Below are 83174 nucleotides of genomic sequence, written 5' to 3'. Positions count from 1 at the left end.
AATGGCTCAATAAAGCAGACAACACTATTTCAAAGAACCAATTTTTACTTATACATGATTTATTTTTTCAATGAAAACGACAATACTTATAAATCTGTTCCTCTAATTGAATTTTTCAGATGTCTCTCATTATTACAATGATAAATCAGTACAATTTAATTTTAGAAAATGCTTTATGTTTTGTTAATGCAGAACAGTCAATTTTTAGTTCTTTTATAAAACGAATTAAATGACACAATCCGAACATTTTTATAAAATCGAACCTGCAATTTTTTTACAAGTTAAAATTCATACAGAGTTTTCGATAACAAATGCATAATTCTTTTCTTAATGAAAATTACAGGATAATATACAAATGGATAAGTCATTAATGCTCATTTAGGAAATTAATATCCTCGAACATCCTAAAGGCGAAACTTACAAATTTATATATTGGCCAGTAGTCAAAATTAATTTCATTATTTCCTGTGATGCCGTAAATTTGACTTTCTTCATTATACTTTGAGTTAGATTGACTGAAGTAATGCTATTGAAGTATTTCAGCTTATCAAAAACATTTATTTATTGATATTTTTGAATGATTATCCAATATTTGCAGAAATTTAAATTCATAATTGAGGACAATAAATGATTCCTAAAAATTCTGAAAGAGAGCAATGGGGTAGCCGGGTGGGATTTATATTGGCTGCAGCCGGCTCGGCTATTGGATTAGGCAATATCTGGCGGTTTCCTTACTTATCAGGTGAAAACGGAGGAGCCGCATTTATTTTCGTCTATATTTTTTGTGTAATTTTAATCGGTATCCCAGTATTGATAGCCGAAGTACTCATTGGCAGAAGTACTCAGAAAAACCCCGTAGGGTCATTCAAGTCCTTGCACCCTTCCTCATTCTGGCAATGGATAGGAGGCATTGGAGTCATAGCCGGTTTTGTCATTCTTTCCTTTTATACTGTAGTTGCAGGCTGGACTCTCGGATACATTTATGAAGCTATTAATGGTAATTTACAACAATACAGTATCCCAGATGCAGCTCAATCACATTTTTCCGATTTGCTGGCAAACGTTTATTGGAATGTCGGTTTACTTGCTGCTTTTATGCTCCTCACAATGGCGATAGTTTATTTTGGTGTTCAGAAAGGGATTGAACGCGGCAGCAAGATTATGATGCCGATGCTCTTTATTTTAATGCTGATAATAATGGTTCGAGGTCTAACGCTCGAGGGCGCTTCGAAAGGTCTAGCCTATCTTTTCAATCCTGACTGGTCTAAAATTACAACTGGCGTTGTGTTAGCCGCTATGGGACAGGCATTCTTTTCAATGAGTTTGGGAATGGGAGCCATGCTTACATACGGTAGTTATATGTCTAAAAGAGATAATATACCATATTCAACGGTCTGGATTGCATTTCTTGATACTCTGCTTGCAATAATTGCAGGCATCAGCATATTTACAGTTGTTTTTGCAACAGGTCAAAATCCTGACGTAGGACCCAGCCTTATCTTCAGAACATTACCGGTTGTATTTACCAAAATACCAGGTGGGTTTTATTTTTCGATCCTCTTTTTTATAGCTCTCTCTTTAGCAGCTGTCACTTCGACAGTATCATTATTGGAAGTTGTTACAGCCTATTTTGTGGACGAAAAAGGCTGGAGTCGAAAGAAAGCCGTAGTTGTATTTGGCTTTGCAGCTTTATTGCTCGGCGTTCCGAGTGCATTATCTTTCAATTTGCTTGCCGACTTTAAGATTGGAAAATTTACTTTCTTCGATTTATCGGAATTTGTATCGTCGAATCTTCTTCTACCAATTGGTGGCTTTTTTATCTCAATCTTTGTCGGATGGGTATGGGGTTTCGATAAAGTAAAAAGTGAAATCATTCAAGGAGCTGAAACATTCTTCGGCAAATACCCGTGGTTCCTCGATTGCTGGAAATTTATACTGCGATTTGTTGCCCCTGTATTAATAATTGTTGTTTTACTTAGTTCTATCGGTCTAATTTAAAAAAGGGTGGAAATGAAAAAATCGACAGCTGGATTAATCGGTATTGTAATAATATTTACAGTTCTTTTATTAGGTGGAGTGCCATTTTTTAATAGTGTTTGGACTTTTCCTGGCAATTTTGAAACTATCAAAAATTTCCCATCCCCCGATGTACCGCTTGGTTCGGTCCCTTTTATGTTAATTGCACTTTTGGGTACAGGAATTTTCATAACAATAAAATTAAAGTTTCCCCAAATCAGGTATTTCTGGCACGGAATAAAAGTTACGGCAGGAATCTATGACGATCCAAAAGACAGCGGGGATTTAAATCACTTTCGTGCCCTATCGACTGCTATTTCAGCAACTGTGGGAATAGGAAATATTGCAGGAGTTGCAACTGCAATTTATTATGGCGGACCCGGCGCCCTTTTCTGGATGTGGATAACAGGAATATTCGGTACAGCTCTTAAATTTGCCGAAGTTTCTCTTGCGCATAAATATCGTGATATACTACCTAATGGTTCTATTGCTGGTGGTCCAATGTATACTATAGAAAAAGGCTTGGGACCAAAATGGAGATGGCTGGCTATTATGTTCGCATGTTTCGCTGTAATTTGTTCATTTGCCACAGGCAACGCAATACAAGCTTTCACACTCTCAGACCAAATTTATTCTGAAGTTACTCAAATTGTTGGAGTTAATAATTTCTGGACAGTAAAGCACAAAATAATTTCAGGATTGGCAATTTCATGGCAGCAGGTTATAAATGGACTGGTTTTATCGTCGATTATTGCACTTGTTATTATCGGTGGTATTAAAAGAATAGGTAAAGTAACGAGTATACTCTCCCCTTTCATGGCTATATTTTATATTATTGCCTCGTCTGTAATAATAATCGCAAACATCGAATCTTTAATTCCAAGCTTAAAATTAATTATCGAAATGGCATTCAATCCGCCGGCTAAAATTGCTGGTGCTGCTGGAGGTACTTTCCTTGTAATGTTAAATACTGTATTGTGGGGAACAAAAAGAGGATTGTATTCGAACGAATCTGGTCAGGGAAGCGCACCAATTGCCCATTCAACCGCCAAAACCAAATATGGAGTACGCGAGGGCACTGTTGCGCTTCTTGAACCATTTATCGACACCCTTACAATTTGTACCTTGACTGGTCTGGTTATTGTTATTACAGGTGCGTGGTACCATACCGAATTTTATAAACTACGAATTGATCCGAACTACACCGATCAAATTTACAATGCAAGTATTCTAACTTCATATGCTTTTAAAATTGGATTAAGCTGGCTATTCGACTATGGCGATAAGATTGTAACGCTGGCAGTACTTCTCTTTGCTACTTCCACAATTATCAGCTGGTCTTATTACGGCGACAGAGCGACATATTATCTCTTTGGTGACAGGGCAATCTTACCGTACAAATGGGTTTTTGTTCTCTTTGTATTTATCGGCTCAATTGCGGAACTTGAAGCTGTATGGGCTTTTGGAGATGCTGCACTTGGATTTATGACCGCTCCCAACCTTTTAGCAATTATTTTACTTTCAGGGGAATTAAAGAAAGACGTACAATATTATTTTTCGATTAAACACATACCATACAAAAAATTAAAGGAAATGGGGAAAGATTAAATAAAAAAGGCTGCCCAAAGGCAGCCTTCATCTTATTAACCAAAGAAAGTTTCCGCAACTTTATAGAGTTCAAGATCGACCGTTTTGAGCTCGCCGACAGCTTCTTCTAATTTAACAGCCACGATATCTTTACCTTTCAAAGCAGCCATATATCCGAATTTACCTTTATCTACTAAATCTGCGGCAAAAACACCAAGTCGTGTACCGAGTACGCGATCGAAAGCAGTTGGGCTTCCACCTCTTTGAATATAACCTAGTACTGTGGCTCTTGTTTCAAATCCAGTTCTTTTTTCGATTTCTTCTGCAATAACGTTTCCGATACCGCCAAGTTTAACGTGTCCAAAAGCGTCGACTTCCATACTGCTAAGAACAAAAGAACCGTCTTTATCGACGTTGTTTTCAGTTTTTAATTTTGCACCTTCGGAAACTACTACAATGCTAAAGTTCTTTCCTCTTGCATGACGTTTTGTAATAATATCGCACACTTCATCAAGGTCAAACGGCTTTTCGGGAATCAAGATAACATCGGCGCCTCCAGCAATGCCTGCATGGACTGCAATCCATCCCGCATGGCGACCCATTACTTCGACTACCATTACACGATTATGAGCTTCTGCAGTTGTATGAAGTCTGTCAATTGCTTCGGTGGCAATATTAACAGCAGTATCGAAACCAAATGTGTAATCGGTAGCGTTCAAATCGTTATCAATTGTCTTGGGAACTCCAACTACTTTAACGCCTCCTTTGTGGAGTTTAGAGGCAACACCAAGTGTATCCTCGCCACCAATTGCAACCAGGCAGTCGATTCCTGCATCTTTCATATTTTGTTTTACTTTTTCTTCACCGTTTTGAACTTTGTAGACGTTGGTACGGGAAGTACCGAGTATTGTGCCTCCGCGAGGAAGGATTCCTGAGATGGCTTCGAGGTCGAGAGTCATAAAATTATTTTCGAGTATACCACGCCATCCTTCGCGGATACCGATTACTTCATGTCCGTTTTGTAAAGACTTTCTTACTACCGCTCTAATTACGGCATTGAGACCGGGGCAATCACCACCCCCTGTTAAAATACCTATCTTCATTTAATTCTCCGTTATTTTTTTAAATGAGCTTCAAGTTTGCAAATTTTGTCAAAAGGTTTTTGGTGCCATGATTTTCAAATGCAATAGTCACCTTTTGGGTGTCTCCCGAGCCGGTAATTGCAAGTATTTTCCCAATGCCAAATATGGCGTGGGATACTTTACTACCGACTCTCAAAGAACGACGTTCCTGGTCGTAATCGTCGTAACTTTCTTGATAGTACTCGTCGTAATCTTCTTTTTTCTTTCTACCCGCTCTTCTACTGCCCGGGCCGTTAATTTCGACATAAGTAGATTCGTCGAGTTCATCGATGAAACGAGAGCGACTTTGATATGCCACTTCGCCAAATCGATACCTCGACCTGGCATAAGTCAGAAATACTTTCTGTTGCGCCCTTGTGAGGGCAACATAAAAGAGCCTTCTTTCTTCTTCGATTTTGGAATCCGAATCAAATCGTGGACTCAATGGGAAAATATCTTCTTCAAGTCCAGTTATAAAAACAACAGGGAACTCCAATCCTTTGGCAGAATGAACAGTCATTAGTGTTACGGCATTTGCTTTTTCGTCGTACTGGTCAATCCCAGCTACCAGCGATACTTCTGCCAGAAATTCGTCAAGTGTAGCTTTTGGATTTTCTTGATTATATTCCTGTATTGCTCTCAGTAATTCCTGTATGTTGTCATAACGCGCCATGGATTCGGGAGTGTTTTCCTCTTTATACATTTTAAGAATACCGAGCTCGTCAACCAGTGCAGAAGTCAATTCACTGATTGAAAGCTTATCTTTCAGCTCAATGTACTTGTCGAGCATTAACTTGAATTGTTTAACGTTTTTCTGAATTCTTTCTTTAACTTCGATTACTTCGAAAACACGCGCCATTGTTGCAAAAAGTGTAATATTCAGGCGTCTGGCAAATGCAATCATCTTCGAAATCGAAGTATTCCCAATTCCCCTCTGCGGAAAATTCATAATTCTGAGAAGACTTTCTTCGTCATTTTGATTTGAAAGTACCCGTAGATAAGCCAGTACATCCTTTACTTCCTTTCGTCTGTAAAATTCAACACCACCTACAATTTTATACGGAATTTTCTCGCGGCGCAAAGCCTCTTCCAGTGCTCTTGACTGAGAATTCAATCGATAGAAAATTGCTATATCGTTCAGCGAAAGTTTACGGTTGATTACTTCTTTTTTAATACGCCTTGCAATCTGAAGCGCTTCGTCTTTCTCGTCGGAAGCGCGTATAATAGTCAATTGTTCGCCGTCGTTATTCTCAGTCCATAATGTCTTGGCAATCTGTTCGGCATTATTTTTAATTATAGAATCTGCCGCTGCAAGAATCATTTTTGTGGAGCGGTAATTCTGTTCAAGACGGAAAATTTTGGCGTCTTTAAAATCTTTTTTGAAATTAAGCATGTTTTTAATTTCAGCACCACGCCAGCTGTAAATACTCTGAGCATCATCTCCAACAACACATATTTTATCGCGGACTGGACTTAAAATTTTGATCAATTCATATTGTGCTTTGTTCGTATCCTGATATTCATCTACAAGGATATATTTGAAGATTTTTTTGTACTTGCTCAGAACTTTCGGATTATTCGTAAATAGTTCGATGGGCTTCAAAAGGAGATCGTCAAAATCCATTGCATTATTTTGAAACAGGCGATTTTGATATTCTTTATAAATCTCCAGAAATTTTTTATCTATGGAAGTAGAAGACATTTCCTTTTCATAATCTTCTGGCAAAATCATCTGGTTTTTCAGGTAACTTATTTTATGCTGAACTCCGTTAGGTGTTAGATTTTCGAGGTTGATATTGAGGTCCTGCATAACGTTCGATACCAGAGAGACTGAATCTTCGCGGTCATAAATCGAAAAATTCGGACGGTAATTGATATAATTCGATTCCGCTCTCAGAATACGCGCAAAAATCGAATGAAAAGTGCCCATCCAGAGCTTTTCGGCTTTCTTGCCGATCATCGCTTTAATGCGCTCTTTCATTTCTCTGGCGGCCTTGTTTGTAAAAGTAAGAGCAAGAATCGATTCAGGTTCCAGTCCTTTTTCGATCAAATACGCAATTTTGTAAGTCAAAACGCGGGTTTTGCCTGAACCAGCACCTGCCACAACCATATGTGGACCTGAATTGTACTCAACAGCTTTACGCTGCTCTTCGTTTAATTCATTTAGAAATTTCATAAGAATTGTTTGTTTTTTAAGTTACAAATTTACAAAATTAAGAGCGGTTAATCAATTTTAGGAGAGTTTTATAAAGTAAAAATTTATAATTTAATAGTCTGTGTAACGGATAGATTGTAAGGGATATTCGATAATTCTTTTCAAAAAATTAAGTTGTGTGAAATTTCCCGTTTAATTAATTAGCTTCCCGTCCTTCATAATTAACTTGCCATCGAGCCATACGGTTGGCTTCTTAATGACACCATCCAGATGAATTGGCACGTTTACATTGCCGCCCATAGTTTTATTGTCGCCTAAAGCAATATGCACCGTTCCCAATACTTTTTCGTCTTCAAGCAAATTTCCACTCAATTTAACTTTATCATTTGTTCCAATTCCAAATTCAGCAATGTTTCGGGCTAATTGCCCATACTTTTCAAGTATTTTTTCGAGTTTTTTTGCTTGTGAACCGCCACTAATTTTTACTGCATATCCATTCTTTACTTCAATTCTAATTGGTCTATTTTTAACTACACCGACACCAGACATCGAACCATCGACGACAAAGACACCGTTTGAGGTGCCTTCAAGAGGAGCAATATAAGCTTCGCCTGTGGGTAAGTTGCCACCTTCGCCTTTTTTATGGAAAAGCCCTTTGCTGGCAATTGCTTTGCGTCCTTTAATTTCAAAAGAGAGATCTGTCCCACCCGCAGCGGTAACTCTTACTTTACTGGCTCTGTCGAGTTTTTTTACAAGTTTAATTGTGAGCTCTGCTATTTTTTTGTAATCTGCATTTAAACCTCGTATCATAATATCTTCAGTAATTCCAGGAAATGTGGCAATACGAACTCCATTAGCAGAAGCTGCTCTCCTTGCGTTTGTATGCGTCAAAGATTTGTCTGTAGGGCACAATACCACATCGAACATTTTCATCAATTCTGCTACCTGAGCAGGTGGTTCTTGACCGTGCATCTCACCCGACTTCATTTCAACATATAGCGAAGGGTGCCCCAATCGCAGAGCATTTTGATAAAGTGCATAACCGATTTTTTTCTTTTTCTCGTCTGTAATTATTAATATCGATTCATTTGTCTTAGCGCCCATGCAGTCACGTATTGCTATTACTGCAGCTTTATCGAGTTTGGTCTGTTTCATAATTTTACCTTAAAGTGGGAAGCCCACATTGATTTGAAGAGTTGCAGAAAAAGTTTTTTTATTAATTATTTCTTTAGTTGAATTTGTAACAGGTATCGATAAATTATTCTCACCGTCGTACAAATATTTCAACTCCAGGAAATTATAACCCGCCGTGGCTTCCAGACTGATATAATCCGGAATTAGATGAATTATTAATCCTGAACCGAGGAAATACCCAATTTTTGTTTCCTCCGCTGTAAATTTGTTGAGTTCAACTGTGGCGCTGTTTTGTTCTATAAGATTAATTTTGAATTCAGGAGAATAAAAATTTAGATGACCTTCGACAAGTTTTAGATCGAGGAAAGAGAAGACAGGAATACCAACATCCAGTCCAACGCCCCAATTATTCATCGACAATTCGTAACGTTCTGAAGTCAATTCATCAGTTTTGAATTCGTTAGTTTCTTTTAAAAATTGATAATAGCCTTTTGTACTTATAATGATACTTGAAAATCTTGCTCTAAAAATATTAGCTCCTATTCTGTAGCCTGTTGACCTTTTAAATTCAATATTCGGCATTAAGCCATCTACAGGATTTATTTTATAGTTGTTAAGAAACTCATTGATAGCGGTCGCTTCGTAGTAATGATGCGTAAAACCGGCGTAGAAACCACTCATACCCAGACAGCCGAATCCAAAAGTTTGAGCATTAATACTGCTTGCCGAAAGAGTAAGAAAAATTACTATTGAAAATTTGAGTTTCATATAATCGATAACTTTTACGGACACAATTTAGTAAAAAGAGCATTAATAAAATATTTATTCAGGTTTAGCGTCTAGTTGTTGTTGACTTTTTTTCAATAAGTATGCAAAGATTAATCCGAAAAATCCAAGCATCGAAAAAATCCACATACCTGTATTGTAACCTGTCGGATTAGCTGCGCTCGCTCCTGAAATATCGTTTGCGTAACCGATAATAATATTGAATGAAAATAAACCGATATTTTGAATCATTGTCATTAAACCGTATGCAGTTCCCAGTTTGGTGTTGTCAACAATCAATGCAACAGAAGGCCACATTACAGCAGGCACCAACGAAAAAGCGATGCCCATCATCGACATCGGTAGAATAAGATAAATTGGAATTGACACGTTGATATCAAAAAATGATAGTGATAGATGAATAAAGTCTCCTTCGGTCATTAAATCCGGCCTGCCAATTTTATACGCCATCATTAGATAAACAGGTATAATTAAAAGAGAGCCAAACATCATCAACAATGAACGCTTACCAATCTTATCGGCAAGCAATCCGAAGAGCGGAGTAAAAATCATTGCCGCCAGTGTTAGAATACTCGAAAGATTACCTCCTACTTCCCTTGTTGTGCCATGTGCATCCTGAAAAAATTTTATTGCAAAAGTCTGAAACGGAAACATGGCAGAATAAAAAGTAACACAAAGCGCTGTAATGTACCAGAAGGCTTTGGGAAATGTAAAGATTTCTTTCAGAACTACTTTTTCCTGTTGACCTTCGGCAGGAAGATCAAATTTTCTTGAGCCGATTAGATCGAGAATATAATAAAGAACGATGGTAACAACAGCAAAAACACCTGCAGCCACAGTAATCAGAAGTGGCGATTGCCAGTATTCGTAAAAACTTTTTCCCCATGTAGGTGAATTAAGAGCAAGGAAAGAACCGAGTCGCGCCACTGTAAGATTTAGTCCAAATGCGAGAGATAATTCTTTGCCTTTAAACCAGCGAGCTATAATCGTAGTAATCGCAACAATCATCGACTCGGCACCGAGTCCAAATATTAACCTGCCAAGAGCCATAATATAAAGTTTGCCTGTCAATGCAGTAACAACCGCACCAATCATTATTAGAGCTGTAAATATCAATACTGAAATCCGAGTGCCAATTTTATCGATGATAATTCCACCGATAAGCACCATGATTATATTTGGAAAGCTGTAAATTCCCTGCAAAAGCCCAATGTCAGCATCGGTAAACTTAAGCTGTTTTACCAACAAATCAGCCAGAGGACTTATACTGTCGTAGATATAATAATTTCCAAACATCGCAAGGCTGATCAAAAGCAATATAGTCCATCTAAAAAGAAATGTAGGTTGAGGTTTTTTAGTAGTAATTACCATAACATTAACTCTATTATCAAAAAAGTCACGTACAGGAAGCCACGAAAAGAATGGCTTCCTATACGATTCTGTCAATTAAATTGAAGGAATATTTTTCAATACATTAACCAGAACATCCCAGAATTTTTGAACTGTACTTATTTGTACTCTTTCGTCAGGAGAGTGCGCACCTTGAATTGTAGGGCCTAAAGATATCATATCGACGTGTGGAAATTTTTCTTTAATAATTCCGCATTCCAATCCAGCATGAATCGCTTTAATTTCTGGTTCAGTATCGAACATCTGCTTATAAACGTCTTTCATGAGTCCCAGTATTGGAGAATTAATATCTGGCTTCCATCCTGGATACCCTTCGCCAAAATTCACCTTTGCTTTTGCTAATTTGAATACTGCAGCAATAGCATTAGAAATATCATATTTCTCAGACTCCACAGAACTTCTTTGACTTGTTATTACTTCAACACTGTTTTGTTTAGTAACCACCACAGCTAAGTTCGAAGAAGTTTCCACGAGTCCTTCGATATCGGCGCTCATTTTAATTACACCATTTTGAATGCCGTAGAGCGAGTCGATTATTCTATCGGAGGTAGCTTTGTCGATTACTTTTGCTCTCGATTGAACCTTATTTGCAATAATCTGCAACGAAGGTTCTACAGTTGCGAATTCAGATTTGACGGTAGATTCGAATCTGGATACCGTGTCTAAAACTTCGATATAATTTTTTTTCGGTATTCTTATTAATGCAAAAGCTTCTCTTGGAATGGCATTATGTTTATTGCCGCCGCTAATTTTTGAAAGTGTAATGCCAAATTTTTCATTCAGATTATAGAGCAAACGAACAAGTAATTTGATGGCATTTGCGCGCCCGCTTGCTATATCAAGTCCCGAATGCCCCCCTTTTAATCCAGTAACCGATACTTCAAGAGGAATAGTATTTTCTTTGTAAGGTGTTGTTTTTATTTTGAATTCTGCAAATGTGTTTTGACCTCCTGCGCATCCGATGTAGAAAGCACCATCTTCTTCTGAATCGAGATTAATCATAATATTGGCCTTCAGGAATCCAGGTTGAAGAGCCTGTGCGCCGTTGAGTCCTGTTTCTTCATCAAGTGTAAAAAGAGCTTCAATAGGACCGTGTTCAATATCCTTCGATTCAAGAATAGCGAGAGCTGCAGCTACCCCGATGCCGTTGTCTGAGCCGAGTGTAGTGCCTCTGGCTTTAACCCAATCGCCGTCAATATATGGTTCAATTGGGTCCTTGTCAAAATTATGCTTTACGTCGTTATTCTTTTCGGGTACCATATCGAGATGTCCCTGCAATGCAACCGTCATTAATTTTTCCTTGCCCGGTGTAGCTGGTTTTCTAATAACGATATTACCAAAACCATCGACGCTGTAGTCGAGCGAGTTTTTCTTTGCAAAATCTATAATATATTCGGCAACAAGCTTTTCGTTTCTCGATGGATGCGGTCTCTTACAAATTTCTTCGAAGTGTTTCCATAATAGTTCTGGTTTAAGACTTGAGAGTGTGTTGCTCATATTTTTTCTCCTTCTATTTCCTTAAAAGAAATAATTTTTTCCACGTACAATCGTGTCAGAAAACGGGTCAAACGTTCTTCAACAGGCTCAATCTTATTTCCAAATTTATTTCTGAGTCGATTGCAAATTTCAGCCACCTTACTATTATCGTCAATTTCCAACCAGGAAGCTGAACCAAGTTCATCGAGTCTTAGCCTAATGTATTTCGACTTCAATCTTGGCATAATAAATTTTGTCGCAAAATTACTTGTAAATTTTGGAATTAATAGTGTTACCAGATTGCCGTCTTTTTCATATTCGACTTTTCTTACAGGTATAAGGTCAAGATAATTTTTGTCTATTTTTTGTCTTCCAAAAAAATTCATATCATATCGCAGTTAATATAAAAGCGCTGATTCTTTCAAAAGAAACAGCGCTTAATTAATTAAACTGGAACCGAAGGAGACGCAGGGTCTTCTGGTTTACCTGCATTCTTAATTGGGATTTTTATGAGTAAATAAGCAATAAACAGTAATACTACCAGACTTATCAAGAACGTAGTTTCTTTAAAGATTTCCAGTAGTGGTATTTCCCAGAATGCAAATCCTGCAAAAAGAAGACCAACTAAAGCTTCGCCAGCTATTAATCCTGCGGCAAGTAAAATTCCAACATTTTCCACTCTCGATTTCTGAGCATCGTTGAAATTATTTTTAGCAGATATTTTTTCGACGATTCCTTTAATGATACCGCCAACAAAAATTGCGAAAGTCGTACCGAGCGGGAGATACATTCCCACGCTAACGAGCATAGGACTTTTGACATTCATCATAATAAATCCGACACCCATTAGCATTCCTGTAAAAATCAGTATCCATTCCATTTGGCCAGCAACAATTCCATTCGATAAGATAGCCATTAAACTTGCCTGTGGAGCCGGAAGTGCGTCGCCGCCGAAACCCATACCGCCCGATTTTATATCACCTTCGTGAAGAATAAAAAGAGGAATAAACATTACAGCCGATGAAATTACAACGCCGATAATATCACCCAGCTGCATTTTCCATGGAGTACCACCGAGAATATGACCGGCTTTCAGATCTTGCAGCATTTCTCCTGCCACGGCTGCCGAGACGCATACAACAGCTGCCACGCCGAGAACAGCAGCCACTCCTTGAATTCCTTTCATTCCAAGGGCAACCATTAAAACAGCTGCCACAACTAATGTCGATAACGTTAAACCGCTAATTGGATTGTTACTCGACCCGATAATTCCTACGAGATAACCCGAAACGGCAGCAAAAAAGAATCCAGCAATTATCATTACGATCGTTGCCACCAACGCTGCGAATAGGTCCTGCGCAAAGAAATTATAAATAAAAAATGTTGCTAAAGCTGTCAATCCGATCCCAACAAGAATTGTAGTAAAGCTTAGATCTTTTTCAGTGCGTATTTCAGTCACTTCTCCAGTAGCAGCTTTTTTTACGTCACTAACCGACCTGCCAATTCCTGTAATAAGACTATTTCTCATTTTCCATAAAGTATAAGCGGCTCCTACGAGCATCCCTCCAATAGCGATGGGACGCACATAATCTTTCCAAACCTGCACAAGCATATTTGTCGTTTCTATTGAATTATCTCCAGCTGCAGTATACTTGAAATAAGCAATGATTGGAGCAAGCAAACCCCAAGCAATAACACCTCCGCTGAAGTTCAATGCTGCGAGTCTGGGACCAATTATATAACCGACGCCCATATAAGCCGGACTAACTTCAGGCGAGCGGAATAAGATACTTCCTTTACCGAATTGTAAAACTTTATCGTATGAAAACGCGAACAATTTAAATTTTCCTAATGCTTGAATAACTGCGCCAATGCCCATCGCATTGAATAAGTATTTTGAACCGGCAGTTCCATTACGCCCTGCTTTATGAATTTCTGCAGCGGCTACCGATTCGGGGAATGGGAGTTCCGCATCTTCAACCATAACCCGTCGCAATAATGCAACGAACATAATGCCGAGTACACCGCCAGCAACCATTATTGCCGTCGAAATTGCATAATGACCCGGTGTAAAAAACGGATCCCAGATACCAGCAATAAAAAATGCGGGCAAAGTGAATATTGCACCTGCAGCTATCGATTCGCCTATTGAACCAACAGTACGTGCAAAATTCTCTTCCAGTATTGTACCTTTCATTAATTTCAGAAGCGCCATCCCTATTACTGCCGCCGGATAGGTAGCAGCTATTGTCATACCGGCTTTAAGACCCAAATAGGCATTCGCCGCTCCGAGTACAACTGCCATAAGCAGTCCAATTATCAGAGCTCTCACTGTAAATTCAGCCATATTTGTTTCCGGCGAGACGAAAGGGACAAATCGTTTTTGTTCCGACATGCCGTTCTCCTGTTTATGGTATTAATTATTTGATAATCGTTCGACTAATATAACATTGATATTATAGACGAGCAAACTTTTTAAATTATCTTCGTCTTATTCATACCAATATGACAGATTGCAAAATCATATTTTACCGGATCGGATGGATCAAATCTTCTTAGATTTTCGGTAATTTCTTCAGCCATTTGCCAGTTAACAATCTTCTTTTGAGTAAGTCCCAACATCCTGCTAACTCTAGCCACGTGAGTATCTACGGGGATAACGAGTTTATCAGGTCTAATTTCCTGCCACAATCCGAAATCAATATTATCCTTTCTCACCATCCATCTCAAAAACAAATTCATTCTTTTGCACGCACTGTTTTTCATAGGATCGGGCAGCATAAATTTTATACCAGCGCTGATATTACTTTTATGGGCAATTATATTCTTAATATTGTCAACAAAAAATGTAATAGACGATTTCAAATTTTTCTCATTTTCGAAATAGTATAATAGAAATAAATATTTTAATGAATCGTATTGACTGTATATTTTGTTCAAAGCATAAAAAATAAGATTGATATCATCCGGACTGTAAAATCGATATTTTAATTTCTCAAAGATTTTTGTATGCAGTGAAAAATTTGATATAAACTCATACGGCTTATTCTGCATAACTTTGTGAATTTCATCCAGTGTTTTCATAATTTGCGACAGATTTCCGTATGCGAAAATTGACGATATAAAAGCCGATATTTCGATGTCGCGAGAATCTAAATATCTGTGAGGAAATAACACGGGGTCGGGCACAATCGATTTACTGTTGAATTGATTGTAATGGTAGTCTAATCTTTTCTTGAGATTTTTAATCAAAGTTTTACCGGTCAGGTTTATTGAGCATTGCGAATGATTTCAATCATTTCTTTAATAGCTTTTTCTACGCCTACAAAAACCGTCCGTGCAATTATTGCATGCCCTATGCTAACTTCGTCAATTTCTTTTATAGCAACGAATTCTTTCATATTAACATAATTCAATCCATGACCAGCATTAACACCCAATCCCAATTTTTTTGCATGTTTGGCAGCCAGACGAATTTTATCTAATTCGTCGAATCTTTCCTCTTCGGTAGGAGAGTTGGCATATTTTCCGGTATGAATTTCGATAAAGTCTGCATTTATTTCAGCAGCGGCATTTATCTGGTCGATGTCTGGTTCAATAAAAAGGGAAACGTCAATTTTAGCTTCGTGGAGACGCTTTATCGTATCGCTTAATAAACTAATGTTGTCAATTACATTTATTCCACCTTCAGTTGTAAGTTCCTGTCTTTTCTCCGGAACAATGGTAGCCAGTTCAGGTTTGACATCGCATGCAATATCGATAATCTCGTCGACGGCAGCCATTTCGAGGTCAAGTTTTGTTGTAATTAATTCTCTGAGTAGTCTAACGTCGCGTTCATTAATATGGCGCCTGTCTTCCCTTAGATGTACTACAATTCCATCAACGCCGTAAAGTTCTGCCATCAATGCAAAAGCCACAGGATCGGGCTGGAATTCGGCTCGTGCGTTTCTAAGTGTTGCAATATGATCGATATTTATGCTAAACTTCATCTCATGTCCCCTTTTTTTGACTATTCTAAATTAAAAAAAACTATTTAAAGATAAAGCAGAATCATTTTGAATAATCGAAAGAGTTGCCAATAAAGATTATCTTATCTAAGTTAATCAATAAAATTTCAACACACTGGGAGAAAATATGAGAACAATTGTAGCCTTACCGGGCGATGGAATTGGGAAAATAGTATTACCAGAAGCTATAAGATTGTTAAATGCAGCAGGATTTGTAGCAGAGTATGTTTGGGGAGATATCGGGTGGGAATTCTGGTGTAATGAAGGAAACCCTTTGCCTCAGAGGACCATTGATTTAATTGAAAAGCATAAAGTGGCTCTCTTCGGAGCTATCACCAGTAAACCAAAGGATAAAGCAGCCGAAGAACTAAAACCGGAATTACGCAATAAAGGATTTACTTATTTCTCTCCTATCGTTGCACTCAGACAACATTTTAACCTCGATATCTGCATTCGGCCGTGCATCTCTTTCAAGGGGAATCCATTAAATTTTATCCGCAAAAAAATTGACGGCACTTACGAAGAGCCATATGTCAATACCGTAATTTTCAGACAGAATACAGAAGGCCTTTACGCCGGCGTAGAATGGACAAATCCTCCGGAAGTTGTAAGAAAAGCACTCGAAACTCACCCAAAGATGAAAGCTTTTGCCGATGTTCCCAGTGAAGAGCTGGCAATTTCAACAAGAATTGTCACAAAAAAAGCAAGCGAAAGAATTATTAGATCCGCTTTTGAATACGCACGTAAAAATAATTACAAAAGCGTTACGTTGTGTGAAAAGCCGAATGTTTTGCGAGAAACATCCGGTATGATGCTAAAAATCGCACGCGAAATATCGAAAGAATATCCTGAAATCGAACTATGGGATACAAATATCGACGCCCAAATGATGTGGTTAACAAAAAATCCAGAAGACTACGGGGTTATCGTAGCTGAGAATATGTTCGGTGATATTATAAGCGACGGTTTTGCAGGACTGGTGGGAGGACTGGGATTTGCTTGTAGTGCAAATATTGGAGAGAAAGTAGCCGTATTCGAACCGACGCACGGCTCGGCCCCTAAATACGAAAAGTTGCAACCCTCGATTGTCAATCCAATTGCAATGTTTATGAGCGCAGTAATGATGCTTGAACATCTTGGAGAAATTGATATTGCCCAAAAAATTAAAAATGCTATTGCTAAAGTAATCGAAGAAGGTAAAGTAAGAACATACGATATGCTCAAACTTAAAGGCGGTCCCGATGTTATAAAACAGGGTGCTGCAACAACCCAGCAGATGACCGATGCAATAATTTCTAAACTATAATTTTTTTTGTAATTTTAAGATATAAAGTGCCATTTAACTTGGGTGTAAAATGAGTGGTATCATTTTAATTGCGTTTGCAATAATTCTCTTTTCATTCGCTTATCGGGTATATGGGAGTTATATTTCCAATATATTTTCGATCGATGGAAAACATACTACTCCGTCACATGATCTTTACGACGGAGTTGACTACGTTCCTACTAAACCTCCTGTTTTGTTAGGACATCATTTTGCATCGATTGCAGGCGCCGGTCCGATTGTAGGTCCCATAATTGCTGCAAGTTTTGGCTGGGTTCCGGTTTATATCTGGATTCTCGTCGGCTCCACTTTTATTGGAGGAGTGCACGACTACACTTCTTTAATTGCATCAATTCGCCATAAAGGCAAAACAATTGGTCAGGTTATCGAAAATTATATTGGCCTAAACGGCAAAAAACTATTCCTCCTGTTCACATGGTCTACGTTGATTCTCGTTATTGCTGTTTTTACAATTATTGTTTCCAATACATTCAACAGCATTCCTTCGGCTGGAACTTCATCGATTTTATTTATCTTCATTGCAATTGGGTTCGGTCTAATTTCTTACCGTATTAAAATGCCTTTAATTTTTTCGTCAGCTATCGGAATATTATTATTGATAATTGCTATTTACATTGGGAATCAATTCCCATTGCTTCTTGATAATCAAACCTGGAATTTAATTTTACTCGTCTATATCTTTTTTGCATCTGTAACGCCAGTGTGGATATTGCTACAGCCGCGCGATTATCTTAATTCATTTTTACTCTATGCACTGATGATTGGCGGTATTGTGGGATTGATTTTCACAATGCCCGAAGTTCATCTTGCACCAGTTACGAATTTTAAAGTCGACCAAATCGGCTATCTCTTCCCCGCTCTTTTTGTAACAGTTGCATGCGGTGCAATTAGTGGTTTTCATTCGATAGTTAGTAGCGGAACTACTGCAAAGCAACTCGACAAAGAAACCGACGCAAAACTAATTGGTTACGGTGGAATGCTTATCGAAGGCGTGCTGGCAGTTCTTTCATTATTATCGGTTGCCTCACTGGATCAGAATCATTTTATTCAATTATTAAACGAAAAAGGCGCCGTTACCGCCTTTTCAACTGGAATTGCAAAATTCATTAGCAATATTCCCTTACTCGGTGTTGATGAGGCACACGCATCGAGTTTTGCCGCTCTTGCCGTCGCCGCTTTTGCATTAACTTCTCTTGATACCGCTACCAGACTTGCGCGTTATGCATTTCAGGAATTCTTCGAAGTAGAACAACAAATCCCCCAAAACAGCGTTACATCAAATAGATATTTTGCAACCACAATAACTGTATTGGCCGGAGGACTATTGACGATGAGCGGACAGAGTATGAACATATGGCCCGTCTTCGGCAGCGCAAATCAACTTTTAGCCGCAATTGCACTCCTTGCAGTTACCGTCTGGGTTATCAATCTTAAAATAAATTATTATTTTACTCTCATTCCCATGATATTCATGTTCTCTGTTACTTTGTCTGCACTTGCTATGCTCTTTTATAATAACTTGCTCATAAATAACTATTTACTTGCTACAGTATCGATATTTCTTTTCGTACTCGCTATAATGCTGGCATTGCAGGCTTTTACTATGCTTAGAACAAATGCTGAGCCTTCAACATCAAAATAAAGGATATGAATAAAGACGAAATAATTATTTTATGGCCAGAAGTAAATTTAATTAACGACTTATCACTTAGAGATAAAGTGATAGAGTGCTGGAAATATGCACTGGAGAGTTCGGAACTAACAATACAGGATTTACACGAGATCCCTTTTTCTCTATTAATTAAGGACTGTAATATTTCTTTTATTAATCACAAAAGAACATGCGTGCAACTCGCCGTCGATATAGCCAGCAGAATGAAGAAGAATTTCGGCGATGAAATCAATATCAATATGGATTTTTTGATTGCCGGAGCAATTTTAATTGATGTTGGAAAATTATTAGAATACACGAAAAAGGACGGCAAACTTGGAACAAGCAAAGCTGGCGAATTATTACGACATCCTTTTAGCGGTGTAGCAATAGCAGATCGTTTCGGATTGCCACCTGAAGTTCTTCACATTATTGCTTATCATTCAAAAGAAGGAGATCTCGGAAAAAGATCTGTCGAAGCAATTATTGTACATCATGCCGACTTTGTATCATTCGAGCCTTTTAAAAATAATTGAGAAAAGATTTATGCAGATTAAGATATATTTGCTTAGTAAAATTGTAGTGGAGTAAAAATGCCCCAAACATTAGTTGAAAAAATTGCACAGAAGCATGCAATTGGTTTAAAACAGGCGCAGAAAATACGTGCAGGAGATTATATTACAATACAACCGGCATACGTAATGACGCACGATAATACTGGAGCAGTAATACCCAAATTTAGATCTATCGGGGCAACAAAACTTGCCAATCCGCGGCAGGTTGTTATCACACTCGACCATGATATCCAAAACAAAGACGAAAAGAATCTAAATAAATACAGACGCATCGAATCATTTGCAAAAGAAATGGGGGCCGATTTTTATCCAGCTGGAAGAGGCATAGGACACCAGATCATGATCGAAGAAGGTTATGCATTTCCAGGTACAATGGTCGTTGCATCCGATAGTCATTCAAATATGTACGGTGGAATCGGGTGCCTTGGCACTCCAATTGTCAGAACAGACGCCGCTTCAATTTGGGCAACCGGGAAAACCTGGTGGCAGGTTCCACAAACCGTTAAAGTTGTATTAAAAGGTAAACTTTCAAAAGGTGTTACGGGCAAGGACGTAATTATCGCTCTTTGCGGCTATTTTAATAACGACGAAGTATTGAATTGCGCAGTAGAATTTACAGGCGACGGGATAAGCGAATTGTCGATTGACCAGAGACTCTCAATTGCAAATATGACCACCGAATGGGGAGCAGTTGTAGGTCTTTTTCCCATTGACGAGATAACTCTGAATTGGTTGAATAAAAGAATCGATTATATTGAAAAGAGAGGCCCAGAAGGGGTACCTTCCGATGCCGACGGCAACGGGAGGAATCCGAGATTAAACAAAGAAAGGCTCAAAGAACTCGAGAAAAACCTTTCCGAACTCACACCAGACAACGATGCCTTTTATTCTAAAGAACTAACGATTGACCTCTCGTCGATTGAGCCTGTCGTCTCAGGTCCCAACAGCGTAAAGAAATATTCTTCCGTTTCCGAACTAATGAAAAAGAAAGTAAAAATTGATAAAGCTTATCTTGTATCGTGCGTAAACTCAAGACTGGAAGACATTGAAGAAGCGGCAAAAATTGTAAAGGGGAAAAAGATTGCTCCTCATGTGAAGTTTTATATTGCGGCGGCATCAAGCGAAATTCAAAAAGAAAGCGAACAAAGAGGATACTGGCAAAATTTATTAGATGCCGGTGCTATTCCCCTTCCACCAGGTTGCGGCCCCTGTATTGGCTTGGGTACCGGATTGCTCGAAGACGGCGAAGTGGGCATTTCTGCAACAAATAGAAACTTCAAAGGACGAATGGGTTCGCCAAATGCATTTGCATATCTGGCCTCGCCTGCTGTCGTGGCGCATTCTGCTATCAACGGTTTTATCAGTTATGATATTGCCGAAACAAAGAATTCTATTGTCGGATCAATTAAAATAAACTCACGCCCGGAAATTCAATCTCAACAGATTGATATTATTGAAGGTTTTCCAGCAGAAATAAAAGGCAAACTGATCTTTTGTCCTCAAGATAATTTAAACACGGATGGTATTTATCCTGGCAAATATACTTACAACGACGATATGACGCCTCAGGATCAAGCAAATGTTGTGATGGAAAATTATGACCCCGATTTCAGAAATATTGTAAAGGAAGGCGATCTTCTCGTCGGAGGCTTCAACTTCGGAACAGGAAGCTCACGCGAACAGGCTGCCACAGCTCTTAAATACAAAGGAATTCGTCTGGTTATTGCAGGTTCTTTCAGCGATACTTACAAACGCAATGCAATCAACAATGGCTTTCTTGCCATCGATTGCCCTCAACTTGTAAATGACTTAAAAAAGATGTTCGAAGGCAATAAGAAAAATACAATTAGAACCAATATTATTGCCAAGGTTGATTTTGTCAATTCGAGATTAATTGCGGGAGATAAAATTTATAATATTTCTCCAGTCGGTATTGCAGCTCAAGAATTAATTGTTTCAGGAGGTCTTGAAAATTGGATTAAGAAAAATCTGGAGAGTTAAGTATATCGAATTATTCTTTATCGCTTTTCTTTTAGAAATAAAAGTGATAATTTAATGCAAAAGAAAAGCATAAGTAATTATGCATAAACTAAGAAAAATAACTTCAAAAAATTATTATCCTTACCTAAACCTCCCCAAGCTATACGAAACCAACTGGCAAAATAAATAATCCTTCGCTTTCGCTATATCTTCAATTATTAATTACATAAGGAATATATTATGGAAAAATCCGTTTCACGAATTATTTCCGAATTTGCCATTGATTTAAAATACGAAGACATACCGGCAGAGGTTATTTACGAAGCCAAGCGTTATTTGTACGATTCAATCGGATGCGCATACGGTGCTTACGAAACTAAAGACGTTAATATCATAAGGAATTATTTTCGAAATATCGGCGGAAGGCAGGAATCAACGGTTATAGCTTTCGGTGACAAACTTCCATCGGCTCATGCTGCTTTTGTAAATTCTCAAATGATTCGGTCACTCGACTTTAACGACATTTACTGGAAACAAGATCCGTCGCATCCGTCGGATTTGATTCCCGCAGCGCTGGCTGTCGGGGAATTTTCGAACGCTAGCATGAAATCTGTTTTGACTGCAATAGTACTGGGATACGAATTCGAACAACGTCTTTGCGAAATTGCTTTCCCAGGTATTAGAGAACGCAAATGGCACCATGCCACTTTAACTCAGTTTGTTTCACCTATAGTCGCAGGTAAGTTGCTCAATCTGGACGTCGATCAGATGGTAAATGCTATCGGCATTAACGGTTCTCATAATTTTACTTCTGGTGCGCCGGCTTCGGGACAACTATCGATGATGAAAAATACAGTGGATCCAATGGCTGTTTTTAACGGAGTAATCTCCAGTTTCCTTGCCAAAGAGGGCTTCAGCGGACCTGAATTTATTTTCGAAGGTAAGGAAGGTCTATTCGATTGCATGCTCGGCTGGGATTATAAATCGAGAAAAAGTAAACCAGTCTCTATACCTGGTTTGGAAAGTTACGGCGAATGGCAATGGAAGATTGAAAATCTTTTTAACGACTTAGGGACAAGATATAAAATCCTCGAATGCAGCATGAAAGCTTTTCCTACCGAAGCATTAACTCACACCCACATTTCCGCTGTTCTATCGATTGTAAACAAATATGACATTCAACCCGAAGAAATTGAAAAGATAACTGTTACAACAATTGCGCGCGTTTGCGATATCCTGTTCGATCCGCAGAAATACAAACCGAAATCGAGAGAAACAGCCGACCATTCATTGCCTTACTGTATTGCCGTGGCAATAGTCGACAGGAAAATTACAACCGATTCATTTTCGGAAGAAAAAATCAAAGACCCGCGTATATGGTCGATTATTGATAAAATTGAGGGAGTAGCATCGCATGAATTTGAAAAATTGTTTCCCGAAAAACAACCATCAAAAGTTAGTATTGTTACTAAAGACGGGAAAGAATATTCAGAATATCTCGAATATCCCAAAGGACATCCCCAAAATCCGATGACCGACGATGAACTGGAGACAAAATTCAATAGTCTTTCTTCAAAAGTATTGAGCACTCAAAAACAAAAAGAAATAAAAGAGCTTGTTTATAATTGTGAAAAGATGGAAGCAACTAAATTCATGAATAACTTAATTGTGTAGTTCTATGAAAACACAAATTGTATCCGATATAGCTTCGGCTGGTAACAGGTCCGATAAAACACGTTCGGACTGTCATATAACAATAAAAAAATTACATCGAAGTAGAAAATTAACCATTAAATTGAAAAGCAAAGTTGAAAAACTCTACAGCGTTGACATCGAAAAATTGCTTCGCAAAATTTCAGCGTTTTACGATTTAAACGGCGCTGAAATTGAGATTGAAGATTTCGGAGCTCTTCCTTATACAATAGCTGCACGATTCGAAACCGCATATAAAAGAATTTTCAAAAATGAAACGAGAGAATTTCTCTTCCCTCTTAAAAAAGAATTAATTACACCGACTTCAAAAGACAGAATAAGAAGAAGCCGACTTTATTTACCCGGCAACGAACCGAAGTTTCATATCAATGCGGGACTTCATAAACCTGATGGAATTATTCTCGATCTCGAAGACAGCGTACATCCTTCCGAAAAAGATGCAGCTCGAATTTTGGTAAGAAATGCATTGCGTGCTCTCAATTTTTACGGCGCCGAAAAGATGGTCAGGATAAATCAACTTCCACTTGGTATCGAAGATTTAAAATCGATTGTTCCACATAACGTTCATGTAATTCTTATTCCCAAATGTGAATCTAAAGAGACTGTCTTAAAAATTGAAGAAGAAATCACGTCCATTAAGAAAGAAAAAAATATTCATAATGATATTTTTCTAATGCCGATTATAGAAAGCGCAATGGGCGTTATCAATGCATACGAAATTGCTTCGGCATCTACAAGTATATGTGCCTTAACTATTGGTCTCGAAGATTATACAGCGGACATTGGCGTTCAAAGAACAGAAGCGGGTTTAGAAAGTTTTTATGCACGCTCTACAATAGTAAATGCTGCCAGAGCTGCTGGTATTCAAGCCATCGATTCTGTTTATTCAGACGTTGGGAATACAGAGGGTCTTCTAAAGAGTTGCCTGGAATCGAAAGCTCTCGGATTCGAAGGCAAAGGATGTATACATCCAAGACAGATAAAAATCGTTCATCAAGCTTTTGCACCAACTCCTTCTGAAATTGAAAAGGCAAGAATAATAGTAGAGGCATACAACGAAGCTAAAAGAAAAAATCTTAGTGTTATTTCAATAGGAAGTAAAATGATTGATCCCCCTGTAGTCAAGCGGGCATTAAAAATATTAGAATCAGCAAAACTAAATTTAGAAGAGCTATGAAAATGATAAAAAACAAAGTTGGTAGATATGTACCGTTGTATGTAAACGGAATAAAGCAGGTACCATTTAAAGGCATCGATAAATACGAACCAAAAGGCAGAAAAGCCGCTCCACCCATTCCCTCCTGTGCGGATTATCCTAAAGACGGCAATAAAGTTGTACGAAACTTGAAGAAAGCTCTCGAATTGTCGGGATTAAAAGACGGCATGACAATTTCAACCCATCATCACCTTCGAAACGGCGATATGGTTACAAATTACTTATTCGATGTTGTCCATTCAATGGGCATCAAAAATATTACATGGTTTCCGAGCGCATCTTTCCCCTGCCATGAATATTTAATCAAGTATCTTGAGGACGGAACAATTCACCATATTGAAGGTTCATTAAACGGACCGCTGGGGAAATACGCCAGTATGGGAAAGATGAAAGGAACCGGTGTCTTACGTTCTCACGGCGGAAGGTATCAGGCAATCCAGGATGGCGAAGTACATATTGATATTGCGGTAATTGCCGCTCCTGCAGCGGATATGTTTGGAAATGCTAACGGATTATACGGAAAATCTGCTTGCGGCGGTTTGGGATTTGCGCTGGCAGACTCGATCTATGCAGATAAAGTAATAATTGTCACCGATAATCTTGTTGATTTCCCCTGTACACCATGGCAAATTTCTGGCAACAATGTCGATTATGTCGTGGTCGTTGATACAATAGGCGATCCTTCTAAAATAGTAAGCGGTACGACTGAAATAACTAAAAGTCCAGATCGACTTCTAATAGCCGAATATGTGGCAGAATTTATGGACGTAGCAGGAATTTTAAGAGACGGATTTTCGTTCCAGGCCGGCGCTGGCGGTACAAGTCTGGCATTTATACCATTTCTAAAAGAAAAAATGAAACAAAAAAATATTAAAGCACGATTTGTTAGAGGTGGTTCAACTAAATATTTAGTAGAATTACTCGAAGAAGGTTTGACTGATTACATCCTCGATGGTCAAACATTTGATCTGGAAGGCGTACGTTCTATGAGAGAAAATCCCAGGCACATTATGACCTCTCCATTTACGAGTTATAATTTTCATGGCAAAGGGAATTTTGCATCGATGGTAGACGCCGTTGTTTTAGGAGCAACAGAGGTAGATATAAATTTCAATGCCAATGTAGTCACGCATTCAGATGGATTATTATTGCATGGAATAGGTGGATGGCAGAATTGTCTTTATGCGGGTTGCACGATTTTGGCAGTGCCATCTTTCAGAGACAGGATTCCTATAATTGTCGACAATGTAACAACATTGTGCGGTCCAGGAGATTTAATCGATGTCGTAATTACAGAACGTGGTATTGCTATTAATCCAAAGAGAACTGATTTAATAAAAAAAGTAAAGAATAGTTCTCTGCCAATACGTTCAATTGCCGAAATTCAAAAAGAAGTATATGAAATATGCGGTAAACCTGAAAAGCCCAGAATCGACAGACGAAAAGTAGTTGCCGTCGTTAAGTGGGTAGATGGGACTTTACTGGATTCAGTTTATAGGGTAACCGAATAAATTTAAAAGTTACCCTTTTTTACTTTTGCCAGTCCTCCTCCAAAAGTAGCTATCCACAAATTACCGTCGGCAGCAATTTTGATATCGACGACCTGGCTTGCAAGCAATTTTGAATTCGAGGTATTAAAGAAATATCCGTCTAAAGGATTGGTTCTGAATTTAGTCAATCCGTTTTTAGTACCGATCCATTTATTCCCTTCCTCGTCTATATAAATTGACTCAACAAAATTCGAGGGCACGCCGACAAGCTCCACCTGTTCCCAGGTGCCGTTTTTGAATCTTGTCAATCCCCCTAATTCGCCTTTTTCGGGGCTACAGACATGAGCCACATAAACATAACCTTCTTTATCACACGCAATATCTTTTATTGAATTTCCAAGATTTTCACTTAGATTCATATTCGACATATCATAAACTTTCCATTTGTTGCCGTCATACATATTTACTCCAGCGCTGTTTGTTGCCACCCAGATGTTATTAAAATTGTCAACTGCAATTCCAGTTACAAAATCGCTCGACATTCCGGAGCTTCTATCAAAAATTTTCCAGACCGTTCCATCGTATCTTACCAAACCTTTTTGAGTACCGATCCACATTACATCATTCTTATCGAAAATAATGCTGGTAACGTATGAATCGGGTAATTTTGAAGTAAGGTCGACCCACGATACACCGTCGTATTTTTGAAGGCTGCCACTTGTCGCCACGTACAATTCATTGTTGTGTATGTAAAGATGATTGATAAAGTTATATTTGAGCTGAGAATTTGATGTCTGAAAAATGTCAAATTTATTACCGTGAATCCTTACAATTCCTTTGTCTCTTGTTCCGACCCAAACATTATTAGCATCTACAGCCAGGCAAGAAAGGTGGTTGCTTGTCAAATCTGAATTACTGAGATTATAATTAACCCATTTACTTGTATCGTCCAGCTTGAAATTAACGTATTGTATTTTATTATAAGTTACCTTTACAATTGTACTATCTGAACGATGCAGTGGCAAATCGCACCTCAATTTATATTCACCTACTAATAAATCAGTTATATATTTTGGTGTTACGAATCCGGTATTTTTGTTATTCAGATAAATTAAAGCTCCAGCCGGATTACTATTAACATAAATAGTTCCGAAATTTATTGGATTCTGATAAAAGTCAATATAAATAGACTTACTTTCAGCATAACCAAGTTGGACTGCAAAAGTTGTATCTTTGAACAAGTCTTTTTTCAAAGTAACATAGTGCAAACCTTCTGACAATCCTTTAATAGTGTCGGGAGTTACAAATCCCGAATTTTTGCCGTCGATATAAATAAGAGCTGAATCCGGTTTACTATCCAGAATTACCTTGCTTTTAGATAAAATTAGTGGTTCTGTTGAACCTGTGTAAACTTCCCTATTGCATGAAATAAAAATGTTGAGCAGCAGTAAAGCTGACAATAATTTGATGAAACTTTTCATTCTTTCAATCCTGGTATGTAACCAAATGACCTGATATAATCGTGTGTAAATCGGAGTACATAGTAATTCCGATTATAAGCACCAAAAACGCCATATCCACCTTTAATATTTGAATAATCTTTTTCGTCGAGTTTTACGGAAAAAGCATTGTCGGCATTTGCGGTGGTGTTGTAGTAAATGCTCAAATTTTCGTCGAGTGCAATTACCTCCAGAATGCAACTCAGTATTTCAAATTTGCTCTTGTCAGATTCTCCTTCCGAAAGAAGTTTCATCGCTTTATCAATTGTTGTCATATCATAACTGAAACGACTTTGAGTTATTGGCTCCGGATAGTCAGGTACAAATTTGCCCTCGTATTCGACATAACTGTGCGGCACCACATAAATATATCTTTTTTTCGTACCGCCTTCGTGCTTAAAATAGTAAATACCCAATCTTACCACAAAGACCGGTTTGGTTTGATTGCTGTTCCAGACGACCTGAATGTAATCACCTTTTTTGGGAGGAATAAGAGTATCCGACAAAGCTCCGCTGAATGTTATTTGTTGAGGAACTGTTGTGGACGAAGATAAAACCCTTCCGTCAGGAAGTATTGCTTCGATTTCAAGCGGCTGACCGGCTACTGGTTTAAAATTCTCAGCATAATAAATTCTGTAAGGAGATTTGTATTTGTCATCAGGCGCGCGCTCAACAATCGTATCTTTCAGAATTACGACATTGTCATTTCCACTCCATAACCTGACCAGTGCATTTTGTATCGATTTATCCTCCGTATTAGAGTATGGATCAAAATTTTCTGAGATGTAACTTTTCGATAATAACGCCACCTGATAATTTGTATCGGCTCTAACAATGCAATTCAGAACATATTTTTCTTTTAAATCTCCGTATGGGTTGAAGGCATCGTTGCAAGATAGAATAGTTAGCATGAATAAAATCAACATCAAATAAAAAAATTTCATTTTCATAATTCCACCTTAAGTGAGAAAGTGGGAAGAAACGGCAGCATATTGACTCTTTCCCCGGTATCCTTTTTGAAATAAAAAATATTAGCTCTGTCGTAAAGATTAACAATATTGAAATCGAGGTATAAATTCATAAAAGGAAAAATGAACTTTTTAGAAATATTTAAATCGAGTCTGTGATAGTCTGGTAATCTTCCAAGATTTTGAATGCCAATTAATGTATAAGGTTTTCGGGGATCATTGTAATTCCACGAATCGAAGAAATTATCGAGATAAAGTTTGTCGTAATAACCGAGAATTTCAGTAAAAGGAAGACCTGATGAGTAAACCCATATAATACTTGTATGCCAGCTATTACCAAAATCGATGTCCAGCATAACATTAAAATTATGTCGTGTATCGTAACGCGGATAATATCTTTTCCCGTCGATTACTTTGTAGGCATAAGCGTGTGTGTAAGAAGTGGTTAGTTTGACACTCGATGTTGTGATCGATGCGTTAACTTCCAGACCATACGATTCACCCTCACCTGCTTTAAAATCGTTGTCCGTCGCATAAATTTTATCTTTGTTTAATACTGGCAAGTTATTCACAGTTTTATAGTACGATTCAACGCCGAATTTCCAGAAATTTCCGTTATCAAACTCAACACCAAATATTGCATGCATAGCTTTTGCCGGCGGAAGATACGCTGGAGTAATAATCCATGGTTCGAATATATTTATAATTTCGTCTTCATCTGAGACCGTTGTCAATGTTTGTTGATAAATGCCCCACGCGCCTTTAACCGTCAGAAAATTCCAGAATGTATAAAATGCATTTAATCTTGGTTCAATAAAGATTTTCTCTTTGTTTGGTGAAACCGATGCAAGATTAAATCGGAGCCCCGCATCAATTGCGAAGTTATCGAATCTCAAGATTTTATATTTGGTGTAAAGTGAAATATCTGTGCCTTTGTTATTAATATCTGTATCCTCGTCAATCCTGTTTTCAATAAACAAATTTGTATTTATTTGATTAATATGAAATCCTACACCCAACTCGTCCTTTGAATTGAAAATATAAGTCAGATCCATTTTCATCGAAATATCGTTAATTTCATTTCTCGATTTACTGAGTGAGCTCAACTGCGGTAAAACTTCGCCCTGGAAATTGCTTAAAGATAAACCGAGTTCAAGAAAAAGAGGAATATCGCCCACAAAGAACCATCTGAAACCGAACAAATTATTTTTCCATCCGAAATCTTCTATTGTAGGATCCGGATTATCAATTTTATCGCTGCTAAAAAATCCGTTCACAATAAACTTACTGCCCGGTATAAAATCCTGATTCGAGTAATTCATTTTAAAGGATAGATCGTAGAAGTCCGCCGGTACATTTTGATTATCCAGGAATTTCTTAAGAATTTCGGTTGAATAACTTTTTCTACCACTCAAAAAAAACGAGCCGTGAGGCAATGGACCTTCAAGGAATAATTTGGTGGACAAATAACTTGCACTTGCCTTTGCACCAAATCGATTTTTATTACCGTCGTTTGTTTTGATATCGACGACGGACGAAATACGTCCTCCGTAATTTGCAGCAAATCCACCTTTATAAAATTCGATATTATTTATAACATCCGGGTCAATTACACTGAAAAGCCCGAGTGCATGAAATGGATTGTAGAGTGTAATTCCGTCGACTAAAATGAGATTCTGATTGCTTGCCCCGCCTCTTACATAAAACCGTGCCGAAACATCGCCGGTCGATTGAACACCCGAAAGATATTTTAGAGAACGGAATAAATCGGATTCGACTCCTTTGGGAAGATATTCTAAATCCCGACTTAAGATTCTGCGTATACTTATATCCGTTCTGCTTTCTTCAACGAGCTTTTCTACTTTCTCAATTGCTTGCAGTTCAATTTCGGAAGGTAAAAGTTGAACGTCGTAATGTGTTATTTTATTCGGAGAAATTTTAATATTTATCTTTTTGGTATGATAGCCGATATAAGAAATTATCAAAGTAAAATTTTGATTTGCTGGTATAGACGGAATCAGGAAATATCCTCTGGAATCGCTTGCCGTACCTATTCCCAATTCTTTCAAAAATACATTACAGTAAGCCAGCGCCTCAGAAGTTGTCGAATCGGTAACCAGCCCTCTCAATGTACCTGTGTTTTGAGCCGCGATGTTCGAATAAATTATTGCTAACAGTGTAAAGTGATAAATTATATTCTTCATTAAAAGCAGATAAATATTGCATATGCAATATATGATAATTTCATTACATAACATTATTGAATTGGATAGTAAAATAAAAAAGGCTGTTCCAAGCAATCCCGGGTAATGTATCTAGGAGGCTATGAAGTTGTGTTAAAAAACTTCCCCGGTCGGTTCGGAACAGCCTTTATAAGGCGGGGGTGTTAATTGTTTACTGCTACTGGTATTTTCATCAATTTATTCGAAATTTCATGAAAGAACAGATCTGGATTTTCCTTTTCTACTTCTGTTATTTTAATATCTGCAAACATATCATAAAAATTAAAGTAGAGACTTGCCAGTTGAGCTTTGTATCTGATAGAAGGAGTATTTCCTTCTAAAGCCAGTTCGTATAATTTTCTAACCAATCTACTATAATCTTCATTCGGAAATTTGCTTTTGACCTCCATTATATTGAAGATGGAAGATTCAACTATTCCCGAATGTTCGACATTCAGATTGTAAAGAAAACGCTCGTTGACTTTTTCAATCAACTTTTTGTATTCCGGCTGCTGCGCAAAGATATTAGTTGCCAAAAATGTAACTAAAAGCACAGCTGCTATTTTATTAAGTTGCTTCATTTTTTCCTCCTTGTTAATAGTTCGTTTATAACAATTCAAAGCCCGTGCCAGAGTATATAATTTATTAACCTGCACAAATAACAAAAGATTAGGTATTTAGGTATTGCCACATTTTTTCCTAATTTTTGTAGGTTTCGACGTAACTAATAGAAAAATAATAACTTACGGAATTGCACTAATGTGGCACCTGCAGTTTTGTGGCACCCCTTTAGAGAGAATTACGGATTATTTTTTTCTACTGAGTCTATTATTGAGGGCTCTTCTACTTAAACCCAGCAGTCGTGCAGCTATCGACTGATTATTGTCAGCTCGTTTAAGTGCTTCTTTAATAAGTGCTTCTTCAATTTCTTTGAGCGTCGGTAAATTTTCGGGGAATACAATTTTGTCGAGAACTTCTTCTGTCTGTTCGGGAGGGGTATCTTTTTTCATACTGGAAAAAATTTTATCGCGTATCGAGTCGAGCGAAAGCACTCCAAACCGATGTCTACTAACGGCATCGTATATCAAACCTTCGAGTTCTCTAATATTGCCAGGGAAATGATAATTTGAAAGGAGCGTATAGAGTTCCTTAGGTGGAGTTGGTTTTTTCTTATTAAGTTTTTCTGCTGCTCTTTCAAGAAAATGATCGATAAGTAAAGGTATGTCCTCCTTCCTTTCTCTCAATGGAGGAATGTGAATATGATGAGTTTGAAGTCTGTAATAAAGATCTTTTCTGAATTTGTTACTTCCTTTCAAATCTTCGATTTGTAGATTAGTAGCACAAATTATTCTAACATCTGCCTGTTTTGGAAGATCTGAACCGAGCGGATAATACTTGTTATCCTGTATGAGCCGTAATAATTTAACCTGTGATTCGATACTTAAATCTCCAATTTCATCAAGAAAGAGTGTCCCTTTTTCTGCCTGTTCGATCAATCCTTTGCGGTCCTGTTCGGCACCTGTAAACGCGCCTTTTTTATGACCGAAGAGGGTATCGGAAAACAATGTATCGTCGAGACCTGCAACATTGACAGCTATCAAATTGCCGGTTCTTGAACTCACTTTATGAATTGCCCTGGCAATTAATTCTTTTCCGACGCCGGTTTCGCCGGTAATTAAAACTGGCAAAGGGGAATTTGAAATTGCTTCGATATATTTGAAGATTGAACGCATCGATTTGCTTTTTGTGATAATTTCTTCAAAGGCATCGGGATTTTCGATTTTGTCTTTGAGTAAATAATCTTTCAAACGTCGATTTTCTGAAAGCACTTCCCTGTATTCAAGCGCTCCTCTGATGGTTGTAACCAGACGGGTATTGTCTACAGGTTTTAAGATATAATTATAAGCCCCTAACTTTATACTTTCGACAGCACTCTCAACATCGTTCAGAGCAGTTAAAATTATTACAGGTATCTCCGGGAATTGATCTTTGATCTTAGGCAAAAGCTCAAGCCCAGAAATTCCAGGCATATTTACATCGAGAACAATCAACGAGAATTTATCTTTTTCGAGCATATCCAGTACTTTTGTACTGTCGTGCTGCAGTCTAATATTATTAATGCCATCGGAGTTTAATGAAGTCTCGACGCTGTAGAGGAACTGTTCTTCGTCGTCGACCAGTAAAATCGGTAATTCAGGATAATCTGCTATTCCCATCTTTCCTCTTTTAATTTATCGGCAAAAGAATAGTAAATTTGGTTCCGTCAACGTTGCTTTCCACAAGAATATCTCCGCCGTGATTTTTGATAATATTATACGAAACATAGAGGCCCAGACCTGTGCCGCCAGAATTTCTTTTGGTCGTGAAAAAAGGATCGAAAATGAACTTAATATTTTCGGGTTCAATTCCAGTGCCTTCGTCTCTAACTTCAATTGCCACAAAGTTTTCTTTTTGATAGATCGAAATTTCAATACCGCGATTTTTATCCGGCAACGCCTGACATGCGTTTGCAATTAGATTGATCATCACCTGTTCAATTTGCTGTGAATTGCCTTTTATATTCGCTATTTCATAATTGTAATTCACTTTTAAATTATTTGTCGATTTTTTTATGAGATTTGATGTAATCATAACAGCTTTTTCAATCACCTTATTCAGGTCAACCGGTTGATCTAATCGTCCGGAATCTTTTTTTGCAAATTCTTTTAAACTGTTTGTAATTTTTTCAATTCTCGTAGAACCCTCGATAATTCCATCCAGGGCTTGAGTAATTTTTACAAAAGCCTTTTCCGATGGAATACCAGCAACATAATAGTCGTTGTTGATTGTTGCATATTCTTTCAGGACTGGCATGATATCGTCGAAAGCTTTTTTAAGGAACTGTGCATTTAACAGGATGAAATTGTTGGGATTATTTATTTCGTGAGTAATTCCGCTAACCATTGTTCCGAGCGCTACCATTTTATCTGCCTGGATCAATTGCTTTTGTTTCAATTCTGCCAGCTCCTGCGCTTTTTTTAATTCAGTTATATCGTTAATAAGTCCATCGTAATAAATTACGTTTCCGAATTCGTCTTTCGACAAAACGATGCTGTTTTTTACCCATCGAATAGAACCATCTCGATGGATGATCCGATGCTCGAGTGGTTTCACTTCAATTCCTGCGAGAGCGTCTTCAGCTTGTTTCAACACAGCAGGTCGGTCGTCGGGGTGTACCATTCTATACCAGAGTTCAGGGTCGTTTTGATAATCTTCCGAAGTGTATCCTGTAACAGCTGCACAACCAGGTCCATGATAGGTTTTAACTGCTTTGCCGTTTTCGACTTTTACAGAATAGATATAGTCGGTAAGATATCTTATTAGTCTGTAATACCGTATTTCAATCGGGTCTAATTTAAGCTCTTCTTCCATAGCGCCTTCAAATTTACAGCGCAAATTTAAACAATCCCGAACTAATTTGTGTACGATATTACACTAATTATTCTTCCATTGTCGAAATATTGCCGGGGTCAAGACCCAGTGCTCGTGCTTTCAATACACGGCGCATTATTTTACCGCTCCGAGTTTTGGGTAATGAATCGACAAATTCAATACTTTCTGGTTTAGCTATTGGTCCTACTTCGTGGGCAACATGTTTTCTCAATTCTTCGATCAATGCAGTCGATTTTTCATATCCGTTTTTCAGAATAACATAAGTATAAATTGCGTTTCCTTTTACATCATGTGGCAAACCAATTGCTGCGGCTTCGGCAACCGCTGGATGACTAACAAGAGCACTTTCGATTTCAGCTGTACCGAGTCGATAGCCCGATACTTTAATAACGTCATCAACTCTTCCGATAATCCAGTAATATCCATCCTCATCCCGACGCGCGCTGTCGCCGGTCATATAATACCCCGGATATTTACTCCAGTATTGACTGACATATCTTTCTGGGTCCTTATGGACGGTGCGCAACATAGCCGGCCATGGAGTTTTAATAACAAGATATCCTTCTTCGTTCGGTTTGACAGAATTACCATTTTCATCGAGGATGTCCATTTCGATTCCAGGAAATGGTCTTGTTCCAGATCCAGGTTTAAGCGGCACAGACGGCATGGGCGTTATCATAAACATCCCTGTTTCAGTTTGCCACCAGGTATCCATTATGGGGCATTTTTCGTTACCCACAACTTTAAAGTACCATTTCCACGCTTCAGGATTTATTGGTTCGCCAACAGTACCTAACAATCGCAACGAAGATAAGTTGTGTCTTTTAACCCACGATTCGCCAAACCTCATTAAACCTCTGATTGCGGTAGGAGCAGTATAAAGAATGTTAATGCCATATTTTTCTATCATTTGCCACCAGCGATTTGGATATGGAAAATTTGGTGCTCCTTCATAGACAAATGAAGTTGTACCGTTCAAAAGCGGGCCATAGACAATATAACTATGACCGGTAATCCAGCCAGGATCAGCTGCACACCAGTACCTATCTTCTTCTTTAATATCGAATACAAATTTAAGTGTGGTATAAACTCCAACCATATAGCCGCCATGAGTATGCAGGATTGCTTTTGGCTTTCCTGTTGTGCCAGAAGTATAGAGAATAAACAATGGATCTTCAGCATCCATAATTTCGAGAGCACAATTTTGTGTGGCAATTGGGAGATTCATTAAGTCGTGATACCATAAGTCTCTGCCCGCTTCCATGTTAATTTCCTGTCCAGTCCTTTTGACAACGAGCACATGTTCAACCGTGCCGCAGCGTTGAAGTGCTTCGTCAGCAATTTGTTTTAAAGGAACAATTTTTCCTCTCTGGAACGCCCCGTCAGCCGTGATTAATACTTTCGAGTTACTGTCTTCAATTCTTTCCGCCAGAGATTCAACGGAAAAACCTCCATAAACTACTGAATGAATTGCCCCAATACGCGCCGATGCTAACATGGCAATAATTATTTCCGGTATTCGTCCCATATAAATTGTAACCCTGTCGCCTTTATTCACACCCATGCTTTTTAATACATTGGCAAATTTGCAAACTTCGCGATGAAGCGCGAAATACGACATAGTTCTTAATTGTCCGTCTTCTCCCTCCCAGATAAGCGCAAGTTTATTTCGCCTGTATGTTTTAATATGTCGGTCCAAACAATTGTAAACAATATTTGTTTTTGCTCCGGTAAACCATTTATAAAATGGTTTATTGGAATCATCAAGAACCTTTTGCCATTTTTCAAACCAATCAAGTTCATTAGCCATTTCTTCCCAGAAACCTGCGTAATCTTTTGTTGCCCTCTCGTTCAATTCATCCCAGTTCTTAATATTGGCATTTTTAATGACTTCTTTGGATGGATAATAAACTTCACCGGATAGCATAAACCCTCCTTGTTTTTTTTCAGCCAATAATTTATTTTAGGGCAAGAAAATAAGATATAACGTCTATAAATGCAACATCTTTATGCCAGGTAAAAAAATTATAAAAATATTCTCATTATTTAGCCTGACGCTTTATGTTTCAATATTAGGGACAATTTTTTTTCATTCTCATATCAGAAATATACATAGCAATCAAGTTTCTATAGGCAAGCATTATGAAAATGTAGATCCTTATGCCGATAAAAATGGCATTTGTTCGATTGAAGTTTTTCTTCTCTATAATTTTAACTCCGAATCAATAGCTTATTTCAATTTACCCAATTTTGATAATGTTTTAGATACTGATTTAACGCTCGTATTAGAGTTCCCACATATTTTATCTCTTTCATCCATCGACTCGAGAGCTCCACCGTTTAACTCCTGAATTTCAACACTATTTTTTTTCTTAATTAATTAAAAAGGAGCTCTGAAATGAAAGAGTTAATCATTTCTTTTATGCTTTTATTCACTATTGCAATACAGGCGCAGTCCTACTCAATTAAAGGATATGTTTACGACAAAAAAAACAACGAGCCGTTAGTAGGCGTTAATATCTATTTGCAGGAATTGAAAACTGGTACATCCACAGATGAAAAAGGTTATTTTGAATTAGGAAATTTAAAAGAAGGTAATTACACTTTGCGGTTCAGTTATATAGGGCATAAATCATTAACAGAAAAAGTTTATGTCCCCTCGAAAACATTAATGATATACCTTGAAGACGTCACAATTGATCTTAACGAGGTAGTAGTCACCGGCAATCCATTTAATAGCGATCCAAAGGAGTTGTTACAGAGTTCATTGAGCGTTGCTAATTTAGAACTACAAATTAAACGAAATACAAACATCGGTGAAACCTTGAATTTTCTTCCCGGAATTTCGATGCGTTATAATGGCAAAGCTACCGCTCGTCCAGTTGTAAGAGGATTTAGTAATAATAGAATATTGATTTTAGAAAACGGTTTGAGAATGGGCGACCTGTCCAATACATCGAGCGACCATGCTGTTTCAAGCGATGGAGCTATACCTGAGAAAATTGAAATTATACGGGGTCCATCAAGTCTTATTTACGGAAGCAATGCTCTTGGTGGAGTTATCAATATAATTACAGAAGAGATACCCGACTATATACCTGATGGATTTGAAGGCAATTTTTTAGCTGGAAATTCTTTCAACAATAATGAATTCAATTCAAGCCTCGACTTACATTTCGGTACCAATAATTTTGCGGCTCACGGTAATTTAACAAAAAGAAAAGCAGGCGATTATACTGACGGAACCGGCAAAAAAGTTAACAACACTTACCTCGATTTCAGCGGCTACCAGTTTGGACTGTCATATATTCCAGAATTTGGACAGACAGGCATCGGTTATAAAAATTACGAGTTTAATTACGGCATACCGATGCATCAACATCATCATGAAGAAGACAATGAAAGCCACAACGAAGAAGACGAACCGGAAAGCATTGGTATTGAAATGCATAAAGAAGAAGTAAAATTTAATATGTTAAGTGACCTGAAAGGTGTACTCGAAAAAATTTCCTTAAAAGGTGGTTATCAAAATTATAATCACAAGGAAATAAACAGGGTTACAAATGAAATCGGGACAGCATTCGGATTAAAATCATATGTACTAGATATTTCTGCTAAACATACTCCTCTTTTAAATAATTCAGAAGGTCTTATAGGACTATGGTATCAGAATCAAAAATACACAGTCGAAGGCGAGGAAGCATTTACGCCCAACGCCGATTATATGTCCCTTGCATTTTTCGTCCTTGAACAATTTAGAATTCGTAGAACACTTCTTCAAATCGGTCTGCGCTATGAATATAATTCAATTGACATACCGCAGACAGAATTATCCGGCAGATCGATTACCGCCATGCAAAAAATATTTAATACATTTAGTGGGTCAGCTGGTTTAGTTTTAAAAATATCTCCTTATTTATCTTTCTACTCTAATTTTGCTACTGCATTCCGTTCGCCGACAATTGAGGAATTAACCTCTTACGCTATCCACGAAGCCACAGGAACATTCGATATCGGTAATATAAACCTCGATACTGAAAAAAATCTGGGGATCGATTTCGGTTTAAGATATCAATCAGTACAAGTTAATTCAGAATTGAATTTATATTATAATTTAATCGAAGATTACATTTTCAAAATGCCTACAGGCCAATACTATGATCCTTCAGAAATGGAATTTGTAAATACTACAGGGATCCCTGTCTATGCATATACACAAACAAAAGCTTTCGTTTACGGCTACGAGTTCAAAGCACAATTTGAATTTGCCCCCCATTTTTCGTTGACTTTAATGAATGATTATACTGTAGGAAAAAACTCAGTAACAAAAGAGTATCTACCATTGATGCCTCCCCTAAGGTTTGCAATTGAACCGCGATATTCTAAAGATAGTTACTGGCTTGGTTGTCAATTCAACTTAGCTGCTGATCAAAATAAAGTTAGTCCTTTTGAAGAGCGAACGCCGGGATACGGATTAATTAATTTTTATGCAGGCACAAAACTCATAATCGGCAAATATATACTCATATTTACACTTAAAGTTGATAATATTTTTGATACAGCTTATAAGGAACATTTATCTGCAGTAAAAGAATTTATACTTATGCCTGGCAGGGAGATAAAATTAAATTATAGATTTTTATTTTAACTATACGATTATTATATTGGCAGCGCTGATATGAACTCACTTGTTCTTTTCATAATGAGAATATTTATAACTCGGAATCGAGAGATTTTAAACAAGAGAACCAGATTAAGAGTTATAAAAGTGGCGAAGCATTTCGCAGATTAATTAACAAATAATCTGAACGAGTTATATTCTTCGCTGCAGTATTTTCAGCTCGGAGAGGTGGGTGAGTGGCTGCCATCGCCTTTAGGCGAGGTTCCGCCACAGGCGGAAAAACCAACGGTTTGCTAAATATGTTTTATGTTTACATACTAAGAAGCGAAGTAACTGAAAAATATTATATTGGTCATACAGCTAATTATGAAAAAAGATTGAAAGATCATAATCGAGGCAAAGTCAGGTCGACTAAGCCTTTTGTTCCTTGGAAAATTGTTTACTTAGAAGAGTATAACTCAAAGTCAGAGGCTTTCAAGCGAGAGATGCAGATTAAGAGTTATAAAAGTGGCGAAGCATTTCGCAGATTAATTAACAAATAATCTGAACGAGTTATATTCTTCGCTGCAGTATTTTCAGCTCGGAGAGGTGGGTGAGTGGCTGAAACCAACGGTTTGCTAAACCGTCGTACTCTTAACGGGGTACCGCGGGTTCGAATCCCGCCCTCTCCGCAATATCTAATTCTTTCCAAACAAAAAATTAAGATTTACTACCACCTTCAAGAATAATTCATTTTTTGAAATCCGACAACTCAATAAACAACTTTAACTATTCTGTTACTTACTTAAGTGTTAATTTTGTTTTTAATTTTATATCCCGCGATGAAGCTCCGATTAATATATCGAAATCCCCTGCTTCTGCTTTCCAATTGCCGGTTTGCGTATCCCAAAATGAAAGTTCTTTTTTAGTAAGCTCAATTGTAACTTTTTTTGTTTCGCCTTTTTTGAGATACACTTTTTGAAAACCCTTTAATTCTTTTTCAGGACGTAAAATGCTCGATTCGATATCTTTGACATAAAGTTGGGCTATCTCTGCTCCATCATAATTGCCAGCATTGGTTATATCGAAAGAGACTTTGACTTTCCCTTCTCCATCAAATACGTTCGGCTCTACTGTTAGATTATCATATTTAAACGTTGTGTAAGATAAACCATACCCAAATGGGAAAAGGGGTTCAATTTTTTTTGTGTCGTACCATCTGTAGCCGACAAGTATTCCTTCTTTATATTCGATATTATTGATCGGGAAATCCATATTTAAGTCGTCATCCCAATCTGTATTAAGGTCTGAGCCTTCAGGTAGATATCCATAACCTGGTGAATCTTTAAATTCTTTTTCAATTGTTATTGGCAATTTACCTGAAGGATTGAGATCTCCCGCCAATACTTCAGCCAGTGCTATATTGCCATTTTGTCCTGGATACCATGCGTACAATATGGCACCCGCTTTATCGTACCAGTCGGTCATTCTTATACCACTTCCAGAATTAATGATTATCACTGTATTAGGATTTAAAGACGTAATTCTGAATATGTTTCTTTCTATCTCTTCGGGTAGCGAAAAAGGTCTGTCCCAACCTTCACTATCCAAAGTGCCTGCACTAAGAAATACAATATCTGCATTTTTAATTTCTTCGTCTGTTGGCTCTTTAATATGAGTAATCATATCGCCGAATTTATTTTTCAAGGCATCGTACATTGTAATTATATCATAACCTTCCACGTCTGCAGAACCGCCACCTTTGGGTAATTTTTCTACAAATTCACCTGTCAACAAGATCTTCCTGTTTCCAATCACGGGTAATAAATTATCTCTATTTTTCAAAAGCACTATCGACTCACGTGCAGTTTGAAGAGCTATTTCTTCATGGAGTTTAAAATTATTTAGATATTGTAAATCTTTAACCGGTCTATCATAAAGCCCCATTGCAATAAAAGTTTTGATAATATTTTTTGCCATCCGATCGATATCTGCCTGGCTTACTTTACCTTCTTGAATTAATTTCATTGCATTCTTTTTAATTGTAATATCTCCCCTTTTTTGAAAGGCAGGTTTATCCATCAAAGGGTCGCCTGGCATTTCGAGATCGAGGCCAGATTTAATTACCTTTTCAGGATTCCATGTAGACCACCAATCTGACATTACAAGCCATTTAAAGCCGAGCCTGTTACGCAACAAAGTATCAATTACGAATTTACTTTGACCAGCCCATTCACCGTTGACTTGATTATACGAAGTCATAACGGCCATAGCTCCGGCATCTATTCCGGCTTTAAATGCCGGGGTATAAATTTCGTGTATTGTTCTTTCGTCAACAATTGCATTCGTAGTTCTACGATGGTACTCGTTATTATTACAAAGGAAATGTTTTAAAGTGGCAATCGTACCGGTACTTTGCACCCCTACAACATAATTCTCTATCATTCTTGAAGCTAAAAAAGGATCTTCGCCAAAATATTCAAAGTTTCTTCCATTTTGCGAGATTCTATAGATATTCATTCCAGGAGCAAGTAATACTGCAATATCACCAGCACGGCATTCTTCGCCAATTGAGCGTGCATATTCAAATGCAAGTTGAATATTCCATGTGGCTGTCAGTGCCAGAGGGCAAGGAAAAGCGACCGATTTATCAAGAGATGAACTGAGTTCTTTTCTCAAATGGACACCTTGAGTTGCATCTGAAAGATAAAACTGTGGTATTCCGTATTTCTCGAATCCTTTGATATAGAAAAAGTTATGCCCTCCGACCAATTGAATTTTTTCTTCGAGGGTCATTTCAGATATAATTTTTTCCGCTCTTTGTTCCGCTGTTTTAATATCTACTGGCGGTTTGAACGGCTTATATTGATAGTCAGGATTATAATAGATTTGTGGAATTGAATTAGATGCCATAATAAATACCATAATTATTGTTAATAAATACTAATTCATAAAACCCCCTTCAGCTATAATTTTTTACAATTAAGGCAGAAGCCTCGCCACCTCCAATACACAAAGAAGCTATGCCGTATTCAGAATTTCTCTTTTTCATTTCGTGTAGAAGGGTGGTCAAAATTCTTGCACCGCTGGCTCCTATTGGATGACCTAATGCTACTGCTCCGCCATTAACATTTACTTTATCTAATTGCAATCCGAGTAATTTATTAACAGCAAGAGAAACGACGGCAAAAGCTTCGTTTATTTCGAATAGGTCAATATCTTCGATTTTCATATTCGCCTTTTTTAATACTTTCTGAATGGCATCGGCGGGGGCAGTAGTAAAATGGACAGAGTCTTTTGCAGCTGAACTTTGAGCAATAATTTCTGCCATCGGTTTAAGTCCGAGCTCTTTAGATTTCTCTTCGCTCATAATCAATAATGCAGCTGCACCGTCGTTTATTTTCGATGCATTTGCAGCTGTTACAACCCCTTGCGAATCAAATGCCGGCTTCAATTTTGGAATCTTATCAAAGTCAACACGTTCGGGTTCTTCATCTTTTTTTATAATAGTTTCGCCCTTCCGTGATTCAATTTTTACTTCGATTATTTCATCGTCAAAACGACCTTCCCGTTGAGCTTTAAGCGCTCTATTGTATGATTCAACTGCGAATGCATCCAATTCTTGCCGAGAGAAATTAAATTCTCGGGCACAAATTTCAGCACAATTTCCCATATGAATATTTTCATATACATCCACAAGTCCATCGATTAAAATCGAGTCGTAGATGGTTGAGTTACCCAGACGGAAGCCAGACCTTCCATCTTTTATAAGATACGGTGCATTAGACATGCTCTCCTGTCCGCCGGCAATAATTATATCTGCATCCCCGCACTGGATTGCCTGAGCTGCCAGCATAACTGCTTTAAGACCGCTGCCACACATTTTGTTAATTGTGAGACATTCAGTTTTATCTGGAAGTCCTGCATATAAAGCTGCCTGGCGAGCAGGGGCCTGACCGATACCTGCTGTCAATACATTCCCCATTATTACTTCGTCAATCATGAAAGGATCAATATTTGACTTCTCAAGAATAGCTTTGATAACTCTACTTCCAAGCTGTGGTGCGCTTAATTGACTCAAACCCCCATTAAAGCTCCCAATTGGAGTTCTAAAAGCATGTGTGATTACTACTTTTTTCATCTAACTCCTTTTGTTTTAATTTACAAATCGAGCATATTACCATTCTTTTTAAGCCAGTTTCTTCTTGCATAATAATCAGGCATCAATTCAGCAACTTTATCCCAGAAGACTTTTGAATGATTTTTTATTCTTAAATGCACTAGCTCATGGACGACTACATAATCAATTATATCTACCGGCGCCATAATCAATCTCCACGAAAAATTCAGATTCCCATTATAACTGCACGAGCCCCATCTCTTTTTTGCACTTGTAATTCTAATCGACTTAAATTGATAACCAAATTTCGACGCATAATAGAACACCCGCTCTCTAATAATTTCCTTTGCCTTATCTCGATACAGGTTTTGAATTAATTTTTCAGCAATATGTTTCTTTTTAGGATTAATGTAAAGGTTATCACTTAAAATTATATTCTTAGTTATGTCGCTGTATATTAACGTATAATTATTACCTAAAAAAAGGAATTGCTCACCCTCTGAAAATTCTTTTTTCATAACAAATTGATTCTTTAGCAGCTCCTTTTTTTTTATAATCCAGTTACTATGATTTAATATAATTCTGTCGAGTTCTAACTGTGTAATATTTTTTGGAGCTCTAACAATCAATTTGCCACCGGGTAAAATCTGAAGCAAAACTGTTTTTCGGTTAGTCTTGTGGAGTTTATCTATTTTAATCATGATTCTCTTTATTTGGATTTCTTTCATAAAGATCGATCAGATATCTGTAATGTTTGCTCAAACCCTCTGAGAGCTGATCCCAACTAAATCTCCAGGTCCAGTTCCCATCTGGTTTACTTGGGAAATTCATTCTTGCCGAACTGTCGAGATTAAGAATATCCTGCATCGGAATTATAACGATATTACCCACAGATGAATAAGCCAGTTTAATCAGAGCGTGGCACATATCATCGCCGTAATAATTCATGTAGTCCTGTGCATGATAAAAAACGTCGGAATTTTTTTCTTTTTCTTTTTCAAAAAATCCGCGTGTTGTATCGTTGTCATGCGATCCAGTATAAACCACACAGTTATTAATAAAATTGTGAGGAAGAAATCTTTTTTCGCCTTCTTTTCCAAAAGCGAATTGAAGAATTTTCATCCCGGGGAAATCGAATTTATCTCTAAGTTCTTCAACTTCTTTGGTAATTACTCCAAGATCTTCAGCCAATACTGGTAGTGAACCAAATTCTTTTTTAAAAGTAGAGAACAATTTTTCGCCTGGTGCTTTTACCCATTCGCCTGTTTCTGCTGTTGGTGCATCGCCGGGAATTTTATAATATGCTTCGAATCCTCTGAAATGATCGATGCGCACAATATCAACGAGATTAAGGATTGCTTTGAAACGGTCAATCCACCACCTGAAATTATCTTTTTCAATTACGTCCCAACGATATAAAGGATTGCCCCATAATTGTCCCGTTGCACTGAAATAATCTGGCGGAACTCCAGCCACGAATTCCAGTTTTCCCTTCTCATCAATTGTAAAGTATTTTTTATTAGCCCACAAATCTGCACTGTCGTATGCGATGTATATCGGTACATCTCCAATAATTTTTATACCCTTTGAGTTGGCATATTCTCTTAGTTTTTTCCATTGACTGAAAAATTTAAACTGGACGAACTTATGAAACTTAATTTCTTCCTTCAATTTATTTGTCCATTTTTCGATAGCGCCTTTTTTTCTGAATGCAATCTCTTCTTCCCACATACTCCAGACAATTCCGCCATGATAATTCTTGCATGCCATAAAAAGTGCAAAATCATCTAACCAATCTTTATTGGTTTCGCAAAATTCTTCGAACCCGTCTTTGCCCGTATCATTATAATTCGTAAACGCACGTCTCAGCATTTCATACTTCGAACCGATTATTTTTCCAAAATCGATATAATGTTTTTCGTTTGTTATAATTTTCAATAAATCATCGTCGCTTAAAAGTCCTTCTTCTTTCAAAATGTCAGGACTTATTAATAACGGATTGCCAGCAAATGCAGAAAAACACTGGTAAGGTGAATTACCATATCCGGTGGGACCAAGCGGCAGTACCTGCCAGAGTGTATTTCCAGTTTCAACAAGAAAGTCAATAAATTTATAAGCCTCTTTCCCGAGGTCTCCTATGCCGTAATTACCAGGCAATGATGTCGGGTGCAGTAAAATACCGGCTGAACGTTTAAATGTCATACAAATTTCCTCTCAATTTTTTTAGTGATAAAACTACACAATTTTATAATCACTCAAAAATTTTTATTAACCAGCTCTGCAATTACTTATTTACGACTTAGAGAATTAATACAAAAAAATTTTATTGAAAGATGAAAATGTTTCTTTTCGCTCTTTTATTTTATTCAACAATAAATAACCACCATTCCAATTCTGTTCCTTTTAATATAGGTCTTCTTCAATTTATTCTGTTCATTTTAATCGTATCATATAGCGGTAGTTAATTTCAAATCCTCTACAAATCTTTTGTTAACTATTGTTATGAAATTCTCTAATCTTTTGAAGAAAATAAGCTTTCAGTATTTATTAATTTATGGCTTACGCGGATCTTTTACTCTCTCTCTGTGTGACGGATCTAAGTAATTTTGAACTCAATCAAAATTACATTACATTTTCAGAAAAAAAAGGAAGGTTTATATGAAATTCTTAAAAGGGAGGAAAATTCTAATCATTAAATTTATTTTAATCTCTTTTATAATACTTAACGCACAGCAAAAAGAGCCGATCATCCCGAAATTTACTCCGCCTGATTGGACAAAGAATGTTGTTATGTACGAAGTAAATGTAAGGCAATACACACCCGAGGGAACTTTCAAAGCGTTTGAAAATCATTTACCCCGCTTAAAAAAAATGGGAATCGATATTTTGTGGTTTATGCCGATTCATCCCATTGGAGAGAAGAACAGAAAAGGAAGTCTTGGCAGTTATTACTCAATTAAAGATTATAAAGCAATTAATCCTGAATTCGGCACTGAAGAAGATTTTAAACATCTTGTCAATAAAGCTCACGAAATGGGATTCTACGTAATGCTTGACTGGGTGGCAAATCATACAGCGTGGGATAACGTGTGGGTGGAATCACATCCGGAATTTTTTAGTAAAAATGAAAAAGGCGAATTTTATCCACCAGTGCCAGACTGGCAAGACGTAATTGACCTCGATTATTCTAACAGAGAATTATGGAAATATATGATAGACGCCATGAAATATTGGGTAACTGAATTTGACGTCGATGGATTTCGATGCGACTATGCTAATGGTGTGCCTCTCGAATTCTGGGAAGAAGCCAGAAAAGAATTAGAAAAAGTAAAACCTCTTTTCATGCTTGCCGAAGCTGCCGAGCCTGAAATGCACATTGTTTTTGATATGAGTTACAATTGGCAATTAAAAGATATTATGAACAAAATTGCTAAAGGCGAATTGAATGCAACCGCACTGTCCAATCATATATTGACCGAAAAAAAAGAATATCCAGGAGAAGGTTACAGACTCAACTTCACTACAAATCACGACGAGAATTCATGGAGTGGAACTGTATTTGAAAGGTTAGGCGAAAGCGCCGAAATGTTCTCTGTTCTAATCGCTACAATTCATGGCATGCCCCTCATCTATAGCGGTCAAGAAGCGGGACTAAATAAGCGCCTCCGCTTTTTCGAGAAAGATACAATCGACTGGTCGAACATTATCTATGAAAATTTATTTACTAAATTGTCTGAGCTCAAAGAAAAGAACAAGGCTATATGGAGCGGATTTTACGGCGGCGAAGTTGTACTAATCGAAAACAGCAATCCAGAAAATATATTTTCCTTTTATCGTGAAAAGGACAGCCATCGTTTGATTGCATTTTTTAACACTTCACCAAAGGAACAAAAATTCTCGTTTAATTCTGAAAAGCTTGTCGGTTCTTACAAAAATTATTTTACTTCAGGCAAAATTAAACTAAATACTGAAAACACATTAACTCTCAAACCGTGGGAATATCTCATTCTTGTTAATAAATAAAACAGGTAACATATGGAAAAACCCCGTTTAAGTTTCTGGCAAATATGGAACATGAGTTTTGGATTTTTTGGAATCCAGTTCGGTTTTGCCCTGCAAAACGCAAACGTAAGTAGAATATTCGAAACATTAGGCGCTAACATAGATGACATTCCCATCCTCTGGATTGCCGCACCTGTAACAGGATTGATTGTACAGCCAATAATCGGACATATGAGTGATCGAACGTGGAACAGACTCGGTAGAAGAAAACCCTACTTTTTAACCGGAGCAATCTTAGCCTCGCTTGCCTTAGTTGTTATACCTAACTCTCCTGCGCTCTGGGTTGCAGCTGGTATGTTGTGGATTATGGATGCTTCGATCAACATTTCGATGGAACCTTTTAGAGCTTTTGTCGGCGATATGCTCCCTTCATCTCAGCGTACTCTGGGTTTTTCAATGCAAAGCTTTTTCATTGGAACTGGAGCAGTAATAGCATCTGCTTTGCCTTATTTAATGACAAATTGGTTTGGAATCAGTAATGTTGCACCAGCAGGTAAAATTCCAGACAGCGTAAAATTTGCTTTTTATATCGGCGCCGTCGTCTTTTTCCTTTCTGTGCTCTGGACGGTTACTACATCAAAAGAATATTCACCGGAAGAACTCGAAAAATTTGCAGAAAATACTAAATCAAAAGCAACTGGCAATTTTGAAGAGCAATTTGTAGAAAGCAAAAAATTAATTAGAAACGGAATTATCTGGTTATTAGCCGGACTGTTTTTGTATCTTATTTTTTATTATAAAATTTATATCGATTATGGAGTGGGACTTTTCTTACTTGGTGCTGCTGCATTCGGATTGCTCCAGTTAGTTGCTGGATTGTTAATCAAAAGCAACAAGAAAAAGAACGGATTCGTAGTTATCATTAACGACCTTTACAATATGCCGAAAACGATGGTGCAATTGGCTTATGTTCAATTTTTTTCCTGGTTTGCTCTTTTTTCAATGTGGATTTATACGACACCTGCAGTAACGCATCACATTTATGGCGCCACCGATACTGCCTCCATCTTATATAACGAAGGTGCCAATTGGGTTGGAGTTCTGATGTCTGTTTACAATGGATTTGCTGCATTAATGGCATTTGTGTTAATTGTAATGGCAAAAAAGACAAGCCGGAAAAAAGTTCATGCAATAAGCCTTGTTTTCGGTGGCATCGGTTTAATCTCTTTCTATTTTATAAAGGATCCAAAATTACTACTCATTTCAGAATTAGGAATTGGACTTGCATGGGCTTCAATACTTGCCATGCCATATGCAATCCTGACTGGTTCACTCCCACAAAATAAGATGGGAGTTTATATGGGCATCTTCAATTTTTTCATCGTCATTCCACAAATAACTGCAGCGGCAATTTTAGGTTTTTTTGTAAGAACAATCTTTGCAGGCGAAGCTATTTATGCACTCGTGCTGGGAGGCATTTCAATGTTTCTTGCTGCTCTCCTGGTTAATTTTGTACAGGATAAAGACAATATAACATAATCGTTAAACATACTATCTCGATTTTCAGTAATAATTGCTTCCATGCTAATGTTGATTGAAAACTGATAATCTCGCAAAGCAAGTTATTAAATTTTATATATGAAGTCGTTTCACAATTTCAAAAAGTTTTCCCACTATTTGTCTTTTCTAATTTTTGCGGCTTTAGTTATTATGAAACCCACTGAGATATTCAAGCACAAATGGTTCTTTGTCCTGTGTGACTTTAATGGTTTATAATATTTTCCTCTCGGATTATACTCACACTTATAATAGAAAAAATCATTAAATTTGTAGCTTACTTTTTGAATACTGAGGTAATATGAATAATATACGTAACATTGCAATAATTGCACATGTGGATCATGGTAAAACTACATTAGTAGATCAAATACTAAAACAATGTAATATCTTCAGGCAAAATCAGGTCGTACGGGAAAGATTCCTTGATTCGAATGACCTCGAACGTGAAAGAGGAATTACAATTTTAGCAAAGCATATAAGCATTCCTTATAAGGATTATAAAATTAATATTATCGACACACCTGGACACGCGGATTTTGGAGGTGAAGTTGAACGAGTTTTAAAGATGGCCGACGGCGTTCTCCTTCTTGTAGATTCCTTCGAAGGTCCTATGCCACAAACACGTTTTGTGCTTGAAAAAGCCCTGAACCTGAACCTATCTCCAATTGTAGTCATCAATAAAATAGACAGACCAGACAACAGACCCGCAGAGGTTTTAAACGAAGTTTACGATTTATTTATCGACCTTGGAGCAGACGAATCTCAACTTGAATTTCCAGTCTTTTATGCCAGCGGTCGAGAGGGTTGGGCAGTCTCTGATTTATCTCACAAAAAAGTTGACATTACACCATTGCTCGAATCGATAATTAAAGACATTCCTCCTCCGCCAAATAATCCAGGTTCAACTCAAATTCAAATTACAACACTCGATTACAGCGATTATATTGGAAGAATTGGCATAGGTAGAGTATTTAGAGGTACTCTGGAAAAATCTCAAAGTTTATCAATAATAAAACGCGATGGTAAAATTCACCCGGTATCAATTAAACAAATTTTTGTTTTTGACGGTTTGAATCGATTGGAAGTCGATTCAGTTGAATGCGGTGATATCTGTGCAATTGTAGGAATTGAGGATATCGATATTGGAGATACAGTTGCAGATTCAAACGACCCGGAACCACTTCCTCTGATTACGATTGATGAACCGACAATCAGCATGACTTTTACAGTTAACAACTCGCCTTTTTATGGCAAGGAGGGAAAGTTTGTAACTTCACGCCAGCTCAGGGATAGACTTTTTAAAGAACTTGAACCTAACGTTGCTCTCAGAGTTGAAGAGACAAGTACCCCCGATTCATTCAAGGTCTCGGGCAGGGGAATTTTGCACTTATCGATATTGATTGAGAACATGAGACGCGAAGGATTCGAATTACAAATACGCGAACCAAAAGTAATCTATAAAGAAATTAACGGCAAGAAAGCCGAACCGATCGAAATACTGGTAGTTGACGTTCCCGAAGAATATTCGGGTAAGGTTATCGAACTCGTCGGTAAACGACGAGGCGAATTGGTTAAGATGGAAAACAAAGGCTCGGTTCAGAATCTTATCTTCCATATTCCCTCGCGAGGATTAATGGGTTTGAGGACAAAATTACTTACTGTAACATCTGGCGAAGGAATAATGCATCATCGTTTCTATCAGTACGAATATTTTAAAGGTTCAATTGAAAGAAACAGAAACGGCGCAATTATATCGATGGATGACGGCCCTGTCACTGCATACGCTCTCGATTCATTGAAAGACCGGGGCAAATTTTTTGTCGAACCCGGAGATTTAGTTTATCGCGGACAGGTTATTGGCGAACACAATAAAGACAATGATATTGAAGTCAATATTCAACGCGGTAAAAAATTGACGAACATGCGCGCTTCGGGCTCAGACAAGGCTATAAAAATTCCACCTCCAATTAAATTTACACTCGAGGAAGCGCTCGAATATATCAACGAAGACGAAATGGTTGAAGTTACACCTAAATCAATTCGGCTACGTAAGCTCTTCCTGGACCCGAACGAACGTAAACGTTACAATCTTAACAAAGCCGTTTAATAGATAACGAGCGTATGTTACAATCTTAATAACTATTTCGTTTCATACGCTCATTAATTAAAATATTTTTACTAATTTATTTTTTTTAGCCGACTCGAACGCTCTTTGAAGAGTTACCATATCTTTGTAACCTTCTTCAAAAGGACTGAGGTTCTTTACATTTTTAGTAATAATCTTATAAAAATGCAGGAATTCGTTCTCAAATCCTCCGTCTGTCATTAAATCAATTTTTTGTTCTTTCTTGCCCTCTCCTTTAATAATAATCTGGTTATTGTTCCTAACCATCAAAGAACCTTTTGTGCCAAAAATTATCAATTCGTTGCTATAAAATCCTCTTACAGAAAAAAAGATATTAAGCACACCGTGTATTGATTCATTAAAACTAAAGAGAAAAGAGAATGTATCTTCCGTGCCAATTTCTGGATTGATCGTTTTCATTGATGCAAAGCCGAATTTGATATCGCCGAAAAGCATTCGAAGTGCAGCTATATTATGTACTCCGCCGTCGTATACAAATCCACCAGGATATTTATTCTTCTGACGCCACAAAGTTTGAGCATATTTATTTTTCAAAGTAAGATTGTTAAATACATTCCACACAACCGAATAGACATCGCCAATTACTTTTTTATTCAATAATTTTTTTATTTCAAGGTAGAGGGAGTCGAAGCGATAATTTTCCGCAAGGAAGCAAACTCTGTTCGTCTTTTTTTGCAGAGCAATCAATTTCTTTCCTTCTTCGGGCCTGGCTGCCAGTGGTTTTTCGAGAAATAGATGCTTGCCCCACTTTATTGCTTCCGCAGCAAATTTATAATTCAATTCGATTGGAACAGCAATAACAACCGCATCGATTTCGGGATTTTTAAATATTTCCCTGCAATCTGTAGTATATGGGATACCGCCTATGAGTAGCGAATATTCTTTTGCCTTCTTTTCTGTTCTGTTACACGCAGCTACAATTTCAAATTTATCTTTATGCTTTTGTATTGCAGGTAAATGCAGCTCCCTGGCCGCTATACCGCAACCGATAATTCCAAGCCGAACTTTTTTCATCTTAAATTTCCTTTTATTAGTGAAATATATTCTGCATGGTATAAAAATAAAAATCCTTGAAAAATGCAATTTGTCTCAGATATTTTCTCATCATCAAGTTTTGTTGGAATAAAACAAATGATTGGGAGCAGTGAATTATTAATAAAAAAGGCTGCCCTTTTGGGACAGCCCTTATTTATTTTATGGAAAGATAAGTCAATTTGTAAGGAGCTTATCTTCTTTGCGTGATATTTGTTTTGTTTTGCCGTCCCCATTGCCGTGGGGCTTAAATTCACCTTTCGTTTCAAAATTGAATTTTGCTATCAGTTCGCGCAGATTATTCGTCATTCTGTTGAGTTCATCTGCGGCGCTTGCAATTTGTTGAATTCCAGCTGCACTTTCGCTTGTTACTTTGCTAATTGTTTCGACGTTGTGATTAATCTGCTCGCTTGTAGCACTTTGTTCTTCGCTTGCAGCTGCCACTTGATTAACAACATCGAGCACAGCGTCGGATGCCTGTATAATTTCTTCAAGAGATTTACCTGCTTTTTGAGCTAATTCTTTGCCTGTTTCTACTTCGTCTTTTCCTTCACTCATTGAAACAACTACATTCTCAGTTACTTCCTGAATACGTTTAATCATATCCGAGATTTCTTTTGTAGCCTTAGTGGTTCTTTCTGCAAGTTTTCTTACTTCGTCGGCAACAACTGCAAAGCCTCTTCCCTGCTCGCCTGCCCTTGCAGCTTCGATTGCTGCATTCAAAGCAAGCAAATTAGTTTGATTTGCAATATCGTCGATTACCTGTACAATTTCACCGATCTGTTCGCTGTTTTTACCGAGGTTCTGTATTTTGCCCGCAGCGTTAACAACGAAATCTGCAATTTTATTCATACCTTCGACTGTTTTATTAACCACCTGGCCACCTTCACGAGCTACCTGACCAGCTTTTCTTGAAGCTTCAGAAGCAAGCGTAGCGTTTTTAGATGTGCTCATAATTGTTCTTGTCATTTCTTCAACCTGAAGAACGACTTCGTTTGCCTGAGCTGTTTGTTCCTGAGCACCTGCTGCCATCTGTTCAGTCGACGAGGATATTTGTTCGCTTATCGAAGCTGTTAAATTCACCATCTCGGCAATATTACTCAAAATATCTGTCAGAGACTCGCCAAGAGAATTTATGCTATTTACAATTAACTTATGGTCACCTTTGAAATCGCCTCTGACACGGGCATTGAAATTGCCTTTGGCCATTTCGGCAAGAACATCCACACTAACTTTGATTGGTGTAAATAATGCATCGAGCGTAGCATTGACTCCGGCTACGATTTCTTTATAAGCTCCGTCGAATTTCTCTGGATTGCCTCGCTTGGTAACTTTTCCTTCAATAATTTCGTCAGTGATTGATTTAAATTCATCGATTAAATTTCTTAAGTTACCAATCATCTTGAGCATGCTATCGGAAAGCTCGTCTTCTTCAGAAAGGACTTTAATTTCAATATCCAGATTACCTTTTGAAATTTCCGTTGCTGCTTTAATTTGTTCATGCTGCGAGTGTCTCAATTGTTCCAGCATATTTGCAAGTTCACCAAACTCATCTTTAGTTGCCACTTCAACTTTATCTTTAAAGTTACCGATCGAAAATTTACTAACAACAGATTTCATGTATTGTACTGGTTGCATCAAAGATTTAACCATGTAGAAGAATACGAAGAAGAAAAATAACGTACCAAGAACAACTCCGATAAAAATAACCACACGGGAGGAAGTAATTGCGTCGGAAAGACTTGAATTCAGCACTTCACCTTTGTTGTTCAGATTATCCTTTAGATTTTTAAAGTTACTCAACATTTTTTTGCCAATTTCTTCGCCGGATGTAGTAGCAACAACCGCAGCGAGTTCATAATCTTTTATTGCGGCTGCACTTATCGTGCCGTCGATTACAAGACTTTTATAATCGTTCCAGCTTTGATTTATGTTAGTCAGATCGGCTTCTATACTCGTGACAGCGTATTTTTGTTTGAGGCTTGCGAGTGCAGAATCAATTACTTCTTTCGACTTTGAAAGCGATGCAAGATTACTGTTGAGTTCGGGTTCGAAGCTCGGGATGGAAAACTTTAGTAGTGTGTTTTTCAATCCTTCGAACTCCCGGTAAATTTTATCAACTTCGTTTGAAGGCGCAATGTAATCGGCATATATCTGATCTTTATAATTATTTATCTTGAACATTTGATAAAGGTCGTTACCGATTACTCCAGTACAGATAGCGCCAAGAATAATATACGAAACACGAAGTTTTGTTTTGAACTTTAGATTCTTAATTGAAATCATGGCTCTTTCTCGTCTAATTTAATTTAAATACAAATGACATAGTAAGTTTAACTTTGACGGGTTGACCACCTTTCATACCCGGTTTGAATTTACTCGACTTGAGTACTCGTTCAACTTCTTCGCTGCATCCGCCTCCAACACCTTTAATTATTTTTACATCGTCAACATTACCATTTTCATTTATATATGCCATTGCAATAACTCTTCCTTCCTGTCCTGTTTTTTTTGCCATATCAGGATATTGAATTTTTTTCATTAAATTAGCCAATCCTTCAACCGGTTCCGGCATTACTTCGGCGATTGGCAAATAATCTTCGTCACCGGGCATTAATAAGTTATAAGACGCAGGAATATCGATTTTCATTAACAGCAGCATCAAAAGTAACATATACAGGTTTCTTACTTTCATTTCATTACTCCATTATATTTTTATTAATAAATCCCTTTTTCATTCAAAAAATTCGAATATGCTTGATCCGAGCCTTTAATGTGCTTTGTTAACCAGTTTGTCAGAAAATTCATAACATCGAGCGACAGGCCAGTGCGATGGTTCTGAAAATCTTCGTAGAATTTTCCGACTGTTTTTACGAATTCGTCGTGCTCTTTTTTATGCAATACTTTATTAGGATAATTAAATTTTTCAAATAAATCTTCTTCCGATTGGAAATGTGTTTTTGTATAGCCAATTAAATCGAAAATAATCTTTCCTAACACTTCATTCGATTTTCCCATTTTCATTCCATCATGAAGCGTATTGATCATTTCAACAAGTCGCTTATGTTGGTTGTCGAGCATTCTAACTTTGACACTGTAAGTGTCGTTCCAATTAATTAGAGACATTTTTGCTCCTTCTATATTATATTATCGGATGATTTAGGATTTTTTTAAATAACACTATTATTTATTCATATTATTCAGTTGAATTTTTTCCTGAGTAGATAGAATTTTTTCGATGTCAATAAGAATCAATAATCTGTCGTCGAGTTTACCTACTGCTTTTATAAATTCTGCATTTACACCCGCTACAATATCCGGCGGTGGTTCGGTAATTCCGACAGGAATTCTAAGTACTTCGGTCACAGCATCAACTATGAATCCAACAGTTTTCCCAGCCACTTCCACTACTATTATTCGCGTGTTTTTATCATGTTCTTTTCTTGGCATTCCAAGCTTTGCTCTAAGGTCAATTACTGGAATAATTCTGCCTCTCAGGTTAACTACACCATCGACGAAGTCGGGTGAATTTGGAACTTTTGTTATTTCCATCATCCGAATAATTTCTTGTACCAGAAGAATATCCACTCCATATTCCTCGTCGCCAATTAGAAAACTTACAAGCTGAAGTATTTCAGAATTCTCCACTTTTTGTATAGTTTGTGCGGTCATTTTTTCCCCATTTTTAATCCACCTACATACTATTATCGAAAATGTACCCAAATAGTTAAGCTTTGTTATCCCTTTTTAAAGAAACATTTTTCTTTTATATGGATTTTTTTTGAAAAAATTTGAATATTGCTTCAGAGTTCTTCAATAAGAAATAAATAAGGTATAATTAATTAAAATATGCTTTTAAGCAGACGGGTGTGATTCAGATGAAAAGAGAGAAAGGAAAACAGGCCAATGAATTGCACAAGAATTTTGAATCACTTAAACGCAAGTATAACCGTTTAACTAAAAATTACGAAAAACTCCTATCGGAAAAAGAAAATTACAAACTTCTGATAGAAAACCAGACGGACCTAGTTGTTAAAGTAGATAGAGAAGGAAAGTTTTTATTTGTCAGTCCTTCCTATTGCGAATTGTTCGGCAAAAAAGAAAAAGAATTGATAGGGAAAAAATTCATTCCTTTAGTCCATCGAGACGATCGTAAATCTACCGAAGAAGCTATGAAAGCGTTATACGTTCCTCCACATTCGTGCTATCTTGAGCAACGTGCAAAAACTAAACGTGGTTGGAGATGGCTTGCATGGTCAGACAAAGCTATTCTCGACAAAAACAAACAGGTTGTAGCTATTGTTGGAGTTGGTAGAGATATTACCGAGAAAAAAATATTAGAAGAAAAAATTAAAGAAGACGAACGGCAATTACGACTTTTTTACGATAACATGTTCATTGGTGTCTACAGAACTACACCCGACGGTAAGATCTTATTCGTTAATCCTGCGTTGCTCAATATGCTTAAATACAATTCCTTCGAAGAACTCGCAAATCGCAACTTAGAAGACGAGGGTTTCGAACCAGGCTACGATAGAACCACATTTAAAGCTATAATGGAAAAAGAAGGACAAATTATTGGATTCGTATCGAAATGGAAGTGTAAGGATAATACGTACATCTGGGTCCGCGAAAGTGCGAAAGCAATATACGACAAAAACGGAAAAATTATTTATTACGACGGTACAGTAGAAAACATTACCAAATGGAAAGAAGCTGAAGAAGAACTCGAAAAAGAACGAAACTTGTTACGCACACTGATCGATTCGATCCCTGACCAGATATTTGTTAAAGACAAAGAAGGCAGATTTCTGCTCAATAACAAATCGCACTTAAAATCGCTCAATCTGAATAACCAGCTCCAGGCCATCGGTAAAAAAGAAGCCGATTTATCAACTGCGTATGATAGCGCTTCTGACAATATCGACGAGATTACTTCTTCTGGTATACCCTTGCTCAATAAAGAAGAAATCTATATCACTGCCGAAAATAAAATGGGACGGGCTTTAACATCTAAAGTACCACTAAAAAGTAAAAATGGGAAAATAATTGGTGTAATTGGCATAAGAAGAGATATCACGCAGTTGAAAGAATACGAACAGGAGTTGCAAGAGAACGAAGAGAAATTTAGAACCGTTATTGAACAACTCTACGACGGAATTATTTTAGTTAACGAAAAAGGTGAAATAATTGAATGGAATAACGCAATGACGAATTTCACCGGCTTGAAAAAAGATGAAGTAATAAATAAGAATTACAAGGATATTGCCACAGCCCTCCTTCCTGATACCGAACAACGCCCCCCTTTTCTTAATATAACAGATATTCCCCTGCCCGACATTATAAAGAGTTACGGGCATATCTATTTCCATAAACCGTTCGAATTTTCTCTGCGCCAGTCTAACGGTAACGAGTCAATATTTCAAATAATTTTAACGCCTCTCAGGACTAAATATGGTAATAGCATATGCGCCATCGTTAGAGATATTACACAGTCAAAGAAGTATAGTAAAACCCTTGAAATTTACCTCGAAGAACTCGAGAAGAAAAACGAGGAATTGGAAAAGTTTACATACACTGTATCTCACGATTTACGAAGCCCAGTAATAACAATAAAAAGCTTTGTAGGCTTAGTACTTGAGGATTTAAAATCAGGCAGGACAGATAAAATTTTGCCCGATCTGCAAAAAATATCCAATGCTGTTGATTCAATGTCTCAAATGCTGGACGGCTTGCTTAGATTATCGAGAATATCCCGCCTTCAAAACACTATTTCAAAAATATCGATGAATGAAGTAATTGGTGAAGTAGTGAACTCCCTTCAAGGGATTCTACCCCCAGATACGAAAATCAACATTAATCCTTCATTGCCATCGATCGAAGGTGACCGATTTAAAATAAAAGAAGTGTGGCAAAACTTAATTGAAAATGCAATTAAGCATTCAAAAAGAGAGAAAAATTTAATAATCAATATCGATTATACGCAGGACGACAAGTACGTCACATACATCATTCATGATAACGGGGTGGGAATACCGGAAGGAAAATTAAAAACAATTTTCGATCTTTTTGAAAAGGGAAAACCAAAAGAACCAGGCACAGGTATTGGCTTATCAATCGTAAAAAAAATTGTTGAATCACATAAAGGTTCCATTTGGGCTGAATGCAATGGAGCCGGTAAAGGAACAAGCTTTTTTGTTAAACTGCCCTCAAGTAGTAATCCAAAATTATCGTGAATAACTCTGTGAGAGGGAATTATGGCTACCAAAATATTGATAGTTGAAGACGACGATAATCATTATGAATTACTGGAACGAGGATTCGATAAAAAACCCGGCGAATATATATTAAAAAGATGCGAGACACTAGCCGAAGCACTAAGAGCCATCGAAGAATTTAATCCAATGCTGATACTCGCCGATTGGAAACTACCTGATGGCAATGGTACATTTCTACTACAAAAAGACGACGACGGCAATTTACTTTTTCCACTTATATTAATGACAAGCTACGGTAACGAATCGATTGCCGTAGAATCAATTAAGCTTGGAGTAATGGACTATATTGTCAAATCGCCCGACACATTCCTCGACATAACCCATATTGTAGAACGCACTCTAAGAGAATGGAATCATCTTTTAGAAAAAAGAAAAATTGCTCTTGGTTTGAATCTTTTGTCACACGCAATTGAACAAAGTAGAGTAATTGTAGTTATTACAGACCATGAAGGTTATATTCAGTATGTCAATCCAAAATTCGAAAATATCACTGGATACAAAATTGAAGAAGCTCTTGGCAAAAAGCCATCGATTTTGAAATCGGGTAAAGTAAATCCGGAGATATATAAAAATTTATGGGAAACAATCTTATCCGGTAAATCGTGGCACGGCGAATTCCTGAACAAATCAAAATTTGGAGAATACTACTGGGAGTCGGCTACCATTTCCCCGATAAAAAGTATTAAAGGTAGAATTACACACTTTATTAAAATCTCCGAAGACATAACTGAAAAAAAGAATATGGAATTAACTCTAAAGGCAGCCTTAGAAAAGGCCGAAGAATCGAATATTCTTAAAACTTCCATTTTGAGCAATATGAATCACGAAATTCGCACACCTTTAATGGGCATTCTTGGAATGACCGAGTTAATGATGGAAGAAATTCAGGATGAAAATCTACGTGAAATGTTACTCCGCATTCGCAGCTCTGGCAAAAGATTAATGAAGACATTGAACTCAATACTTGAATTATCTGAGCTCGAAAGTAGTCAAATAAAAGTAAAACGGGAAGATTATAATCTTACACAAAACATCGAACTGATAATCGAACCTTACAAAGATATAATCCAGCAGAAAAAGCTTGAGCTTATACTTTCAATTACACCTGAGGAATTAATTGTTTCGGGCTATAAAGATTTTATAGAGCAGTCGATTTCGAATATTATTGACAATGCAATAAAGTACACTCCAAAGGGATCCATAACAGTTAGAATTAGTAAAGAGTCGATAGCGAAAAAAAATTTCGCTAAAATTATTATTTCTGATACAGGGATCGGGATACCGAAAAAGAAAATCGGATTAATTTTTCAAGAATTCCGTCAAGTAAGTGAAGGGACAAACAGATCATACGAAGGTGCAGGATTGGGATTAACTACTGCAAAAAAAATGATTGAACTAATGGATGGCTCACTTTCAGTCGAAAGCAATGAAGGAGAAGGTTCTACATTCACTATCCTCTTGCCTCTCGCACAAGAAACTGAAACTAAACAAGAATCAAAAAAAGAAAAGTTATCTTTCAACAAAAATAACTTTTCAATACTCTACGTTGAAGATAATATCATAAATCAAGAAGTAATAAAATCTTTTTTGAGTGAAAAAGCTGAAGTCGACAGTGCTCTGAACGCAAAAGAAGCTTTGAGAATGATTGTTCAGAAAAAGTATTCGATGATATTAATGGACATCCATCTTGGGATGGGAATGGACGGTATAAAACTCACAAAAGAATTGCGCAAGATAGAAGAATATAGAAATATTCCTATCATTGCCGTAACAGGTTATGCAAGTAATCTTGACCAAGAGCGATTTCATACCTGTGGGTTTAATAAAATTCTTGTAAAGCCATTCACTAAAGAAGAGTTATTAGAAGCTTTAGAAAGTGTTTTAAAAGAATAAAAAAAGGCGGACATATGCCCGCCCGAAGGAGTATGTATGAAATGATAAATTAACTTTCTTTTAATTCTTTTAAGATTGCCTCAGCTACTTTATTTATTACTTCATCTGAATCGTAAAACTTCGAGCTAATTTTTTGTTTAATTTCCTCCAATTTTTTAGACGCAGCTTCATTTTTTGCGAGTTCTCTTGCAGTTGAAGAAATTTCGATTTTGTCTGTATCCTTCGATTCAGGCTGTTTAACAGAAACCTTCTTCAACTGATTGGGATCATGCGTAAAAGTCGTATTATTTGATATTCCTTTTATATCCACTTTATCACCTGATATAATTGACAATTTTTCTCTGGCTGTTCAAGGCTGAAATTTCTTTTTCTACTTTTTTCAACTCACTCCTGAACTGCTCTATAATATTATCGTATTTTTCTTCAATAAGTTTAGCTTTTTTAAGGATATCCGGTTCATTTTTTTCGAAATATTCTTTTCCCCATTTTTTGCAAACATCTTTTTTAAGCTTCTGGATAACCATCATACTTTCCATAGCTTCCTGAAATTTATCGTCAAAATTATTTGTATTTATCGAATCGAGTTGCAATGTCAATAAATCCATCAACTGATTCATTGCCGCCAATTTATTTTTCAATTCACTATCCATAATAACCTCTAATAGCCTGTCGTTGACGAACTAAATAGAGAAAAATAATTTTGAGAAGATATAATCGATGCCAGCTGAACCTGCAATTTTTGATAACGGAGTCTGAGTGATTCGGCATACTTATCAATTCTTGTTTGAGCGGCTTCGATGCTTTCGCTTAGCGATGATATTGTGGAATCGTATGTCGACTTAGTCTTTGCGATATATCCATCAGCTCCCAGATACGGACTAATGCTGTCATACAATTTTGTGGCAATTCCACTGGTTGAAGTAAACAGCTCAATTACCTGATCGAGATTATCTTCAATAGCACTTTCGAGTTGGTCGGAATCAGACAATGACAGTCCACTATCGATATTGAAGGTGATGCCAATTTTTGATAATGTATTAATTTTATTTGAGGCTATACCGTCAACAGCCGAATATGCAACCGTATTTAACAAACTTATGAGTGTCGATGCAGTAGCATCACCTCTGAGAGAACCTCTTGATGTTTCTGTTGTTTTAGTCTGCTCTCTCAAATAACTGTAAAGGTCATTAAACTTTGTAATGAACTCGTTTATTTTATCTTTAATTTTCGATACATCTTTAGTAACACTAATATTAACGTCGGCATCTCCTGATTGCATAACAGATTTTAGCGTAATCGTAGTGCCCGAGATCAAATCTGTTATTACGTTCGAATTTCTTTCGACGTTAACGCCATTAAAGTTAAGTTTTGCATTAAGTAAATCTGTGGAATATATATAGCCAGGAGTATCATCTCCAACTGAACTGTTCTGTACAAACGATTGACGCGTAGCTCCAAGATTCAATCCGACGGCAGCCAATGCCGTTCCACTTCCTGTGTCTGAAAGGTCTGTTATTCGATAATCATAGCCGGAGTCTTGCGCGGTAATTCTTAACTGAGAACTACCGCTTGAAGGAGTAAATACGGAAGCATTTACCAGACCAGATGCACCCTTTTCCTTTGTAACACTGACACCCAATTCCGTTAGTAGTGTTCCTGTATCGTTTTTGATAGTAATATATTCGGATGAATCATTAACTGTAATTTTAAGCTGATAATCCGAGCCGTTCACAATTTTTTCGGCCGTAATACCATCTATATCATTTAGCTGAGTAACAATACTATCGAGCACGTCGCTGTATGTTCCTGCGGAATAATTTATAGTTGTTTCAGTGCCATTCAGATCAACGACGAACGAGCCACTTGATGCAGTACTACCCGTTACTGAATTTGAAAGAACAATTGCCTTATCGGTATTTATCGCGTTTTGAATTTTTGTCATCAAAGTTTCATTTGTGATGTAACCGGATGTAAAATCAGCAGCATCGAAAGTAACCGAAATTTTACTGATAAACTCACCGCCTTCACCGTCTCCGGTTTTTATTGTGAATTCGTGTGTTCCAGGTGCAGTAATTACAGCAGATGCAGCAGATGAACTCAAGTCAATCGATAATACGGCGTCGTTTTTCGCAAGTTGATTAATTCTGATTGTGTTATTCCCTTCAGTAGCACCTGTATTTGAAACTGCAGTAACAAAATCTGTATTTGATGACGAAGCGGCTTTGGAGTAAAATATTGAGTCGGATGCGGTGCTCTTTAAATCGTTCAGTAAGGATTTAAATAAGTCGAGCTTACTGCTAATTGTTGAATATGCAGAAACGATATTTTCGTATGAAGTTTTACGTGTAGTAAGTGGAGTTACTCTTTTTTGAGTTTCATTGGTAATGTAAGAATTGACCAGATTATTTATACCTGACGTTGTCAGAATATCGTAGGCCATTTTCAACCCATATTTTTAATAGCATCCAACCATGTCTGCTTTAATTCTGTCAATATTTTCAGGACAATTTCATTATTTTTTTTGCGCATTTGATCCTGACAAAATGTATAAAGGCGAAGCAGACCGGTAGAAATTTCTCGGGCAGCGGGATCATCAAAATTAAGTGAATTAATTAGAACCTGGATCGCCTCATTTGTTCTGATCATATCATTTTTATGACATTGCTGAATTGCAAAGTCGTATACTTTAAGGGTTAGTTCTTGAGGAGTTGAATTCTTTATCTGATTAATTAGATAAGGATTAGTTTTTTTAGTCAGATAGTTTGCTGTATACATGGCTTTCAGTAGTTTAGTTAATAAATTCCCTCTCCCCGAAGGGAGAGGGATCAGTCAGGAAAAATTCCCAATTAACGGAAGAGGCTCAATATCTGTTGAGGAGCAGTATTCATTTGAGCGACCATTGCAGTTGCTACCTGCGCACCAATTTGTCCTTTAGTAGCATTCAATTGTTCCATAGCAACATCGGCGTCGAAGATATTACTGATAGTAGCTGTGTTGTTGGCAATTGCTGCTGTGAGATATTCTTCTCGTGAATCGAGTGTCTGTCGTAAGTTACCGAGACGCAGCAATGAGTTCCGAACATTGGCTGCTACTGTTGTAGTATCAAAGTCCAGGACAGTTGAATCTGTAGTGCTTTGCAGATTACTGGTTCCAATTGCTGTTGCGAGTGTGCCTACATTTAAGTAGGAATTGCTAGCAAAATCTACAGAGAATGTAGAACCTCCAACGTCAAATGTTGCATCGGATAAAGCGGTAGAACCATCAGTACTTGCAAGCAACTGTGTACCGTTAATGTTGGTGTTCTTAAGTATAGAATCAATTTCTTTAGCGAGGGTTCTAATGTCATCGGCAATTGCAGCAGAATCTTTCAATGGATCATCTGCGTCGGTCTGTTTAGCTTTTATCTGGTTTAATTTGTCAGCAATCTGCTGTAAAGCGGATTCAGCGGTAGCCAGATAGTTTTTAGCCGAAGCAATGTTGTTCAACTGAGCTTTTTGTGTAAGAGTTTGAGCTTCGAGTTGTTTACCGACGTTATAACCGGATGTGTCGTCTGCAACGCTGTTGATTTTTTTCATTGTTGCAAGACGAAGCTGTGCTTTTTCAGTTTGTGCATTGATTTTTGCCAATGCATTGTAAGCATTAAGAGCACCAACGTTTGTGTTAATTGAGAATCCCATAATTACCTCCTTGTATTTTTTTTAAATTCGCTCAAGCATCCTTGCTTGAGCTTGTTGATTAATGAGATTTATTTCTCACTAATATTATCGCATAATGCTTATAAAAGTTTAGCAAATCCTTTATATAAATTTTATATCAATGTCAATAAATTATACAGTTAATGAAACTTTATAGAAAAGATTTGAATAAGAACATACATGTAATTAAAACTGAGAAGTCTGGTTCGGAGGGAGTAAATTATACAGCAATACTTTTTAACTTTTCCTTAATCAGTTTTACCTTCTGAATGATGTTCCCCATCTGACTGAAAGAATTTTCTAAGTGGTCAAAGATATGAATCGCCTCAGAATATTTTCTTGCTTTTAAATAAAATGATGCCAGATAAAAAAGTGCAGCTGGATCGTTATTAATAATCTCTTTGTTGTTTTCCATAAATTTTAATGCTTCTGAAATAGCGCCGGTTTGATCGTAGAGAAGTGCCAAATTTTTTATAGCCTCTGTATTTTTTGGATAGAGCGAATGAATGTAATTAAAAAGTCTGAACTTGATTTCATTATTCTTTTGTTGCTCAAGAACAGTAATTAGTAAATCGAGATTGTATTTGTTGATATTTTGTTCAATAATGTCGGCAATCTCTTCATTAATTTCTCTGCCGTTGAGAACATTTTCCATCAACTTAATAAGTCGAATTTTACGATTAGCACTTTCGTCTTTTACTATTCTGTATAGCTCTCTGATAAAGTATTCAGTATAATCTGGATCTTGCGTTTTAAATGAAAGATATAAGCCATAATAAATTATTTCTCTATCGTCAACAAAAATTGTTTGTTTATTGAACAACTCATTTTTGTTTATACATTTATTAGTTTCCATTGCTTTTTTTGCATACAGCTTGGCTTTGTACAAATTTTGCTGACGTAAATAGATTTTCGACATTAATAGATAATAATATGTCTGTCTTGGATTTAGTTCTATTGCCTTATCCATCAATTTTTCGGCATACATCGGATTAAAATTCGAATGCTCAATTTGTGCGAGGTAAGCATAAGCTTCTGCTTTAAGTATGTTATCAAAGTCTTGCTTGCTTATCAATTCAGAGAAAATTTCTCTGGCTTTATCATAATTTTCCAATATATAGTATGTCTGTCCAAGCTGGAATAAGCTATATGAAGATTTGCTTAGATTATATTCTTCTATCAGAAGTTCGAGATTTCTTTTTGCTTTTTTCTCTTTTTCTTCTTTAGCAATGTCATATCCGATGTGGTTAATTATAATTCTGGAATGCTGAATTTGATAGCCATTTTCAATCAGGGAGTCGGTAATTTGTTCGTGTACTTTACCGGCAAATTTAATGTCTGGCGAGTTTTTAAATAATCTCACATAACGTATAGAATAGTCTCTATCGTTTTCATTGTCGATATTCATTACGGTGCAAAAATAACCCGCCTTAGTAACTGTATTTAATATTTTCTTTAATTCAGGTAATGAATTAGTATCCAGTCGTTCATCGGCATCCAGATACAATATCCAGTCACCAGTAGACCTGGAAAGCGCATAATTTCTGGCAGCTGAAAAATCGTTTATCCAATCGAAATTATAGATCTTGGCGTTGTATTCTTTTGCGATAGAGATAGTATTATCTGTCGAACCGGTATCCACAATGACAATCTCATTTACAATATTCTTAACAGATTCAAGACAATCTTTCAGATATTTTTCTTCGTTTTTGACAATCATCGAAAGCGTTAGAGTTCCCATGGCTAACTCACCTCTAATGTTGAATGATTTAATTCGTAACCGAGCAAATTATTAACATTAGCCAAAGCATCGACTGCTGAAGTATTGTTGGGATCATTTTTAACTGCCCATTCGAACATTACTTTGGCTGCTTCTAAATTATTTTGCATCAGAAATACCTGTCCTAATCCAAAGCAAGCCGATGATGATTGTGGATTCAAGTTGAGTTCTTTTTCGAAGTAGTGCTGAGCATCTGAAATATTACTATTGGCAAGAAATATATTGCCGGCTAAATTCATTAGGTCATCATTATCAATAATACTAGCATTACCTTCTTTATAATTTTCTATTGCTTTTACTATGGATTCTTCAGCTAGCCTTAATTCATTATCTTTTAGAAATACCTTAGTTCTTTCGAAATACTGTTTGCAAAGATCAATATCTATAGGATAATATATTTGATGTGATTTTATACTTTTGTTTTGTAACCATATTTCATCAGGATCGGCTCCCCATTTTTCAACAAATTTTTTTCTATTAATTTCCAATCTTTTCTTGTATGCTTCAATACCGTTTGCTTTAAAACTCTTTGAACCATAGTGATGGATAAAAACGTCTTTTGCAATTACAGTTTTGAAGCCAGCTAATTGTGCTCTCAAACAGAAATCATCATCTTCAAAATTACCAGGAGTAAACCGTTCATCGAGCCCCCCAATTTTATCAATTACTTCTCGTTTTATTAAAGTACAAAGAAAAGCTACTCTCGGAAATTGCAAGATTATCCCTTTGTTCTTTTCTTTTAGCGACCTTGCATATTCATGCATTTCCTCAAGCGAATTATATTTGGCATTATTGTCTTTTTGCAGACCGCTTACCTCATTACTAAGAGGAGCTACGAGACCTATACAAGAATCACTTTCGGCAATTTCAATCATACGTTCTACTAAACCTTCTGTCAATACTGTATCATTATTCAGAACTAGTATATAATCACCCAAAGAGTTCAAGATACCTTGATTAATAGCTACAGGAAAACCGTAATTATATTCATTTCGATAATATTTTAGTAAGCCATCATTATTAAATAATTGTTTCATTGTCCCATCATTTGAAGCATTATCAATTAAGACTATCTCATAATTTTCAGTTACATACTTTTGAATACTTTGTATACATTTTTTTGTGTACTCAATTTGATTGTAAGCAACAATAATAATACTCACTTTTGGCGGAGATGAAAATTTGAGAGCAGAAGTACTTTTTAGAGACTGTTTGGTATGATTAAAAATGAATTGTATTCGCTTTCTCATTTGGCTGCTTGAATATTGAGAAGCTATAAGTTCTTTACCTTTAGCTGAAAATTTTGACCATAATTCTTTATTATTATATAACTCAACAACTAACTCGGCAAATTTTTCTGGGATATCACTTACATAGGCGTGTAGACCGTGCTCAATTCCCATTCCTTCCGCACCTATTGAAGTGGTTACAATTGGAAGTCCATTCGCGAGTGCTTCTCCTACTTTACCTTTATTACCTGCACCATACCTTAAAGGAACAACTTCAATACGGCACCTATCAATGTATTCTTTTACATCTGGCACCCATCCAGTGACGATAATATCATTACTATCAAGTACTTTTATGTTTTCCGATGGGTTATTACCTACAATAAATAATTTTATATCTGGAAGATTTAATTTTATTTTAGGGAATATTCTTTTTACAAAGAATAGAACCGCATCTTCATTCGGTTTATGATTAAAGTTACCTACAAATAGTAAGTCTTTCCTATCCTTATAGGAAGGAGTATTTTCTCTTATAATATGAACATCCGTTAATATGAAGATAGGTTTATCTTTAATATACTTCCTTAATTCAGCTCTGTCTGATTCAGTTACAGTAGTAATTACATCTGCCTTTGAATAAACTAATAACTCCCTTTTTTTATTTTCTTTTATTTTTTCCATTAATATCGCATTATTTGAAAGAGCGCATTCACGTTCTTCTCTAAGATAGTGTATATCCATAGTATCAATTAAAATTGGGATGTTAGGTACTTGCGATTTAATAATGTCGATAAAGTATTCAGCTATGTGCCAGAACGCAATGTATATAAAATCATAATAGCGATCTCTAAGTTCAAGTGATGCTATTAATGACTTAATATAATTGTTTCCCTCTTCTGTGTATCTAATATTATACCAATACTCATAGTTAAACCAAATAAATTCAACACCACGCATTCTAAAATCAGTTAGATATCTTAAAGCATAGTAATCAGTATATTGTTGACCCATTAAATGAACATAAGTTACCTTATAGCCGAGGTTAATCATTTCATTAAGAGTATGGAAATGTCTTAACGCACCAGCTGCCCTATCTGGAAGTGGCGGTATATCATCGATTATAAGAATTCTTTTACCTTTATTTCTATCAGAGAATAAAAACCTTAAATTTGGGTTGCTGGGATATTGTTTTTTTAATTCTGTTCGCCATTTCTCAATAAACTTAGAAGAATTAACAACCTGATATTTCTTAAAACCAGAATTGAGGTCTGTCCCAGCGGTAGTTCCTTCGTGATGAATTACTTTGGAAAACGGATTGTAATAAACTTTATAACCGATTTTTCTTACACTAAAACACAAGTCAGTATCTTCATAATATGCAGGCGAGTATCTTTCATCAAATTTTCCGATTTGGTCAAATAAATCTTTTCGTATCATCAAGGCGGCTCCAGAGCAATAATCAACTTCTCTGCAATATGAGTATTTTGAATCATTCGGTGAATTACCTCTTCCGTAATTCCAGCCTGAAGCATCATTAAATATTATGCCTCCAGCTTCCTGAAGTTTACCATCGGGGTAAATCAGCATTGAACCTGCAGCTCCTGCATCTTTATGATAATCAAATGTATGAAGGAGATGATTTAACCATCCCTGCTGCGGTTCCGTATCATTATTAAGAAATACTATGTAATCACCTAACGCAAATTGACTTGCATAGTTGTTACCTTTTACAAATCCCAGATTTGTATTTGAACGAATTAATTTAATGGCTTCACCAAAACTCAAAAGATAGTCAGGTGTATCATCAACAGAACCATTGTCAAGAACAATTACTTCATAATTTTCATAGTTTGTATTTTCAAACAATGCACTGAGACATTTTTTGGTGAAATCAACCTTATTATAGCAAAGAATTATTATTGATATAAGAGGTAAAGATTTTTTTTCCTCAAGCAGAATTTTTGAACTTGACAATAAAAAAGATTTGTTTTGCTTTTCTATTTCTCGGAGCTTGAGAGATATATTTTTGAGCAGATGCTTGAGCTCAGGATTTACAGAGTAAATTTTATTTAATAAAAGTATTGCTTCCTGTTGTCTGTTAGTTTTCCAAAAGATTTCGGCTAAATAAAATAAACAATTAAACTGTTTTATGGAATTATCTACTAACTCACAAAATAATTTTTCAGCATTCTCTAACTCATTGCGAAAGAAATATTCACGTGCAAGATAAAATTTTAAGAAGCTTTTATTTTCTTTAGATAAATTATTATTGTCCAGAAGTGAGATTATGAAGTTGACAGTTTCATCTGAGCGTGATGAATCATAAAGACTTTGAAGGTCATTTAAGAACTTCTGATTTTCAAACATCTATTCATCCCCTTTCTCTGCTATAAAAAATATTTGTTCACCACCTAGATAGCCATACTCCTTTGAGTAAGTGAAAAGCGCATATGAAGTTTTATATCCGGCGGCTTTAAGTTCATCCAGCAGTTCCCAGCCAAAGTGATAATAGCATAAGCAACCATCAGTTCTGCCTAACGGGTCGCCATGGTATTCTGGTGGTAGAATATGATTAATACTGCCATCCTGATTGATAACAGCTCTTATAAGATTCTTTTTTTCATTTCTGTCAAAAGGTACAGTGAAGAAAAATTTTCCATTTTTTTTTAGTACCCTGTAACTTTCTCTTATAGCTTTTTTATAATTAGGGATATGCTCAAGTACTTCTAGTGAAATTATTAAGTCAAACTGCTCATCTCTAAATGATAAACTCGTGAAATCTTCATTTCTTATCCCATTATGATTTATATGTCCTGGCGGAACTTCGCTGCCTAAAAATTCACTTCCAATGATTTGAGGATTTTTTTGTTGTAAAAGTCTGAACAAGATTGTTGTCTGCTCTGTTGCATAAACAGAAATTTCTTTGAAATTGGGAAATATTTCTTTGATTATATGATACGTTAGTCTCATCCGGTTGTTTAGATTACAATTCGGACATATTAGTCTTTCTCTCCAGTTAGGGACACGCTCGCCATTAATGTTATATGCTTTCCAGTAATCTACTTTGAAAGGCATAATATCGTCACAAACAATACAAAAGCCGTTATAAGTAAATTCTTCAGCATTAGAATCTATTATTTCTCTTTCTAGTCTTTCTCTCTTTTTGAATTCTAGTCTTGTTCTGTGTTCATAATTAATAAATTCTTGATAATTATTGATTTTGGTAAAAGATAAGGGGATCTTAAAATTTTTCCTAAGTCTCTCTGCAACATAATCTTTTTCTAAAAACTTATAATCAATTAAATAGGATATATTATTCCATGCTATTTCATTATTAGGATTTATCAGAAGGACTGAGATAATATTATCTAGCGCCTCTAAATAATCCCTTCTTAAAATTTTTATATATGCTAGGTCATTTAATGCATCTTGATTACAAGACTCATCAGAAAGTATTCGTGATAAGATTTTTTCTGCATCTTCAAGTTTCCTTTGGTTGATTAGCTTTTCGGCCTCCCAAAGAAGACTACGATTGTTAAATGGTAATTTGTCATTAAAATTTTTTTCATTATACCATCCTTGATTTTTATTTTTCTCAGGTTTGATAGGAGTTGCAATCACATTTATATTGCATGGAATAGGCTCATCTTCCCAATTAACATTTTTAATTGAGATAACATCAAAACCGGTATCTTTTAATAACTGAATTATTTTTTCTTTTGTGAATATATCTTTATGTATTTGGCCCAATTTATTTCCAGAGTTATATTCTCCATGCGTATATCTCGATACTTCATACAAATTAAATACTTCACTGACATTACCCGGCTTCTTATTTACATAAGCATCCACAACTATATCAAAATCTGGAATAGAATTGATAATTAATTTGCCTCCAGGTTTTAGAATTCTCCTCCATTCCTTTAATGCAGGAATTTGCTCGAAAGTATAAAGATGTTCAAATACTGCGTTCATAAATATTTCATCAACTGAATCATCTTTAAAGTAGTCAAGATTTGTAATATCAAGTTTTAGTTCTGCATTATTATTATAAAGGTCAATATTTATATAGTCATCTAATATTTTATCGCCACAACCCAGGTGTAATTTTATCATATCAGAACTATAGATTTTATCATAATAAAATAGTTTGCCATAACTTCTCAGTTTTGATACAAGTTTTTTACCAAATTTATTAACATCAAATAGTTGGAGTCCTCTCCAAGTCTCTGGATATACTGGATGAAAGTTTTTTATGTACGGATTGAATTTTAAATAAATCTCCCGATACCATTTATCCCAATCTATATCATTAGCATGCATGAAACTATTTACTTTTGTCCAAATTTGCTCGTCTGTTTCTCTTACATATGAAAAATGAATTATCTCAGGATTATCATATGGCATCGTTGTTTCTTGTAAATTGATCTTTCTTGCAAATGTAAACGCTGCTTCTAAAGTTGGTTTTACATAAAATAAATTTGTTTCATATGGAGGAGAGACACAAAAACTAGCATCTTTGATGAAGGTTAAATAAGGGATTCTTAAAGCTAAGGGATTATGCTCTTTAATAAAATTTATTATTTTTTCAAAAGATCCCGGTAGGAAAATTTCGTCACAGTCAACAATAAACGCTCCACAATGTCCTTTGGATTTCGAAATTGTTAATAAAAAATTTCTTTGAGTTTGTTCATCGGGGAAAATATCGCTGTATATAGATATTTTATCACCAAATTTCTCTTTTACTTTTTGGATGACTTTTTCTGTTTCTTTTAAATCAACTGCCTCACCGTACCATGGTTTGAGTGTCCTTGCGATTAAAATTTCATCAACATATGGATAAACACTTTCTATAGATTCTTCAAGGAAAAAATCATAAGTATATAATACGTAATGTGCTGCGTAAGTATTTTTTTGTGTATACATAATTCATTATCCAATGAAATAATAAAATAAGTTGTTATTAATAATTGTAACATCTACTATTAATTTAGCTAACCAATGATATTTCTTTACTAATTTTAAAATTATTAAACTCATGTAAAACTTTATCCAGGCTAATTGCTTTTACTGCTTTTTCACTATATCCATTTTTATAAAAAAACTCTTTTAAATATGGAGATATAATTTTTTTTTGAATTCCATAATCATAGATTTCACTTGCACTTGTACATAAAAAAAGTGTAATACAATAAATATTTGAACCTAGTGCCAAATGCATTGGTAAGCTGTCTCCACTTATAAGTAATTTATGGTTTTTAATATCAGCAAGATGCATTAGTAATGAAGGTCGATGTGGTAATACATTTACATTCCAACCTTTTTTAATTAAAATCGAAATTAGGTCATTATAAAATGCCCAATTTTTCATTGGCCACCTTTCTCCAGCAGTAGGAGCTATAGCAATATCACCAATTAAATATGACTCTGGAGTCTTCGGTAAAATGTATTGTTCACCTACGAAATTATATCCTAGTCCTTTAAATATAATTTCTTGAAAAGATAATTTATTATTGAATTTTAATTCATCTGCTTTATCTTTACCGTATCTGCTAATAAGACTCATATCAAACCAACCAGCAGAATCTTCCGTATATACTAACTTATTATTATTGTCTAAATAACAACCAAAAATTTCTTTTGATTTTAACATTGATACTATTTGTGCAGCCTTAATATTATCCTCTAAATTTATTATTAAATCGTAATTATGGAATTTAACTTCTTTGATATTTGAGAGCGTCAGTACTCTTGATATCATTGGATTATCATTAAGAAGGACAGCGTTTTGATCTGAAGTAATCCAATCTATATTTTCATTTTTGAATAAATGCAAGAGTGGAGTAGTCCTCACTACATCTCCTGAAGCACCAAATTTTAAAATCAGTATTTTCACATCATTGTTCATTTTGTTATTTTCTTATACTTGTCTTTCAAAAAAAATGCCATGCATATTTCTATTCTTATCCAATCATTTTGAATATTCATATGAATAATATTGGTGTGATGGCTAATATTAGACAGGCAGTACTTATCGGACAGTGTTGAGTGTTTCTGTAAATTTCTTGATATTTTCTTCTATCTCTTCAGTTATACGCTTACGATGTTTCTCTCTTTCTTCCTGTATTTCATCAATTTGTTTTTTGTGCTGTTCTATACTGGCTGTGATGCTATTCCTCATTATCGTCTCTTTGTCTTTTGAGTATTCCTCTGCTTCTTTTATAAGGCGATCCCTCTGTAATTTCAAACTATTAAGTTTTTTTACAAGTTTTTGTTTCTCATCGATCCTATCAATTAATACAAAACCTGCTATGACTCCAGAAATTAATACACCGATTAGGAAACTTATAATTCCCCACCTTAGTCCTGATATTATTATCATCATGATCGTGGAATTATATCCTGCAGAATATCCAACCGCTTCGTTTGAATACCCCGCCAAACCACCAATTAAAAATACTATAAGCGCAATAATTGTATTATTAACCATATTTGCCGAAAATGATTTTGCTGGGTTATATCTTTCAATGTGTGGTAACTGCAGTATTCTTTCTTCTATAATTTGCTTTTCATCTTCGTAATTCGAATTAATGTTTTTAATTGTTTCGTCTAAGTTACTTTTAACCTTTTCATGGAATGTATCTAATTCTTTTTTCAAACGTTTAATTGTTTCTGAATAGTCATTTATCGCTTTATCGTATTTGACAAGACTCTGTTCAATTTCCTTGTATTCTCTCTTTTTCTTTTCTTCGATAATCAGATCGAGCACTTCATCATATTTACGTCTAAATTCAGGATACATACCAATTATAAGCGTGTTGTTGGATTCAGCATAAGTTTTAATAATCTTATCCAGCAGTGTAAAATGCTTATTTATATCTTCTGTAATGTACTCGTCGACTTTTAATTCTTTTAACAGCGTAATTTTATCTGCTATTTTCTTTAAAGAATTTTCTTCAGTTAATCTGTATTGACTCAGGGTATCTGATATTAATTGTGCCGCCGGTGCAAAATCCTTTTCGTAAAATAAATTGTAAACCAGAGCATTTATCAGGAAATAGTTGAACATACCGAAATTGTTTACATCAAGGGCTACAATCATTCTATGAAAATCGTATGTAATTACCTCTCGAATGTAGTACTCAACAATTTCTCTATTGTTTAATTTTAGTTCACACAAAGCACTGTAAATTTTAGCAGTTATGCCGTTTTGTTTTGTTTCAACAGCCTCTTTAAAAAGATTATTTGCATCTGCATATTTCTTTTCTTTGAGATAAAGAAATCCATGGAAAAGATTTACGATATAAAGCAATTCATGCAATACCTGATCTTGCAATTTCAAAGTCGATACCATCTGTTTTACTTCGTTGAAGAGACCGTCTGCCTTTTGAAAATTATAAATAGCGTTATGATATGTATGAAGTATCGCCTGAATAATGAACTTAAAGAAATTATGTTTATAAATATCGCGTTCAATAAAACTCATCGTCAGGTTGGCATAGTATTCTTTTTCGCCTCTTATTTGTGCCGTTGCCCATTTGGAATAATTCTCTTTAATCGATTTGTGCAAATCGAAATATTTAGCTCGGTTGAAATTTGCTTTCATATATTCTTCAATTTGCGCCAGCAACCAGGAATCATAAACCCAATAAATAGGCGCAACGTTGAAGGGAATGAAAATTTCTTTGAGTTCTTCAGGAATGTCAAAAGATAATATCTTAATATTGTCTTTAATATGTTTTATATAATCGAACTCCCCTTTAAAAGAGAGTTCAAATAACTCTCTACCGAGTTTATAGAACTTCGGGATAATTTCTCCTTTATCACTGGTCTTTACAATATGGTTCTCTAAGGCTTCGGGCATTTATTCCCTTCCGTAATCTTTGTATTCAAAAGTAATCACAATTTGAGTACCTTTATTCTTCTCACTATTAATTTCGAAATTTCCGTTCATAAGTTTAGTCAACTTGTAAGCAATCGTCAGCCCCAGTCCTAATCCTTCATAAGGTCTGGTGTAACCTTCAACTTCCTGACTGAAAGGAGATAATAGTCGCTCTATATCTCCTGGATTCATACCGATACCGCTGTCTTCAATTATAATTCTAATTTTTGTTCCTTCAATTCTGCTGCCCAGATAAACATATCCTTTATGAGTATATTTAATGGCGTTGTCAACCAGCAGTTCTATAATTTTCTCAAGTTTTACCCAGTCAACTTCAATCATGGCTTCGCTATCACTCAGCTCCATTCTGAATTCGAGCCCTTTCTTCTCGGCTTCTCTATATTTCTTGTCGTAGACGTGCTTAATTATCTGATTACAGTTTAGAACAACATTTTCAATTTCGATTTCGCCCGATTCAATCTGCGATAAGTCTACAATATTTGTAAATAATTCTAGAACGCGTCCCAATACATCTTTCATTTGTTCCGTTATTTCTTTTATGGCGACGTAATCTTTTGCTTCGAGGCAATCGTTGATAATCTCTGAGTAACCAATAATTCCGTTAAATGGGGTTCTGATTTCGTGCGAAATATTAGCCAAAAAATTCGACTTCATTTTATTTAATTGGACTTCTTTCAGATAGCTTACTTCGAGCTGTTCCCTGTATTTCTTCTCTTCTGTTATGTCCTTTAGAGTAACTATGAATATTTTGTCGTCGCCAGCACCTGCATTTGTATACGTTACTTTGCAATTATAATGCCTATCTTTTTTACACTCGTAACCAAATTCATATAATTCCAGAGGACCGTTTTCTATCTCAGAAATCGACTGTTGAATTTTATTATATAAATCTTCTGAAATAATATCACTTAATTTTTGGTTCATTATTTCGGACTTGTTCAGTTCAAACAATCTACAAAAATTATCGTTGGCATTGTCCAATACGAGATTGCCATTTTCTCTGCGAGTTATTAAAAGGAGGTCCGAAATGTTTTCGATAATGAGCTTTTGTTTCTTTTCTGATTGTTCGATTATTTGTTTTTGATAAATAATCTCAGTTAAATCGTGTGCACTTATAATAAAACCACTGTATCGATTATATGTGGCGACAAAGGGATGAAGATGTATGTCCCAGAATTCTTCCTTTTCTTTTCCTTTCAAAGTTATGATTTTTTTCCAACCAGTTTTAGAATCGACAGCCCGCAAAAACAAGTCATACTCGTCGTTCAAAAATTCTTTAAATAGTGTTTTAATGTTTAGATAAAAGAGCTCTTCAATACTTTTATCGAGTATGTTTTCAACTGAATGAGTTGCAAAAACAATGTTTCCTTTGTCATCCGCAATTATTATGGGAACATTTCCTAAGTCGAGTGCCGTGTGGAGTGAATCGATTTTCCATTCGATTTCCTTGCGATTTTTCTGGGTGTCGACGTTGATTAGAAAAAACTGTTCCCCTTTTATAAATATTCTTTCTATATCAACCTGAAATGGATTTGACCCATTATCATAATCTGTATTAATAGTAACGTCGAATGTTAAATTCCTGAAATTCTTATTGAGGAACCCTTTAATAAGAAATAAAAATTCTGAGGTTGGATTTAATCGGTGTAGGCTGTCATTGATATTTAAATGAAAAATATCGGTGAAGAGCGAATTGCAATACAGTATATTCAAAGAAGAGTCGACAATAACAATTGCCCTGCTTGCCGGCAATTCCTTATAGAGCTTTAAATCCTCAACGAAATTCGTATTATCTTCTGCAATGTATTTATTATGCATAAACTATTTTATCTGAATACTTTTTATTTTGAAATCATGCTCGACACCTTCATTACTTGTTATATCTATCTTTTTAGATAAATATGTCTCAATAAATCTCAGGAGGCAATTGTTTAAAAAGAAGAATTCTTCTTTCAATTCATTTTTAGAATCCGCATAAAGAGTATCGAGCGTTAAGGAGTCGGTAATGATATTCGGTTTCGAAAGAGTAACTTCCTTGATATGCTCGAAAAAGGCTTTCAGTTTGTCCATTTTTTGGGAGGAAATGATATTTTTTTTAGTCTCAGAGAGAGGAGCGGAAAGGCTTATCGTTATAGTAACTTCAGTTGAATATTTATTTACTGATTTGCTTACCCGATAATTGATCTGACGATATTTTGATAATTCGATTAATTCGAGCGAGGCGACAAATAAAAAATTCTCATATTCAAATGAAATTTCAATTTTATCATTGCTGCTGCTAAAATTGTTCAATTTCCAGCCGTAACTGGATAATAATGCAGTGGCTGGCGAAATTGAAACTGTGTCGTTGTTAATTATTGAAGAAAAGGCATAAGGATTGCTTTTGCGATTGAGCTTATAGTTACCGCTGGATTTTTTATAATCGGTATTAGGACTAATATTGACTATTTTTTCGAGCATACCTTTTCCTCCGATATTATTATCGAAGGAAAAGGCAAATTCTTTAGATTAGTCGGTTTTGATCATTCTGTTTTCGTCAATATAGTCGACTACCTCTGGATTTTTGAGATAAATCAATTGCTGAACGAATTTGTTAATTCTTTCGACAGATTCTTTCATTACTTTGAGGTCGTCGGCCAATTTCAATTTATTTTCGTCACTAAGTTCATTTTCAATGGATTTTAACGAAAGCATTAAACTACTGAGAGGATTATTAATTTTATGTCCGATTGTGCAGGCAAGGTCGACAACGGCTTTACTATGTTCCGCATTTTTTAATTCATTTTGAAGGTTATAAATGCGGATTCCTGACCTGATGCGGGCAAGCAATTCCTGATTTTCAACCGGTTTTACCAGAAAATCATCTGCACCAATATCAAGTCCCATTATTCGATCTTTCAATGACGAACGCGCTGTCAATATAATAAAATAGATCGTCTTTAATTTTTCATCCGCCTTTAAAATATTACAAAGCGAAAGTCCGTCTAATACAGGCATTGTCCAATCTGCAAGTATTACTTTCGGACTAAAATTTTTCAATATTTCGAGCGCATCCTCGCCATTAATCGCAGTTGCCACTTCATAATTGTTACGAGTAAGTAGTTTCTCCAGTATAAATCTGGTATCTTTTTCATCTTCTACAACAAGAATTTTATCTTTCATATACCAACCTGTTTACTTTTTGTAAAAATAAGTCGATACTCACTATCGGTTTCAGGACGTAATCGTCTGCTTTGCTTTCAATTAATAAACTGCCGCCATCTTTGCTCTTCGAGTATGCTGTAACTAAGAGTATTGGCACGTTTAAATTAACAAAATTTTCTTTAATATACCGCGAAAGTTTAGAACCGTCGATTTTTTCTTTTCCCAGATATGTATTTCTTAGACTTACGTCCATTATAATCAAAGCTACATCATTACCATTGAGATAAGAAAAAAGCTCCTCAGTATCTTCCGTAATAATGGTATCAAATCCAATTTTGTCGAATAAAATTCGGTAAAAATCCTGTAATAGTTGGTCGTCTTCAATGATCAATATTTTTTTCTTATCAGATGTCATTTAATCATTTGAATATTTGAGAGTGATGCTTATTCTTCTGTTAATTGAGCTGTAAGGATCATTCTGGTCACGCAGGCGTGTATCGGCATAGCCACTAATTTCATCGATCTGTTTTTCGGAAACACCTGCTGCCACAAGAACGCGTTTGGCTGCATTAGCTCTATCAGTACTGAGTTCAAAGTTAGTATATCCAGTACCGTCATTTCTATACTGCCGTGCATCAGTATGTCCTTCGATAATAATTTTATTATTCATTTTAGAAATTTCTGTACCTATTTTACTTAAGATGCGCCTAGCTTCAGGTTTTAGTTCAGCAGTGCCAACTTCAAAAAAGATATCGTTAGCAGAATCGATTAATTCAATTCTTAAACCTTCTTTGACAACCTCGATTTTAACCTGGTCGGAAAGGTTTTCTAATTCTGTTTCTTTGGCAAGTTCTTCCTTTAATTTTTCTCCCATCTTTTCGAGTTCTTGTCGTTCTAATTCTTTCCTCTCGATTTCCGAGAGAATTTTGGAATCTATTAAAGAATTTGAATTGCCTTCAAGAATGCTTTTACCTTTAGTTGAAAAACCAATAGGGTCGCTAAAGTAGCCAGCTACAGCTTCTTTAACTTCTTCGCTTTGACCGAGAACCCACAGCACAATAAAAAGAGCCATCATGGCCGTCACAAAATCGGCATAAGCTACTTTCCAGGCTCCGCCATGATGTCCTCCATCGACCTTTTTTATTTTTTTTATTATTGGTGGTTGTTCGTCGTACGAAATACTCTGAGGAGGCTCTTCCTGCTTTTTTAATGTGGGTCTTTTATTCGATGCCTCAGCCATTTTATTTCTTACCTCTTAAAGCATTTTCAAGTTCACTGAAAGTAGGACGGTGATCTGAAAAGATTGTGCGCCTTGCCATTTCAGCTGCTACAAAAGGAGGATTCCCCTTTGCATAAGCAAGTATGAATGTCTTTATTATTTTCAATTCCTGGACTTTGTCTGCTACAATATGATGCAGGTTTGCAGAAATTGGGTTGACAAAACCGTAAGAAAGCAGAACTCCTAAAAATGTACCTACTAATGCTGCAGCTACGTGGTGACCTACAGCTTCGGCTCCTTCATTAATTGAACCCATGGTAATAATTACACCGAGTACTGCCGCTACAATACCAAGACCTGGTAACGAATCACCGACACGGCCAATAGTTTCTGAGACAGGCTTATTTTCGAGTTCAAATGTTTCAATCTCTGCATCCATTAAGTTTTCGAGTTCATGCGGAGGTACTGAACCTGCCAACATCACTTTCATTGTATCGCAAAAAAAATCTTTTTTAATTGGATCCTCTATCAATAGTTTACTCTTCGATAGGATGTCGCTTTTATCCGGTTGTTCGATATGTTTTTCAATTGCCAACAAACCTTCTCTTTGTGCAGTAAGAAAGAGCATACTGAAGGCTTTCAGCATCTCAATGTAATCTTCTTTAGAAGCAGAATGACCTTTGAAAAGTGTAGGTAATTGTGCTATTATTTTTTTCAACAGTACAGGTGGAGACGCAATTAAAATACTTCCGATTGCGGCACCTCCAATTGTAATAAATTCGGAAATCTGAATAAGAAGTACAAGATTACCGCCTGCAATGGTAAAACCCGCAACTACTGAAATAAATACTACAGCAATACCTACAATTACGAACATTTTAACACCTTATTTAGAATTAAGAATTTCGAGCACTTCGATTTCGTTAAACAAATTTTCAATTGAGTTTTCAATTGTACGCCAGTCATTATTATTATCGGAAATTTTACCTTCAATTTCAGCACAAATACGAGAAAGATTTCTAAAACCGACTGTACCACTGCTCCCTTTTAATTCATGGATAATAGTCATTAACAGTTCTCGTTTTTCACTGACGAGTGCGTCTTTGATGGCTTCGATTTTAGAGGGTAAATTCGAAATAAAAAGTTTTTTTATGGTCTCCTTTATTTCTTTCTTTTCTTCGTTACTCAATAGCTTTTGGTTTCTGAGTTCTGAAAAAAAATCGTCTCCAAGCGCTTCTTTAATCGATTTGATTAAAACAGATTTTGTTAATGGTTTTGAAATGACATTAACCGCTCCTGATTCAACTGCCTCGATAACGTTTTTTTTGTCTGTGTGTCCGCTAATTACAATTACTGGAATGTTTTTCAGGTCGTCAAGAATTTTAATAACTTTCAGCATTCTTAGTCCATCAAGATTGGGCATCATTATATCGAGAAAAATTAATTTAGGTTTATATTCGATGGCTTTCTGGATGCCCTCGAGTCCATCGCTCGACATTATGACTTCAATATTATATTCCTTCAGAAAATTTTTAACTACATTACGAATAATGTCTGAATCATCGATCACCAGGATTCGCACTTTATTGTCAAAAAAGGTCGTCATTTATTAACCTTTTTAATTTTGTATTTCGACAAATCGACATTTTCGACGCCTTTCTGTTGCGAGGCTTCGCGTGAAATCTCGATTACCTTTTCGTAAATTTCTCCCCGATAAATTTCTACTGAGTCTGGTGCCGATATTCCGATTTTAACGTGGTTCTCTGAAATTGATAAGATTTTAATCGTTATATCGGACCCGATTTTAATTTCTTCGTTTACTTTTCTTGATAAAATTAACATGGCTTACTCTGTAAATAAATTGTAATAGAGTGAATATTTTTCCTCGTCAAGAATTTTCTGATAGCCCGTTTTGTTATCCTGGTTAATGTATACAGGTGCTTTCATGTTGATTGTTATCTTTAACGGGTCAGAATTCAGAATTACGATTCCAAATGCTTCATGATTCTCAACCTGTGGATACTCTTCGTCGATTAACCTAAGTCCGAATAACGGGAAAGCTATATCCGGATTTTCGATCGAGTTAAGCCAGTAAAAAAGAGTATCTTCCGGTTTTATCAAGATAAATTTACGAAGAGTTTCGAAGCCGACCAAACCTTCTTTAAAATTAAGAATAAGGTCGTCGGGAAACTCAATTTCGCCGAATTGTTTTGTTTTAACCTTCATAGCTTCTCACTTTAATATTACTATGTCTACTCTTCTATTTAGTGCCCTTGTTTCGGGCAAATCGTTCGAGGCTATTGGTTTATATTCTGAATAGCCCACGATTGAAACTTTATCTGGCTTAATGCCTTCATCCTTAATTAGATAATATGCCGTGCTGAGCGCTCTGTCAACCGACAAGTGCCAGTTGGAAGGATAGCGTGCTGTGTTAATTGGTACATTGTCTGTGTGACCTTCTATTCTGATATCATTTGGTAATGCTCTAATAACACGCGCCAATCTCTGCAATACAAGTTTTGCGTTTTCGTCCAGAGCTGCCTGTCCAGATGGAAATAAAATGTCATCCAGAATGTGGATTGTTATTCCACGCTCATTCTCTTCCAGCCTTATAGATGAACCGTAATTATATGTTTCGATCAAACTCGATAACTGGTCGGCTAATTTTTCTTTTGGACTAGGGATTATTTTTCCATCTTCCAATACAGATAGATTAGCCGAACTTCCAAATATATTTCCCATAGCAGCAACCACATTTTTATATTTGGCAGTATCGATATTCGACATTGCATACAAAATGATGAACAAACCCAATAAAAGAGTAATCAGGTCGGCGTAAGTAATCAAATACCGATCCTTATCACTATCTTCTCTGAAAAGGAATTCTTCTTCGTTATCTAAGCGCTTATTTTTTCGTACTGTTCGGAAGTCGGAAGCATTCCAACCAGACGCGCTTTCATTATCGAAGGAATCTCTCCACTTAGGAGAGTAACTACTCCCTCCAGAGTTACTTCCATCATATTTTTTTCTTCCAAATGGCATTTTTTAAGTCTGTCTCCAATTGGCAACCAGATAATATTTGCACTGAATACACCCCACAAAGTGGCAATGAAGGCAGTAGCAATATTTTTAATCAACGAGTCCGGATCAGCTCCTGCATTTGCGAGCGTCATAATCAAACCCATAACGGTACCAATAATTCCCATTGTGGGAGCATAACCTCCCATTTTTGTAAACAAAAAGATATTTGAGTAATGCCGTTCCTGCATTGCCTTTATTTCCATCTGTGCAAGGGAATAAATCGATTCGGGATCAATTCCGTCGATTGCATATTTTGTCATTTTCCTGGGAAAGCTGTAAGGAAATTTGACAATATCTTTTTCAATGGCAAGTAGTCCTTCCTTTCGGGCTTTAATCGACAATTCAATAAATATATCCACAATCTTTTTTATATCGTATTTGGGCGGAAAATATGCAAGTCGGATTAATTGAAATATTTTGCTAAAGTTATCAAGCCCGAATCCAATAATTACTGCAGCGAATGTACCGCCAAAAACGATTACAAGCGACGAAACGATAAAAAGAGCTTTTATCGAACCACCTTCGATTATAAAAGCTCCGAATATTGAAAAAATTCCTAATGTTAAACCAATAAAAGCTCCCGATTTTCGCATTACATATAGTCCAGAATTGATTTGGGTAAAATTGATGAGGCTAATTTATATGACAACTGCAGTAGATAATCTTGATACTGTAACTTAATCGACAATTCAGCAGGATCTATTTCTTTCCTTTTCGAAAGCATGTCCTGAGCATCAAGTTTTTGGTTATCGAGGATTGTATAGATGTCCTCCAATCTGTTATATTTTTCACCGGTCAACGACTCTATCGAAAGGATTTCTTTGTATGCTGCATTCAATCTATCTTTTAACGTTTGACTTGGTACAGTGCCTGAATCGAGCGAGTCTATAATGTCGTTGATTGTAGATAGCAAATCGCTGCTTTCGATTTTAGAGCCTGGGACATTGATACTATCCTTGATACCACTGGAGATCTGCACTTTGACCTCGCCGCTCATGTCGGCAGAATTTGTAACTACCTCCCCATTACTGTCAATTGACCATGGATCAGTCGAATAATTTGTACCTGCAAATAAATACATATCGTTGTATTTTGCGTTCAAATTTTGCACAATCGCTTCTAACGAAGCACGTACAGACTGAGCGACCGTGCTAAAATTAGCATTTACCGCATTATCTATGTTAACAACGTGTGTAATAATTTTTTGTGTCTCGCCTACAATATTATCTAATGAATTGATAGTGAATTTTACAAATTCTTTCGAATACTCGATATTCTTCTGATAGGTTTCTATTTTTTTTACTTGAGAATCGATATTGATAATTTCAAGCGAGTTAAACAAATCGTCGCTCAATTTTTCAATGCGACTGTTAGTTATCAATTGATTCTGAATCTTAACTTTTTCGTTGTTAATCTTATCTTGGTTATAAAGATATTTATTTGTCAATATGTTTTCAGTTATTCTCATCTGTTAGACCATTTGAATTATCGTTTCGAGCATTTCATCAGCTGCACGTATTAATCGAGCAGCTGCTTCGTAGGAGCGCTGGTATTTAATCACATTAGTCATCTCCTCGTCTATCGATACGCCCGAGTAAGACGACTTTTGAAGGTTCAATTGTTGTAGAACCATTTCGCTGGTTTCAATTCGATTATCGCTTTGGACTTTTTCCAGACCGAAATTATTCAGGAATGTAGAATAAGCTTCG

General features: G+C 36.3%; 65 protein-coding genes, 1 tRNA gene and 1 pseudogene (1 of these 67 running past the window's edge). 17 read left to right on the top strand and 50 right to left on the bottom strand.

What is annotated here, in order from left to right:
• Nucleotides 1-627 precede the first annotated feature (627 nt).
• Together ACUN8G_RS01985 and ACUN8G_RS01980 are read left to right on the top strand one after the other, a co-directional pair.
• On the top strand, nucleotides 628-1998 hold the full coding sequence (locus tag ACUN8G_RS01985; RefSeq protein ID WP_437347125.1) for a sodium-dependent transporter: 1371 nt from the start codon (nucleotides 628-630) through the stop codon (nucleotides 1996-1998).
• A gap of 12 nt (nucleotides 1999-2010) precedes the next feature.
• Complete coding sequence (locus ACUN8G_RS01980; protein WP_437347124.1) at nucleotides 2011-3624, top strand: alanine/glycine:cation symporter family protein; 1614 nt, start codon at nucleotides 2011-2013, stop codon at nucleotides 3622-3624.
• Nucleotides 3625-3659: 35 nt separating this feature from the next.
• On the opposite strand, the gene ACUN8G_RS01975 is transcribed toward ACUN8G_RS01980, so the two are convergent.
• The 10 genes from ACUN8G_RS01975 to ACUN8G_RS01930 form a co-directional block, all read right to left on the bottom strand.
• The gene (locus ACUN8G_RS01975) at nucleotides 3660-4706 is read right to left on the bottom strand and encodes a 6-phosphofructokinase (RefSeq protein ID WP_437347123.1); all 1047 of its coding nucleotides are present in this window, start codon (nucleotides 4704-4706) and stop codon (nucleotides 3660-3662) included.
• A 19-nt stretch (nucleotides 4707-4725) separates the two neighbouring features.
• Nucleotides 4726-6900, bottom strand: a complete 2175-nt coding sequence (locus ACUN8G_RS01970) for an ATP-dependent helicase (protein WP_437347122.1) — start codon at nucleotides 6898-6900, stop codon at nucleotides 4726-4728.
• A 171-nt stretch (nucleotides 6901-7071) separates the two neighbouring features.
• Nucleotides 7072-8034 carry an aminopeptidase gene (locus ACUN8G_RS01965; protein ID WP_437347121.1) on the bottom strand — a complete coding sequence of 321 codons (963 nt, stop codon included), beginning with the start codon at nucleotides 8032-8034 and terminating at the stop codon, nucleotides 7072-7074.
• 9 nt (nucleotides 8035-8043) lie between these two features.
• Nucleotides 8044-8781: a hypothetical protein gene (locus tag ACUN8G_RS01960; RefSeq protein ID WP_437347120.1), complete on the bottom strand. Its 738-nt coding sequence runs from the start codon at nucleotides 8779-8781 to the stop codon at nucleotides 8044-8046.
• 54 nt (nucleotides 8782-8835) lie between these two features.
• Entirely contained in the window at nucleotides 8836-10170 is a 1335-nt protein-coding gene (locus ACUN8G_RS01955; protein ID WP_437347119.1) for an MFS transporter, read from the bottom strand.
• A gap of 75 nt (nucleotides 10171-10245) precedes the next feature.
• Nucleotides 10246-11706: an aminoacyl-histidine dipeptidase gene (locus tag ACUN8G_RS01950; RefSeq protein ID WP_437347118.1), complete on the bottom strand. Its 1461-nt coding sequence runs from the start codon at nucleotides 11704-11706 to the stop codon at nucleotides 10246-10248.
• Nucleotides 11703-12071 (bottom strand): PqqD family protein, encoded by a 369-nt coding sequence (locus ACUN8G_RS01945; protein ID WP_437347117.1) that lies wholly within the window; start codon nucleotides 12069-12071, stop codon nucleotides 11703-11705. The genes ACUN8G_RS01950 and ACUN8G_RS01945 overlap by 4 nt, the downstream gene beginning before the upstream one ends.
• Nucleotides 12072-12130: 59 nt before the next feature.
• On the bottom strand, nucleotides 12131-14080 hold the full coding sequence (locus tag ACUN8G_RS01940; RefSeq protein ID WP_437347116.1) for an OPT family oligopeptide transporter: 1950 nt from the start codon (nucleotides 14078-14080) through the stop codon (nucleotides 12131-12133).
• 80 nt (nucleotides 14081-14160) lie between these two features.
• Nucleotides 14161-14937, bottom strand: a complete 777-nt coding sequence (locus tag ACUN8G_RS01935) for a TIGR02757 family protein (protein WP_437347115.1) — start codon at nucleotides 14935-14937, stop codon at nucleotides 14161-14163.
• Between the two features lie 17 nt (nucleotides 14938-14954).
• A complete protein-coding gene (locus ACUN8G_RS01930; protein ID WP_437347114.1) occupies nucleotides 14955-15674 on the bottom strand; it encodes a pyridoxine 5'-phosphate synthase in 720 nt (239 codons plus the stop codon).
• Between the two features lie 145 nt (nucleotides 15675-15819).
• On the opposite strand from ACUN8G_RS01930, the gene ACUN8G_RS01925 reads away from it, so the two are divergent.
• The 7 genes from ACUN8G_RS01925 (at nucleotide 15820) to citF (ending at nucleotide 25683) form a co-directional block, all read left to right on the top strand.
• Entirely contained in the window at nucleotides 15820-16998 is a 1179-nt protein-coding gene (locus ACUN8G_RS01925) for an isocitrate/isopropylmalate dehydrogenase family protein (protein ID WP_437347113.1), read from the top strand.
• 49 nt (nucleotides 16999-17047) lie between these two features.
• The gene (locus tag ACUN8G_RS01920) at nucleotides 17048-18679 is read left to right on the top strand and encodes a carbon starvation CstA family protein (protein WP_437347112.1); all 1632 of its coding nucleotides are present in this window, start codon (nucleotides 17048-17050) and stop codon (nucleotides 18677-18679) included.
• Nucleotides 18680-18684: 5 nt separating this feature from the next.
• Entirely contained in the window at nucleotides 18685-19224 is a 540-nt protein-coding gene (locus tag ACUN8G_RS01915; RefSeq protein ID WP_437347111.1) for an HD domain-containing protein, read from the top strand.
• Between the two features lie 57 nt (nucleotides 19225-19281).
• Nucleotides 19282-21264 carry a homoaconitase gene (gene lysF, locus ACUN8G_RS01910; RefSeq protein WP_437347110.1) on the top strand — a complete coding sequence of 661 codons (1983 nt, stop codon included), beginning with the start codon at nucleotides 19282-19284 and terminating at the stop codon, nucleotides 21262-21264.
• Nucleotides 21265-21483: 219 nt separating this feature from the next.
• Nucleotides 21484-22917 (top strand): MmgE/PrpD family protein, encoded by a 1434-nt coding sequence (locus ACUN8G_RS01905; protein ID WP_437347109.1) that lies wholly within the window; start codon nucleotides 21484-21486, stop codon nucleotides 22915-22917.
• Between the two features lie 4 nt (nucleotides 22918-22921).
• On the top strand, nucleotides 22922-24133 hold the full coding sequence (locus tag ACUN8G_RS01900) for an aldolase/citrate lyase family protein (protein WP_437347108.1): 1212 nt from the start codon (nucleotides 22922-22924) through the stop codon (nucleotides 24131-24133).
• The gene (gene citF, locus ACUN8G_RS01895; RefSeq protein ID WP_437347107.1) at nucleotides 24130-25683 is read left to right on the top strand and encodes a citrate lyase subunit alpha; all 1554 of its coding nucleotides are present in this window, start codon (nucleotides 24130-24132) and stop codon (nucleotides 25681-25683) included. The genes ACUN8G_RS01900 and citF overlap by 4 nt, the downstream gene beginning before the upstream one ends.
• 2 nt (nucleotides 25684-25685) lie before the next feature.
• On the opposite strand, the gene ACUN8G_RS01890 is transcribed toward citF, so the two are convergent.
• From ACUN8G_RS01890 to acs, 7 genes are all read right to left on the bottom strand, one after another.
• Nucleotides 25686-27143, bottom strand: coding sequence for a two-component regulator propeller domain-containing protein (locus ACUN8G_RS01890; RefSeq protein ID WP_437347106.1), 1458 nt, complete (start codon nucleotides 27141-27143; stop codon nucleotides 25686-25688).
• Nucleotides 27140-28111 carry a DUF4249 domain-containing protein gene (locus ACUN8G_RS01885; RefSeq protein ID WP_437347105.1) on the bottom strand — a complete coding sequence of 324 codons (972 nt, stop codon included), beginning with the start codon at nucleotides 28109-28111 and terminating at the stop codon, nucleotides 27140-27142. Before ACUN8G_RS01885 ends, ACUN8G_RS01890 begins: the two co-directional genes overlap by 4 nt.
• Nucleotides 28108-30333 carry a TonB-dependent receptor gene (locus ACUN8G_RS01880; RefSeq protein ID WP_437347104.1) on the bottom strand — a complete coding sequence of 742 codons (2226 nt, stop codon included), beginning with the start codon at nucleotides 30331-30333 and terminating at the stop codon, nucleotides 28108-28110. The genes ACUN8G_RS01885 and ACUN8G_RS01880 overlap by 4 nt, the downstream gene beginning before the upstream one ends.
• 182 nt (nucleotides 30334-30515) lie before the next feature.
• Nucleotides 30516-30932, bottom strand: a complete 417-nt coding sequence (locus ACUN8G_RS01875) for a hypothetical protein (protein ID WP_437347103.1) — start codon at nucleotides 30930-30932, stop codon at nucleotides 30516-30518.
• A gap of 225 nt (nucleotides 30933-31157) precedes the next feature.
• Complete coding sequence (locus ACUN8G_RS01870) at nucleotides 31158-32567, bottom strand: sigma-54-dependent transcriptional regulator (RefSeq protein WP_437347102.1); 1410 nt, start codon at nucleotides 32565-32567, stop codon at nucleotides 31158-31160.
• A gap of 10 nt (nucleotides 32568-32577) precedes the next feature.
• Complete coding sequence (locus ACUN8G_RS01865; protein ID WP_437347101.1) at nucleotides 32578-33762, bottom strand: sensor histidine kinase; 1185 nt, start codon at nucleotides 33760-33762, stop codon at nucleotides 32578-32580.
• A gap of 67 nt (nucleotides 33763-33829) precedes the next feature.
• Nucleotides 33830-35710: an acetate--CoA ligase gene (gene acs, locus ACUN8G_RS01860; RefSeq protein ID WP_437347100.1), complete on the bottom strand. Its 1881-nt coding sequence runs from the start codon at nucleotides 35708-35710 to the stop codon at nucleotides 33830-33832.
• A gap of 471 nt (nucleotides 35711-36181) precedes the next feature.
• Between acs and ACUN8G_RS01855 the strand changes: the two genes are divergently transcribed.
• From ACUN8G_RS01855 to ACUN8G_RS01845, 3 genes are all read left to right on the top strand, one after another.
• Nucleotides 36182-38431: a TonB-dependent receptor gene (locus ACUN8G_RS01855; RefSeq protein ID WP_437347098.1), complete on the top strand. Its 2250-nt coding sequence runs from the start codon at nucleotides 36182-36184 to the stop codon at nucleotides 38429-38431.
• Between the two features lie 209 nt (nucleotides 38432-38640).
• Nucleotides 38641-38946: a GIY-YIG nuclease family protein gene (locus ACUN8G_RS01850; RefSeq protein ID WP_437347097.1), complete on the top strand. Its 306-nt coding sequence runs from the start codon at nucleotides 38641-38643 to the stop codon at nucleotides 38944-38946.
• 40 nt (nucleotides 38947-38986) lie between these two features.
• Nucleotides 38987-39075: transfer RNA gene (locus ACUN8G_RS01845), tRNA-Ser, on the top strand.
• A gap of 109 nt (nucleotides 39076-39184) precedes the next feature.
• On the opposite strand, the gene ACUN8G_RS01840 is transcribed toward ACUN8G_RS01845, so the two are convergent.
• From ACUN8G_RS01840 to malQ, 4 genes are read right to left on the bottom strand one after another with little or no spacing between them, the layout of a single operon-like run.
• On the bottom strand, nucleotides 39185-41296 hold the full coding sequence (locus ACUN8G_RS01840; protein ID WP_437347096.1) for a beta-glucosidase: 2112 nt from the start codon (nucleotides 41294-41296) through the stop codon (nucleotides 39185-39187).
• A gap of 49 nt (nucleotides 41297-41345) precedes the next feature.
• Nucleotides 41346-42524: a thiolase family protein gene (locus ACUN8G_RS01835; protein WP_437347095.1), complete on the bottom strand. Its 1179-nt coding sequence runs from the start codon at nucleotides 42522-42524 to the stop codon at nucleotides 41346-41348.
• A gap of 20 nt (nucleotides 42525-42544) precedes the next feature.
• Nucleotides 42545-43204: a M48 family metallopeptidase gene (locus ACUN8G_RS01830; RefSeq protein WP_437347094.1), complete on the bottom strand. Its 660-nt coding sequence runs from the start codon at nucleotides 43202-43204 to the stop codon at nucleotides 42545-42547.
• A complete protein-coding gene (malQ, locus tag ACUN8G_RS01825) occupies nucleotides 43197-44705 on the bottom strand; it encodes a 4-alpha-glucanotransferase (protein ID WP_437347093.1) in 1509 nt (502 codons plus the stop codon). Before malQ ends, ACUN8G_RS01830 begins: the two co-directional genes overlap by 8 nt.
• A 456-nt stretch (nucleotides 44706-45161) precedes the next feature.
• On the opposite strand from malQ, the gene ACUN8G_RS01820 reads away from it, so the two are divergent.
• From ACUN8G_RS01820 to typA, 3 genes are all read left to right on the top strand, one after another.
• Nucleotides 45162-46526, top strand: a complete 1365-nt coding sequence (locus ACUN8G_RS01820; protein ID WP_437347092.1) for an alpha-amylase family glycosyl hydrolase — start codon at nucleotides 45162-45164, stop codon at nucleotides 46524-46526.
• Between the two features lie 12 nt (nucleotides 46527-46538).
• Nucleotides 46539-48044 (top strand): MFS transporter, encoded by a 1506-nt coding sequence (locus tag ACUN8G_RS01815; protein WP_437347091.1) that lies wholly within the window; start codon nucleotides 46539-46541, stop codon nucleotides 48042-48044.
• 319 nt (nucleotides 48045-48363) lie between these two features.
• On the top strand, nucleotides 48364-50172 hold the full coding sequence (gene typA / locus ACUN8G_RS01810; protein ID WP_437347090.1) for a translational GTPase TypA: 1809 nt from the start codon (nucleotides 48364-48366) through the stop codon (nucleotides 50170-50172).
• Nucleotides 50173-50229: 57 nt separating this feature from the next.
• Here the strand turns inward: typA and ACUN8G_RS01805 are convergent, their stop codons facing one another.
• The 5 genes from ACUN8G_RS01805 to ACUN8G_RS01785 all read right to left on the bottom strand — a co-directional run bounded on the left by ACUN8G_RS01805 (nucleotide 50230) and on the right by ACUN8G_RS01785 (nucleotide 54915).
• Entirely contained in the window at nucleotides 50230-51225 is a 996-nt protein-coding gene (locus ACUN8G_RS01805) for a Gfo/Idh/MocA family protein (protein ID WP_437347089.1), read from the bottom strand.
• Nucleotides 51226-51420: 195 nt separating this feature from the next.
• Complete coding sequence (locus tag ACUN8G_RS01800) at nucleotides 51421-53529, bottom strand: HAMP domain-containing methyl-accepting chemotaxis protein (protein WP_437347088.1); 2109 nt, start codon at nucleotides 53527-53529, stop codon at nucleotides 51421-51423.
• Between the two features lie 13 nt (nucleotides 53530-53542).
• Nucleotides 53543-53938: an energy transducer TonB gene (locus tag ACUN8G_RS01795; RefSeq protein ID WP_437347087.1), complete on the bottom strand. Its 396-nt coding sequence runs from the start codon at nucleotides 53936-53938 to the stop codon at nucleotides 53543-53545.
• A gap of 23 nt (nucleotides 53939-53961) precedes the next feature.
• Entirely contained in the window at nucleotides 53962-54369 is a 408-nt protein-coding gene (locus ACUN8G_RS01790) for a bacteriohemerythrin (protein WP_437347086.1), read from the bottom strand.
• Nucleotides 54370-54426: 57 nt separating this feature from the next.
• The gene (locus tag ACUN8G_RS01785) at nucleotides 54427-54915 is read right to left on the bottom strand and encodes a chemotaxis protein CheW (RefSeq protein ID WP_437347085.1); all 489 of its coding nucleotides are present in this window, start codon (nucleotides 54913-54915) and stop codon (nucleotides 54427-54429) included.
• Nucleotides 54916-55121: 206 nt separating this feature from the next.
• Between ACUN8G_RS01785 and ACUN8G_RS01780 the strand changes: the two genes are divergently transcribed.
• Together ACUN8G_RS01780 and ACUN8G_RS01775 are read left to right on the top strand one after the other, a co-directional pair.
• Entirely contained in the window at nucleotides 55122-57479 is a 2358-nt protein-coding gene (locus tag ACUN8G_RS01780) for a PAS domain S-box protein (RefSeq protein ID WP_437347084.1), read from the top strand.
• Nucleotides 57480-57500: 21 nt separating this feature from the next.
• On the top strand, nucleotides 57501-59414 hold the full coding sequence (locus ACUN8G_RS01775; RefSeq protein ID WP_437347083.1) for a response regulator: 1914 nt from the start codon (nucleotides 57501-57503) through the stop codon (nucleotides 59412-59414).
• Nucleotides 59415-59463: 49 nt separating this feature from the next.
• On the opposite strand, the gene ACUN8G_RS01770 is transcribed toward ACUN8G_RS01775, so the two are convergent.
• From ACUN8G_RS01770 to flgK, 24 genes and pseudogenes are all read right to left on the bottom strand, one after another.
• Nucleotides 59464-59748 (bottom strand): flagellar biosynthesis anti-sigma factor FlgM, encoded by a 285-nt coding sequence (locus ACUN8G_RS01770; protein WP_437347082.1) that lies wholly within the window; start codon nucleotides 59746-59748, stop codon nucleotides 59464-59466.
• The gene (locus tag ACUN8G_RS01765; RefSeq protein ID WP_437347081.1) at nucleotides 59729-60064 is read right to left on the bottom strand and encodes a hypothetical protein; all 336 of its coding nucleotides are present in this window, start codon (nucleotides 60062-60064) and stop codon (nucleotides 59729-59731) included. Before ACUN8G_RS01765 ends, ACUN8G_RS01770 begins: the two co-directional genes overlap by 20 nt.
• Before the next feature lie 8 nt (nucleotides 60065-60072).
• Entirely contained in the window at nucleotides 60073-61854 is a 1782-nt protein-coding gene (gene fliD / locus ACUN8G_RS01760) for a flagellar filament capping protein FliD (protein ID WP_437347080.1), read from the bottom strand.
• A gap of 2 nt (nucleotides 61855-61856) precedes the next feature.
• Nucleotides 61857-62189, bottom strand: coding sequence for a flagellar protein FliS (locus ACUN8G_RS01755; RefSeq protein WP_437347079.1), 333 nt, complete (start codon nucleotides 62187-62189; stop codon nucleotides 61857-61859).
• A gap of 71 nt (nucleotides 62190-62260) precedes the next feature.
• On the bottom strand, nucleotides 62261-63091 hold the full coding sequence (locus tag ACUN8G_RS01750; RefSeq protein WP_437347078.1) for a flagellin: 831 nt from the start codon (nucleotides 63089-63091) through the stop codon (nucleotides 62261-62263).
• 238 nt (nucleotides 63092-63329) lie between these two features.
• Complete coding sequence (locus tag ACUN8G_RS01745; RefSeq protein WP_437347077.1) at nucleotides 63330-64850, bottom strand: tetratricopeptide repeat-containing glycosyltransferase family 2 protein; 1521 nt, start codon at nucleotides 64848-64850, stop codon at nucleotides 63330-63332.
• Between the two features lie 2 nt (nucleotides 64851-64852).
• Nucleotides 64853-68485 (bottom strand): glycosyltransferase, encoded by a 3633-nt coding sequence (locus tag ACUN8G_RS01740; RefSeq protein ID WP_437347076.1) that lies wholly within the window; start codon nucleotides 68483-68485, stop codon nucleotides 64853-64855.
• A complete protein-coding gene (locus tag ACUN8G_RS01735; RefSeq protein ID WP_437347075.1) occupies nucleotides 68486-71044 on the bottom strand; it encodes a methyltransferase domain-containing protein in 2559 nt (852 codons plus the stop codon).
• A 64-nt stretch (nucleotides 71045-71108) separates the two neighbouring features.
• Nucleotides 71109-72014: a glycosyltransferase family 9 protein gene (locus ACUN8G_RS01730; RefSeq protein WP_437347074.1), complete on the bottom strand. Its 906-nt coding sequence runs from the start codon at nucleotides 72012-72014 to the stop codon at nucleotides 71109-71111.
• Between the two features lie 135 nt (nucleotides 72015-72149).
• Complete coding sequence (locus ACUN8G_RS01725) at nucleotides 72150-73982, bottom strand: hypothetical protein (RefSeq protein ID WP_437347073.1); 1833 nt, start codon at nucleotides 73980-73982, stop codon at nucleotides 72150-72152.
• Entirely contained in the window at nucleotides 73983-75839 is a 1857-nt protein-coding gene (locus tag ACUN8G_RS01720) for a PAS domain-containing sensor histidine kinase (RefSeq protein WP_437347072.1), read from the bottom strand.
• 3 nt (nucleotides 75840-75842) lie between these two features.
• Nucleotides 75843-76481, bottom strand: a complete 639-nt coding sequence (locus tag ACUN8G_RS01715; protein WP_437347071.1) for a hypothetical protein — start codon at nucleotides 76479-76481, stop codon at nucleotides 75843-75845.
• 48 nt (nucleotides 76482-76529) lie between these two features.
• Nucleotides 76530-77183 (bottom strand): response regulator, encoded by a 654-nt coding sequence (locus tag ACUN8G_RS01710; RefSeq protein WP_437347070.1) that lies wholly within the window; start codon nucleotides 77181-77183, stop codon nucleotides 76530-76532.
• Nucleotides 77173-77580, bottom strand: coding sequence for a response regulator (locus ACUN8G_RS01705; protein ID WP_437347069.1), 408 nt, complete (start codon nucleotides 77578-77580; stop codon nucleotides 77173-77175). Before ACUN8G_RS01705 ends, ACUN8G_RS01710 begins: the two co-directional genes overlap by 11 nt.
• Nucleotides 77581-78405 carry an OmpA family protein gene (locus tag ACUN8G_RS01700; protein WP_437347068.1) on the bottom strand — a complete coding sequence of 275 codons (825 nt, stop codon included), beginning with the start codon at nucleotides 78403-78405 and terminating at the stop codon, nucleotides 77581-77583.
• 1 nt (nucleotide 78406) lies between these two features.
• Nucleotides 78407-79261: a flagellar motor stator protein MotA gene (gene motA / locus ACUN8G_RS01695; protein ID WP_437347067.1), complete on the bottom strand. Its 855-nt coding sequence runs from the start codon at nucleotides 79259-79261 to the stop codon at nucleotides 78407-78409.
• A gap of 9 nt (nucleotides 79262-79270) precedes the next feature.
• A complete protein-coding gene (locus tag ACUN8G_RS01690) occupies nucleotides 79271-79990 on the bottom strand; it encodes a response regulator (RefSeq protein WP_437347066.1) in 720 nt (239 codons plus the stop codon).
• Nucleotides 79987-80226, bottom strand: a complete 240-nt coding sequence (gene csrA, locus ACUN8G_RS01685) for a carbon storage regulator CsrA (RefSeq protein WP_437347065.1) — start codon at nucleotides 80224-80226, stop codon at nucleotides 79987-79989. Before csrA ends, ACUN8G_RS01690 begins: the two co-directional genes overlap by 4 nt.
• 3 nt (nucleotides 80227-80229) lie before the next feature.
• Nucleotides 80230-80610: a flagellar assembly protein FliW gene (gene fliW / locus ACUN8G_RS01680; protein ID WP_437347064.1), complete on the bottom strand. Its 381-nt coding sequence runs from the start codon at nucleotides 80608-80610 to the stop codon at nucleotides 80230-80232.
• Nucleotides 80611-80616: 6 nt separating this feature from the next.
• Nucleotides 80617-81126, bottom strand: a complete 510-nt coding sequence (locus ACUN8G_RS01675; protein ID WP_437347128.1) for an OmpA/MotB family protein — start codon at nucleotides 81124-81126, stop codon at nucleotides 80617-80619.
• A pseudogene (locus tag ACUN8G_RS01670) lies at nucleotides 81127-81237 on the bottom strand (flagellar motor protein MotB); the annotation flags it as partial.
• 44 nt (nucleotides 81238-81281) lie between these two features.
• Nucleotides 81282-82058, bottom strand: coding sequence for a motility protein A (locus tag ACUN8G_RS01665; protein WP_437347063.1), 777 nt, complete (start codon nucleotides 82056-82058; stop codon nucleotides 81282-81284).
• The gene (locus ACUN8G_RS01660) at nucleotides 82058-82933 is read right to left on the bottom strand and encodes a flagellin family protein (protein ID WP_437347062.1); all 876 of its coding nucleotides are present in this window, start codon (nucleotides 82931-82933) and stop codon (nucleotides 82058-82060) included. The genes ACUN8G_RS01665 and ACUN8G_RS01660 overlap by 1 nt, the downstream gene beginning before the upstream one ends.
• 3 nt (nucleotides 82934-82936) lie before the next feature.
• Nucleotides 82937-83174 carry the final stretch of a flagellar hook-associated protein FlgK gene (gene flgK, locus ACUN8G_RS01655; RefSeq protein WP_437347061.1) on the bottom strand. It continues 1154 nt past the right edge of the window, so 238 of the gene's 1392 nt are visible here — the last part of the coding sequence; its start codon lies off the right edge, out of view; it ends in the stop codon at nucleotides 82937-82939.

The sequence above is a fragment of the Melioribacter sulfuriphilus genome (genome assembly GCF_052656625.1).
Note: the sequence above shows the minus strand (reverse complement) of the source record. Positions and strands in the feature narration are given on the sequence as shown.

Excerpts from the sequence above, each read along its gene's own strand:
- ACUN8G_RS01985 (WP_437347125.1), top strand. The coding sequence starts at position 628 with ATGATTCCTAAAAATTCTGAAAGAGAGCAATGGGGTAGCCGGGTGGGA.
- ACUN8G_RS01980 (WP_437347124.1), top strand. The coding sequence starts at position 2,011 with ATGAAAAAATCGACAGCTGGATTAATCGGTATTGTAATAATATTTACA.
- ACUN8G_RS01975 (WP_437347123.1), bottom strand. The coding sequence starts at position 4,706 with ATGAAGATAGGTATTTTAACAGGGGGTGGTGATTGCCCCGGTCTCAAT.
- ACUN8G_RS01970 (WP_437347122.1), bottom strand. The coding sequence starts at position 6,900 with ATGAAATTTCTAAATGAATTAAACGAAGAGCAGCGTAAAGCTGTTGAG.
- ACUN8G_RS01965 (WP_437347121.1), bottom strand. The coding sequence starts at position 8,034 with ATGAAACAGACCAAACTCGATAAAGCTGCAGTAATAGCAATACGTGAC.
- ACUN8G_RS01960 (WP_437347120.1), bottom strand. The coding sequence starts at position 8,781 with ATGAAACTCAAATTTTCAATAGTAATTTTTCTTACTCTTTCGGCAAGC.
- ACUN8G_RS01955 (WP_437347119.1), bottom strand. The coding sequence starts at position 10,170 with ATGGTAATTACTACTAAAAAACCTCAACCTACATTTCTTTTTAGATGG.
- ACUN8G_RS01950 (WP_437347118.1), bottom strand. The coding sequence starts at position 11,706 with ATGAGCAACACACTCTCAAGTCTTAAACCAGAACTATTATGGAAACAC.
- ACUN8G_RS01945 (WP_437347117.1), bottom strand. The coding sequence starts at position 12,071 with ATGAATTTTTTTGGAAGACAAAAAATAGACAAAAATTATCTTGACCTT.
- ACUN8G_RS01940 (WP_437347116.1), bottom strand. The coding sequence starts at position 14,080 with ATGTCGGAACAAAAACGATTTGTCCCTTTCGTCTCGCCGGAAACAAAT.
- ACUN8G_RS01930 (WP_437347114.1), bottom strand. The coding sequence starts at position 15,674 with ATGAAGTTTAGCATAAATATCGATCATATTGCAACACTTAGAAACGCA.
- ACUN8G_RS01925 (WP_437347113.1), top strand. The coding sequence starts at position 15,820 with ATGAGAACAATTGTAGCCTTACCGGGCGATGGAATTGGGAAAATAGTA.
- ACUN8G_RS01920 (WP_437347112.1), top strand. The coding sequence starts at position 17,048 with ATGAGTGGTATCATTTTAATTGCGTTTGCAATAATTCTCTTTTCATTC.
- ACUN8G_RS01915 (WP_437347111.1), top strand. The coding sequence starts at position 18,685 with ATGAATAAAGACGAAATAATTATTTTATGGCCAGAAGTAAATTTAATT.
- lysF (WP_437347110.1), top strand. The coding sequence starts at position 19,282 with ATGCCCCAAACATTAGTTGAAAAAATTGCACAGAAGCATGCAATTGGT.
- ACUN8G_RS01905 (WP_437347109.1), top strand. The coding sequence starts at position 21,484 with ATGGAAAAATCCGTTTCACGAATTATTTCCGAATTTGCCATTGATTTA.
- ACUN8G_RS01900 (WP_437347108.1), top strand. The coding sequence starts at position 22,922 with ATGAAAACACAAATTGTATCCGATATAGCTTCGGCTGGTAACAGGTCC.
- citF (WP_437347107.1), top strand. The coding sequence starts at position 24,130 with ATGAAAATGATAAAAAACAAAGTTGGTAGATATGTACCGTTGTATGTA.
- ACUN8G_RS01890 (WP_437347106.1), bottom strand. The coding sequence starts at position 27,143 with ATGAAAAGTTTCATCAAATTATTGTCAGCTTTACTGCTGCTCAACATT.
- ACUN8G_RS01885 (WP_437347105.1), bottom strand. The coding sequence starts at position 28,111 with ATGAAAATGAAATTTTTTTATTTGATGTTGATTTTATTCATGCTAACT.
- ACUN8G_RS01880 (WP_437347104.1), bottom strand. The coding sequence starts at position 30,333 with ATGAAGAATATAATTTATCACTTTACACTGTTAGCAATAATTTATTCG.
- ACUN8G_RS01875 (WP_437347103.1), bottom strand. The coding sequence starts at position 30,932 with ATGAAGCAACTTAATAAAATAGCAGCTGTGCTTTTAGTTACATTTTTG.
- ACUN8G_RS01870 (WP_437347102.1), bottom strand. The coding sequence starts at position 32,567 with ATGGGAATAGCAGATTATCCTGAATTACCGATTTTACTGGTCGACGAC.
- ACUN8G_RS01865 (WP_437347101.1), bottom strand. The coding sequence starts at position 33,762 with ATGGAAGAAGAGCTTAAATTAGACCCGATTGAAATACGGTATTACAGA.
- acs (WP_437347100.1), bottom strand. The coding sequence starts at position 35,710 with ATGCTATCCGGTGAAGTTTATTATCCATCCAAAGAAGTCATTAAAAAT.
- ACUN8G_RS01855 (WP_437347098.1), top strand. The coding sequence starts at position 36,182 with ATGAAAGAGTTAATCATTTCTTTTATGCTTTTATTCACTATTGCAATA.
- ACUN8G_RS01840 (WP_437347096.1), bottom strand. The coding sequence starts at position 41,296 with ATGGCATCTAATTCAATTCCACAAATCTATTATAATCCTGACTATCAA.
- ACUN8G_RS01835 (WP_437347095.1), bottom strand. The coding sequence starts at position 42,524 with ATGAAAAAAGTAGTAATCACACATGCTTTTAGAACTCCAATTGGGAGC.
- ACUN8G_RS01830 (WP_437347094.1), bottom strand. The coding sequence starts at position 43,204 with ATGATTAAAATAGATAAACTCCACAAGACTAACCGAAAAACAGTTTTG.
- malQ (WP_437347093.1), bottom strand. The coding sequence starts at position 44,705 with ATGACATTTAAACGTTCAGCCGGTATTTTACTGCACCCGACATCATTG.
- ACUN8G_RS01820 (WP_437347092.1), top strand. The coding sequence starts at position 45,162 with ATGAAATTCTTAAAAGGGAGGAAAATTCTAATCATTAAATTTATTTTA.
- ACUN8G_RS01815 (WP_437347091.1), top strand. The coding sequence starts at position 46,539 with ATGGAAAAACCCCGTTTAAGTTTCTGGCAAATATGGAACATGAGTTTT.
- typA (WP_437347090.1), top strand. The coding sequence starts at position 48,364 with ATGAATAATATACGTAACATTGCAATAATTGCACATGTGGATCATGGT.
- ACUN8G_RS01805 (WP_437347089.1), bottom strand. The coding sequence starts at position 51,225 with ATGAAAAAAGTTCGGCTTGGAATTATCGGTTGCGGTATAGCGGCCAGG.
- ACUN8G_RS01800 (WP_437347088.1), bottom strand. The coding sequence starts at position 53,529 with ATGATTTCAATTAAGAATCTAAAGTTCAAAACAAAACTTCGTGTTTCG.
- ACUN8G_RS01795 (WP_437347087.1), bottom strand. The coding sequence starts at position 53,938 with ATGAAAGTAAGAAACCTGTATATGTTACTTTTGATGCTGCTGTTAATG.
- ACUN8G_RS01790 (WP_437347086.1), bottom strand. The coding sequence starts at position 54,369 with ATGTCTCTAATTAATTGGAACGACACTTACAGTGTCAAAGTTAGAATG.
- ACUN8G_RS01785 (WP_437347085.1), bottom strand. The coding sequence starts at position 54,915 with ATGACCGCACAAACTATACAAAAAGTGGAGAATTCTGAAATACTTCAG.
- ACUN8G_RS01780 (WP_437347084.1), top strand. The coding sequence starts at position 55,122 with ATGAAAAGAGAGAAAGGAAAACAGGCCAATGAATTGCACAAGAATTTT.
- ACUN8G_RS01775 (WP_437347083.1), top strand. The coding sequence starts at position 57,501 with ATGGCTACCAAAATATTGATAGTTGAAGACGACGATAATCATTATGAA.
- ACUN8G_RS01765 (WP_437347081.1), bottom strand. The coding sequence starts at position 60,064 with ATGGATAGTGAATTGAAAAATAAATTGGCGGCAATGAATCAGTTGATG.
- fliD (WP_437347080.1), bottom strand. The coding sequence starts at position 61,854 with ATGGCCTACGATATTCTGACAACGTCAGGTATAAATAATCTGGTCAAT.
- ACUN8G_RS01755 (WP_437347079.1), bottom strand. The coding sequence starts at position 62,189 with ATGTATACAGCAAACTATCTGACTAAAAAAACTAATCCTTATCTAATT.
- ACUN8G_RS01750 (WP_437347078.1), bottom strand. The coding sequence starts at position 63,091 with ATGGGATTCTCAATTAACACAAACGTTGGTGCTCTTAATGCTTACAAT.
- ACUN8G_RS01745 (WP_437347077.1), bottom strand. The coding sequence starts at position 64,850 with ATGGGAACTCTAACGCTTTCGATGATTGTCAAAAACGAAGAAAAATAT.
- ACUN8G_RS01740 (WP_437347076.1), bottom strand. The coding sequence starts at position 68,485 with ATGTTTGAAAATCAGAAGTTCTTAAATGACCTTCAAAGTCTTTATGAT.
- ACUN8G_RS01735 (WP_437347075.1), bottom strand. The coding sequence starts at position 71,044 with ATGTATACACAAAAAAATACTTACGCAGCACATTACGTATTATATACT.
- ACUN8G_RS01725 (WP_437347073.1), bottom strand. The coding sequence starts at position 73,982 with ATGCCCGAAGCCTTAGAGAACCATATTGTAAAGACCAGTGATAAAGGA.
- ACUN8G_RS01720 (WP_437347072.1), bottom strand. The coding sequence starts at position 75,839 with ATGCATAATAAATACATTGCAGAAGATAATACGAATTTCGTTGAGGAT.
- ACUN8G_RS01715 (WP_437347071.1), bottom strand. The coding sequence starts at position 76,481 with ATGCTCGAAAAAATAGTCAATATTAGTCCTAATACCGATTATAAAAAA.
- ACUN8G_RS01710 (WP_437347070.1), bottom strand. The coding sequence starts at position 77,183 with ATGAAAGATAAAATTCTTGTTGTAGAAGATGAAAAAGATACCAGATTT.
- ACUN8G_RS01705 (WP_437347069.1), bottom strand. The coding sequence starts at position 77,580 with ATGACATCTGATAAGAAAAAAATATTGATCATTGAAGACGACCAACTA.
- ACUN8G_RS01700 (WP_437347068.1), bottom strand. The coding sequence starts at position 78,405 with ATGGCTGAGGCATCGAATAAAAGACCCACATTAAAAAAGCAGGAAGAG.
- motA (WP_437347067.1), bottom strand. The coding sequence starts at position 79,261 with ATGTTCGTAATTGTAGGTATTGCTGTAGTATTTATTTCAGTAGTTGCG.
- ACUN8G_RS01690 (WP_437347066.1), bottom strand. The coding sequence starts at position 79,990 with ATGACGACCTTTTTTGACAATAAAGTGCGAATCCTGGTGATCGATGAT.
- csrA (WP_437347065.1), bottom strand. The coding sequence starts at position 80,226 with ATGTTAATTTTATCAAGAAAAGTAAACGAAGAAATTAAAATCGGGTCC.
- fliW (WP_437347064.1), bottom strand. The coding sequence starts at position 80,610 with ATGAAGGTTAAAACAAAACAATTCGGCGAAATTGAGTTTCCCGACGAC.
- ACUN8G_RS01675 (WP_437347128.1), bottom strand. The coding sequence starts at position 81,126 with ATGGGAAATATATTTGGAAGTTCGGCTAATCTATCTGTATTGGAAGAT.
- ACUN8G_RS01665 (WP_437347063.1), bottom strand. The coding sequence starts at position 82,058 with ATGCGAAAATCGGGAGCTTTTATTGGTTTAACATTAGGAATTTTTTCA.
- ACUN8G_RS01660 (WP_437347062.1), bottom strand. The coding sequence starts at position 82,933 with ATGAGAATAACTGAAAACATATTGACAAATAAATATCTTTATAACCAA.